The organism is Terriglobus roseus DSM 18391 (assembly GCF_000265425.1).
In the GTDB taxonomy this organism is placed as follows: domain Bacteria; phylum Acidobacteriota; class Terriglobia; order Terriglobales; family Acidobacteriaceae; genus Terriglobus; species Terriglobus roseus.
On sequence record NC_018014.1, the window covers coordinates 5,012,044 to 5,127,386 of the forward strand.

The following is a 115,343-nucleotide window of genomic DNA, read 5'->3' on the forward strand; positions in this document are numbered from 1 at the left end:
AACGCACGAGGAGCTGCGGCCGCGGTCGCTTCCTTGATATCCAGCAGGTGGAACTGGCGGTGCTTTTTCTTGCCGACGCCGATCAGCGCGGCAAAGCGCAGCTTGCCCAGCGAACTGCAGCCCTTCATCCAGTACGCGGCGTCCAGCAGTGCGACCTGCTCTTCCGTTCTGCCGCGAATGCCCTCTACCAGCCTGTGCAGCTTCTCTTCTTGGAACAGATTCTCCAGCGCCGTGCGCTCCGGCTCTTCGAGCGCCCAGTACCGGCGGCCCAGCGGAATCGTCGGCGTGACATCTTCAATGCGTTCTTCCGCAAGGTGCTTCCACTGCCGTGTGCCTGCAAGCCGCATGACGCGGCGGATGGGCTCGATTTCGTTGGGTGTGATGTTGGCAGAGTGACCGGTGAGCCGTGCGATGTAGCCCTCGATCATCTCTTCGATCATCAACGCTGTGGTCACGCCCGGCAGATCCGAACTGCGCGCGGCCATGGCGAGCGACAGCCCCAGGCGCAGCAGATCGTGCGCCGGATTGCCAATGACCGTCTGGTCGACGTCTCGGATTTCAATGTCGATGTTGCCGTGCAGATCCGCGACGGGTCCCAGGTTGCCGGTATGACAATCGCCACAGATCCACACATCCGGACCGCTGGGCAGCGAGGCTTTGACCGCGTCACTTGCCAGCCATTCGTAGAAGCGTTTTGTGTTGCCGCGCACGTAGGCGTGGGCGGACTCTGCCATCTTGCTATGTCGCTGCTGGTCGAGGGTCGAACGTCGATCGGGGATGTTTGCTTTAGCGGTTTTCAATCTTCGTCGACTGTTTCATGCAACAGGTGTAAGTTCTGCCTGAGAACAGCCTTAGGCGTAAGACGCTTTCGCCATGCCGTAACTCGGCGCATTGCGTGTGGACAGCTTTGAAACCCGGCGATATAGTTCGGGTGCTGGAGTATTCCTGCGCCGGCCTGCATTGTCGCAAAGGTGTCGAGGCGACCGTCAGGCAACGCCCATCTCCGTGGCGCGACGCACGTCTTCCAGACCGGAGGAGATCCATCGTGCCTGTGTTTCGCGTGCTCGCCCTGTCCACGTTGTTGACGGTAGCCGCAGCAGCGGTTGCACAAGCGCCGTCGCCCGCTGCCGCAGCAGCCGCAGAGCAGGACCACCAGAACATGATGGACCAGCTTGGCATCAAGACACTGCGGCCCGGCCCCAGCGGTGATGAGAAGGCGCCGAACCACGCCAACTATGACGAGTCAAAGGCTAATCCTTATCCGAACCTGCCTGACCCGCTGACGCTACCCGACGGCAGGAAGGTAACGACCGCCGATCAGTGGTGGCAGCAGCGCCGTCCGCAGATCGCCGAGGATATGGAGCGCGAGGTCTACGGCCGCATTCCGAAGAACGTACCGAAGGTGACGTGGCGCGTTGTCCTTACGGACAAAGAGTTTGTCGGTCGCACACCGGTGATCGCGAAGCGGCTGATCGGCCACGTCGACAACGCGGCCTTCCCATCGATCAACGTCGACATTGAAGCGACCGAGGTGATCCCGGTGAACGCCAAGGGACCGGTGCCGGTGCTGATCCTCTTCGGGCAGAGCGCACTTCCCTCACCCGCGCAGCCGACCGGCCCGGAGCTTGAGCAGGTGAACGCTGCCATCCGCAAACTGCTTGCGCAGGACCCCTCCGTGAAGGAGATTCTCGATAAGTACCCGGCCTACAGCCCCATCGCATCGCAGGCGCTGAATCCCTTCACGGGACGCGCGCCCGGGCTGCCTCCTTTTGCGGGCGATCCGCCAACGGTCAACCAATTAGTCGCCGATGGCTGGGGCTATGTCGCGCTGACGCCCGGCAGCATCCAGGCAGACAACGGCGCGGGCATGACCAGCGGCATCATCGGCCTGGTAAATCACGGCGAGCACCGCAAGCCGGACGACTGGGGCGCTCTACGCGCATGGGCGTGGGGAGCGGCGCGTGTGCTGGACTACCTGGAAACCGATACTGCGGTGAACGCGAAACAGGTCGGCATCGAGGGCGTCTCACGCTACGGCAAGGCCGCGCTGGTCACGCTGGCGTATGAGCCACGCTTCGCCATGGGGCTGATCGGTTCGTCCGGCGAGGGTGGTGCGAAGCTGCATCGTCGCAACTTTGGCGAAGCCGTTGAGAGCCTGACGGGTGGCGAGTACTACTGGATGGCCGGCAACTTCATGAAGTACGGCGCGGAGGATGCGAAGTTTGGCCGCAAGACGGCGAAGGACATCCCCGTGGATGCGCATGACCTGATTGCACTGTGCGCGCCGCGACTGACCTTCATCAGCTACGGCCTGCCCGCTGCGGGCGATGCCATGTGGCTGGACCAGCAGGGCAGCTACATGGCGACGGTGGCCGCGCAACCCGTCTTCCGGTTACTGGGAGACAAGGATCTTGGCGTGCCGGACGACTACAACCACGCAACCATGCCGCCGGTGAATACCGGCCTGCTGAACGGCCAACTGGCATGGCGGCAGCACGACGGCGGCCACACCGACGCGCCCAACGTGAAGTACTTCCTGGAATGGGCAGACAAATGGCGCGCCGCAGGTCCACTACCGGTGGCAAAGTAATGGAAATGACAAAGATCAAGAGCAAGGGTGCCCCATTCTTTGCGAAGCAAAGGGTGGGTTCAGCGGCGAAAGCCGCTCCTTCGCGCGAAGCGCGACCTTACGGACAACAATGACGATGAAACATCTGGTTCCGAAAACATTCCTGATCGCGGCGTGCCTCTCTGTAGGTCTGACAGCGAAGGCAGAAGACGGCTCCGCCGCGTGGCTGCGCTACGCACCCATCGCAAACGCAAAGCAGTACGAAACCCTTCCGGCGGTGATTGTCTCCCGCGGTGAATCCGCCTCCGAACGCGCCGCCGCGGAAGAACTCCGCCGCGGCCTGACGTCGATGCTGGGCCGACCGTTCACGGTGGCGAAGAATGGAAGGGGTGCGGCGATTCTCCTCACCGCCGATGCCCACCTACCTTCGGAGAGCTACCGCATCGCACGCAACATCCACGGATTACATATCGATGGCTCGTCCCCCGCAGCCGAGCTTTACGGTGTCTTCCATTTCCTCGAACTCATCGCCAGCCAGCGGCCCATTCGCGACGAGAAGACCCAATCACCTTCCGCGACCATCCGCTGGACCGACGAATGGGACAACCTCAACGGCACCATCGAACGCGGCTATGCGGGCCGCTCCATCTTCTTCGACAACGGCCACGTGCGCGCTGACCTGACACGCGCGGGCGAGTATGCGCGCCTGCTGGCGTCCGTCGGCATAAACGGCTGCAACGTGAACAACGTCAACGCCGACCTGGACACGTTGTCGCCGGAACACCTGCGCGAGTTCGCTCGCATTGCCGATGTCTTCCGCCCATGGGGCGTGAAGCTCGCGCTGAGCATTGACCTGACCAGCCCGCAAACCATCGGCGGGCTGGACACCTTCGATCCGGTGGATCCAAAGGTCATTGCATGGTGGCAGTCGAAGGCCGCCGAGATCTACAAGCTCATCCCGGACTTCGCGGGCTTCACCGTGAAGGCTGACTCCGAAGGCCGCAAGGGCCCATCGCAGTACGGTCGCACACCGGCAGACGCGGCGAACGTGCTGGCGCGTGCGTTGAAGCCGCATGGCGGCGTGGTGCTCTATCGCGGCTTCGTCTACAACAACCACCTCGACTGGAACGACCGCAAAGCCGACCGTGCGCGTGCGGGTGTCGATAACTTTGTGAAGAACGATGGAACGTTCGATCCCAACGTCATCATCCAGATCAAGGAAGGCCCCATCGACTTCCAGGCGCGCGAGCCGGTAAGTCCGCTCTTCGCCGCGCTCCACAAGACGAACGTAGCCATTGAGGTGCAAACCGCACAGGAGTACACCGGTCAGCAGCGCCACATGGTCTTCCTGCCCAGCATGTGGAAGTGGGTGCTGGATACCGATCTGCGCGCGCCGGGCGCGGACGGCAAGCCACGCGCGACGCCGGTGAAGTCCATCGTCACAGGCCATGCGTTTCCCAATGCCGACGGCAGCGCACGCATGGGCGGCTTCATCTCCGTCACCAACGTCGGTCTGGATGCGAACTGGCTGCACCACCCCATGGCCATGGCGAACCTGTACGGCTTCGGTCGCTTGGCATGGAATCCCGACACGCCCGTCGACGAGATTGCGAACACGTGGAGCACGATGACTTGGGGCAGCGATGCGGCCGTGCGTGCGACGGTGCCGAAGATGCTGCTGGGAAGCTGGCAGGTCTACGAGGGACACACCGGGCCCAACGGCATCGGCACGCTGACCAACATTCTTGGTTACCACTTTGGACCCGGCATTGAATCGGCTGAGCGCAACGGCTGGGGTCAGTGGTTCCGCGGCGAGAAGGACGGCATCGGCATGGACCGTACGTCTGCCGGCACGGGGTACATCCAGCAGTATCCGCCCGAGCTTGCGGCGAAGTACGAATCGCTCGCGACCATCCCGGATGACCTTCTGCTCTTCTTCCATCATGTGCCGTACGACTACCGTCTGCACAGCGGCAAGACGCTCGTGCAATCCATCTACGACACGCACTACGCGAGTGCGCTCGCAGCAGCCGAATACGTCCCGCAGTGGAAGTCACTACAGGGCAGGATCGATCCTGAGCGTTACACACAGACGCTGCATCTCTTCGAGTTCCAGGCCGGACACGCGATCGTGTGGCGCGATGCGATCAACCAATGGTTCGCGAAGCAGTCGGGCATACCGGATGCGATGCACCGCGTGGGAAATGACCCAGGCCGCATGGAGGCGGAGGCGGTGAAGGCAGACGGCTTTACACCGGTCGATGTCACGCCGTGGGAGACGGCATCGGGCGGCAAGGCCATGGTCTGTCATGATGCCAAAGGCTGCACGCTAACCACGACGGTGCAGCAGCCGAGCGGTAAGTACAACGTCGCCGTGCAGTACTACGACATGTGGAGCGGCATCTCGCGCTATGAGTTACTCGTCGACGGTAAGCGCGTCGCGCAGTGGAGCGCGGACGACACGCTGCCGCCCGCGCAGTTCGACGCCGCGCCTGACGGGCAGACCGCAACGCGCTTCACGGCGCAGGGCATCGCTCTGCATCCGGGCGCAACGATGACGTTGCACGCGATGCCGGACATGCGAAGCGAACTGGAACACGTGATGCCGGCCGCCGAGGCGAACAGCCAGCTACGCCCGCGCGACTATCGCGAGTTTGCTCCGGTCGACTACATTGTCATTGGCCCGGATGGCGATCTGACGCCGCAGTAACTGGAGAATCGAAATACATGAAGATCACGGACGCGCGCCTTATCGTCTGCTCTCCCGATCGCAACTTTGTCACACTGCGCATCGACACCGACGAGGGCATCTACGGCCTGGGCGATGCCACACTGAACGGCCGCGAGCTGGCCGTTGCAAGTTACCTGCAGGAGCACGTGGTGCCATGCCTCATCGGGCGCGATGCGTCCATGATTGAGGACACGTGGCAGTTCCTGTACCGCGGTGCGTACTGGCGACGTGGTCCGGTGACGATGTCCGCGATCGCGGCAGTCGATATGGCGCTGTGGGATATCAAGGGCAAGGCACTGAACACGCCCGTCTACAACCTGCTGGGCGGTGCAAGCCGGCAGGGATGCATGGTCTACACGCACGCCAACGGTGCCGATATCGCTGAAGCCGTAGACTCCGTGCAGAAGCATCTCGCCGAGGGTTATCTGGCCATCCGCGCGCAGGCAGGCGTGCCCGGCATCGCGTCAAGCTACGGCGTACCCAAAGCGGGCAAGCCATACGAACCCGCAGAGCGCGGCCTGCCGAGTGAGAGTGTCTGGTCCAGCGAGCGCTATCTGCGCTTTGCACCGAAGCTGATGGAGGCGGTGCGTGCGAGCGTTGGTCCGGATGTCCACCTGTTGCACGATGTGCATCATCGGCTGACGCCCATTCAAGCCGCACGCCTGGGCAAAGAACTGGAACCGCATGACCTCTTCTGGATGGAAGACCCTGTGCCCGCGGAACTACAGGAAGGCTTCCGAACCATCCGTCAACACACCACCACACCGCTCGCGGTCGGTGAAGTCTTCAACTCCATCTACGACGCGCATGAACTCATCCGCAACCAGTGGATCGACTATCTCCGCATGACGGTGGTGCACGGCGGTGGCATCACGCCACTGAAGAAAGCCGCGGACTTCGCAGCGTTCTATCACGTGAAAACGGGCTTTCACGGTGCGACCGATCTGTCGCCGGTGACGATGGCTGCTGCGCTCCACCTAGGCCTGGCAATTCATAACTTCGGCATCCAGGAACATATGCCGCACACCGCTCTCACCGACGAAGTCTTCCCGCACAGCTACCGTTTTGAGGCGGGCTACATGCACCCGGGCGATGCACCGGGACTTGGCGTGGAGATCGATGAGACACTGGCGGCGAAGTACCCGTACCAACGCGCGTACTTACCGACCGCCCGTTTACTCGATGGCACAGTTACGGATTGGTAGGAGAATCAACACCATGGAATTAGCAGGCCGCACAGCGGTTGTAATCGGTGGCACCTCCGGCATCGGCAAGGCACTCGCCCTCGGCTTGGCGCGCGCCGGCGCCGATGTGATCGCGACCTCCCGCTCAGAAGACGCCGTGAAAGAGACGGCAGCGGAGATTCGCGCCCTAGGTCGCGAGACCCTGGAGCTCCCCTCTGACGTCCTGCAGCGCGATTCCCTTCAGTTGCTTCTCAACACCACACTGAGACGATTCAACCGCGTCGATATTCTGGTAAACGCAGCAGGTATTACCAGGCGAGAACCCACACTGGAACTCTCGGAAGAGACGTGGAACGCGATCCTGGAAGTGAACCTGCACGGCACGCTGCGGGCCTGCCAGGTCTTTGGCACACAGATGATCGCGCAGAACTACGGCCGTATCATCAACATCGCATCGCTCTCCAGCTTCGTCGCCTTTCAGGAGGTCACAGCATACTGCGCCAGCAAAGCCGCGGTCGCATCGCTGACACGGTCCCTTGCCGTCGAATGGTCGAAGCATGGCGTGCTCGTCAACGCGATCGCACCCGGCATCTTTCCGACCGCGTTGAACAGCCGCATCCTCGACAGCCCGCGCGGGCAGGAGTTGCAGATGCGCACGCCACTCGCACGCTTCGGAGCGACCGATGAACTGGTGAGCACGGCAATTTATCTCGCCAGTGAAAACACTTCGTTCACCAGCGGACAGGTCATCGCGGTGGATGGCGGGTTTCTTGCGAGCGGTGTGAATCAGTAGGCGCACAGGCTCACGCGAGATGTAACCGTAACGGCGAAGATTTCTCTGCAATAACCCAAACATTCCGCTCACTTCCCACGTCTCCCACTCTGCACCACAACGCCGGGGCGCAGGCTCCGGTATCGATGCACGACGGAGAGCTGATCATGAACAAGTTCCTGAGACACGCCACGCGCCTGAGCGCCGTGGCACTTTGCAGTGCAGCGTTGTGTACCCTGCCCGCCATGGCACAGGGTCGCGGCATGATGACACCGGAACAGCGGCAGGCGCAGTTTGACGAGATGGCCAAGGCGATTGACCTGACGCCCGACCAGATCGCAAAGGTGAAGGCCATTCAAGAAGAGACCATGAAGAAGATGATGGAGCTGCGCGAGTCCGGCGGCGACCCTTCGGAGATGCGTCCGAAGATGATGGCGATCAATGGCGACCAGACAACCAAGATCAAGGCGCTGCTGACCGACGCGCAAAAGCCGAAGTATGACGCCTACCTGGCATCGCGGCCGCAGCGCGGCCCTGGCGGACCTCCTCCGCCCCCGCAGTAAGCCGGCAGAAGAATCGAGTGCCCGGGTTGATCGTCATCCCGGGCACACTTGCTTTCCCATGTTCGCAGTCATGTTGCAATCCGGCACGGACGCACACGCGGCTCTATGCTTGGAGGCGGAGACACTTTGGCTGATAGCCATTGCTGCCCAGTGCAGGTGCACACATGCCCGACATCATTGATATTCCTTCGCCATCACGCAGGCCGCGCACGCTGCTGATCGGCGTTGCCGTGGTTGCCGCAATCTTCCTTGGCGGCGGCCGCCTGCTTAGCTTCTACGTAGACGCGCTGTGGTTCCACTCGCTCGGCTTCACAGAGATCTTCCGCAAGACGCTGGTGCTGGAGTGGGGACTCTTCTTCCTCTTCTTCGCAGCGACGTTCGGCCTTCTCTACGGAACGTTCCTGCTGCTGCGCGAGCGTGGCCGCGGCACCGGCATGGTGCGTGCCGTGCTGGTCAACGGACAGCCGCTGACCATCGATGTAGGCCGCTGGCTTAAGCCGGCGGTACTGGCATTCTCGCTCTTCGTCGCGTGGGTTTCCGGCTCCGGCATGTCCGCAGAGTGGCCGACCTTCGTTCGCTGGATCTACGCACCGCATATCGGCAGCGCATTGGATCCCGTGCTCGGACGTCCACTGAACTTCTATCTGCTCACACTGCCCGCGTGGCAACTGCTGGCCGGTTGGCTCACCGTGATGGCAGCGCTCGTCCTGGCACTCGCCGTCGGTCTGCACATGCTGCGCGATCGCGGCACCAGCATTCCGGACTTTCACCAGGACTTCCGCTTTGCCGACACGCAGCCGGCGCAATGGCGTGGCGTCTACGGCGCCATCGCCTTCCTACTCGTGGCGTTTTCGCTGCGCGTGTGGCTGAGCCGCTTCAACCTGTTGATGGGCGAGCACACCATCTTCTCCGGCGTCACGTACACCGACGCGCACGTAGACCTGCCTGGCCTTATGCTCGTCGCAATCGTTCTCTTGCTGGGCGCGGCCGTTGCCACATACAGCGCCATGAAGCGCAGCGGCGTGCGCTGGGTACTGGCAGCCGTTCTGCCCGGCGCGCTGCTGTATGTCGCCGTGCAGATAACCGGCGCAGCCGTCGACACCTTCATCGTCAAGCCCAATGAACTGGTGAAAGAGCAGCCGTACATCCGCAACAATATCGAAGCCACGCGCACCGCCTACGCGCTCGACAGCATCGTGGTGCGGCCCTTCGCCGCGGGCACGACGGTGGCAGATGCGGATGCCGCAAACAACCAGCCCACGCTCCAGAACATTCGCCTGTGGGATGCGCAGGCGCTGCAGGACACGCTGCGCCAGATTCAGGAGATCCGCACCTACTACGACTTCCCCGGCATCGACATCGATCGCTACAACCTGGACGGACACCTGCGCCAGGTGATGCTTGCCACGCGAGAACTCAGCACCGAAAAGCTGCCCGAGAGCAGCCGCAACTGGATCAACGAACGCCTCATCTACACGCATGGCTACGGCGTCACCATGAACCCCGTGAACGGCTTTACGCCAGAGGGGCTGCCCACACTGCTGCTCGGCAACATGCCAGTGCAGAGCACCGTGCCGTCACTGAACGTTTCACGCCCGCAGATCTACTTTGGCGAGATGACCAACAGCGACGTCTACGTGAAGACACGTCAGCAGGAGTTCGACTACCCACAGGGACAATCAAACAGCCTTACCAGCTACACCGGCACGGGCGGCATCGTGCTGGGTAACTGGCTGCGCCGCACCATCATTGCTCTGGAGCGCGGCGATGTTGCCAAGCTTCCCTTCAGTGACGACGTCGCGCCCGACTCGCGCCTGCTGATGCGTCGCAACATCCAGGAGCGTGTCCTCAGCATCGCGCCCTTTCTCACACTCGATCCCGATCCGTACATCACCGTTGGTGACGATGGCCGTCTGCGCTGGATTCTGGACGGCTTCACCGCGGCCGACACCTATCCCAACGCGCGCCACTACGCGATGGGCGACACGACGGTGAACTACCTGCGTAACAGCGTGAAGATCGCGGTCGACGCCTACGATGGCACCGTCACCTTCTGCGTGATGGATGAGACCGATCCAATTCTTGCGGCGTATCGCAACGTCTTCCCCGGCACCTTCCAGCCCGCGGCCGCGATGCCCGCAACCATGCGCGCTCACCTGCGCTACACGGACACGCTGCTGAAGCTGCAGGCGCATGCCTACGGCCTGTATCACATGACCGATCCGGCGACTTTCTTCAACCGCGAAGACCTGTGGACACCCGCGACCGAAGCGACCATGGACAGCCAGGGTCAGCGCTCCATGCAGGAGATGCAGCCGAACTATGTGCTGATGAACCTGCCCGGCGAGAAGGGCATGGAGTTCGTCAACATCCTGCCGTTCACGCCAAGCAACCGCAACAACCTGATCGGCTGGATCGCGGGCCGTAGCGACGGCGCAAACTACGGCACAGCCGTCGCCTATAACTTCCCGAAGACGCGGCTCGTCGATGGCCCTTCGCAGATCGAAGCACGCATCGACCAGAACGCGCAGATCAGCGGGCAGCTCACGCTGTGGAACCAGCAGGGATCGCACGTGCATCGCGGCAACCTGCTCGTAATCCCAACCGGCACAGCGCTGCTCTACGCGGAGTCGATCTATCTGCAGGCCGACCGAAGCCCCATGCCGGAACTGCGGCTCGTCGTGCTGGCACTGCAGGATCGCCTGGCCTACGGCACGACATTTGAAGCCGCGCTCTCAAGCCTCTTCAACGGAACCGAGTCCTCCATCACGCAGGTGGCGGCGCAACCGTCGGCATCACCCGCGAACAGTGGGACGACTGCTTCGGCAGCCTCGCTGACCGCAGTCGTACCCGGACCAACAAACCGCAACGCAGAGATCCAGCAAGCCGCGCAAGATCTCGCGGAGTATCAACGTCTGACCGCGCAGGGCAAACTGGGCGAAGCTGGCGCGAAACTGGATGCTCTGAAGGGCATCTTGAACCGGCTGGCGGCTGAACGTTGACGTCGAGACCTGTCGGTCTCCGGTCATACGCCAGAAACCAATACGCGATACCATAAACCGTTCGTCGCCTTTGCCAAGATGCAGAGGCCTTAAGAGGGCAGACACAGTAGATGGGTGAGAAGCGTTGGGTGTTGTTGATTGCGAGCGAGGTCGGTCGTACCGACTCCGTGTCAGACCGTGCGATGGAGCGCCTTGTTGAGGCGATCGGCGCGGAAGGCTACGAGGTGGTGCGTACCACCTCGCCGGAAGACGGTCGTTCGCTTGTAACGTCGGACCCCAGCTACTCCGCCATCCTGCTGGATTGGGATCTTGAGAGCAACTCGCAGTTTGAGGAACGCGCTGCGCTGGACGTCATCCGCGCCGTGCGTCATCGCAACAAGAAGGTCCCCATCTTCCTTATCGCCGACCGCACCCTAGTCAGCGAACTGCCACTGGAAGTGGTCAAGCAGGTCCACGAGTACATCCACCTCTTCGGCGACACGCCGGCCTTCATCGCGTCGCGTTTGGACACCGCCATTGAGCGGTACCACGAGCAACTGCTGCCGCCGTACTTCCGCGAACTGCTGAAGTACAACGATCAGTCCGCGTACTCGTGGGACGCGCCCGGCCACATGGGCGGCGTCGCCTTCCTGAAGCATCCTGTCGGGCAGGAGTTCCACCGCTTCTTCGGTGAGAACCTCATGCGGTCGGACCTTGGTATCTCGTCCGCCCCGCTGGGTTCGTGGCTTGACCACATCGGGCCTCCGGGCGACTCCGAACGCAACGCCGCACGCATCTTCGGCGCGGACTGGACCTTCTACGTCCTCGGCGGCTCCAGCACCTCGAACCAGATCGTCGGCCACGGCGTCATCGCGCAGGACGACATCGTCCTCGCCGACGCCAACTGCCACAAGTCCGTCTGTCACTCGCTGACCGTCACCGGCGCACGTCCCGTCTACTTCAAGCCCACGCGCAACGGCTACGGCATGATCGGCCTGGTGCCGCTCAAGCGCTTCTCGCCGCAGAACGTGCAGGACCTGATCGCACGCAGCCCCTTCTCTGCCGAGGCACGCTCGCAGCAGCCGACCTACGCGGTCATCACCAACTCCACCTACGACGGTCTCTGCTACAACGTGAACCAGGTCGTTGAGGAGTTGAAGGGCTCCGTGCCGCGCGTGCACTTTGACGAGGCGTGGTACGCGTACGCAAAGTTTCACCCCATCTATCGCGGCCGTTACGCCATGGGTGTGCCGCGCGACATGGAAGACCGACCGACCATCTTCTCCGTGCAGTCCACGCACAAGATGTTGGCCGCCTTCTCCATGGGTTCCATGGTCCATGTGAAGCTCAGCGATCGCGCGCCAATGGACTTCGACCAGTTCAACGAAGCCTTCATGATGCACGGCACCACGTCGCCCTTCTATCCGCTGATCGCCTCGCTGGACGTGGCCGCGGCCATGATGGACGAGCCCGCCGGCCCCACACTCATGATCGAAACGCTGGCCGACGCCATCAGCTTCCGCCAGGCGATGAGTTCCATCGCACACCGCCTGCGGACGGAGTCCGAGAATGGCGAGCGCTGGTTCTTCGGCATCTACCAGCCCGAACGCGTCATCGATCCCGCGACCGGCGAGTCGATCCTGTTCGAAGACGCGGAAGACGAGCTTCTCGCCACCGAACCAAGCTGCTGGACGCTGAAGGCCGGCGACGAGTGGCACGGCTACGCGGACGAAGGCTCGCCCGACGACTACTGCATGCTGGACCCGGCCAAGGTCACCATCCTGACGCCCGGCGTCGACGCCAAGGGCACCATTGAGCAGTGGGGCATACCTGCAGCCGTGCTGACGGAGTTCCTTGACTCACGCCGCGTGGAGATCGCCCGCACAGGCGACTATACGGTGCTGGTCCTCTTCTCGGTCGGAACGTCGAAGGGTAAGTGGGGCAGCCTGCTGGAAAACCTCTTCGAGTTCAAGCGTCTGTACGACTCCGAAGCGGCGCTGGAAGAGGCACTGCCGGAGCTGGTCCAGAAGCATCCCGGCCGCTACCGCCACATGTCGCTGAAGGAACTCTCCGACGAGATGCACGAGGCCATGATCGAACTGAATCTCGCAGGCCTGGTCAACGCCGCCTGCGACGAAGACTTCGACCCCGTGCTGACGCCGGCGCAGACCTATCAGAAGCTGGTTCGCAACGAGACCGAACGCATCCCCTTCACAGAGATGCCGGGTCGTATCGCGGCCGTGATGCTGGTGCCGTACCCGCCGGGTATTCCCATGTCCATGCCGGGCGAGCGCCTGGGCGGACCGGATTCGCCCGTCATCCGCCTCATCCTGGCGATGGAGCAGTTCGGCAAGCGCTTCCCCGGCTTCGAGCGGGAAGTTCACGGCATCGAGGTGGATGCCGAGGGCAATTACTGGATGCGAGCCGTCATCGAAGAGGGCAAGCAAGCCACACACACCGAGACTGTCATCACAGAGCCGGTCCTCAGCGGATCGCGCCTGCCCAGCCGGCCTGTGCGGCACTCCACCGAGTAATAACCCGCAGAGTGTCAGGGCCTTCCCGCGAGTCTTCGAGGGAAGGCCCTTTCCCTTTGACCTCAACGCATTCGGCGCAAACGATCATTCCAGACAGGCACACAAAACTGCTAACCTTGTAGCACCGCGGAACACCAAGCGGAGGGATGGGCGAGTGGTTTATGCCTACTGTCTTGAAAACAGTCGACCCGTAACAGGGTCCGGGGGTTCGAATCCCTCTCCCTCCGCCACCTCTCCCCCGACCTACCTGTCCTAAGCCATCCGTAAAATCTTCCTGGAAAGTGCCAGCAGGTACACTCGGCCCATGCTGCATCTTTCTCCCCATCCGGAGCTGCACGGCCTTCTGGAGGCAGCCGCATATGCCTTGGGATACGCCGCGTATAAGCAGCAACGACGTCTGCGCGGCGACGTGGTGGAGGAGCAGCAACGCTGGAGCGTGATTGCAGCGGCGGCCGTGGGTGCACTAGTGGGCAGCCGAGCGCTGGGTCTGCTGGAGCAGGCGCCGCGGATGCACATCACCCTGTCCCAGGCGCTGCTGCCGGGTGGCGGCAAGACCATCGTGGGTGGGCTGCTGGGCGGTTGGATCGGTGTTGAGGTGGCCAAGGCAGCGCAGGGCATTCGCGCACGTACTGGCGATCTGTTTGCGGTGCCGTTGTGCATTGGCATTGCCGTGGGACGCATCGGTTGCCTGCTTGCCGGGCTCGCAGACGATACTTACGGCACGCCCACAACACTGCCGTGGGCCGTCGACTTTGGCGACGGCATCGGGCGGCATCCCACGCAGGCCTATGAGATCGTCTTCCTGCTCTTCCTCGTCGGCGTACTGCGGTGGATGGAGAAGCGGCCGCACGCCAACGGCACCCTCTTTCGCATCTTCCTCGCGGCATACCTGGCATGGCGCTTCCTCATCGACTTCCTCAAGCCGCAGCCACTGGTGGGTGGCTTGAACTGGATCCAGTGGGCATGTGTCGCTGGACTGGCCACGATCCTGACGTCGCAACTACGGACCCAGGGTTTACAGCCAGCAGAAGCCGGACAGGTGAATCATCAGGGCTAGAACACTCAAGTTAGACTGCATGCCATGTCCTTCTTCTGGAACGAAAGCAAACCGCTCCTGAAGCGGTTGATTACCGCCTCGGCCGTATGCGCTTTGCTGGGGGCAGGCACTTGCGGTGTCAGCGCGATTTCAGGTGCAGGCCATTCGCGTTTTTTTGCCGTCGTCGCTATGGCCGGCGGTGTAGTGTTCCTCCTTTCCGTACATGTTCTCGTGGTCTCGTCTCTAATCCTGAGTCTCCAATCGATCGTCCGGTTTTTCCGCCGCTAGCGTGTTCGAATGAAAGGCATCATGAAGAATCCACTGATCCTACTGGCTGCCAGTTGTGGCTGCGCCTTGCTGGCCTTGGGCATATGCGGGCAGGGCCACACCGATCAAGCGCTCTATCTGGGCCTCGGTCTGCTCGGTCTTGCCGCCGTTGGTGCGGTCGTCGCGATTCTCTGGATGCTTGGCAGTCTGCTGATGGGGAGCGGTAAGTGAGCGCTCCCACCCGGCCCTATCTCTTCTACGACACTGCGGTGTCGCTCTGTGGCACCTGCTATCGCCGAGTCGACGCCAAGATCGTCTTCGAAGACGCGAAGGTCTTTATGCTGAAGCGGTGCCCGCAGCATGGCTTCCAGCGCGTGTTGATGGCGGATGATGTGGACTACTATCGCCGCTGCCGCGAAGTCTTTCTGAAGCCGCCCGAGATGCCGCAGCACTACAACACACCGGTGCAGTACGGCTGTCCGTATGACTGTGGACTATGCCCGGAGCATGAGCAGCACTCCTGCCTGTCGCTGCTTGAGATCACGGACGTGTGCAACCTGACCTGCCCCATCTGCTACGCGGGCAGCGGCACCCACCGCACCACGCATCGGCCGCTGGAGCAGGTAGAGCGCATGCTCGACATGATCGTCCGCAATGAGATGGAGCCGGACATTGTGCAGATCAGTGGTGGTGAGCCCACCATTCATCCGCAGTTCTTCGAGATCCTGGACGCCGCGAAGCGTCGGCCCATCAAGCACCTGATGGTGAACACCAACGGCGTACGCATTGCAACAGAACCGGGCTTCGCCGAGCGGCTTGCGACGTACATGCCCAAGTTTGAGCTGTACCTGCAATTCGACTCGCTGCAACGCGATCCGCTGATGCAGCTACGCGGTGCCGACCTGCGCAACGTGCGAACAAAAGCTCTGGAAAAGCTGAACGATCTCGGTGTCTCCACAACGCTCGTCGTTACGGTCGAGCGCGGCGTCAACGATGGAGAGCTGGGCGAGATCGTCGACTTCGCGCTGACGCAGCCGTGCGTGCGCGGCGTTACCTTTCAGCCGGTGCAGCAGGCCGGCAGGCTTGAGAAATACTCCGCCGCGGAACATCGGCTGACACTCACAGAAGTACGTCGCCGCATCCTCGATCAAACCTCCGTCTTCAAGCCAGAAGACATCATTCCCGTGCCATGCCATCCCGATTCCCTCTCGATGGGCTACGCCCTGAAGCTGGCAGGCGGAGTAACACCGCTGACCAGCATGATCCCGCCGGAGGTGCTCATCAACGGCGCCTCGAACACCATCATTTATGAGCAGGACAAGGGCATCCGCGAGCACATTGCGAAGAACCCGGGCCTGTTGATGAAGGCCGCGGCGAACCCCGTCAAAGAGGGCCTCTTCAAGCTTTTCAGCACAAACCATTCGCCGCAGTCGCAGGCCAGCACGCTGCGCGATCTGCTGTGCTGCCTGCCGCAGGTTCTGCAACCGAAGGACCTTACGTACAACAATCTCTTCCGCATCCTCATCGTGCAATTCATCGATGCCGACAGCTTCGACCTGCGCAGCATTCGCAAGACATGCATCCACATCGCACACCCCGACGCGGAGCGTTTGATCCCCTTCGACACCTTCAACATGTTCTACCGGGATGAACTGGAACAGACGCGGCTGGAGCCGTTGCGCAAGCTCGCGCTTGCGACCATCTAGCTAAGGCTGCAGCTTCTTCGCTGCCCTTATGCGTACTCTTCACTGGCACGGCGACATCCGCAGTATCCTTGGCAACACTTACCGTTGGCTCTGTCCGCTTCGATGACTTATGAAAGCCGCCTGCTACCAGGAATGACATCCCAGTCACGCACGGCAGAGCGTGCTTCGTAGTGCGACGCGGATTGTTTGCGGATGCATGCGGCAGACGTCCGAAGCGAGTCACCGGTTCGGAGGCATCTCTTTCCGCAACCTTCGCTGATAGATGCCGTTGAAGGTAACTCCCATGCCACCACAGCCTGAGTTGGCATCGTCGCTCGCACCATCATTGACCAGCAGCCATGGACCTACTTGCCTCATGGTCACCGTGCAACGAGCGGTGGGATCGTCGGCGTTCTGCGTGAAGCTGGCGATTGCTCCCGTTGCAGACGTGATCACACGAAGCGTTCCGTCCGCAGCGCCGGTTCGAACGTTGTCCGGCTGAACCGCATAGGTGGCGATCCCGGAAGCTGCGTACTGACCTGCGCGTCTGCGGATCGTGAGTACGGCATCCCCCTGAACACGTTTCCACGTATCTGCCCAGTCGCCCTCCAATGCCGGCATTGGAGCAGGCGTCAACGCATCGCTCGCAACCCAGCCCGTGGTTTGACGCTTGCCACTCCAGTAAGCAGCACAGCGATAACGCCCCTGCGTTCCGGTCACCAGCACTTGGTTCCCGCGGACGAGATAGGCCTTGCCCTCGCATTTGGTACCGGCTGCCGGGCATCTATCGTCGTCGCGCAGAATAGGCAGGTGGTCCACACGAACCGTGGCAACGGATAGATCCGTCACAGATTGCGGAAACAGATAGGCGTTGCATGACTCAGCGACTGCATGCCCCACCGCCAACAGGCAGAGGGAGGCAGCCAGCAGAAAAGACCACACTCGATTCGATCCTTTACGCGGCTGCAATCAAAACCTCGCTTCCACGACTACGCCAGTTGCACATCATCACTCAAAGAAGCGAATGTCACCTTCGTTGTTGATGTCATCGAATGCTCTGATGCAGCACGAAAGCACCTGGTCAGCTGCCCACGGCGTTATCAGAAGGAAAGGCCAGGGTTTGGAAACAATCCCTTCAGCCTTGCAGCACCACCCACAAGCAGGCGCAGATAGCCTTCGAGGTCGCGCCGCGTGCTTCTCTAGTGCATGCGTTTCGACCAAACGTCGAGACACCGGACAAACTTATCGGGCCGACGTGTAAGCCAACGGCGAGAGTCAAAGAGCATCGACCCGTCTTCAGAAACAGCCGTTCTAACCAGCGACATATTCGGCCTAAACGAAGCTCCGTAATATTGCGAGTTATACGGACTTACAGCCCTTTACTCCAAGCTTAAGCAGAGCTTAAGAGTTTTGCCACATTATGCCCATTTCTCAGGAATTGAAATACACCATTCATTTCTGATTCACGATCCCGCAACGGTGTGAACGCTAAGTTAGCTCTGTTCCCAAATATCAATATTTTCTAACTGGAGTTCACTTGCGCCTCGCCGGCACTTATAGTTCCACGTCCTGCTTTCGACTCGCCGCAAGCCTCACGCTTGCCGCGTCGGCCCTCACCGCAGGCGCCCAATCCACAGCTTCCGGCGCAACGTTGCGAGGAACGGTCACAGACGCGAAGGGTGCGGCATTACAGGGTGCTCACCTTGCGTTGCACAACAGCCGGAACACCGTGCAGCGACGCGCGGTAAGTGACGCCAGTGGAAGCTACAGCTTCTCAGGTATTGCTCCGGGAACGTACGAGTTGGATACCGACGCACCCGGCTTCGCCACCAACGTGAAAGACGCCGTGAGTATCAGCGACAGTCAGTCTATCGATCTCGCCATTACATTGAAAGTCAGCGATATTAACGAGCAGGTGACAGTTGAAGCCGATGCGTCTAATTCCATCGCAGCGCAGCTCGCGCCGTTCGATGCACGCCTCGATGCACGTTCCGCCCGCACTGAAATCAACAACCACTATATCGAGAATTTCCTCTCTCCCATCGCCGACTACAGCGAGATCATTCAGCAGGCTCCCGGAGCATTTTCCATCAATTCCAACGGTGTCGGCCTTGGCGATAGTAAGACGTACTTCCGCGGTTTCCCCGATGGCAACTACGACATCACCTTCGACGGCATCCCGTTCAACGACACCAATTCACCCACGCATCACTCCTGGGCCTTCTTTCCATCGCAATGGATTGGTGGCGTCGATTTTGACCGCAGCCCAGGGTCCGCCTCAACCGTTGGACCAACACCCTTCGGCGGCTCCATCAACCTGCTGTCAAAGCCGGCACAGGCCGTGCAGAACCTCCGCTTTGGCCTCTCATACGGTTCATTCAACACGAAGCTGTATGACGGAAACTACACCACTGGCAACTTCGGCCCCGGCAAGAAAGCAAACCTGTCACTCAACGTTCATCGCATGAGCTCCGACGGGTTTCAAACCTACAACTACCAGCAGCGCGTAGGTGGTGAACTCAAGTTCCAATATAAGTTCTCGGACACCACGGTACTGACAGGCTTTGCCGGTGTGTTGTCGCTCGACACGAATACACCCAACTTCAAGGGTCCGCTGCGCAGCCAGATTGCGACCAACGGCTACAACTACCTGATGAACAACGACGCAACCAGCGCCGCCTATTACAAATACAACTTCTACCATGTACCCACAGACTTCGAGTACGTCGGCTTCAAAAAGGAATTTGGTAAGGGCTGGTATCTCGATACCAAGCCGTACACCTACTCCTACAACAACAAACAGAACTACGCGAACAATCAGACCGGCACCATCAACGCTTCCTGCGATACTCAGGTAGCTGCGACCAAGACGCTGGCGGCCAACTACGCATGCGGCACCGACAAGCTGAACAGCTATCGCAAGTACGGCACTATCACACAGGTCAGCCAGGTCTCGCGCTTCGGTATCTTTCGCGTTGGCACGTGGTACGAGTGGGCCACGACGGATCGATATCAGACACCACAGAATCCACGCAACCTGGCCCTCTCCGCGCTGCCTAACTTCCACGAACAGTTCTGGACCAACACCTATCAGCCCTTCGTTGAATACGAGTGGCATCCAACCACCAAGTTGACGATCACGGGCGGTGCGAAGAACGCGCACTACACCATGGACCTCAAGCAGTACGCGGACAACGGCAGGACGGTTGGTCCACTCGGCGGCGCGGCCTTCCGCCGCAACTTCGCAAGCTATAACTCCTTCCTGCCATCCGGCGATGCGAACTACCGCATCCGCGAGAACTGGTCTGTCTACGGCCAGGTCGCAACAGGCAGCGTCATCCCTCCCAGCAGCGTCTTCGACACTACCGGCACGGTAAGCGTCACGCCCAAGCCCTCCAACGCACTCACCTTTCAGACCGGTACTGTCATCAAGCTGCGTCGCGTAACACTGGACATGGACTACTACCACACGCACTTCCAGAACGCTTACACCGCTATCGCCGATCCCAACGTGCAAACTGCATCACAGTACGTCGCATCCGGCGACTCGGTCAGCAAGGGCTTTGAGGGTCAGACGAACATCGCACTCTTTCGTGGCTTTAGCTTTTACGTGAATGGTACGGTGGGCTCGGCCCGCTATGTCAGCCCGACCGTCAACGGCGTAGTTAATGCCAGCCGTGGTCTCTGGGTCGCCAATACGCCGGCCGACACGGAATCACTCGGCGTCACCTATCAGCGTCGCAACCTCGACCTCGGCATGTTCAACAAGCGTGTCGGCAGCATGTGGAACGACAACTCGACCTTCAACCAGGTAGTACCCATCGATCCCTTCAACACCACCAGCCTCCACATGAACTACACCGTACGCGGTGGACGCCTGCTGGATGGCAGCAAGATCCGCCTCAGCTTCAACAACTTATTCGATAGCCGCGGTATCACCAGCGTCACGCCAGCCACAAAGGGCGCGACATTTGTGCCCAATGCCGGCGACTCTCTCGGTCTGTTGCCCGGCCGCAGCGTAACCGTCTCGTTCACCATGGGTCTCTCTCCCAGGGGACGCTAGTCATACCCAGTCACAAGGGGTGTCGTCGCTGTGACGGCACCCCATTTCTTTTTAAGTCCTGTCGGGCGAAAATACTCAGCTTGCGGACTAGCCCCCAGGAACACTAGCTTCGGTAGATGCCGGTAAGTGCGGCAATGCATACAAGCGCAGCTAGCACGGCCACCAGATTCATATCCAAGCATCGAATAGCACCAGCCACCTTCAGGCGCAGCGGCGGAATCCCATTCGGGTCGGAGAGCGTTGCTCGAAAAAGCGGTCGACAGGCAAACGCAACCAGAAAGCCCAATGGAGATAGTGCGATCAGCAACGCGGCCAAATAGAAGGCTACATGTTGCTGGGGTCCACCCATCCAGATAAGCGCCAGCCCCACAAGCGAAAGCAGCACCTCCGTGCTGGTCTGCCACACCACATGAAACCGCGCATGGCCCACCCACACAGGATTCGTCGCATGGGTACGGTTGCAATCGATCGCAACCGTCGCGACTCCCTGCAGCGCGCCCACTGCACTCAGTCCAACACGGGCTATCAGTACATGATCCATACTGCAGTCTCATGCTTCATCTTGCGCAGGCACGCATCGTCTAGCCATCGACCAGCGTCAGCACCTGCGCAGGCCAGCTCTCCGAAGCCTCCCAAAGCGGCAGCGTCAATGTTAGTCGCGCACCACCCTCGGACCGATTCCCCGCAGTCACCTGTCCTCCGTGCACACGCACAACGGCCTCGACAAACGACAAGCCAAGGCCATGCCCCTTGGAGTCACGCCCCTTGATACGTTTCGTAAACAACTGCTGCTGTAACTCCGGCTGAAAACCCGGGCCATCATCCTCGATGCGTAGCGTCACCGTCGCGCCGTCCGTTGCCACCGTCACCCAGATCGAGCAGCACGGCGGCAGATGTTTCAACTCGTTATCCAGCAGGTTCGCAACCACCCTGTGCAGTAGTGCCGGATCCGCCAGGATCGTCACGGCGCCGCTACTTAGCAGCGTCACGGCCAGCCCTCTCTCGTTCATTGAGGGCTCGTACAAGTCGATCATGCTGCGCACCAGTTGATGCAAATCCACCGCTTCACGCGACAGCCGCAGCGCATCCGCGTTCGCCTCTGCAACATCAAGCGACTTATTCAAAAACTCCGTAAGCCGGTCCAACTCATCAATGGCCGAAACGATAGACTCGGCCTGATCGGCTCGCGGATCTTCCGACAATGCAGTCTCCAGCCTGCCGCGCACAGCCGTCAAAGGACTCCGCAGATCGTGCGCCAGCGAGTCAGTGATGGCATGCAACTGGTGCACCGTGTTCTCGATTCGGTCCAGCATATGATTCAGCGTCCGGGCCAGGTGCCCCACCTCATCATTGCCCCTCGTATTACGCACCCTGCTGCGTAAGTCCGACTGGCCGATGCGCGAAGCTGCCTCTGTCATCTCCCGCACCTGGCCCAACATACGGCGCGTCGTGTAGAAGACGATCACAAAACCCAGGATGACGATCGAGAGCCACAGCGTAAGAAAACGAATGCGAAGATTCCGCAGCACCCGCAACTCATCCCGCTCGGACAATCCAAGATAGATGTGGCTGCCGTCCTCCATCCGGACCGACGCTACGCGAAACGGCACGCTCGCACCCGACACATGCAGATCGGAAGGTGCGTTAACAATCGACTTCAGCGAGCGAAGCGCTGCAATCGTTGCAGTACCGTCTCCCGGCCCAACCCAGAGTCGTGCCGGGCCTGTCTCCCCTGCCTGCAGAAAGAACACTGAGTCGTTCTCGACCTTGCTGGAACTCTGCCGGTTCGGAACCTCCCAGCTCGCTAGTTCCGCAATCTCGCTTACGACACGCCCGTTCAACCGGTCTTTCGGCGTCTGCCGCGCCACCTCGCTCAGCACCTCGACTTCACCGGACAACCACGCGTCCGTCCTGCGCTGAATGTCATCCGAAACGAAGCGGTGCAGCATCGTAAAGACGAGCATCGTGCCAATGGCAAAGGCGAGCGTAGCCCACAGAGAAATGCGCCATGCCGCACTGCGCATCGCCGGATTAGCTGCTTTTGAGGACATATCCAATCCCTCGCAATGTCTTGATGAGCGGCTCGCGGCCTTCCACGTCAATCTTTCCGCGCAGCCTGTAGATGTGAACGTCCACAACGTTCGTGTCCGGCTGGATATGCATGCCCCAAACCTCCGCCAGCAGCATCGACCGGGTTACAACCCTGCCAGCATGCCGGCACAGATATTCAAGCAAACCGAACTCCTGCGGACTCAGGTTCAGCACCTCACCGGCACGCGTCGCCCTTCGCTTCAGCATGTCCAGTTCCAAGTCCGCTACGCGCAGCCGCGTAACATCCTCTTCGTTGGGAGCGTTCCGTCGCAGCAGGTTGCGCATCCGCGCCAATAACTCCGCCACGGCAAACGGTTTGGTCAGGTAATCATCACCGCCAAGCTCCAATCCTTTGACGCGATCATCAACCGAGCGGCGCGCAGACAGAATTAAAACCGGCGCAGTAACTCCAGACCGGCGCAGCTCCCGGATAAGTTCAATGCCGTCATAATCGGGCAGATTCAGGTCGGCAATAACGCCGTCATAGACGTGCTTCGCTGCAAGCGAAAGCGCCGTCGCGCCATCGTCCGCAGCATGGACCTGGTATCCAGCCTCTTCCAGCGATCGTTTGACGAAACTCTGAATCTCAGGTTCATCTTCGATGAACAGAAGTCTCATGGGTCATGGTAAGTCATTTCACTTGCAAGCGGCCGCTCAGCCTTGCCCGCGAAAATGACGATCCCGTCATCTTCAACAGCGTTGCAATGCAATCCACTTAAAGCAGCAGCAGGACCACCGGAATCAAAATGCCGGCGAGCAGTGTCACCGCCACCACAGACTTCCGGCGAGCATACTTCCAAGCCATCACGATGCCCGTAAGTGTCGACAGCGCCAGTGCGATCGCAGTCGCCGCAAAGAAGACCTTTGTCGGCAACGCGTTGTGTTTCGGCGGTGCGGGCGCCGGTCCGGGCTTTACTGTCTCAGCGGTCGGTGCGTCCGCCTTGGGTGCGGCCACCGGGGCAGGCCGCTTCGGCGTAACGTACAGCGTGCCTTTCTTATGCAACTGCGCCAGATGCACCAGGATCTGCGGCGGAACATAAGTGCTGCCGCGCGTCGTCTCGTGATAGCTGAACATCTGCAGCCCACCGGTGATCGCAAAAAACAGAATTGTCGGCGCAAACAGGATGCCGGAATACAGATGGATCAGACGGACGGCCTTGAGCGTGGAAGCAGATGTCATTCAGAGATCTCACTGGGAATGGATGAGTTCGCATCATCGATGCAATCACCGGATGCTCTGAACGTAGCACGCAGCTCCTGCCAGCGTGAAAGCTTTCCACTCACGCCTTTTTGTCCATGAACGAATCGTCATCCTGTTGGCCTGCAATGGTGTGCGATAAGTGAGCAAAACCCGCGTCTCACAAACGGCACGCGGCTTTGCGCGATGGAGTCTTCTTCCACCGCCCTCCTCCCATCGCGACAGGACATGAACAGAGAGTTATGAAGGATTTGAAGAACGCGCAACTCGGCAGGGTGTTTCAAGAGTTGCTGCCGCTACCCGCGACCATGGAGCCGCGACTCAAGCAGGCACTGCAATACATCCTGGGAAACCCCGGCAGCCTCATCCGACCGGGCGTGTTGATCCGCGTCGCGCTGGAGTATGGCCTCGCAGAGAGGCCTGCGACCGATCTCGCCATCGGCCTGGAATACTTTCATACGGCCTCACTCATCTTTGACGATCTGCCATCGATGGACGACGCCGTTGAACGCCGCGGTCGCGAATGCGTCCACCTCAAGTTCGGCGAGGCCGGCGCAACGCTCGCAGCATTGGCGCTTGTGAATCGCGCTTATGCGCTCACATTTCGATCCATCGCAGCCGCACCCGCCGCCGTACAGGCAGAAGCACAGCGCTACGTCGAGCGGTCGCTCGGCGTCGATGGCCTGCTGAACGGACAGAGCATGGATGTGCACTTCGCCGCACTGCCACACGACCTGCAGACAACCGAGCGTGCCGCCGTCGGTAAGACAGTCTCGCTGGTACGGCTGACACTCGTGCTGCCCGCAATCCTCGGTCGAGCCGCAGAACGCGACATGCTCCTCCTCGACAAGATCGCCGTATGCTGGGGACTCAGTTATCAGATCGTTGACGATCTGAAGGATCGGCTCGAAAGCACAAGCGCAACGGGAAAGACATCCTCACGCGACCTGCTGCTCGACCGTCCGAACGTCGCACTCGCCATCGGTATCGACGGTGCCATGCGGCGTCTTAAGCGCCTGCTTCTGATTGGCGACAAGGCACTCAATCGCCTGCTCGCCACCAGGCCCGGTCTTGCATTTCTTCGCGAGTTACACGCGGCACTCAGTACGGATGTCAGTCGGTTGCTCGAACTCTCCGATCTCCGGTCAGAAGGCGAGGCCGCATGATCTTCCTCAAGCTGATCCTTACCAACCTGCTGCGTCACCGCATCCGTTCCCTCATCAGCATCGCCGGCATCGCCTTCAGCGTTGCAGCCATGCTCACCATCGTGACGGTGCTGCAGGGCGCAGTTGCCATGTTCTCCGGCATCCTCTCCAGCGACAGCCAGATCATCGTCTTTGAACGCAACGTCTCAGACCTCTTCTTCAGCAGCGTTCCATCCGAAGCGGCAAAGACCATCGCCTCCTGGTCCATCGTGCAGCACGCTGACCCCGTGCTCTTCGGCATCGTCTCCAGCAGCGATCACCCGATCATCACCTGCTTCGGCATCACAAAAAATGACGCCCGGCTGCGAAAAGCCACATGGATGCAGGGCGATCGCAAAGACTTCGGGCATCAGGAAAATGACGTAGTCCTGGGCCAGCGTGCCGCCGAATTCATGAACGCGTCCGTCGGCAACACCGTCCAGATCGGACACGGCGCCTTTCACGTCATCGGCGTCATCAAAACCGCCAACGGCTTTGAAGATGGCGGCGTCTTCATGCCGCTCACCTCAGCACAAACCTTCTTTCATAAGGAGGGCTCCTCCTCCGTCATCACCATTAAGTTACAGCGCAAGGAAGATGTACCTGAACTGAAATCGATGGTGCATCGCAGCTTTCCCAACCTTGTGGCACTCGAAGACGAAGAGTTCACGCGAAGTTACTCCCAGTTCAAAATCTTGAAAGCAACAGCATGGGCTGTCGGCGGATGCGGCCTTCTGCTCGGCGGCCTTGGTGTCGCAAACACCATGATCATGTCCGTCTTCACGCGCATCCGCGAGATCGCAATCCTCCGCGTCAACGGCTTCTCAAACGGCCAGATCGCAGCGATGATCTTTGGTGAGTCATCGCTGGTATCGGTACTCGGCGCTGTCGTTGGCCTGGTCATCGGCATTACTTTCCTCATCATCCTCGGCCACATCCCTGCGTTGCACGGCTATGTCGACACGTCCATTCAGCCTCTTGTCGTCGCAACCGTAATCGTGTTGGCCATGCTTACCGGTGTCGCAGGCGCTCTCTACCCCGCCATCTACGCCATGCGGGTCCGTGCGGTGGAGGCGCTTCGCTTCGAATGATCATTCCCAACACAAGTACCTCTGTACCTCGCGTGGTCCTTCGTGCCGATGACATCTGGAAGGGCTACGACGACGGTGCCATCACCGTCCTCAGGGGCGTCGACTTCCTGGGTGTCGAAGGCGAATCTGTCGCCCTTTGCGGCCCATCCGGCTGCGGCAAGAGCACACTGCTGCATCTGCTCGGTGGCCTTGATGAAGCAGACCGCGGACGGATCGAAGTGAACGGACGTCCGATCAACAAAGGCAAGCGTCCGCTCGCTCTACTGCGCCATGAGGTTGGCTTCGTCTTTCAGCTTCACAACCTCATTCCCGATCTGACGCTGGAAGAAAACTGCCTCATCCCAACCGTCGCCGCGGGTACCAGCCGCGCAATGGCAATGGAGCGTCTCCACGACCTCGCCAATCGCACCGGCCTCAGTCATCGACTTGGTTCAAAGATTCAAAAGCTCTCCGGCGGCGAACGTCAGCGGACCGCACTCTGCCGCGCCCTCATGAATCGCCCACGCATCCTGCTCGCGGATGAACCGACGGGCTCACTCGACGAACGCACCAGTGCCACAGTCTTCGATCTGCTTCTCGAGATCGTGGCAAACGAAGGCGTCACACTCGTCATGGCAACGCACGATCGCGGCCTTGCCGACCGCTGCGAACGCCTGATCGAAATGCGAGACGGCAGGATCCATGAGCGCCTCTAGCGCTACGCTCGCAGCGCCAGCTTCGCCGCAGGCGAAGCGCTCTGCGGATGGTGTCATCGGCAGGCGTGTGATAGCCCACGCCGTATGGCATGCCTTGCTTTGGCTCGTAGTCGCAAATGTAGTTGGCGTAATCCTTGCAGCCATGCTGCTGCTTCCCGGCATCAACACGGCACTCGCACCGCTGACCTACGGCCGATGGATGCCGGTGCACATGAATCTGCAACTCTACGGCTGGTGCAGCCTTCCCCTCGTAGCCTTCCTCCTGCACGTATACGGTGGCCGCCGGCAACCTGCCGCCACGTGGGTGTCATCGGTCCTTTGGCTCTGGTCAGCCGCACTTACCGTCGGCTGCGTCTCCTGGCTCAGCGGCCAAACCAGCGGCAAGCTCTTTCTCGACTGGACCGGATACTCCCGCATCCTCTTCCCGCTGGCGCTCCTCGGTCTATGGGCACTGTTGGCTCGATCCTTCTGGCATCAATGTCAGACAGAAGCTCACAACAAATGGATCAAACTCACCAAAACAATCGGCCTGATTCTGCTGCTGCTCGTACCCGTTCTGATCTACATCGCATCCAGCCCTATGATCTATCCGCCCATCAATCCAGACACCGGCGGCCCAACCGGAGCCAGCCAGCTTGAGTCGACACTCGTCATCATCGCCATCCTTCTGCTGCTGCCCTTCGGCATCGCACAGCGGCGACCGACACCGTCGCGCACCATCCGCTACGCGTGGATCATCTTCGCGGTCGAGTGTCTTCTGTGCCTTGCGCTTGGCCGCGCGGATGTAAGTCACCACAAACCCGCCCAGTGGGTCAGCCTCGCCAGCCTGCTCGTATGGATGCCACTCACGCCGGCCTACTACGCAGCCTTCCAATGGCACCGCAACACGCGTCTATGGCGTGCCGCATTCCTCTGCTGGTGGATCGTACTCATCCCCACCGGCTGGGCACTCTTCCTGCCCGGCGTACTCGACCACTTCAAATTCACCGACGGCCTGGTCGCGCACTCACTGTTAGCCATGGCCGGATTCGTCTCCAGCCTGTTGATCTTTGTTCTAGTGCAGCTCATGGAAGATGATGGCTGGATCTTCACCGGCAAGAATTCGTTTTACTTATGGCAGCTTAGCGTCGCCGCATACGTCGCAATCATGTTTTACGCAGGCTGGATCGAGGGCTTCCATCCAGCATTCTCCATGGTGCCCGGAAGCCTGCGAGACGGTCTATACCTTGCTCGACTAGGCCTCGGCGTCCTCATCCTCATCGCCTCAGCTATCTGGTTCAAAGACTCGTTCTCCCTCTTTCGCGAAATCGAATCTTCCAACGCACCCACAGAGAGGACCTGACCTCCAGTGAAACGTTCCCTGCTCATCGCGTATCAGCTCGCAACCGGTGTCTCCGACGCATCCACAGGCCTGCTCCTCATCGCCTCCCCCGAGTTGGCTCTTCGGCTGATGAAGTTACATGCGGCTACAGAAATATTGCCGTTCCTCTCTTACATCGGCACCTTCGTCCTGTCGGTCGGTATCGCGGGCCTCTACGGGGCAGTCCTCGCAGCGCGACCAGGATCCGAAGAGAAGCTCGAAGTCGTCTGGACCTTAACCTCCATCACACGCGGGCTCGTCGCAACCTTCGTCGCCTACAAGATCGCAACCGGCGAATTCGAGCAGGGCTGGATCAGCGTCGTCCTCGTCGACGGTGCCGTTGCACTTCTGCAACTCGTCGGACTTACAAGAAAGTGGCTCAGCCATGTCAGCACTTAGAGGACTTACCTCAGGTTGGCGTGCCGTCTGCCTCATCGCCATAACCTATGTCTACTTCCTGATCTTTGCGCAGTTCGCCTTCCTCAACCGTCTCGGTCAGCTCGGCATCGAAGACGCCCACCTGCAAGCTGTTATGGCCACCATGGCACTCGCCGGTATCGTCTTCAGCCTGATCGCCGCGTTTCGGCGGTTCGCACCGGCACAGCGTCTGGGAATCGCCTTCCTACTCTGCGGCATGGCTGCATCGGCAAGCATCCTCCGACTGAATCTCGCCGGTGCCATCGCGGTTGCTTTCTGCATCGGCGCTGGCTTAGGACTGTTAACCGTAACGCTCGTCTCGAATCTCGATCTGTGGGTCGGGACCAATGACGGCATCGCAGCGGCCGGTCTTGGCACGGGACTGGGATATTTCTTCTGTAACATACCTGCGCTCTTCACTGCGTCGCCGCACCACCAGTCCTTCACCGCCGCCATACTTTGCTTGCTTGGGTACGCCGTCGCGCAACGCGCAAATGCGCGTCCCTCCCTTCCAACACGCAACACACGAGCCAGCGCAATTCCGTTTGCTTTCGCCCTGGTTGGTCTTACTGCTTTGGTGTGGCTCGACTCCGCAGCTTTCTTCATCATCCAGAACACGCCCACCCTCAAAGCCGGCACGTGGGAAGGCAACCTCCATCTCTGGACCAACGCTTGTCTTCATCTTGGCGCCGCACTGCTTAGCGCCTACCTGCTCCGCCGCCGCGGCACCGCGTTCGTCTTATGCTCTGCTGTCCTCGCGCTTGCCATTGCCTGCATCCTCCTGCACGACCCAGCGCGAGTCGTCCTCGCTTCCCTCTTCTATCCCATCGGGGTGTCGCTCTACTCCGTTGCTCTCGTCGCCTACCCTTCCTTTCTCGCAGAGTCGGGTTCGGCAACAGAACGCTCACGCAAGGCCGGCCTCATCTACGCCATCGCCGGTTGGTTCGGCTCCGCAATGGGCATCGGCATGGGCCAGCATCTCAAACAAGTCCCAATCCCGTTCGTAGCAGTTGCAGTCCTCTGCATCTTCGGAACGACACTCTTTCGCCTGGCACGCACTCATCGCAAAGAAATGACAGTCGTATCGCTCGCGCTGATCGGCGCGCTCTGCCTCTACCTGCCGCAAAATCTCACCACCCAGAGTGCCTCTCCATCATCCGCAGTAGAACGCGGCCGCCGCGTCTACATCGCCGAGGGATGCATCCACTGCCACTCCCAATACATCCGCCCCAATACCGCAGATATCCTCACGTGGGGTCCAGCCATGACACTCGCGGAGCTTCGCGCACAAAATCCACCGCTCATCGGAAACCGCAGGCAGGGTCCCGACCTCTCACAGGTCGGCGGTCGCCGCTCCCCGCTCTGGTTGAAGGCGCACTTCTTCGATCCGGACCAAGTAAGTCGCGCTTCCTTCATGCCCTCCTATCGCTACCTGTTTCAAGACGCAACGCGCGGCGACGACCTCGTTCAGTACCTCGCAAACCTAAGGAGCCCAAACTACCCCGACCATCTCGCAGCAGAGCAGGCCTGGCATCTTTCAGCCTCATCGATTGCAAATGCTGACGCAGATAAAGGCGCGCTTCTCTACGGCGACCACTGCGCAACCTGCCACGAAGTCGACGGCGCCACACGCGCAAAATGGTCTTCCAGCTTCAAGCGGCTTCCACCCAGTCTTCACGACGGACCATGGCAGCACGTACACCTTAATGCAACGCCAGAAGCACGCATACAACAACTCGCGCAGATCGTCCGCTTCGGCATTCCACAAACAGACATGCCCGGCCACGAGTATCTATCCGACCAGGACATATCTTCCATCGTCCTTTGGCTGAACCAATCCATCGCGCCGAATAACGGCTCCATCCGCCCAGGAGAGAACCTATGAAAATCCTCGCTGCCATCGCACTCGACCTCATCATTGCGCCCGCCCTCCACGCGCAACATCAGACTTTCACCATCAACCCCGACACCAGCGAAGTGAAGATGCAGCTCAAGACCAATCACGAGATCGTGAACGGAACGTTCCATCTGCAATCGGGCACCATCAACTTTGACCGCACTGCGACTACTATCTCCGGCAACGTCGACGTAGCGGCCATCACCGGCAAAACCGGCAATGACAGTCGCGACAAGAAGATGAAGAAAGACATTCTGAAGACAGACAAATACACCGAAGTGACATTCGCGCCCGCCAGTTACACCGGCACCATCAATCCCACCGGCGATTCAACCATTGAAGTCAGCGGAGCCTTCACACTTCTGGGCGCAGCGCACACCATCACTATTCCAATGCAGATCCACATCGACCACGAGAATGGCACGGCAAAGTCCCGCTTCGTAATCCCGTACGTCCAGTGGGGGCTCAAGAATCCCAGCTTCCTCATGTGGAAAGCAGAAGACAACGTCGCAATCGATCTCAATCTCATCGGCACCATCTCACATTGAGATGGTTGCCGACATGCAACTCGCAGACTTCGAAACTTACTGCTTACAAACAGCAGTCTCAGACGTGCGATTCCACTTCTCTGTTCGACCCAGCAGCGAGATCCCGACGTAGCCCCGAAGGCTAAGGACATCGCCATGACTCTCCATCCGGCCGTTATAGGTTCGGCCGGACTTCGGATCGTATAACTTGCCATCCTCAGCCTTGGTCGGGTTCACCATCTGGAACCCCTCACCCAGCCGAAGCCCACAGAGCGATCGGGTTCGAAGCCCCGCATCGGGATTGTTGTTATCGACACGTCCCGGCGCCGTCGGACTGATCGCAGCCAAAGTCGCGCAGACATCCTTGCCGCATGTAGCAACATGGATCACCGACCCGCCCGGCTCCTTCCAGTAACCAAGTATGCCGTTCTGCTGCGCGCGCACCACATTCGTCGATAACTGCAGGAATCCACACATCAGCAGCAGTGACGCCGCGCCAAACACTCTCACGAAACAAATCTCCTCAAAGCAATCACGGCGTTCAGGCCTCCGAACGCAAAGGAATTCGAGAGCGCAAGCGAAGCATCGACACGCATGTTCTCCCGCAAAATCCCCTGCAGATCCAGCGCATCATCCACCGCAATCTCGCCATTGCCCGGCAGTACACCGTCTCGCAGTGCAAGTGCAGTCGCCAGCGCTTCAATCGCTCCGGATGCACCCATGGCATGACCGTGCAGTCGTTTCGTCGAACTCACCGGAATCTTCCGCGCGCCTTGTCCAAATACCCGATGCAGCGCATCCGCCTCGGCACGATCGTTCACATCCGTACCCGTTCCGTGCGCGTTGACATACCCAACTTCCGCGGGCGTCGCGCGCGCATCACGCAGCGCACGCGACATGGCGGCAGCCGGTCCCGCCGGATCTGCCTGCGTCATGTGGTGACCATCCGACGACATGCCAAAACCCACAATCTCCGCCAGTATCGTCGCTCCGCGCGCCACCGCAGCATCCATCGTCTCCAGCGTCATCATCGCCGCGCCCTCCCCCAGCGTCATGCCATCGCGGTCCGCCGCAAAAGGCCTGCACGACGTCGGCGAAACAACGTGCAGACTATCCCAGCTCTTCAAAAATCCGTAAGTTAGCGGCGCCTCATGTCCACCGGCAATGGCCGCCTCGACCATCCCCGACCGAACCATGTGGAACGCCTGCCCCAGCGCATGCGCGCCCGAAGCACACGCCGTGGACACCGCATAGGCCGGCCCTGTAATTCCATGCTCGATGCACACCAGGCTCGTGCCCGCACTGGCCATCGATCGCGGCACTGTAAGCGGATGCACCCGGCCACCCTGCGTGTATAACTTCGCTGTCTCGGGCTCCTCGGCGCTGCGTCCGCCGGTCGAGCAGCCGAAGACTGCCGCAACATCATCGCCCGCATAGGCCTGCATCAACCCCGACGCAGTCAACGCCTGCCGGGCCGACGCAATTGCAAAACTTGCCGACCGCTCCGCGAGTTTCGCCTGCGATGCCATCAACCAGTCCGCGGCCACAAACTCCCGCACACTCGCCATCTTTGTAAAGTGAAGTTCGCCTGCGGCAACATCCTCAATCTCGCGGATGCCAGACAGGCCTGCGAATAGATTCGCCTGGAACGTGTCCACATCCTGCCCAATCGCCGTGATACATCCAGCACCTGTCAGCACCACTCGTCTCATGCGGTGTGCACACCACGGGCAGTCATCTGCTTCTTCGTAAGCGCCTGCTCCACCGCGACAGCTACATCACGCACCGTCGTAATCTGGTGCAGCTTCGCCTCAGGGATCTCGACGCCATACTTCTCCTCAAGATCAAAGGCCAGCGTAACCCGGTCAAGCGAATCGATCGCAAGCGATTCCAGCGTGGAGTCCAACGTGATGGACTTTGCCGGGATCATCTTCTCCGCGGCTATTCGTCGGATACATTCTTCTTCCAGTTCCGTCAAAAATATCCTCCACAAATGCGCTTACTCCCTCGATGTAACGTTTCACCGCAACAAGGCCGTATCTGGAATGCGTGTCATGGATGCGATAAACGAAAGTAACCCAGGGGCCATCTTCACCACCTGCGCAGCTCCCGGCCAGGCAACCATCACTTGCGAAAGACGAGTAGCAATCGCAAGTCTACGTCCCAATTGGGATCGAAGGCGCGCCTGATAAACCGCCGCTCCATCACCCTTCAAAAAATGATGTGCCGCCATCGCACCACTATGCAGTGCAATCGCCATGCCATCACCGCAGAACGACGGGATAACCGCAGCCTGATCGCCAACATGCCATAGCCCCTCAGACGAAGAAGCCTGCATGTGACCATACGGAATACGCGAAGCAGTCAGCGGAGACTCCAGCAGCGGAGTCGCCCCGTTCAACCGCTTCGTGAGATACGAAGAGTTCCTTTCGAGATAGGGCAAGACTCCAGCCCACTTACTCCCGGCAGCCTTCAAACACCCCCCTGTAACCAATAAGCACAGATTCACACGGCCACCTTCAACCGGCTGCAGACCCGCATAACCTCCTGGAAACAAAATCAGTTCAATTGCATCGCCCAACTCCGCATGCTGCTGCGGCGTAAGCCTGTAATACATCTTGAAAGCAACCAGTCCCCGATGCGTTCCAGCCGGCCTTGGAAACCCGCGCAAGTCATATTTCCCTGTAGCAAGAAACACATCTTTCGACCGAAAGGTGCGGTCATCCCGATCAGACACCCACCACGCCGCATTCTCCGCTTTCAGCGTCTCCACATTTGTGTTGCGCTGCACATCCACACCGGCCACCGCGGCGCCCCGCAGCAACTCCTCATCCAGCAGCGATCGCGTCAGCGAATAAGCGGCGAACGGCAGCTTCTCTTCGACAACACCCGATCGCAGAACTAGCCGAACCGATCGCAGAGCCACCGCACCAAGAGCGGCAAGATCAACATTCAGCCGCGAAAGATAGTGGATCGCCTCACCACTTAGAAACTCTCCACACACCTTGTGGTGCGCGGCCTTGCTTCGTTCCAGCAGCACAGCACGCCGCCCCGCCCGCGCAAGCTCCGTGGCAACAGTGCAGCCCGCAAGTCCGCCACCCACCACCAGTGCATCCGCATCGGGATAACTCATACCTTCACACGCGAAACGCACAGTCGCGCCGGCCGGTAAGTCACTGTGTGTGCCGCTCCCTCTCCCACACCCGCAGCAGCAAGATAGCTGCTCCAATCGTCCGCACGAAACCCGCGACGAATCGAAACCGGCCCATCATGCTGCACAAAACGATGCCACCGCATCACTCGCGCCAGCAGTGCAAATCCGTAATAGGGAAACGGCTCGCGATGCAGATCATTCACAAACCAGCCACGCTGCGTCACACGTTCCATCCACGCAAGGAACCGGACGATCTCATCGTCAGGCAGGTGATGGGTGAACAAGGAACTGATCACAAGATCGATCGGAACCTCTGGCTCATAAGAGAATGCATCTCCCGTAACCCATGCAATCTTCGACTTACTCGACGTCCTCTCCGCCGCAGCACGCGCTGCATAAGGATTCAGGTCGATCCCCGTAAGCCTTACATCAATGCGACGCCGCGCAGCCCAACGCTCAACCATCCGCAACATATCGCCGCCACCGCAACCCACATCCACAATGTGGATCGCCCGCTTCTCCTGGCCGATCAAAGACTGCAACCAGTCCAGCGTCGGTCGATACGCAAACGTAAGTCGGTTCACCTGCTCCAGGTCAATCAGGCAGGCGCGAAAGTCCTCATACGAGCAGGGCTCGTCCATCCACTCCGAGAGATACGCACGCGACTCAAAGTTCATACGGCCTTCGACGCAGTCACAAACTGCATCGTCTCCGCCGTCAGTCCCGGCCCGAAAGCCATCGCACAACCACGCTCACCCGCACCGGCCGTCTGCAACATCGACTCCAGCACAAACATCACCGTTGCCGAAGACATATTCCCAAACTGTCGCAACACCTCACGCGAAGCCTTCAGCGCATCCGCAGGCAATGCAAGCGCCTCTTCCACCGCATCCAGTACCGATCGCCCACCCGGATGCACCGCCCACAGACGCACCGTGCCACCACGCACGAAATCTTCGCGATGCGCCTGCAGCGCCTGCCCGACTGCAGTTGGGACTTGGCCGGACAAAACCATGTCGAATCCCTGGTCGCCGATATCCCACGTAATTAAGTCAGCAGTATTCTCAAGGCGGATTGCACGAAAGCTCTCAAGCTCGATCCCACTCTCCCGCCCACTAACCAGCGACGCCGCACATCCATCGCCGAAGACAAGAAACGACAGTACCTCGCCCAGATCCTGCGACTCCTGCAGATGCAGCGTGCAGATCTCCAGGTTGATCACCAGCACACTGTCATCCGGCTCCGACCGCACAATATGCCGCGCCTGCTTCAGCGCGTTCATCGCCGCATAGCAACCCATGAACCCGATCATGGTCCGCTCAACCGAAGCATCCAGGCCAAGATAGTCGACAGCGTCGAAGTCCAACCCAGGCGCATAAAAGCCCGTGCATGACGTCACGATGACATGTCGAATTCTTTGCCGCTCCTCAGCACTCAATGCCAGCCGGTCAAGCGCACGGCGCATCAGGACTGGAGCAAACTGCTTATAAAGCTCCATGCGCCTTGCCGTTGCGGGAAAACTACCGGCACGATACAAACCATACGCATCCACATCGCTGGGCCCATGCGTTCCATCCACAAACAACGGCGAGTAGCGCGCAGCAATGCCGGACCGCTCCGCCATGCGCAGGAACAGCGTACGGCTGCGCTCCTGCTGCAGCATCCCATGCGCGTAACCGACAAACGCATCGTGGACGTCGCTATCAAACGTCGCGGTCGCGATGCGCTCGAGGTAAACCTTACCCGCCATGGAACCTCTCAGTGCGAGTTGGATGTGTCGGCACACCGCTCTGTTGTCACACTCGTTGTAGTGTCATCATCACCATGCAGCTTGCGGGCCGCCCACGCGATAACTTGCGCAAGCGACCCGCACGAACATGAAGAAACAATGAAGACCGTCGCTCCCCCTGACGTGCATTAAAAGGTCGACTGAAACTCCCGCACAATCGACACATACTGCTCCGCGACCTTACTTACATCCTTCGCGCGGCCTTCCAAAATCGCCTTCTCATCCGCCAGGTCAGCGCCCACGCCCAGCGCAAATGCACCGGCCTCCAGGAACTCGCGCGCATTCGACAGCGACACGCCGCCCGTCGGAATCAGTTCCACCTGCGGCAATGGCGCCTTCAACGACTTCAGATACTTCGCGCCGCCCATCGCGCTCGCCGGAAACACCTTGATGATGTCCGTTCCAGCCTGCCACGCGGTAATCACCTCCGTCGGCGTCAGCGCACCCGACAGCACCGCAACCGAGTAACGCCGGCAAAGCGAAACCGTCGCCAGGTTCAACGCAGGGCTCACCACGAACTGCGCACCCTCCAGGATGCACATGCGCGCCGTCTCCGGATCCAGCACGGTACCCGCGCCAATCAACAGCTCCGGCCGCTCTGTAACCAGCCGCCGCATCACGCCAATCGCGCCCGGCACCGTCATCGTCACTTCAAGCGCCGCAATGCCGCCCTCGGCAATCGCATCCGCCAGCGCCATCGCGGCATCGCTCGTGCTCGCACGCAATACGGGCAGCACGCCCACCTGTCCAATTCGCTCTAAAACTGCAGTCCTGTCCATATCGATCCCTATCCCCTCAGCGTTGAACGCCGGCTCCGTTGCGGCTCATGGCGTGCTCCACCTCGGCCAATGTGAACATCGAGTTGTCGCCCGGCGTCGTCATCGCAAGCGCACCATGCGCCACGCCGCAGTCCAACGACCACTGCATCCCGCGACCGCTCAACAACCCATAAAAAACTCCCGCAGCAAAGGAATCGCCACCACCCACGCGATCGAAGATCTCAAGATCCTCAAAGTGCATCCCGCGATAGACCTCGCCCTCACTCCATCCAAAAGCACCCCAGTGATTGCGATTCGCACTCGTCGCCTTGCGCGCCGTCGTCGCAATCACCTTGATGTTCGGAAAGTCTTCGGTGATTCCCTTTGCCATCGCGGCATAACTCTCTTCGTCATGCCACGGCGGCCCCTGCGACGAAGCACCGATCTCGCGCGCCAGGTCACCATCATGCCCCAGTAACACATCCACCAGCGGTGCCAGCTCGCGATTCACCGCTGCTGCACCCAAGCGGCCGCCACGCCGCTTCCACAACGACGGCCGATAGTTGCAGTCGTACGAGATCACAACGCCATGCCGCCGAGCCGACGTCATCGCCTCGCGCACCACCTCCGTCGCCGACAGCGACAGCGCGCACATGATGCCGCCCGTATGAAACCAGCGAACACCCTCTTTGCCAAAGATGCGGTCCCAGTCCACCTCACCCGGCTTCATCTGCGAGATCGGCGTATGGCCCCGGTCCATCATGCCCATCGCCGGCCGATTGCCATAGCCGCGCTCCAGAAAATACACGCCGTTGCGGCTCGCCTCGCCCACGCCGTCATACGGCAACCACCGCAGATGGCTTAGGTCAACGCCGCCCTGCAGCATCATGTCTTCCAGCAGACGACCCACCGGGTTATCCGCCAATGCGGTCACCAGCGACGTCCGCATCCCAAAACACCGCCGCAAGCCGCGAGCCACGTTGTACTCGCCGCCGCCCTCCCACACGCGAAAGTGCCGCGTGCGCGTGATGCGATCCTCACCTGGGTCGAAACGCAACATCACCTCGCCCAGGCTCAACTGGTCCCAGGCACATTCTTCTGCAGACCGAATCTGCAGCCCACCCTGTTCTTTCATCGTCACTTCCGGCTGCAGCAGGCAGCTATGTCTCACTCAGGGAAAAGCATACGCGGCCAACCGCCCCACTCACATCGGAGCATTGCCCTATCCCAATCCACAAGCTTGCAATCCCCGGCACCGAAGGCATATGAATGATGCCACTCGATTCCGAGGCAAATCCCTGTGCGCAGATATCTTCAAGCGATCCTTCTCACGCTGGCCGCCCTTCCCATGCCATCCGGCCACGCCCAGCCGCTCGCACCCGGCGCACCGCTGCCCGCCTTCCGCCTCACCGGCACCGACGGTGCCACGCATACACCCGCCGACTGGCAGTCCAGCAAAGTCCTCGTCGTCGCCTTCCTCTGCAATCACTGCACAGAATCTCAGCGCTACGAATCTCGCCTCAACGCCATCACCCAGACCTTCGCCAGCAAAGGCGTCACCGTCGTCGCCATCCAGTCCAGCAATCCGAAAGCAACGACTGAGAAAGACCTCGCCTGGTCCGACGTCGGCGAAACCCTCGAAGACATGAAGGAGCGGGCCAACTTCCGCCACTTCGCCTTCCCCTACCTCTACGACGGAGATACCGGCACCACCGCGCAGGCCTTCGGCGCCACCGTCGCGCCCTCGGTCTTCATCTTCGACAAGGACCGCAAACTCCGCTACTCCGGCCAGATCGACAGCGACCCCACCAACGGCCCCGCGACCATCCACACCGCAACAGCCGCCATCGAAGCCCTCCTTACAGACAAACCAGTCGCCATTGCCACCACCAAAGCCACCGGCTGCAAGCTGCAACTTGGCCCACCGACCGAAGCAAAAGCCCCCGCAGACAGCGCGCCCATCAACGTCGCACTCGCCAGCGCTGAAATGCTCGGCAAGCTCCGCCACAACCCCACCGGCAAGCTGCTGCTCGTCAACTTCTACGCCACATGGTGCGGCCCCTGCGTCACCGAGTTCCCGGACCTCATGGCCACCAACCGCATGTACCGCGACCGGCCCTTCGCCTTCACCACCGTCTCCTCCAACGTCCCCGCCGAGCAGCCCGAGGTCCTCGCCTTCCTCAAAAAGATGAACGCCACCACCAACAATCTGCTCTACGGCTCCGACGACACCTACGCCATGCAGGACGCCTTCGACCCTGACGCCGGCTCCGCCGTCCCCGTCACCGTCCTGCTCTCGCCCCACGGCGACGTCCTCTTCCACGAACAGGGCGAGATCGACCTCATGCAGATCCGCCGCGCCATCCTCGCCAACCTGCCGGACGACCCGGCCCACGCGGGCGCGCAGGCATACTGGGCGACCAAATAGCCCGGACGAACGAATTCCCAACAGGAGCAGCCTCATGCGAAGCCTTCCGATCCTCCTACTCGCAGCACTCGCCATCCCAATCCCGGGCCACGCACAAACGCCGCCACCCGCCGGCACCATCGCCATGTCCGCCAACACCGAGCATCCACTGATGCCCATCGGCACCGCCGCGCCCGACTTCTCTCTCAAGGGCACCGACGACAAGATCCACACCCTCTCCGAATTCAGCAAGGGCAAAGTCCTCGTCGTCATGTTCGAGTCCGTCCACTGTCCGGTCTCGGAAAACTACGAAGGCCGCATGCGCGCCCTCTACGACGCCTACCACTCCAAAGGCGTCGAGTTCGTGGCCATCAACCCCAACAATCCAAATGCCGTGCGACTCGATGAACTCGGCTACACCGACCTCACCGACTCACCAGCCGACATGAAGATCCGCGTCCGCGACCGCCACATCCCGTGGCCCTACGTCTCCGACGGTGAAACGCAGGCCACCGCGCAGAAGTTCGGCGCCGTCGCCACGCCCCACATCTTCATCTTCGACACCGACCGCAAGCTTCGCTACGAAGGCCGCATCGACGACAACCAGAACGAAGCCCTCGTCAAAGTCCACGACGCGCACGACGCCATCGAGGCCTTGCTCGCAAACGGCACCATCGCGGTCCCGCACCGCCCGGCCTTCGGCTGCTCTACCAAGTGGCTCTCAAAGTCCGGCGACGTCGAACGCGAGATGACCCGCATCCACGCCGAACCCGTCGCCCTTACACCAGCCTCCGCAGCCGACCTCGCAGCCCTGCGCGCCAACACCGGCGACAAGGTCACCGTCGTCCACTTCTGGAGCACCGAAAACCCGGCTGGCGAAAAAGACTTCGCCGACCTGCAGACCACCTTCCGTATGTACCGCGGCCGCTCCTACAACTACGTCACCATCAACACCGACGCACCCGCCAGCACCGCCAGGGCCACAGACTTCCTGCACGCGCAGTACGCCTCCAGCCACAACCTTCAACTCGCTCCCGCCGACCTCAAAACCACGCAGACCGCCTTCGGAACCACCTGGCAGCCCAACGAAGAGTTCACCGCAGTCATCGGCCCCGGCGGCAAACTCGTCTACGCCCACAAGGGTCCCATCGACATCCTCGAAGTGCGCCACGCAGTCCTCGGCAGCTTCACCGACAACCCGCACTACCCCGGCCAGGCCGAATACTGGGCTGCCCGCTCAAAGTAGGCAGTCGCATCAGCCACCTCGCAGATCGCGAAACAAACGAAAAAGGAGTGGCCAAAATCGCCACTCCTTCCGTGACACATTTGCCTTCACAAGGGACGAACGCATGAACAAGACCCAAAACACCCTGGCCGCAATCCTCGCCCTGTCAGCCTTCGGTGCTGCAGCCAACGCCCAACGTCCCTACGAAGTCGTGAAGTGGAACGCCACCGTCACCAAATCCACGGCAACCTCGGCCTCCGTAGCGCTCACCGCCACCATCCAGGAAGGCTGGCACGTCTACGCCCTCTCACAACCACCCGGCGGCCCCACCCCGCTCCGCATCACCATCCCGGCAACAGCACCCTTCACCCTGCAGACCCCGGTAGCAGAGTCGAAAGTAATCCGCCACGAAGACCCCACCTTCAAGATGGAGACCGTCTACTACCTCAACACCATCAACCTCACCGTCGACCTAAAAAAACAAGGCAGCACCCCAACGGAAACAGTCCCCGTCGACGTCCGCTACCAGGCTTGCAACGACCGCCTCTGCCTCCCGCCCTACACCGCCCACCTGACCGCCGCCATCAAGCAGAACTGACCCCTCGGCCAACTGACGGAAGACCATCGCGGGAGCAGCTATTCGAATTGGGTCGGGTCTGTGTTCAGACTGGCGGGCGGCAGGTCACCGTCCTTGGTGCCGAGGGTGGTATTGGGGACGTCCTGCATGGTCAGATTGAGAGTGCCGCCTGCGGTCAGGGTCTTGTGTGTAACCCACAGTCGGCTGAGTGGTGTGCCGTTCCACGTAGCAGACTGGACGTATTTCGCATCGCGGCTGGTGTTGGGCGCGGCGAGAATGATGTCCCTACCGCTATGCAGGTGGATGGTGACCTTGCTGAAGATCGGGCTGCCGATGTCATACACCGGGATACCGGGCGTGACGGGATAGAGCCCCATCATCGACCAGACCACGAAGCTCGACAGGCCACCACCATCTTCGTCACCAGGGATCCCTTGCAGTGTCGCGGGGAAGAAGGAGTCGAGGACGTAGCGCAAGCGCTTCTGCGTCTTCCACGGCTGGCCGAGACGGTTGTAGACGTACGGGATAGGCAGCGAAGGCTCGTTGGCCATGCTGAATTGGCCCATCATCGACGTGCTGTCCGGGAACTTGCCCTGGAAGGTGTAAATGTTAGTCGGCAGCGGTTCGCGGAAGAGTTGATCCAGGTTCGCTGCGGCCTTCTGCTTCCCACCCATCAGGTCGATGAGGCCGTTGTAGTCGTGCGTAACGTCCCATGTGTAGGTGTACGCGTTGTTCTCGTCGTAGTAGTCACGACCGCCCATGCCGCCATCGAACTTCGGATCGATGGCAATCCATTCGCCTTTGTCATCCTTAGGCCACGCAAGGGCTTTGTCGGTGCGGAACAGGTTGCGGTAGTTGGTTGCGCGCTTCAGAAACAGATCATGATCCTGCGGCTTTTTCAGGATCGAAGCGAGCTGCGCAATGGAGGCGTCATCGGTGCTCACCTCATAGGTAAGGGCAACAGCCTGGCGACGTTCGCCGGCATTCACACCGCTGACGGTTTCTTTCTCACCGGGATGCAGAGCCGGCATATAGCCGTGAGTGTTGTAGAAGTCGTCGAGTGAAGTCTTCGGACCAAGGGACCACGGCAGGATGGTGGTATCGAGCGCACGCTTGCGCAGACCCTCATAAGCCGTGGGCAGGTCGAAGTTGCGGACACCTTTGTTGTAGGCATCCGCGATCCATGGTGCAGCGTGATAGCCGTTCATCGTCGCGTTCGGGCCCGCCGCAGAGGCGAAGGTAGGCATGAGCCCGCCCTGCTGATACATCCGGACGTAAGACTGAATCTTGTCGCCCTGCATCTCGGGATTCAGCAGCGTTTGCAGCGGCTCCATCGCGCGGAAGGTATCCCAGAGCCAGTTGTCGACATAGAACGGGCGCTTGTCTTCATGCACCTTGTGGTCGTAGCTACTGTAATACCTGCCGTCTTCTGTGATCAGGATCATGCGCTCCATGCATCGATAGAGCGCCGTGTAAAAGACCTTGCGCTGTGCGTCCGTGCCGCCTTCGATCTGGATCTGGCCGAGCGCATCGTTCCATGTCTTGCGGGCTTCTTCGCGAGTACGCGTCAGATCCCAGTGATTGATCTCGCGGCGAAGGTTCTTCTTTGCCTGCTCGACGGAGAGAAATGAAACGCCGTAACGGACCTCGAGGTCGGTGACATGGCCGCTCAGATGAAGACTCTTACCATCCTGCTGCGGCGTCATCGCACTGTTCGTCTCTGCGTAAAAGTAGGCGGTCAGCCCATCGACCGTTTCCTCGCCGGAAAACGCATCCTTACCCTCTACCTTCAACGATCCCTTATGCAGGTTGCGCAAAGTGAACACTGCGTTGCCATCGAGATATTGAAAGCGAAAGATCCCCGCCTGGTGTGCGGGTGCGAACTCGACGCCGACGTTCTTGTCGCCCAGACGTGAGGCATACCCGTAGGGCGCGGCGTGCTCGTTGTCATAGGTAAGCGGTGTGCCGTCCCCGGGCATGATGGCGAAGAGATCTGGCGCGCGATGCGAAAGAATCGTCAGCGGGAAGTACTGGACCTGATCGTCGAGCGCGTTCTTGCGCACGGGATAGACACGCACCATGCTGTTCGGCAGGTAGGCCGTGGGCCGCGTCGGTTCCAGCAGGATTCCAACATTGCCAATGGTGGGATCGACTTCGTCGACGGGCTGTCGCTGGGCAAAGGCAGTAGCTGCGGTAGAAAGGATAACGACGGCGATAGGGATGGCTCTGCGCAAAGTGTGAGGCTCCTGCTGATGGTCGAGGCAAGAATATCGCAGCGTGAAGAAGCTGGCCTTGGACTTCCTCAAAGGGAAGGTGCTCCCAACGACACGCGGAAAATCGTTTCGTCGCGATCCTCTCTCGGACAGTGAAGTTCTCACATGCTCTGCACAGCGCTATTGCGAAGAAACATCGAGGACGATGGAGCCGAGTCCGCCCCCTCTGGCATACATGCGATGTGCTTCCTGAATCTCGTCCAGAGGAAATACGGCCTTGATTGGCACCCGAATCCTACCATCGGCTAGTCAGCGAAAGAGCAGCGCCAGATCCGAATCGGGCCATAAGCACCCGACCTTCGATTCCGTGACACGTCCGCATGCCTACCGCTCAATTCGTGGCCACTGGCACCTTCGCATACGCCGCATCCCAGTGCGTCAACAGGTTGTGCAGCGCAACGCTTCCGCATAGCCATGCCGACTCCAAAGCGAGCTTCGTACCGATGTAAGGCGCTGTCACTGATTCCACCGCCTCATGCCCAGGCCTCTGCATCGAGTAGTTGCTTCCCGTCCGCAGCACCATCACGCGCCTCGCATCGACCCGCTTCATCGCTGCAAGCCTCGCGATCGCCTCCATGAAACCAGAGTCTTCCATGTTTGTCATCACAAACCGGCCGTTGCCCTGGGTGTAGAGATTCACCCAGTCTTCCGCATACCCCGTCATGATCTTTCCGTGCCAGTAATAGTCGGAGGCGAACGAGTCACCGATTAGTACGAACGGTGGCCTGATCGCCTCTGGATAGCCCACGAAGTCCTTCCGAAACTTGGCGACTGCCGGATCGTCCCCCAGGTTCAAATCCTTCGTCAGGCTGTACGCCCAATCCACAAGCCCAGCATTCAGTGGATAGGCGTTTGACTTGAAAGGATCTGCATTCGGCAGCGTCTTTGGATTCGGCTCATGCGCTTTGACGGGAAAGATCCCATATGGCCACTCTTTCGGAGCCTCACGCGAATCTATTTCCCGCGCCACATCGCCGACCACATACTTTGCCCACGCTGCGGAACCAATCGACGCATACTTCGGATCTACACCCGCAATACCATTGATCAAAAAGTAGCTGTGCGTCAGGTCGAATCGCGGATCAAGTCCAAGGGCCATCATCGAAGCCGTCGCATTCACCAATGTCGTGCCGCTCAACATACCAATCACAGTATGTTCCGCATTCGTCCGTAGTGGGTGCGCGCCCCCAGGAAACTCCACGATCTCGGTTAGTTTCTCGCGTTCGACCCAGAGCTGGAACTCCCCCGGAAGATCGCCGGTGTCCTTCCCTATCTCGAATGTGACGACGATTACAGCCCGTACAGGCCAGGGTTTGGTCTGCTGAGCCTCCGCCACTCCGACCATTAAAGCCAAAAGAGCAAAAAACAACCGCAGACGCATTTCGTAAGCCTCAAAGAAGGAAGTTATCGCCAGACTATCAGCGACGCACAGAGATGGGCGCTTCCAGCGATCGAAGGGGCACTACTGGCTACACCCGAAAAAGCATTGCATCGCAACTCGAAAAAGAAAACGCGCCGGCCGTTGCGGCTCGTCCATCAGCTGCGCCCTCCTACCGGGGCATGCCTCAGTGGTTCACTGACTGTTTGGCACTTCGTAAACCAGATGTTTCGGTGAGGGCCCGAACGAAGGCCAGGTCACGAGCGGAACCTGATTAATCCCGAGGCGGCTGTAGTCGCAGACGCCCTCCCGGAAGATGGTTTTAAGCCTGTCTTGCTGCTTGGGCGTGAGTGGGACTTGATAGTCACTCAGCGCGATAGGTTTTAGCTGGCACTTGAGTACGTTGGCTGCCAATGGTCCGTCGGCCTCGTGTCGCGTGTTGGAGTACACCGGATAGAGCTTCTCGCAGCTGCTGGCCTTATCCTGGAAGACCAGTTCGTCTGGAATGAATTTGCTGTCGTGATAGCAACCATTCTGACCGGACGAGGGTTTGTTTTTTAAAAGAGCCTCCCGCGGCGATCCGGGGCGCTTGTCGGCTTTCCATGCAGTGATCCAGTGATCGAGCAGGTCCTGCGAGGCTGCTGGTGTGGTCGTGTTGCGCCAGAGAACCATGTTGTCGGCGTTGCCGTTCGCCTGAGCGAGGCGCTCTCGCAGAGCAAAGTGGTACCAGCCATAGTGATAGCCGCCGCTCTCTTTGGAAGAGCCGTCATCAATGATCGGGATGGCGCTCAGCCCACCGCCACCGCTCAATATAAGGCCGGATTGATAGGCGCGAAGAATGGCATCGACATCGCCGGAGGTCCGTTCCTGGGTGTAGTTGGAATCGGCATCCACGCCGCCGATGCGTTCGTTCAGATCCAGGAACTGATCCGGGGTGATGATACCGCGGTTAAAGGCGACTAGACCGTATTGGACCCCGACATTGTCAAAGGTGCGCAGGGCGAAACCAGTATGCGGATTCACTCCGTAGACGTTGCGCGCAACATCAAAGATGGTCGGCCGTGCACCGGTGGGATTCTTATCAGGGCTGTAGCGTAGTTCTTGCGGAACAATATCCTTCCACACGGCCGACATGTAGCTTGTGATGTCTTCTCGCTGTGGCACGGGATCTGTTCTTTGCGCCTGGTTTGCCATGTCGACCATGGCACCGATGGATTGATAGCCGCCGATTTTTACCTGCTGATCTTCACCCAACGCAAGCGAAGGATTACTGCGAAAAGCATGTATGAGAAGGTGTGCGTCCAGCCCCGCCAGCGCAATGGAGAGAGCGTCGGGAAAGGTGCTGCGGATCATTACGCCATCGAAAAGGCCAGGAAATGCATCGGCAATCTGAAGCGAGGTGTACGCACCGCCTGATCCACCGATAGAGATTGTCCACGCCGGGGTGCCGAACGTTTCGATGAAATGTTCTTTGCCCATTGCAGTTGCTTCTGCGGCAAGGATGGCATTGCAACTGTTGCCTGAGTGGTTGAGCGTGTTGCTGAAGAGTGCGTAGCCTTGTGCGAGCCGCTGACGGTCAAGGATCGATGTGCCGAGCGCGGAGCCTTGCACATACCAGCCCCCCGGACAGCCCGATCCCTCCAAGGCAACAAGTTTTTGATTCCAGCCCTTGGGAGGATGGAAAGGCGTCGGCGGTGGCTCGGTTGATGGGTCGTACAGAATTGCATTCTGATAGATCCCTCGATCCATAGTCCCTGTCTCAACGCGGACGATGAAGTTGACGCTGTCCCCAGTGAGCGTTGTCGTTGTGGACATGTCCGGCGGCAGTTGTCGAACGTCCGTGAGTGGCTTGAACTCCACGCTAGAGGTCGGAAGGTAGACGTACTGAATGACGGTCTTTGCCGAACAGTTTTCATCCAAAGGCTTACCGAGCATTGAGCCGTCGGGCAGGCGGAAGTGCTCTGTCTCACAGAGGAACGGCTGCTGTCGGGGGCCGGAAAAGACGGGGCCTTCGATGGGATAGTCGATGAGATCGAGGATCGCTCGTCCGCTGCGAAGATCGTTGTGCCCGAGATGTAGACCGTCTACGAGGCCTACGAACGTACCTTGACTGGTTGACCGGAAGCGGTCACTGATGTCGATCGAATTAAGCGTTACCTTTGGGTGTGCGAGAGCGGTCTTCAACTCGACGAGCACATCGCCTCCGGTGACAAGGCTGGGGTCGCTCGAGAGTGCGCGCAGGTCGGTCTGAGCGCGAAGTGTTGTTCCAACGAACAGCATTACGATTGATGCCGTGCGCATACTCCTAGGGCTCATGCGAAATCCTCCTGCAATCTTCAGAGCGAAGCAATTCCCAAAGTGCGTCGCGTTGACTCTCCCGATGAGCCAGACGATGAGCGATTCTTTGCGAATATCCACCATAAGCTAAGCTAACCGTTCCACTGTTGCGCACGCACCCAAGGAGTGCCGGCGTTATCGGAAACTGACGACTCCGGCCCAGGACATGTGAGTCGCAGACTCATTCCATGCTACTCAGCAATTCCAAGGTACGAGAGGATGTAGATCAATGCTGTGTGCCCGATTGGGATAGCAAGGATAGGCCCCACCGATCAGGGCCATCTTCAAGCGCTTGAGCGTTTCTTCGCGCATGGCTGCACGATAACAAGTTGAGCCGATGTGTCCGTCTCGCTTCCGCAACGACTAGACGATAACGCGACTTCCGATACCAATCTTCCGCCTGTTTCCGAAAACCCGTTTTGCGGGACCGTAGGATTAAGGTGGACGCAACGACAACCTTTGAGAGCAGCAAGATGAGCGGAAGTTACCCCCCTGTCAATGACGTTCTTCAGCTACATGGCATGAGCAGCAGCAAGCTGACAGTCCGAACCTTGACCTACGAAGACGACGACTCGACTGCGCCTTCTGCGAGGAGAACGTTCGTTCTCTTGGAAGGGAACGAGAACGCCTTGAGATTCCTCGCTGAAACGATCTTGGCTCACATCGCTACACCGATCTGCGATTTGAGCCTTCATCCTTCCGGCGCGGGTAGTGCGCATTTCGATCCGACTTCTACTGCGGGGATTATTCTGCACACGTTGCCTTGCGAAAACGGACACTACTAACCAAGAGGCGAGAGTTCCCGCGAAGTTGGGTTTTCGGAAACAGAAGCGTCGGGAGTTTCCGAAAACGCCGTTTGCGGGAAAGCGGCGCGTTTCACCGCTGGCGAACTGGCCAGCAACTTGTTCAGTTGGGTCGCTGCCCCTCGAACCAATGTTCATTCATGGTGCTGAGGAACTCGGGTGTGATTGGGAAACCCGAGGCGGAGCCAATGACGGCGTCGATTCCGCAGCGAGGGCAGTCGGCCGTTAAAGCTTCTCTATCGTAGATCCAGTCCACGATCTCTGAAGGCGGATAGATGGACATACAGTAAAAGCAGCCACACAGCGCGCTCGCTTCTACCTCAACACGGTTCTCTATGCAGTGTTTGTGGGCACGTATGTAGTCGGCTTGCAGATTGATCCAGGCTGATCCCTCGTACTCACGCCTCACTTCGCGAGAACTCTGCCACGAACTCCAGACGTATCCCACCTTGATCCCGAACCAGACAAGGAGCAATTCAGCGGTAACGATTAGAAATCGTGCTTGTTGCCAGTGACTGTGAAACCGATGCCCGGCACTGAACGGAACTATGATCGCAACGTTTACAAGGAGGGCTATCCCAGCCTTCGTCGCGGAAGACTTGCAAGCTTTTAGCCGCTCAGCAGCGTATCTTTCAAACTCCGCTTGCTCTTCTCTTGTCCATCGCTCTTGAGGTTCAGCACCAAACATCCCTCCACTTTAAGAGCTCACCGTCGGCCCGTCTCCAGTGGAATACTGAAAAGTCGGGTTTTCGGAAACAGGCGAGGCTCTGAGCACCCTTATGCGTTGCGCTAACCTCTTGCCATAAGACTTGACGCTGTTGAGATCGTGCTTCGCACAGAAGAAGTCTTCATATTGCAATCAGCGACAGCCAAGCCGGTTCCGTCCTGACCGTACGAGACTTCTACATTGTGATCTGCGACAGGTTGGGCCTGCCAGCCTTACCCTCTCCTGTGACTTCGGCTGTGCTTCCGAAGGTTCTATAACGTCGCCTTTTCAAGGCGCGTGCGTGTTCCGATTATGTCTTTCGCCGCTCGGCCAGCCACATCAACGCAGCTGCCGTTATCATCGCAAGCGGGGTCAGAAACAGAAGGTAGCTGAGCCAGTTGTATTCGTAGAAGAAACGCGCGTTGACGTCGCCCCAAAACGGAAAGAATGCAGGTTTTACGCTAGTTGGGTCCCAGGAATTCCGCCACAAGACATTCGCGGCAGTGTAAGCAACTAAGCACAGGCCCGTACACCAGCCCGATCGCACCGCCGTTCCGAGACGACTGACACTCCGAAAAATTAGCCTGCCCAAGAGTGTGGCTGCCGCACACAGCCCAGTCGTAATCGCGGCCATCTTCAGCACTAGACTGTGTGCCTCCGTCAGGCTGTAACCTCCGCCTTCGACCTGTGCTCGCATCGAGTAAACAGACCAGAGGGCGAAGGCGAACAGGGCATAGAACACTGCGGTGGCCGCGCTATACCGCAAACCCTTCTCAACCATGACACCCTCTCATAGACGATTTGAAACCATAATCAAGAATTTAGCTCTCGTTCCCGCAAAGTCGGGTTTTCGGAAACAGTTTGCCAGGGCAGGAAGTCCCGAGATCTTGTTTTGCGGAGTCGGTCTACAGGCCTTCGGGCTGCTATTTGCGGAACACAATCTCTGAACCCGCATCAATCTCGATTGAGGTGCCACCGCCGTATCCCATCACATTGGCTCCGCTAAGGCCGGCGGATCGGTCTCGATCATGTTCGGCAAGTCCTCTGAACCCTTCAAGTTCGATGTTCCGTGTGAGCCAGTCCCGTCCAGCGTCGCGCCAAGTGCCATGTGCAACCCCTTCCCCCACAGGCTTACCGTTGTATTCATTCCTGAAGTGCCAGACCTCGACGAACGTTCCGTCGCCCTGCATGCTAAGGGCGGCAGTCCCCCAAGTGCCGTTGCTCGTGTATTGACCAGGAACAGCAGCTGTTCGCGTCACCCAGATCATTCGTAGCGGAGTGAAGAGGAGCCATCCGAGAAGGACGACGGATGCGATCAGAATCACCTTCGATAGGCCCGTTCGACTAGACCAAGAGGGACGCTGCCGATGGTTGGCTACTTCCCAGCCGACGTACATGGCTAATCCCATTAGGATCACACCACCAACTACAAAAGCCAGAAAATAGAGTGCATGGCTGACTTCCAAGGTTTCTCCAACTTGGGAGCCATTTTAATGCTCAGGTTCTTCCTGCAAAGTCGGGTTTTCGGAAACTGTGGGGTCTCCGGAATGGCAGTGCGGGTCCGGGACGGCTGTGCGTCAAGGGACTTTCCGAAAACGCTGTTTGCGGGAACAAGGCATTCAGTTCACTCAGTTTTGAGCCGTTTTCCGTAAACTGTCGACTGGATGGAGCGATTCTTTGCAGCGGCCGCCAGATCTATAGCCTTACGCTCGCGAAAGATCTGATAAGTGAGCTTCTTGGGATGACCCGACTTGCCAAACCACGGTAGGAGCTCGCATGAGCGGACCTCAACTGTGGAACCTGTGCGACTCTCTGCCTATCTCGAAGGCGCCTGTGCCGTTCGGATCGTGGCTTTTGCGGGTCTCGTGGCGAGGTGACGGCTGAGTATGCGAAAGGGAGCCGAAAACTACAAGGGTGAGCGCCACCGCCTCGACTGAGAACCCGGCCCATTCCCATCGGAACCCGGATACAAATCAGCTAAAGTTGCTTTCAATGTTGCGCCCTAGTGAGTGGAACTCCGATACACAGGAGTCAGCCCAACCATCTGTCGTCATCATTACCAACGACGCAAATACATGCGCAGGCCGAGCTGAATTGCTGGAGCTGGACGGATTCGAAGCTCATTCCGTGTATCGCACGGCTATACCCTAAAAGTTAAAACAACTTGCAACGTGGATCGGACGCCCACGTACGGCTCGTAGGGTAAGATCGTGGTCGGCCCTCCTCCGCCTTAACTCCCCATGCTTTACTGCTTCGGCCCCTATTCCCTGGACATGGATCTGCCCCTGCTCATGCGTGAGGGGGTCGTCGTCTCTGTCCCTCCACGTGCTCTCGACCTATTGGTTCTGCTCATCGACCGGCGCGACACTGCGGTCGCAAAGCGCGAACTGATGGACGCGCTTTGGCCTAACGCCTTCGTCGAGGAAGGGAGCCTCACCCAGCTCATTTCGGTCCTCCGGAAGGCTCTCGCAGACGACTTCCCCGACACCAGTCCAATCCAGACCATCTCAAAAGTAGGGTATCGCTTCCGCGCCACTGTCATTGCAACCGAGCATCCGCCAACTTCGCTTAGGGCACCGGAATCTCTAAGACCCGCGCCCCACATCGCCAGTCTGCCGCCCGAAGCGCCGGCTAAACCCTCCCAACCTCCACGCCACCGCCCACTTCTCCAGATTTCGCGAACGCTCCGCCTATTCGCGATCGCCGGCTGCGTCTGCCTTGCGCTGATGCTTTTGCTTTTGCTTGCGACCCCATGGTCTCGGCGTCACGACATCCTCAACCGCGCACAGGCGGCCAGGCCCCGGGCGACACTTGCTGTCCTGCCGTTTCAGAATCTCGCTGCTTCCCCCGACAGCGCTTGGGTCGGATCGGCCGTGCAGGAGATGCTCAGCACCGATCTGCGGCTCACTCAAAGGCTCCGCGTTCTCTCCACCGAGGACGTCGACCGTGCCTTAAAAGAGACAAACATCATCGCCACTGCCGACCTGGCCGTCCCCACTCTTCGTCATCTCGGCGACGATCTCGACTGCGGCTACACCCTCACCGGAGCCTACCTCCTGCGCGCCGGCCGCTTGCGCCTGGATGTCCGCATCATCAATTTAAAGACCGGCGCTACCGAGCAGGAGCAGACCTTCGAGCGGTCGGAGGCTGATCTCTTGCCGATGCTTACTCAGGTCCGCCAGCTCGTAGCCGAGAGTTTGGGGGGACAGCAGTCGCCACAGGATCGGCAACTGGCCAGCCTCGCAACCGGCGTCAACCCCGCGGCCTTCCAGCTTTACTCCGAAGGACTTGAGCGAACCAGACGTTACGACGGAAAAGGGGCCATCGAAATCCTGGAACGCGCGAAGCAAATGGATCCAGACTACCCGCTCATCCACCTGGCTCTTTCCACTGCATGGACGGAGCGCGGAGAGGAATCGAAGGCCGCGGCCGAGGCCGATCGCGCCTTACAGCTCGCCGGAAGCCTGCCCCGTGAAGAGCAGCTCACCATCCAGGCAAGGGCGCAGAGTGCGAAGCACCAATTCGCCGCCGCAGCCCAGACATACGCTGCACTCGTAAGCTTCTTCCCGGATAACCCGCAATATGGTCGGCTCCTCGTGCAAGCCCTCTCCAGCGCCGGACAGTCCTCAGAAGCGCTCACCCAGGCGAAGGCTCTCCTTGCTACTTTCGGGAACCGACCGCCGGATCCCATGACAGACTCCGTCATCGCCGATCTCTACAGCACCAAAGGAGATTGGTCCAAGGCCCTTGAGTGGTCCGAGAAAGGAATCGCTGAGAGCCGCAGGCGCGGCGCCCCCATCCTCTATGAGCGGCTTCTTACCTCGGCCTCACAGGCAAATTTCTACCTCCAGCGCTACGCCCCCGCGGAATCCCAGACCCGCGAAGCGCTGGACCTCGCCGCCCGCTACGATGACGTCTCCGGTAGACTCCGCGCCCTGAACCGCATGGGACAGATCGCCACCGCTCAGCATGACTGGGCGCTCGCCAAGAGCTCTCTCAACGACGCCATCGCCATCGAGCAGAAGCTCGATCAGCCACAGCGTCAGGTTCATACCCTGCTCACGCTCAGCCGCCTGGAAGAGCAACAGGGCGATCTCCCCAGGGCATCCCTCGCCGCTCGCCAGGCGCTTCAGCTCGCCGGCACCTTGGGATTCGCCGAGACCGCAACCGAGGCCAGACTGCAGCTTGCAATCCTCACTGGAAAAAGTGGCGATAGAGCCCTCGCTCTCCGGCAGCTCGCGGATGTCGAGGCTGACGCAGACCGAATCCAGGACGCCTACCTGAAAGCTCAGGCTAGGTCCGCCCGCGAAGCGCTCCATGGCTCCGGGAAGCCCCGGAGTGCGCTGTAAGTTCTTCTTTCAGAAAACTTTGAGCTTTTCTTGAGAAAAGAAAAGGACTTCAGCATAGGCAAATGAAACCTTCGAGCTATCCCCTCGAGGTTTCACCTCCGCGCTTTCAGGAGTCCTATGCCAACCCTGCGTTTTCCTCGCCTGCTGCCCGTTGTCGTCGTCGCTGCTTCTGCCGGCGTCGCAAACGCGCAACCGTTTCTCCTCCCCGCCATCACCTCCGTTTCAGAAAACGCCAGCGGCACACAGATCGTCATCGCGGGTTTCGGCTTCGGTAATAAGCCTCACGGCGTAACCATTGGCGGTACGAAACTCACCGTGACCGCGGAGACCTCTTCCTCCATCACGGCACAGCTCCCGGTGAATATCGCGCCCGGTTCCTACCTGCTCACGGTGGTTGGCCAAAACTCGTTCCTTCCCCTCTTCTTCGCGGTAACGCTGGGTACCCAGGGCGTGCAGGGCGCTACCGGCCCCGCTGGTCTTCCGGGTCTGCCCGGACCAGCCGGTCCCGCTGGCGTTCCGGGACGTGCCGGCCTTACCGGCGCGACCGGTCCCGTTGGACCTGCGGGAGCGACTGGCCTTACCGGCGCTGCCGGTCCCGTCGGACCCGCGGGAGCAGCCGGCCCAATCGGTCTTACCGGCGCTACCGGTCCCGTTGGGCCTGCAGGAGCAACCGGGCCTGTTGGCCCCGCCGGAGCAGCCGGCACAACCGGGCCTGTTGGCCCCGCCGGAGCAGCCGGCCCAATCGGCCTTACCGGGCTCGCCGGCCCCCAGGGAGCAACCGGTGCGACGGGCCCAATCGGGCTGACCGGACCGCAGGGGACAGCGGGCGTGATCGGACCTGCCGGACCGAGTGGCCCCACTGGGCCGCAGGGGACGGCTGGCCCTCTGGTCCTCAACGGCAACACCACGTTCCCTGCAACGGTCACGCCCAGTCAAAACGATGCCTATGTGGGCACGCTCACAGGTGCCACGACCGCCGTCGTAAGCTCCACTGCCACGTTGCGGGCAGCGCAGCTTCTGCTGCCGACGGCATGTACGAACGTTACCCTTGCGGTTCGGGCAATCGGCGTGCCTCCGCTCGTGGCGGGCGTGATCGCGCTCGTCTACGGCAAGGACGCCGGCGGGGCAACAGGTACAAGCTTCCCCGCGACCGGCATTGCTGGGAGATGCATCATTACCGGACCGCCTTCGGGAGGCAAGGGACTTCCACAAGGCGAGGCCACCTGCACGCTTGGCCCTGTGCAAACGCTTCCGGCAGTTCCCTACGTGTTGGAACTCCTGGCGGATAAGACGACCATGCCTGAATTCGCCAATGTAAATCTGTTGACTACGCTGACGTGTCAGTAAGTTATCGCCCATACGGCGTTCGCGCATGAAGGATTGCAGCGACACGCCGCTTCTCGGCGCGGCCTCGATCCGCGGCAACCAGCGCCGCAAATGGCATTGATCCGCCAGGTACCGGACTAACTCAGTTTTCTAACTTCTTAGATTTACAAACTCAAACGAATCACACTTATTCAAGGACGATATGCAAAAGAAAGTGCTAGTTCTCGCCGCTGCCATCGCAGGCTGCGTTGCAGCGGTTCCTGCCCAGGTAACAACGTCCGCAAAGGTCATAACCTCCTGTGTTTCGAAAGTCACAGGCCTGGCGCGCATCGTCGCATCTCCCGGCCTTTGCATCGACCGCTTCGAAAACGTCACGCAATGGAATGCGCAGGGTCCTGTGGGTCCGCAGGGACTATCGGGTTTACCAGGAGCCCCGGGTGCCCCGGGCACTGCCGGACCAGCGGGCGCTGCGGGGGCCCGCGGCCCAGCAGGCGCAACGGGCGCACAAGGGCCCGCCGGGGTAACAGGTTCGCCGGGAGTCGCAGGTCCAGTCGGGCCAGCCGGTCCCAACGGTGCCGCTGGCGCTGTTGGTCCAGTGGGTCCCCAAGGGGCCGCAGGTCCAATTGGGCCAGCGGGCGCCACAGGTGCCGCTGGTGCTGTCGGTGCAGCGGGGCCCCAGGGCATCGCAGGTCCAAGCGGGCTAACAGGTCTTACCGGGGCGGCGGGTGCTGTCGGTCCAGCTGGACCCCAAGGTGTCGCGGGTCCGATTGGACCTATGGGTGCCCCCGGGGCGACCGGGCTGCCTGGCGTCACAGGGCCAAGCGGGCCGACCGGGCCAACCGGACTCACCGGCCCCCAGGGGCCTGCTTCTCCGTACTTGCTGTCGGGCAACATAACCATTCCGGACTTGACGGCTGGGCAATACCCTCAACAATTTTTTGCGCCTCTTTCGGGAGTTACGACAACGCCTGCAACAACAACCTATGCCGCAAGAACTCTTCAACTGCAGATACCGGCTACCTGCACGCAGGCCACCTTTGCCATCAAGGCATACATCTCGACAGGGATTACGGCCAGAGCCTCTCTTGTCTACGGTCTTGATAAATACGGAGCCCCAAGCTTCTATTTTTACAATATCGCAAGGAGCGCGCTGCAATGTGATCTCACAGGTCTTGAGGAAGGCCCAGCGTCGTGCTCGGTTGGTCCCGTCGCGGTAGATCCAAAGAACGCGTACGTGCTTTCGATTAGCGCCCCAAACGGGAGCCAGTATCTGTCGGGTGATACCTTCCTGACGACCCTGACCTGCCAATAAGGATTACTTGCTAAAAGAAGACGAGGGCAGTCTTGCCCGTAGTCACTTGAGATGCTGGCGTGGTGCAACATAGATGAACGCACCACGCCAGCAACTGCTACACCGTGTTGTGCAAGTTATCCCTACAGCAAATCAATAGGCGTCCAGCATAGGAAACTCAGCACCAACCAGGCCGCCTGCGTGCGAATGGTTGGCGATTCCACAACAGTTGGAGCTTGCATATGGCAGGTAGGTAGTCGCTCCACGCCGCCTTACGAAAGGGCTCAGCCCTTTCAAGCTGTGTGCTGCCTGATATCAAGCGACTCGCAGCATCGGAGTGGTGTTCCTATACAGCGAACCTCCGTCTTTGAAATCGGCCAGCATCTTCGTTTTCGTTGGGTTCTTTAGAAGAGCTTGCAGAACCGCAACGTTGGAAGAGTTAGTCTTACGCAGCTATGAAGGAGTTCCGATAGCCGCCGGGGGGATAAGTGGGAAGCGCGTAGCAGTTTCCACTTCTCCAACCGCATGTTGTTTCTCAGCCATGCCTCCGGTGATAATGGGCTGTAGCCCCGCGAGTAGTATGGTTTGACGGTGTTGTAGTGGACGACCATCGTTCGGCCAACACGCGGAGCTATTTGATCGAGTAGAAGATTCATGAACAGCCTCGAGCAGCTACGCTCCATCTTCGACAAGAGCGGTTTGGGCACGGTGCTGACCGCATGTCGGGAATCGAAAAGCGCGTCGCGGGTTACCCGCAATCTGTAGTTTTAGGAATTCTTTCGCGTAGCTTCTGAGGCGATGTTTGTCTTAGAGATGCCACTCCGAGCGTCCTATGATGATCTCGGCCGCCTGCTAACTGTCCTTCTCGAAGCACTTCCGCCATTGTTCGCGTGTGTACCGACGATCTGTTGTTCCGACTTACTACGAATAGCGGCACAAACGCTACGACAAGCAAATACTTACGCTACATGACAGCACAGCACACAGAATTGGGCTGAAAGGTTCGCAACTCCATCTGCACCGTCCCGACCAACTGTCGCACTCTCCTCTTCGCATACAGAAGATCTACGCCCGACCAAAGAGCATCACCAATGTGTGCCAAAGTTTAAATAATGTGATCAAACCGTGACACAGAATGTGAAAGCTACAGACAGGTCAGGGTTCTTGGCAAGCTCAGCGCTTAGTCCCATACAAGCAGGATGCTCAATCTTCTGTATACGATACTGATTAGGAACAATCGCGACAAAGAGAGTGTGCTCAGAAAACCAAAAGGATTGTAAAAAGCTGCAGTCCTGCTGTTAGAAGAAACAACCAGCCAGAGCGCTCGACATCCAATATGGACCACTACAAGCCAGTCAAGTGGGTTTGGTGGCTTAGTCTAAGCCACGCTAGCCCGCATTCAGCACGGCTCAGCTGATAGTGTCCTCTTGCTGCGCTGTGTCAACACTTCAGGTCACTCTGCAAAGGAGATATCTATGCCACCATCTCGCCACAAAGTCTGCGGAACGAAGAAACACTCGAGAACTTTCACAAAAAAGGTCAGAGCGTTAGCCCTTTCTGTGCTACTTGGCTCCACCTGTAGCTTGATAGCGCAGGAACCAGCGGGTCTGACGAACTACTACGTCAACAACGTGAACGGGAACGACAGTAACGACGGCCTGACAACTCAGACCGCATGGCGATCTCTAAACAAAGTAAACCAGTTCAACTTCTCTTCGCCGTCCGCAGTGTTACTGTATGGCTCCCAAATCTTTCAAACCATGCTGATTGGGAAGTTAAACCTTCAGTACGTGGGCAGCTACGGCCCGACTGGCTCTTGCTCTTGGAATAATGGCTCTCCGTCCTGCGTAAACCGACCGATCATCGATCCAACCAAATCGATCCCGTCGGCCTCCTGGCAATCTGTCGACGGTGCCACGTATAAGGCACCGTTCCCATCTATAGCCTATAAAGTCTTTGTTGATGGGGCGTACGCACCAACCACTCCTCTACAACCCCCCACCAACGGCTCTCCATCCGGCGTGATGCAACAAGCTGGAACGATGATCTCAGACGGCACGTTCATCTATGTGCATCTCTCGGATAACAGCAGCCCAGCAAATCACGACATCAGGATTGCCTCTTCCGATATGCCGTACGGCATCATTACCGGAGAGGCGGGAAATGTGACGATCGACGGCCTTGTGGTTGCGCACGCTCCCGTCGCTGGCATCGCCATCCTGAATCCGGACAACAGTCCTGGCCACGCGACAGGCGGCAACGTGACAGTCGAAAACTCTGCCATCTATAACTCCGGCTCTACCGTATACAACAATGGGACGCTTGAGCCGCTTACGGACCCACAGACGTTTGCAAAGACCGATGCAAATATTGCGGTGATTCCGGCCGCAGCCGGCCAAGCAATGATTCATAACATCCTCATCATGCAGGCAATGATTGGGCGATTAGACGTACCCTCGAATACGAACAATTACGATGGCGCAGGCATATCGCTCAAGGACACGTACCAAGCTTATCTACAGAATGTTCAGATCGCCACAGTGAATGGTTGGGGGCTCTCCGTCGATGACTATTACTCAACATCAGAGGACTGTCAGGGACTGACTGTTCAAACGCTGGAAGTCACCAATTCAGAGGGAAACATTCGCATTGCTGGATGTAGCACCGTCTCGGTCACCGACGCGACGGTGCACGACTCGAAGGGGAATGGGTTTCAGCTTCAGCCAGGACACAACCACGCAGCCAACTACATCACGCTGACCACTCCGACTATTCACGACCTGACTTCTGCATATAGCGGATTGCTTTACAACGGCATTGACACTAATTGGGCAAAGCATCTGACTGTAAACAACGCAACCATCTACAAGGTCGCAGAGTCATCCATAACCCTCGAGGATGATGGGGTGGGCGAAGACGTAGCGTCGACCGGCTTCTCTTTGAACAACAGCAACTTGGATGCCTCACAGAACAGGAAGGCAAATGGGGGCGCATGCTCAGCCACTGAAACTTGCTTTCCTCTATACGTCCGCGACAATGCTCTTGCCCTTAATGACTGGTCGGTTCATAGCCTCAATCTCACACCGGTAGCTGCAACGATGAAGGTGGCGAGGTGGGGTGCCGCAAGCGCCTCGGATCCGAACCACGACCTCACACAGGATCAGTTCAACCAGGCGATCGCTGGTCACTAGCAGAGGACCCTCCTTTCCAGCCAGAAGGGCGCGTGTTACGTCTGTGTCTGGTGTGCCGACTTTGGCACCAGACACACTCGTCAAGGAATGGTCGGGTGTCGTTTATTACATTGAATGGGTTCTTGCACGCTTTTGGTGAAACAGGTAGTTGAGCGTGCGAACGCGTGTACAGGCGTTCGAATTAGGCCGAGTCGGGGACGCGCAGCCTGAGTAGATCGAAGCTGGCGCGTCCGTACATCTGCCGCTTGATCAGCTTCAGCCGGTGTATCTGTCCTTCCACCATGCCGTTGCTCTATGGAAGCCGGAGCGCAGCGTCGACGGCAATACGATCCCGTTCGAGCCGGCGCGCGAACGATGTAGTGGAGAGTGCGCAGCGGCCTCAAGCCATTGTGACCATGCTGCGGCATCACGGTTGCGGATCATCTCGAAGAAGCCTCTGGCTGTTTGGCCGAGCGCTTCCATTTCTGGAGAATCTCTATACAGCGCCTTCAGAAAAGCGATGTCTTCTGGTATCTGCTTTCGTATTAGCCAGGCGACATGCTCCAGGCAGAGAGGCGGTCTTTTCTTCATGGGTGGTGTCAATTCGGATGTCCGCAAGGATACGAAGCGACGCTGTAGCCAGCGCCATACGCCGGATATATTTCCTCGGAAGCCCTGCTGCCTGATCTCGCGCCAGAGTTGTGACGCGTTGGTGCAGCCTTCCGCAAAACGCTCTCGAGATAAGGTCCGAACGCATCCACGTGGCTTGGGAAGACCCGGTGCTTGCGCTCCGGAAAGACTCCGGTTGTGATCCATCGCTGTACGGTTTGCAAGCTGATACCAACGCTTGTTGCTGCTTCCGCTTGGCTCTTGCCACGAGCAATCAGCTCGGTCATCTGCTGGTAGAGCTCAAGGCGGGCCTCCCTCTTCTGCTGCGTCCTCTGCGATGCGAGCGTCTGCGCCTCTGGAGCAGAAGAACGGACGAGCTGGGCTCCCGGAGAAGCTTCAAGGCGATCGCGGACTTCTCTCATCTTTCACGATGACGCTCAAGCGACCGGAGCAGTGTATCTACGAGGTTGTTCAGCAAGTGCCAGCGATCCGCAACTTGTACAGCGTTCGGAGCACCCTTACGGATCGCGTCAGCGAAGGCACCTGCACGATCCCGGCTCACAACTTGCACGCTCGAATGCTGACGGAGCCATGCTGCTACGGTTTCTGAGTCGCGGGCTGGAAGCAGATCGATGACGCGCCCGCGCTCCAGGTCGCACAGCATCATTCCATCGCGATGGCCCTTCTTCAGGCCCACTCATCGATCCCAAGAACCCTTGATAACGAAGGCCCAGATGAAGGCGATCGCCTACGAAGCTCCATAAAGAAGTGTCGTTCTGCTCGCGAACAAGCCCAGCTTGCGCGCACGTCTTGTACCTGCCCGGCCACCGAGCGCAAGGGTAACCCAGCTGAGAGCATCGCTGGCCCGGCCGCTTCGCCGTGCGTAACGGCTTACGGTCCCCGGGAGTGGTTCGGTGAAGATGCGGCGCGCGCAGCACTCGTCTACACAGAAGAACTTGCGAGCTCGAAGAGCAATCTGCACCGGGATACCTTCCCAAGGCAAGTCTGCAAGCGTTTGCCAGTAGCGACTATGCACCCGGGATGACCGGGGGCCGCAGCCTGGACAGACAGCAACCACCTGACAGGCGCGGAGTTCTACGTGGATCAGGCCGGCCTTCGGGCGGAGGCAGACCAGCTCAACCTCTACACTGCTCGGGATCAGTCTTCCTCGGTTCATGGCTCTACATCTAAGACCCACACCGCCTCGTCACCAAAAAGCGTGCCAGAACCCATTTAATTATCGAAGCTACAGCTACTGAAAAGGGGAAATCATCTGAGTGCAGCTACAGCCGCTTGTCTCTAATTTGCGACTACTTCGGCTGAGGCTTAAGAGAAGCACTTCGCTTTCGCTCTGATTCGACGTACCAGAGGAAGCCTCCGCTGACCAGACCCACAAAGGCGATCGGAAGCATGAGCAGATCGACCGCAAGTGCTGTACGGACGTCGCGCTCGCGGCCATCTTCGAATTGGAGCCAAGCGGTGTCCCCAACGCTGAAGCTGCTTGACGCGTTGAGCAGTATCCGCTGCACGTCATGCTTGATGCTGTCCTGTAGAGAAGTCGCATTCGTGCCGAGAGATTCAAGTGTCCGCAATTCATTTTCCTTCTGAGAGATCGTCAGGAGCGCATCGCGATGCTCTCGCTGCAAACGCTGCTGCACCGACGCGGAGGGTATTGGGGCGGCAGCAGCATTGGCCCGTAGTACTTGTTCATGCACAAAATTTAGCTCGTTCAAATCGTGAGATCTCTTCCACACCGCGAGGAGTGCAAGTACGACGGAGACCACCAGAGTGGTCATTCGGATAGAACCTAGTCCGGGCAAGAGTTCCTCAAAAAATGTTTCTATGGGACCACATCAAAGGATATTTTCAGCAGGCAAACTTGCCCCGAGTCGATTCTGTCAATACCCTATTTGGGGCATCCTACTCGCCAGGAGTGTTCATGTCCATCATCCGATCTGTCTCCATAGCTTCTCTCGTGCTCTCTTGCGCTGTCTGCGTTGCACAGGCCGGCCCGACTGCCTTCACCATGCCTCAGACGACGGCTGTACCCGGCGGAATTTTGCAGTCGGGCGATTACATTATCCAGATCGTTGACCATTTGAGCGATCGCTCAGTCGTCGAGGTCACGTCGCAAGGCAAAGCATCCAAGTTGACGTTCCTGGCAGTAGAGGCATCCAGTGCGTCCGTCGCTGCAGCCAGCGGACCGGTCCTTTGGAGCAAAGGTGCCCATGGACAGCGGTCACTTCGCGGGTTCAATTTTTCAACCGGGCAGCGCTTTGAGTTCGTGTATCCGAAGGACGATGCTGTTGCCCTCGCAAACGCAAACAAGGAGAGTGTCGTGGCGGTGGATACAGCGTCAGAGAAACGCCCCGAACTCTCAAAGCTGTCGCCGTCGGATCTCCAATTGGTCACGTTGTGGTCGTTGACCCCGGTAAGAATTGGGGCGGACAGTGCAGCCTTAAAGGGCATTGAGGCAAAGCGCTTTATCGCGAACACGAACACGAATGGGAATGGGAACCAGTCTGGGCAACTGACGGCGGCTTCCGTTACACCCACATCACCCACGTCTGGCGCAGCGCCCGCGACGCGGAGCACCACCCTCCAACCGGTCCTGACGGCAAGCCTTGAAAGGCCACAACCAGTGATCAGGGCAAACCGTGGCGCATACGTAAAGCGGCTTCCAAAGACTGCTGGCTATACGCCTCTGGCTGGCTTCCTGGCTGTCATTTCCCTCGTCGGCGCGCTCTGCATGCGACTGCGGAGAACAGTGTGAGCTTTCGACAGGCCGCAGAACGTAGGGCAAGCTGGATCGAGAAGACTTGCTGGGTCTGCGCAGCACTTTTTTGCAGCCTGTACGCCGTCTCGATTTCTGCGCATCAATTAGCGATGAAACAAACTGGCGCCGAAGGATCGGTCAAAGGGCAGAAAACGTCAGCATCGACCTCCGGCGTGACTGGCACTCTTCGAATTCCCTCCCTGCAACTGACAGCTCCAATGTTTGCGGGTTGCTCTCTCATCAATCTGGAAAAGGGAGCCTGTCATCTCGAAGGCTCAGCCAATTTCGGCGGGCTGGGCAATGCCGCAGTCGCAGCCCATCGCGATAAGGATTTCCGCCCTCTGGAACGTGTCAGGAATGGTATGGACATACTCGTGTCGGATGGAGGCCAGGAGTACCTTTACGTCGTCGACTCACACGAAATCGTTTCACCAGAGGACATTCAGGTCTTAGAAATCCATGACCGACCGGAACTCACCCTGATCACCTGCTATCCGTTCCACTACATAGGTTCCGCGCCAAAAAGATTTATCGTGCATGCGCATCTCGAAATCCGTATTGCAACAGCTACCGGCTAGGCCGAGTATTGGTTGCGCCTCTTGCCCAGCGCGGCACCCATCTCAATACATTACCGGGCGAGGGCCATAAGGGACACCACGTAAGAACGAATCGTGTCGCCGCCTACTTGCCATTCCCGGAATTGGCCTTGTAACCGCAACCGCTCTGATCGCAGCGATTGGAACGGATCTGCCTTCCGAAAGAGCCGCGAGTTCTCAGCTTGGGTTGGCATGGTGCCAAGAGATTCCTCCACAGGAGGAGAGCAGAAGCTGCAGGGCATCAGCAGACGAGGCAACCTTACCTGCGAAGGCTTTCCATCCAGGAGCGCAGCGCTATGGTGCTGCGAGCAACGAAGCAATCCATCGGACTCAGAACATGGATCGAGAAGATCGCTCTGAAGAAGCCCTCGAATGTCGCTGCGGTAGCCCTTGCGAACAAAATGGCTCGGATCGCCTGGGTAGTTGTGGCAAGAGCAGAGGCTTACCGGCCTTCTCTGCTGGTTGATTCAGAAGCGAACTTACGTGGCCTGCAGATGATGCCTGCCTGAGGTAGGCTCGGAAATCGCCTTCGCGATTCCCACATCCACAACCCACCGACGACATTCTTACAAATTCCTGCCAGGTCCGCTGGTGAAAATGAAATGGCACACCGGTCCAGCCCGACACTCTCTAAGCACGATCTCGGCTGACGCCCTCGGTTGTTGGATGTTGGTCAGCCATGCCGCCACAGCCGCACTGTCGCGCGTCGGCAGCTAGTCGACTACGGTGCCGCGTTCAAGATCGCATAGGATGGTTCCGTAGCGATGCCCCTTCTTCCACGCCCACTCGTCGAGTCCGAGAACACGTGGTGCAGCTAAGGGTGGCTTGGACCGCCGTCGGAGATGACGCAGAAGCGTCGTGCTACTGATGAGCAGCCCAAGCTTCCGCCCGAGGCGTGAAAGGACAGGAGCACACTGCTATGCTTCAAATAGACTGAATAGAACACGTAGAATCACATAAACCGTCCAAAAACAACGATTTACAGATGCGACGGCTCTGACAGAGGTTTCATGGCGGAGAGTGGGGGATTCGAACCCCCGATAGAGCTTTTGGCCCTATAACGGTTTAGCAAACCGCCGCCTTCAGCCACTCGGCCAACTCTCCGCGGCGCCCCTGCTCACGCGCACATGAGCGCGGAACGTCGAAGCAGGCTTGATTATAGCCCGAGCGCCCGCCACTCTCGAAGCCCTCCGGCGAGCATCTTTAAGCACCAGCCCCGGCCGCAGCCGCTTCGGCCCGCAAGGCGCCTACAAATGCTCCGGCGGTAGCCCCTCACACCACCGGCGCCAGGCCACCCGCAGCTTCAGCACCAGCGCATCCGCCACATCCTCATGCTGCCGCAGCGCACTCGCCGCAAACATCGACGGCAGCTCCCCGCGCAACCGCGCCAGCGCCGGCAGATCCTGGGTCCATGCAACGGCCTTTCGCACATACGCCTCGCCGTCCTCCGCAATGAACTCCGTGATCCCCACATGCGAGTTGATCGACGCGCCAAGCCGGCTCCCCAACACCGCCCCACGCAGCGTTAGCGTCGGCACCCCCAGGCACAGAGCGTGGCTGATCGTCGTCGCTCCGTTATAGGGAAACGTATCCAGGCAAAGATCGGCCATGTGGTGCAGCCGCAACTGTTCCTCCACCGTCCGTGCATGCGCAAAGATCAGCTGCTCCGCACCGACGCCCGCTTCCGCAAACCACGCCTTCACACGCTCCGGCTCCGCACCACCCGGCAGCGTCGCCAGCAACATCCGTGACGCAGGCGCACACTGCAGCATCCGCGCCCACAGCGCCACATGCGGCCGGTTCAGCTTGTTGATGCGAGCCACGCAGCAGAACGTGAACACACCGCTCGCAAGCGCTGGCAAAGCATTCGGCTCAATGGCCGGCGCAAAGGGCTCAAAGGTCGTCGTCGCCGGCAGAAGCAGAATCTTCTCGCGAAACTGCGCGTGTACGCTCGCCGGCGTCAGGTGCTCGTCGCCAACAAAGTAGTCCATCGCCTCCAGACCCGTCGTCCCCACGTAGCCCATCCAGCTCACCTGCACCGGCGCAGGCCTACGCGCAAACGTCAGCAGGCGGTTGTCCCCGCTATGACCGGAAAGGTCGATCAGGATATCGATTCCGTCGGCAATAATGCGTCGCGCAAGTGCCTCGTCCGGCACCAGAGCGCTATCCTGCCAGTGCGTGAACAGCGCGCGATATTGCGCGGTCTGCGCATCATTCTTCACACCATTGCTGTACGCATACAGCTCCAGTTCGTCATACCGCACTAGTTGCTGCAGCGCAGGCATCAGGTAACGGGCCACCGGATGATCACGCAGATCGCCCGACACGAAACCGACGCGCAACCTCCGCTCCGGATCCCGCGAATTCGCATGCTGCGGCCAGCACGGCTTCAGCGGCACCTCAAACTGCGCCGCATACGCAAGATGCTCCGCCAGCAACTTCTCCGCTGAGCAGTCATCCCGTAGCGCCAGCACAAACAGCAGATTGCTGTGCGCCTTCGCAAGCCCCACATCCAGCGACAGAGCATGCCGCAGCAGCGTCTCCGCCTCCGTCACCAGACCATGGCCCGCCATCAGCTCCGCCAGGTTTGCACAGGGATGCGGGAAGCACTCATCCCGCCGGATCGCTTCGCGAAAGTAAGCCTCAGCCTCTGAGAAGCGGTGCAGCTTGTTCAGTAACTGCCCATAGTTGTTAAGCAACCGGGCATCGCCCGCTATGCTCAGCATCGCGCACTGGTAGTGCATCTCCGCAGCCTGCAACTGGCCGTTGGCGTTCAGAATGTTGCCCAGGTTCAAATGCGTCAGACCATGCGCAGGATCTATCGCTAACGCATGCCGCAGCCACCGCTCCGCCTCGGCAAGATTCCCCGACTCGATCATCGTCACGCCCAGGTTGTAGAAGGGCTCAATCGATCCATCATGCAGCGCAATCGCACGCCGATAGTGCCCGGCCGCCTCCTCAAAGCGCGCTGCGGCCTTCAGAGTGTTCGCAAAGTTGTTATGAAACCGCCAGTCGTCCTCAATCGCGAGCACCGCCGTCTCCATACCCTTGCTCCTTCCGCCCCATTAACAGGGGACCGCGCAAGCGAAACAAGCAAGAACACCGCCAGGAATCGGGTCGCTCTCTTGGAGCACTCTCATCACGACACCGCCACGCACGAAAGCAAAGAAAAGCAAAAACCAGGCAGGCTACGAAGCCGCATCATCCTGCGATACTGTTCCTGTGAAAACTGTTCTGGTTACAGGCGCAGCCGGCTTCATCGGATCGCACCTGGTCGATGCATTGGTGGCGCGCGGCGAACGCGTGCGTGGCTTGGACAACTTCGCGACCGGTCGCGCGAGCAACCTCGCGCACGTCCGCGATCAGATCGACTTTACGGAAGCATCCCTGCTCGACCGCGAACCCCTCGCCCGCGCCTGCGAAGGCGTCGACGTCATCTTCCACCAGGCCGCGCTGCCCTCCGTACCCCGCAGCGTCCAGGACCCGCGCACCTCGCACATCGCCAACATCGAAGGCACCTTCGAACTTCTCGAAGCAGCCCGCGCCGCCGGCGTCAAGCGAGTGGTCTACGCCGCCTCAAGCTCCGCCTACGGCAACCAGCCCGGCTTCCCGCGCGTGGAAACCATGGTGCCCATGCCCATCGCACCCTATCCCGTACAGAAGCTCGCCGGCGAGTTTTACATGAAGAGCTACTGGCAGGTCTACGGCATCGAAACCGTCTGCCTGCGCTACTTCAACATCTTCGGACCGCGCCAGGTGCCTGACTCGCCCTACTCTGGCGTCATGGCGAAATTCATCCTGCAGCTCCAGCAGGGCGAGCGCCCCATGATCTTCGGCGATGGCGAACAGGGCCGCGACTTCACCTACATTGCCAACGCAATCCACGCCAATCTGCTCGCCAGCGAAGCGCCAGCCGCAGATGTCGCAGGCCGTGTCTTCAATATCGCAACCGGCGAACGCCACACCCTCAACGAGACGTACGACGTCATCGCCTCCCTGCTCAACACCACCATCCGTCCGCAGTACGGACCGGACCGCGCAGGCGACGTTAAGAACTCAGAGGCCAGCATCGCCGCAGCCCAGGAAGCCTTCGGCTACAACCCGACCGTCAACTTTGAAGAGGGCCTGCAACGCACCGTCGACTGGTACCGCGAAGAGTTCGAAAAGTCCCAAAGCTAGTGGGCATCCCACGTCTCAATCTCTGAGACGTGGGACACGAAACACTTAGACCAGCGAAGCCACCAGGTCGATCTCAGCCGCAGCCAGCAACCGCGAGATCGGGCAGCCAACCTTCGCGCCCGCCGCAATCTCCTGGAACGCCGCATCCTCAATCCCCGGCACCTTGGCCTCGGTCTTCAAGTGGATCTTCGTCACCGTCGGCTTGCCGTCCACAAACTCCAGAACAACCGTCGCCGTGGTCGAAACCTGGTCGCCCTTGTGACCAGCTTTCTCAAGCTCTGCCGAGAGCGCCATCGAAAAACAGCCCGCATGCGCCGCGGCAATCAGCTCTTCCGGGTTGGTGCCCGTGCCATTCTCAAAGCGCGAAACAAAGCTGTAGCTCTGCTCCTTCAGCACACCGCTACCCGTGCTGATCGTGCCCTTGCCATCCTTCAAGCCGCCGTTCCAGACTGCACTGCTGCTGCGTTCCGTTGCCATCGTGTTCTCCTGTCGGTTCATTTGACGCAAAAATCAGAGCAGCCAAAGCCGCTGCTCCGCAAAGATCGTACCCCTATGGGATGTTCCTCGCGTGACAGGGTTGCGGCGCCGCCAGCCATCAAGCCTCATCGCCCGTCGTCGCCTTGCCTCCGCGCCCAATCAGCAGCGGCATCTCCTGCTTCCCCACCGCCACCGTCGACTTCATCAGCCGCAGCCGTTGCAGCACCTTGCGCGTCAACCCCGTAATCGGCTGGTTCGCCAACTCACTCGTCAACACCCACTCCATGCTGTCCGCGCGCAGGGCCAGCTTCGCCGCCACCCGGCGCTGCGGAACGCCCATCACCTCAACGTAATAATTCGTGCCGACGATCGCATGCCGCACACGCAGCACCGGCTCCTCCGTCAGCACCAGAGCACCATCGGCCTCGCCCGCATGCTCCAACTGCGGCAGCTCCAGCATGCCCGCCATCAACGAAGCCTCTGCCGGCCGCCGCTGCAGTAACACCTCCACCGCAAGACCGTCCTCAGCCTTGCGCGTCGTCAGCGCATAGCGCACTCGTTGCGAACGCATCGGAGTGCGTGGCGTCGTTGTATGCTCTCCACGCGTGCGGCACTCGTCGTACACCGGGCATTGATCGCACATCGGCCCGCGTGGCAGACACACCGTCGCACCCAGCTCCATCATCGCCTGGTTGTGATCGCCCGCATTCGTCTTCGGCACCAGCGCCTGCGCCGTTACGTTGATGAACTCCGCCGCAGCCGCTCCCGGAGTCTCCGGTCGCCCCGTCACCCGCAACAACACGCGTTCCACGTTGCCATCCACCACGGCCACCGGCTCGCCGAACGCAATACTCGCAATCGCAGCCGACGTATAAGCACCAATACCCGGCAGCCTGCGCAGCTCCACCGCCGTCGACGGCAACACACCGCCATGCTCCTCCACCAGCAGCTTGGCCGTGCGATGCAGCATCCGCGCGCGACGGTAGTAGCCCAGCCCGCTCCACAGCGCCAGCACCTCTTCCTCCGGCGCCAGCGCCAGCGAAACCACCGTCGGAAACCGCGTCATAAAACGCGCATAGTGATCGATCACCGCATTCACGCGCGTCTGCTGCAGCATGATCTCTGAGATCCACGTGCGGTAAGGATCACGCACGCCACGCCAGGGCAACACACGCGCATGGACGCGGTACCAGGCCCGCAGATTCTGCGTGAAGGCCTCGCATTGCTGGCGGGTTAGTCCCGGCTTCGGCGCTCTGGTGGTCGGGCTTCGCAAGCAATTCATTGTAGGCTGTGCCGGGCGAAGCAGAGTCAACGCCATAACGCCCACGCACGGCGCACACTGCAAGTGGCGCAAAGAGACATCGCCACACACACACCACCAGTGAATTGACCGTCGCGGATGCAGAGGTCGCAGGCAACGTAAGCGCGCCGCAAACCGCTCCTATCTCTCAAGTCTGGGAGGTTCCCTATGGAAGCAGTTCATGACGGCCAGTGCGGTCTGTGTGGTCACTTCGGTGAGCACCATGCCAGGAACAATCAGTTGATCAGCATCCTCAGCAGCAAGCGTGCTGACGTCATCCTGATCGACGAGTGCGGTCATCCCAAGCACGCGGACCTGCACCTCAAAGTCACACCCATCAGCGGTTGCGACGGCTTCGTACCGGCTGCCTCAGCCTGACGAAACCCCGCTGAGTTCGCTCAGCAAATCGCGAATTTAGTCATCGATCGAAGTCCTCTGTGCCAACCGGCGCAGAGGAATTTGCCGTTTGCGTCGCTTCATCACAAGCGTTCAAACCGGAACAACAAAAAGAGGCCACGCTCACACGTGGCCTCTTTCGCTTTAAAAGACTCCGGTCGATCCGTAGTCCGTCTACTGCACCGTCAGGTTCACCGTCTCCGTGTGCGTCAACGATCCCGAGGTCGCCGAGACCGTATAGCCATACGTTCCAGCCGGCGTTCCCGTCGAGCTGCCCGCATTGCTCTTGGAGTCGCCGCAGCCGCCCAGGCCCATCGCCAGGACAAACAGCAGCATCAGCAGACCACCCACGCGTACATTCCGTCCCGCGCGTCGCACAGCGAACAACCCACCCGCCATCACGACCAGCAGCATCGCAAGCGACGCACGTCCCATCCCCGAACCCGGCAGAGCGCCAAGGCCCGAAGCGCTGGTACGCGCCGTCGTCGTGATGCTCACCGTAGCCGTCGCCGTGCCCGCAGCAGCCAGTGTCACCGGCGACGTCACCGTGCACGTCGTTCCACCTGCAGCCGCAATGCTCGCAGGAGCAGCACACGACAGCGTGATCGCACCCGTGAAGCCATTCAACGACGTCAGCTTCAACGTGCCCGTTGCCGTCGATCCCGCCGCAACCGAAAGCGCAGTCGTGGTGGAGTTCGCACTATCCGTCAGACTGAAGTCCGCCGGCGAAGCACCCGCGCCCGTAAGCGCAACCGGCGCAACCGCAGCAGACGAAGTCACCGTCAGCGTACCGGTACGAGCACCCGTCACCGTCGGCTTGAACACCACATTGATGGCGCACGTCGCACCAACCGCAAGCGATGTCGGGCAGTTGTTGCTGGCGCTGAAGTCCCCCGTCGCAACTGCACCGGTAAACGCTATCGCAGCCTCACCCGTGTTGGTCAACGTGAAAGCCTGGCCGGTGGAAGACGCACCCACCAGCGTCGATGGGAACGCAGCCGTACCAGTCAGCGTCGCCGACAAAACAGGAGTCGGCAGCGCCAGGTAAGCCAGCAGCGGATCATGATCCGACGAAGCCGCAGGCGTCGTCGCATCGTTGTACAGAATCACCGGGAAGTCCGCGTTGATATGTCCCACGGACAGCGTCGTCGAACCCGCGATATCCGCAGTCACCACGGCATGGTCCAGCACCTGCGCGCTGCCCCACTCCGTGTAGCTCTGCTGCTGCGCCGCAGGCAGCTTCGTGATCAGGTCCACCGCTGCGGGCGTAACAATCGCCTTGCCCGGCATCACTGCAGTACCAGCCGGCGATACGTTGCCGGTAATGGTGCCCATCGTGTCCGTGTATCCATCCGAGAACTGGAACGCGTTCATGTCGCCGACTGCGATGACATGCTCGCCAGCGGTCTGATAACCCTGGATCAGGTTGGCAAGCATCTCTGCCTGCAGCTCCTTCTTGCTCTGCACCGCTGCCGTGTTCACGGAGTTGAGCGAACGCAGGTGGTTCACGATCACTGTGATCGGGTACGGAGTCAGCCCCGTGCCGCGATTGATCGTCGCGTGCAGCACCTGTGACGGACGATCGTTCAGAGCAGACGTACCCGCCGCCACCAGCGTGGTGGTACCGACCTGCTCCCACTTCGTAACGTTGGTCCTGCTGGGCTTGACCAGGAAGCCAACCGAGATGCCACCGATGTCGTTGGTGAACGTCGTGGTCGAGTCCGTGCCGTAGGCGACGTAGCCAGGCTTGGTGCCCGTGGTGGTGTCCGCGTCGATCTGTGCAGCCATGTCCTTCAGGACCTGGATGTTTTCCACCTCTTCCACCGAGATGATGTCCGGGTTGTTAAGGACGGTGCGAACCGCAAGCGAGAACTTCTGCAGGCGGCGCGCATAAGCAGCCGACGTCACATCGACAGCAGAGGAGTTACCCGTCTTGCCCGATACCGGGTTGAAGTACAGGTCGTTCGCTGCGTTGGTGTCAAAGAAGCGCTCGACATTGAACGCTGCCACGGTGAACTGGTTCGCACCCGGCAGCGGCAGAGCCGTAACCGTCAGCGAACTCGGCGTCACCGTCGGACGATTCGACGCGGTCAGAATGATGCGCGCGGGATCGCCATACGGATAGTCCGTGGAGTACGTGTAATCGACCACACCCACGGGGTTTGCAATCACTGCACCAGCCACAACATCAATGGCCGTACCGCCACCCAGCGAACTCTCGATGATCAGGCGCTCTGGGTTGTCGTCATACAGCGTCAGGTTGGCCGGACGGGCAACACCGGCAGCCGTCGTCGGATTGGTAGCCGCAGGGCAGTTCGCAAACGTGGGGCAGGTCGTCGACGGGAAGTCGCGGAAGTCCATGCCCGGCTCGCGGAAAGGACGCGGCGTGCCCGTCGCCACAACGTAGAACTGGCCGGTCGAGGTAGTCGTCTCCGTAGCCTCAACCAGCGAAGCATCGGTGCCGCCAACCGCCGTGACCGAAGGCAGCGTAACCAGCATGCTCTCGTACTTGCGAAGCTGATTGATATCGCCCGTAGCCGTTGGGAAACCCGCCGGCAGAACGATTGCCGTAGGAATCGTCTGGCCCGTGCTGTTCACCGTCAGCGACGCCGTCGTCACCTCCAGCGAAGGCGTATGGCTTGCCGTCGGCAGAGGATACTGCACCAGCGTACCCGTCACCGTCACATTGTTGCCCACCACAGCGCCCACCGGATTCTTACCGGAGCCGCTGAACACGTAGATGCCCTCATCGCCCGTCGAACCGGGCGTCGCCGAGGCCGTCTGCAGGTAGTAGCCGGCATTCGTCACCACCGTAATCACACCGCTGAACGTAACCTGCGTGCCAACGTACGTGGAACGGTTCGCCTGGATCGTCGCAATCGGCGTCGTCGAACCCGCAACCACCACGCGAAGCGTGATGTTCTGCGTCGCGGTCGCGCTGGTGTTGTCCGTGATCGTGACCGGCAACGTGTAGGTAGCTGCCGACAGGCTGCCCGTGCTGGAAAGCGTGTACGTATAGGTGTTCGCCGTGGTGCCCGCAGCCAATGCCTGCGTTGCGCTGCCACCGACCGAAGTCAAATCAACCGTTGCCGTTACTGCGGTCGTCGCGCTACCCGGCGTCACCGTCACGCCCAGTACCGTGCTATCGCCCGGAGCGATACTGGCAGGCGTTGCAGACGAACTGGCGATTGCAAGCGTCGCAACCGGCGTGGTGCTGTTACTGCTGTTGCGGGGATTCGGCGTGCCGACTGTGAAGTCCGCACTGCCGTCGCCACTGTCATCATTCGCCGCATCGCGAATCGCAGACTTCGTCGCCGACAGATCCGCCGTCCGGCTCAGCGTCGACGTTGCAGATTCCGTGCACGTAACCGTGCTGCCGTAACCGACAAAATCAACGATCGCGCCCGTGTTCGTCGTGGGGCACGTCGTTCCAGCCAGGCCGGTCACCGTGCCGCCCGTACCGCTCAGACTCGTGGTGTTGCTAACGAGTGCAACCTTGCCAGAGCCCGCAGCAAGCGCCGGAACGCAGGTGGCAGCCGTATCCGTGTTCGGCGCCGTGAAATCCGGCGTCGGCAACAGAACACCGTTGGAGGTACCGGTATTTCCAATGCAAAGCTGTGCGAGATAGTACTTCCCTGGCTGAATGCTGCCGCTGAGCTGAACCTTCGACCACGTGGAACCAGTGGCCGCGGCATACTGCACCGTGTAGCTGCTCAGATCAATCGCTGCCGTGGTCGGGTTATACAGCTCAACAAAGTCATAGCGCCACGTGGCGCTGGCATTGCCGCCGCCGCCGTACACCTGCGAAATCACAACGTGTGTCTGGGCAAACGCCGCAGGCGCACACGCCAGCAACGACAGGAACAGGAGCGTCAGCAGACGCTTCGGTACAGTCAGGATCTTCAAAGGGGGAAAGCCTCGCGCAAGAAATAGGAAATGAGTTTGCCGCTGGCGATACAAATGCAGCGGGTCCGGCAGAGGGAGCAGGAGCTTACAGGGGCAAGTGCAACAGAGAGAATCCCTGTGGGAACCACAACAGGGGACAGCAACGACTGTGGAAAGGCTCAGTGGAGTGTTCTTTGTATCTGGCGCCGGTTACACAGGCAAGCTGGCTGACGCGTCATATTCCGCCGGTCATCGACAATTTACGGTTTCGCGCTAGCGTCCTCGCCGCAGCCCCGTGCGACTCTCAAGTCAGGTTTGTCGCCCTGAGCGAAGCAGAGCGCAGAAAAGAAAAGCCCGGCACAAGGCCGGGCTCTTCATCACGCAACACGCCGAAGGCGTCGAGAACGGTACGAAGAACTAATCCACGCGAAGAATCAAACACTTCAGGTAAGCCGTCTCCGGCAGCGTCAACACCTCAGGATGATCCAGCGCCGCACCGCGCGTCTCCAGCATCCGCACATGCCGGCCGGAATCCGCAGCAGCCTCCGCCACCGTCGCCGTAAACTCCTCGCGCGAAACATGGTGGCTGCACGAACACGTGATCAACGTCCCACCCGGTCGCAACATCCGCAACGCGCGCAGGTTCATCTCCTTGTAGCCGCGCATCGCACCCTCGGCCGCACGCTTCGTCTTCGCAAACGCCGGCGGATCCAGCACAATCGTGTCGAACTGCCGCTTCTCCGCGTCATACGCCCGCAGCAACTCGAACGCATCCGCCTCGACCCACTCCACCTCGGCCTTCATCTGCGCGCGATTCCGTTCCAGGTTCTGCTCCGCCGTCTCCAGCGCGCTCCGGCTCGCATCCACACCCGTCACATGCGTGCAGACCCGCGCCATATGCAGCGCAAACCCACCCTGGTAGGTGCAGATGTCCAAAGCCTCGCCATGCGCATAGGCCGCAGCCGCCGCATAGTTCATCCGCTGATCCAGGAACGCGCCCGTCTTCTGCCCGGCATTCGCATCGAAACCAAGCTTCAAGCCATTCAGCGTGAACTCCGTCTTCGCGGGCCCCGCATGTCCCTCACGCACAAACAAGGGCTCCGCAGGCGGCGCCGGCAGCTTCTCCAGCTCACGAATCCGCGGATCCGGCCGCTCCACAATGACGTCCACACCCTCCACCGCAAGCTCCCGCGCCAGCACCTCGCGCATGTCGTCCTGCGCCGTACCCTGCGTCAACAACTGCAGCACCACCAGGTTGCGATAACGATCCGCCACAATCCCCGGCAGATCATCCGCCTCCGAAAAGATCAACCGCACCGAATCCGTGCTGCCATCCGTCAGCATCGGCGTACGCAAAGCCAGCGCCGCACGAACCCGCGTCACCACATCTTCCAGGTACTCGCCACGATGGATCTTCGGCTCCGCCGAAACCTTCCGCGCCGCAATCACCGAAGCCTCGCTATAGATAGCCGACCCAAACGGGATCCGCCGCGCATCCATCAGCGTGATCAACCCGCCCGCCGGCATCGCAACGGCACCCAGAGCAGGGATCAACTCCTCAACATCCGTCCGATACACCCAAAGATGTCCAGCCCGCAGCTTGTCCGCAGCCTTGTGATTTACCACTGCCGCCGGCCCAACCTCATCGGCCTCCAGCAGCTTCGGCTCCCGATCCACCCACGCCGTCCGCCCAACCGCCTTACGAGGGTCAGAACCCCGCTGCGCACCACCAGGCTTGCGAACAAATCCATCGCTGCGGCGAGCAGAACCATCGCCACCGCGACCACCACCAGCACCACTACGAGCACCATCAGGGCGACCAGCACTGCTCGGCCGAACAGAACCAACCGACTTGCGACGCAAGTCCGGAATACGAGGTCCATTGATATTGCGGGGAGGAATCTCAGCCATCCCCTATGGTCGCACGCGAACAAACCCGGGTGCCCCATTCTTTGCGCAGCAAAGGGTGGGTTATCGCGCAAAGCGCGACCGCTCTCCGCAAACCATCGTTAACCTCAAACACCCCGGCGCGGCACGCCACCCATACCCCTGTAAACTAACCAAAGACCGCATGGACCCCAAATACATCCGTAATTTCGCGATCATCGCGCACATCGACCACGGCAAAAGCACCCTCTCCGACCGCCTGCTCGAGCTCACCGGCTCGCTCACCCAGCGCGAGATGCAGGCGCAGGTCCTCGACGCCATGGACCTCGAACGCGAGCGTGGCATCACCATCAAGGCCCACTCCGTCCGCATGATGTATCAGGCCTCCGACGGCATCACCTACCAGCTCAACCTCATCGACACGCCCGGCCACGTCGACTTCTCCTACGAAGTCTCGCGCTCCCTCGCCTCCTGCGAAGGCGCGCTCCTCGTCGTCGATGCCACCCAGGGCGTCGAAGCGCAGACACTGGCCAACGCCTATCTCGCCATCTCCAACGGCCTCGAGATCCTGCCCATCATCAACAAAATCGACCTCCCCAGCGCCGACATCCAGCGCACCAAGGAGATGATCGAGACCACCGTCGGCCTCCCCGCCGACGACGCCATCTGCGTCAGCGCAAAGACCGGCCTCAACGTCGCCGACATCCTCGAGGCCGTCGTCACCCTCCTGCCCCCACCGCAGGGCGACGCCACCAAGCCCCTCCAGGCACTCATCTTCGACAGCTGGTTCGACCCCTACAAGGGCGTCATCGTGCTCGCCCGCGTCATCAACGGCGTACTCCGCACCGGCCAGCGCATCAAGCTCATGAGCAACGGCAAGGTCTTCGACGTCGAATCCATGGGCGTCCTCACGCCCAAGGCCGTCGAGATCCGCGAACTCTCCGCAGGCGAAGTCGGCTTCTTCGTCGCGACGATCAAGGACGTCGCGGACACCAAGGTCGGCGACACCATCACCGACCCCGCCGAGCCCGCCACCGAAATGCTCCCCGGCTTTGAAGACATCAAGTCCATGGTCTTCGCCGGCCTCTACACCATCGAATCGCACGAGCACGGTGCCCTGCGCGAAGCCCTCGGCAAACTCAAGCTCAATGACGCCAGCTTCTCCTTCGAACCCGAATCCTCCGTCGCCCTCGGCTTCGGCTTCCGCTGCGGCTTCCTCGGCCTCCTCCACATGGAAATCATCCAGGAGCGCCTCGAGCGCGAGTTCGGCCTCGACCTCATCACCACCGCGCCCGGCGTGCGCTACCGCATCACCCTCACCGGCGGCGACGTCGTTGAGGTCGAAAACCCCTCCCGCTGGCCCGATCCCACCACCATCGAGACCATCGAAGAGCCCGTCATCATCGCCAAAATCCTCACCAACGAGGAGTACGTCGGCAACATCCTCAAGCTCGTCGAGGAAAAACGCGGCAAGCAGCAGAACATGGAGTACGTCAGCGCCAACCGCGTCATGATCACCTACGAACTCCCGCTCAACGAAATCGTCCTCGACTTCTACGACCGGCTCAAGTCCGTATCCCGCGGCTACGCCTCACTCGACTACCACCTCAGCGGCATGTGGACCAGCCCCATGGTCAAGATGGACATCCTCGTCTCCGGCGAACCCGTCGACGCCCTCTCCGTCATCGTCCACCGCGACTTCGCCTACGAACGCGGCAAGGCCCTCGTCCACAAAATGCGCGAACTCATCCCGCGCCAGATGTTCGAAGTAGCCATCCAGGCCGCCATCGGAGCCAAAATCGTAGCCCGCGAAACCGTCAGCGCCATCCGCAAAGACGTCATCGCAAAATGCTACGGCGGCGACATCAGCCGTAAAAAGAAGCTCCTCAACAAGCAAAAAGAAGGCAAAAAGCGTATGAAGCGCATAGGCCAGGTAGACATCCCCCAGGAAGCCTTCCTAGCCGTCCTAAAAATCGGCGAGTAGCCCGACGGGTTCACCTTCTCGTCAAGGATCGATTGGCTTAAGTCTCTTTGCGCTAGATTCGCGAAAAACTTTTGCGCGGTCTGGCGACATGTACAGATCCACCGCTGCTTGTGCTCGCGGATCGTCAAAGAAGACCAGAGATGCTTCAGCGATTGCAGCAGCTAGTCCCCTTGGAGACCTTCCGCACGCATCCACAATCCAAGGAATCGAGTCTTTGTCCTGCATTTGGGCTAGGCCCTTTGCTGCCATGATTGCGATCATGGAGTGATGCGAGGAGAGGGCGCGCCGCAAGAGCGGAATTGCGCGCGGATCACCGGATAAGCCGAGTTGCATAACCCTTCCGGGCAGCCCATACATGGCCAACTGGCCCGCCGTATTCACATCGACGTGATGAGCCTGAGCCCAAGCCGCCATTTCTGGTAAAAATGGTGCCTGCCGGACGTTCCCCCCAGCATCAAAAACAGGATCAGGCAAGTCGGTGTCTACCGCCTGCGTCGCCTGATCCAGCAGAAAATTCCAGTAAGTATCGTCATTGTCTTTGAGTTGTACTAGCCCAGACGCGATGCTCAGTTTTGTGTCAGTCTCCTTCGCTTGCTTAAACTGCTCCTCAAGATCTGGAATAGCCTGTAGTGCACGAGCGTGAGAAATAACCACAACGTCCCTGGCGCTTACACGCCCAGTTTTCGCTTTGGTTAGTGCGAGATGGAGCTCGTCAGACTGATTTTGCACTTCCTGTCCCGTGCCTGCGCCAAATGAAAGCGCGCACAGGAGAAGAACGTACAGCCCCGGTTTTACGGCCCGAGCCATCTTGGGACTTGGATTCGAACTCATGATCATGCTCGCCTCCTCTTGAGTTTGGTAAACCGGACGCTCCGCTAGTTGATACTGCTGGGTAAGAGTTGCATCCCCGAAGGCAGGTTGGCGAATGCTCCTGGGGTTCCCTGATGCACTACTTACACTCTTCTCCCATTCTCGTATACCGAGTATGTGGGGAAATTTTGATAAGAACGAGACGGATCATGGATAGCAACCTCCAGCGACGAAATCACTGTCATTGTGCAGGTTGCAAAGAGCTTAGGGAATCACAATCCACTTGCCCCGTTGGTCAGGCTGCCGGGGCATTCGCGCGAAAGCGCGAGTCGAAACCCTCTGCGTCATACAAACCCAGAGCATCACGAATCGGGTGCCCCATGTCTCGCTTCTGAGCCAAGGACCTTCGCGTAAGCGCGATCCGGAGAAAGCAGTGGCCTTCAGGCCACGGAAACCCCCAACCCTCCAGAAGCCGGGCTTCAGCCCCGGCACCCACTTGTCATCCCGCTGGGTGCCCCATTCTTTCGCAAGTTTCATCGCGAAAGGGTGGGTTATCGCGCGAAAGCGCGACCAGTAGATTTAGGCAACTCAAGGGACCGGGGCGAGGGAAGAAGCAACGCGCATCGGGTGCCCCATCTCTCGCTTCTGAGGCATGGGCCTTCGCGCAGAGCGCGAACCGACTCGGAAGGGCACAGCTTGAGCTGTGCCAACAACCACACCCATAACGAACGCGCGGCCGATCCGATCAACAGGACGAAAACGCCCAACCCCGCGCGCCCACCAAGGCCCGCCCGTCTGCTCAAAGCCAGCCCCAAGCCCGCCGAAGGATCGCGCCTCCGACACAAAGCCATTCGCGCAAAGCGCGAACCTCCCTCAGAAGGGCACGGCTTCAGCCGTGCCAATAAACCCCACCCAGAACCGAACGCGCGGCCAATGCCCTTTTCAGGCCGATAACGTGCACGGCTCCAGCCGGATACCGAACTAAGACTTAACTGAGTGTAGCTTTTCCGACCTTTATGAGTAACAAGCACGAGTCGTGCAGCATCGATTTTCTTTGCGTATCTCCTGATATCCGACATAGAATTGCCGGCACACGGATAGATAAGTGTGCGGGAGTTGCATGGCGACACGCCTTGTTGTCCTTTCAGGTCCTATTGGAGTTGGTAAAAGCACACTAACGAAATCACTCGCCACCCGATTCGGCGCACGAATTGTAAAGACGCGCGAGTTGCTCGATCTAGAAGCTCAACATAGCTTCAAGACCATTCACAGCCGAGAAGAATATCAGGCTTTCGGCGAGGCTTTAGACCTTCGCGATGGCGGCCAATGGGTGGCCAACGCCGTGCACGAACTCTTTCGGCGGGAACCTGCTGACTTCATTTGCGTCGATTCTGTTCGTATTCAGGCACAGATTGACTTCTTGAGAAAGCAGTACGGTCTTGCGGTCTTCCATCTTCACATGACAGCCGACATCGAGGACCTTGAGATGCGTTTTCTTGAGCGCAGTGTCACCTTCGAGGAGGCTGCCTCATATGCTGAGTCCCAACTATGCGAAACCGAGCGAGCAGTTCATCATCTAGCTGCGCGGGCCGATGCAGTAGTGAACACATCCCGTTGTAACCCTGGCGACGTAGTTGTTCGCGTCGCGACGTATCTCAAACTACTATCGCGAGATCACGCGCCAAGTGTAGATTTGCTTGTCGGTGGTCAGTTCGGCAGCGAAGGGAAAGGGCATATTGCTTCATTCCTAGCGAGGGAGTACCAACTCCTCATACGCGGCGGAGGGCCGAATGCGGGCCACAAGGTCTACGAGACCCCGAGTGTGTACACCCACCATCAACTTCCATGCGGGACCCGTTCAACGACAGCTCAATTAATGATTGCCCCGGGTGCGATCATTAATCCGGAAGCTCTTCTTAAAGAAATAGCGGATTGCGGCGTGACCCCCGAACGTCTTTCCATCGACCCGCGGGTGATGATTATTTCTAGAGAAGACATTCGCGCAGAAGAGCTATTAGTGAAAAGAATCGGCTCTACCGGTCAAGGCGTGGGCGCAGCTGCGGCGAGAAGGATTATGGGCCGCAGTGAACCAGCGCTGCTTGCACGAGATGTTGCCGCTTTGAAGCCATTTATACAAGATACAAACCGCCTGCTAGAGAACGCATATCTGCACGGTGATCGCATACTTATTGAAGGAACACAGGGCGCAGGTCTGAGCCTTTACCATGGCTCATATCCGAACGTGACGAGCCGCGATACGAGCGCTTCCGCTTGCGTCTCTGAAGCTGGCATCTCTCCAAAACGTGTACGTAAAATTGTGATGACCTGTAGAACTTATCCCATCCGCGTTCAGAACGGCACTGAAGGGACGTCCGGACCGTTGGGTAAGGAATTGAGTTGGAGTGAAGTTGCTAAAAGGTCGGGGTATTCCGAGGAAGAATTGACCGCCGCCGAAAAAACCTCGACCACCGGCCGCCAAAGGAGAGTGTCTGAATTCGACTGGGTTCAGCTAAGAAGAGCGGCTCTTCTGAACGGGCCCACCGACATCGCCCTCACCTTCGCTGACTATCTGGACCGCAAAAATACGGATGCCAGAAGATTTGAACAACTGACCGATGCCACTATCAAGTTCGCTGAGGAAGTAGAAAACGTCACCGGGGCCCCGGTTTCCCTGATTTCCACTAGGTTTAATTTTCGAAGCATCATCGACCGGAGAAATTGGTGACTAAAGAAGAATTTGTCAAAGCTTATCCGCGTCTGTACCACATGGCCACTTCTCAGGCCCAGCCAACCCTGGACACGCTGGGCTTACTAAGCACGGATGCGATTTTGGATCTTTTCGAAATGGATGCAACTGAGAAAGAGCGCTTGCGGTCCGAGAGGCGACCTCAGATGACTAAACTAACGCATCCGAAACATGGAGTATTTTATCTGCGCGACCAGAGGCCAATGCGGGATGCGGCGCTTGAGCAGTGCCTTGACGGCATGACCGTACGAGAATGGTATCTGTCTTTGAATAGTCGGGTATTCATGTGGGCCAGCCGGGACAGAGTCGACAGATTGCTTGCTGCCAGAGCGTACCGAAGCCAGGATCAGCTTGTGCTCACGATCGATACGGCCTCATTCGCAGAGAAACACTTCTCTGAAATAGTCGTCTCGACACTAAATTCGGGCGCTACGTTGTATCGGCCGCTGCGACGCGGCATCCAGACCTTCATGCCGATTACTGCCTTCCAGGCCGGCAGGCTAAGCAAGCCGATTGTGGAAGTGACCCTTGTCGGTTCGGTCCCCGACTTCATGGAATTCGTAACCAGCTCTGAAATCCGCAAAGGCCAAGCCTGAGGCTCCCAAGAGACCGCAAGTCAAATGACCTTGCCCTTGAAGGTCTCGATGTCGAGATGGCATAGAGCCTTTCGAAACGTGGTCATCATATTCCCGCTCATGCTCGCCACCGTAGGGAGAACGTGAGCAAGCAGCAGTTCAAACACGTAGTCTACGTTCACTTCGTTGAATTCTGCATGCGTGAGAGCTTCAAGGAAGCGGATCTTTTCCTCCTCCATATCTGTCGTCGTTAAAGTCTTATTGTGAAGCTTCATCAGCAATTCCCGTCGTTTGGCAGCAGGCTGCCCACTTCCGGTCATGGTTCCGATTCTGACGACTTCGTGTGCTGAGTTTAGTCGGGCGATGATTTTGTTTCTTGTATGACCGCGCACCTGGAACGCTTGGATCGCGGCGACTGTGTCACTAATAGATTCGCTTGTCTGTTGGATGAAGAAGTATAGAGGCTGGTATGGGGACGATTCTGAGCAGATAGCTCTGATGTAGTCAGGCGGGGAAAGTACCGGCTCGCGCCTCAGGAACGCCTCGAGGATTTCGGGTTCTCTAATTGAGGTCGGAACCTTGATCGTGGAGTGCAGAACGGGGCCTTCAGACGCGTGCAAGTCGCCCAGTAGTCGTAGAGCTGGTGCACCGTCCTGCTCTACAAATCTGCCTGCTTGCAAAAATTGCAACCGAGGCAACAGTTCTTCCGAAATAAAAAATTTGCCTTGGGCACCGCTCACTTCCCCCGAAACCAAGTCGAGGATCCCAACCTTTCCTATACCCACTGAGGACATCTTCCTTAACTGTCTAAGCCAGAGGTCACGTTCTTTCTGCTTCTCGTCATTGAGCATTTTTCGAAGCTCAGGGTATCTGATTGCTTCGCTTCTCCCGCGGTACCTATAGTAAATCGCGCCTTGTTGTATGCTTCCACCGCTTCTTGTGCAAACTACCGGTTTTTCGCCTGCCTGGGCGAAGTACAGCAAGCCTACTTTGCGGCCTCGCGCTTCCCAAACGAGCATCTCCCAATCGATCTCGGGTGAGAATCGCTCATTGAGTGCAAGAGTCAACTTGCCCGCATCCAATGAATCGAAATGGCTCGACTTCAAGCCGATCACTTGTCGAGGCTGGTCTTTGACTCCGAACACTAAGTAGCCGCCTTGCGTATTAGCGAAAGCCGCAGCAGTCTTTGCGTAGTCATCGGCACTACCCATGTTGAAGCTCTCTTTAAATTCCAAGTGAGTGTTTTCTCGGGAGATCAAGCGGTCGCTCGCTTCCGATTCGAAACTGAATATGCGCTGCAGTGTATCGAGAGTAAAAGCTGACTCTGATTTGTGTAACGGCATGCTTTTCTAGCGCTCCCTATGGAAATGATGCATCAGGTGTGATGCACCTCTGCTGTGTCGCCGTGCGCATGGCGTTTCCGAGCCTGTTACTCCCTTCTCCCCATCTCCTGCAGACAAGAATGACAGGCCTAACAACACCGAAGATGCAACAATTCCCCATGACCAAACACGTCACCCGCATCGCTCTCGCCCTCCTGCTCGCCGCCCCCTTCGCCTCCCACGCCCAGGCGAACAAGGCCATCGACTTCAACCCCCAGATGCCCTTCTCGGACGCCGTCGTCGCCGGCAAGACACTCTACGTCGCCGGCCAGCAGGGACCGGCCACCAGCGGCCCCGGCAAGGGCAAGCTTGAAGGCCTCTCCATCGAGGACCAGACCGCCAACACCATCGCCGCCATCCAGCGGCTCGTCGAGAAGTCCGGCTTCAAGATGTCCGACCTTGTCAACGTCACCGTCTACATCACGGACCTCAACGACGTCCCACGCATGAACGAGGTCTACAAAAAGCTCATGCCCAACCCCAAGCCCGCACGCGCCACCGTCAAGGTCGCAGGCCTCATCGGCGACGCGAAGATTGAGATCTCCGCCATCGCCGTGAAGCAGTAGCCCCCGGCGAGCCGAGCGAAAACCTGTCAAGCCCCCAAACCACCCATCTCCAACAAAACACGAGAGATAAACTTGGCGGGTTAATTCCTCGAAATCGCTACAATTGAGATAGCGTATCTCACGCCCCGTCCCGGGGCATTCGCTGCGCCCGGGCCTGGCGGCTAAGTCCTTTAGAATCTAATTTTTGCGTGTAACCCGTTTCGAATCAAATTTTTGCCGATTCGGGAATCGTCAACTGCTTTAGAAAGTAATATTTACGCCAAACAGGGGGAGGGTACCCCCCACCCTTCCCACCCAAAAAGCGAAACCGCTGCCAGGCCACGGCAGCGGTTTTGCTTGGAACTTGCATGCAGCGAGCTCAGACAACGCGGTCGTCAACACTCTCCACCTGCTGGTCCGCATAGAACTGGCAGCCAAACAGCCGGAAGTCACGCACATGGTGCAGCCGGAACTGCCCGGTCCGGGCCCGCTGCGGCAGCCGCAACCGGAACAGATCGACGCCCTCGCAGTCCACCACCAGCATCGCTGGTCGTGGCTTCGGTCCTTCATCCGCCGCAGCCGTAGCAAACTCCACGTTGCTCAGCTCCAGCCCGCGTACATGCCGGGCATACAGCCCGCTCGCCGGAACATCACCGAACATGTTCGGCTCCGGATAGCCCTGCGGCAGCTCCTGTGGCAGGCCGTCCGGACCCATTGCCGCCGGCCCAGCCTGTCCGAAGCCGCTCGATGCGAAGCCTTTGTCCGCCGCGTCCATCTTCACCACCGCGGACGAGCCCACGCTGCTCAGCGCCGCCGCATGAAAGTAGCTGTCACTCAGCTTGATGTCTTCCAGCGCATGCCCCGGAATGCCAGCAAGGATGCTCGGCATCGGGTCCGCGTCATGACTCGTAATGTTGCTCATCAGCACGCGCTTCAACGTTCCGACAGGAATCTCCTTCGGCCCACGCATCCGCGACTGCAGCCGCAGAAACAGCGGCGCGCCGCGCACGCCGCGCATCGTGATGTTGCTGAAGGTAACGTCTTCCAGCCGAGCGCCATCAGCCGTCTCCAGCGCGAAGCCACGACAGTGCTCAAAGATGCAGTTGCTAACGGTGATGTTCAGGAAGCCACCATTCGACTCGGTCCCGCACTTGATGCGGCCGTGCCCAAAGAACCGCACCGGATTCACATGCCGCTTCCAAGTCCCATCCAGCACCGACCCAAGCTGGTAGCCACCCGTCACAAAGCAGCCCGAGATCGTAACGTTCTCCGTCGGTCGCGCATACCCCAGCGCGAAGCTGCTCTTCGGACAGATCCCGTCGTCCCACGGCGAGTTCACCGTGCAGTTGCTGATCCGCACGTTCCGGCAGCAGTCCACATCGATGCCATCGCGATTCGTATCGATCTTCAGATTGTCGATCGTAAGGTTGTCGACGCCCGTCGCCAGCACCGCAAACCACCCCGCCTGCAGCATCGAGAAGTCGCTCAGAATCACATTCCGACAGTTCTTCAGCGCAATCGCCTTGTTCGCAACGCCAGGCTTCCCGCTTAACGGCAGATCCGCATCGTTGTCATGCCCACGACTCAGGTTCTTCCCCCAGATCAATCCCGGTCCAAAGATCCCAACATCATGCAGATCCTCGCCCCAGATCAGCGAGTTTTGCCAGTGATTGTGCCCATAATCCTGATAAGCCTCGATCGCCGGATTCTGCGGCTCCGCAGCGTCATAACCGCCGCTCGCAACGCCCTCCCGAGCAACCGGAGCAGCCAGGATCGTCGCGCCCTGCTGCAGGAACAGAGCCACATTGCTCCGCAACCGCACCGAGAAGCACGCATACACGCCAGCCGGAAACACCACCGTCCCGCCACCAGCACCAGCCGCAGCCTCAATCGCCCGATTCACCGCAGGCGAGTCGATCGTCACACCATCGCCCGTCGCACCAAACGACCGCACATTGAAGTACACCTCATGCGCCGCAGTCGCCACAGCACCCCTGCGAGCCGACTGCGCCACCACCGGCTGCCCCAGCGCAACAGCGCCGCCGGCAACGCTCAGCCCGGCCATGCGTAGAAACTCACGACGAAACTCCTGCACGCGTCTGATCTCCTGGTCTCTTGTAGTCAATTTTGCTGTCCGCAGCTGCAACAACTTCGCAGCGGCAACAAACTTGACCCCAAGTGTAGACGCACAGAAGCGCCGCAAACTGCAGAAGCGTATCCTAGTTAATTAGGTGATGCATCGCGTTCGCGCGTGCGCCGCGCTTCACAGAACTGCTCATGCTGCTGTGGTAGCCTGAAGTCCGAAACCCGGCAGAAACCGCGCAACGGCGGCATCTCAACCGGCCTTACATGCACCACGAACCGCAGAGCAAAGCGCGCCGCGTCCTGCCAACCAGAGGAAAGCCGCCATCGCCATGAGCAGTGCACCAACGGGCAATGTGTACGACCTGATCGTCATCGGTTCCGGACCCGCGGGACAACGCGCCGCTATCTACGGCGCCAAGCTGGGCAAACGTGTAGCCCTCATCGAGATGCGCGAAGTCGTCGGCGGCGCCTGCATCAACACCGGAACCATTCCTTCTAAGACCATGCGTGAAGCCGTTCTTCACCTCAGCGGCTACAACTACCGCTCGATCTACGGCATGAACTACCGCGTCAAAGAGCGCATCACCATGGCGGATCTCGCCTTCCGTGTGCAGCACGTCATCAAGACCGAGATCGACGTCACCGAAGCCCAGCTCTCCCGCAACAACATCGACATGTTCACGGGTACCGCATCGTTCGTCGACGCGACCCACCTCAAAGTCACCAACTCGCGTGGCGACAACGTCTACGAGTCGAAGAACATCATCATCGCCACCGGCACCAAGCCGGCAGCCAGCGACAAGGTGCCCATCAACGGCACCACCATCATCAACAGCGACCTCGTCCTCGATCTCAAGCAACTGCCGAAGACGATGATCATCGTTGGCGGCGGCGTCATCGGCGTCGAGTACACCTGCATGTTCGCCGCACTCGGCGTCCGCTGCACACTCATTGAGCGCCGTCCGCGCCTGCTCGAGTTCGCCGATCAGGAGATCGTCGAAGCCCTCAGCTATCACCTGCGCGACAGCCGCGTCACCATGCGCCTCAACGAAGAGGTAGAGTCCGTCGTCGAGAACGAAGACGGCACCGTCACCGCACTCCTCGAGAGCAAGAAGAAGGTCCAGGGCGACGCGCTGCTCTACGCCGTAGGCCGCCAGGGCAACGTCGACGAACTGCAGCTCGGCAACATCGGCGTCGACTCTGACGCGCGTGGCCGCATCCCCGTCGACAAGGACTACCGGACCAAGTGTGCCTCGGTTTTTGCCGTCGGTGACGTCATCGGCTTCCCGTCGCTCGCATCCGTCTCCATGGAGCAGGGCCGCATCTCCGCCGCACGCGCCTTTGGCGATGAGAGCATTCTCTCCAACCCCAGCTTCTATCCTTACGGCATCTGGACCATCCCGGAGATCAGCTTCCTCGGCAAAACCGAAGAGCAGCTCACCGAAGAGGACGTACCCTACGAGGTCGGCGTCGCCTACTACCGCGAGATCGCCCGCGGCCAGATTCGCGGCGATACGACAGGCCGCTTGAAGCTCATCTTCCATCGTGAGAACAAGTCGATCCTCGGCGTCCACATCATCGGCGAAGGCGCCAGCGAGCTACTCCACATCGGCCAGGCCGTCATGGCGCTCGGCGGAAACATCGACTACTTCGTCGAGACCGTCTTCAACTACCCAACACTCGCCGAGTGCTACAAAGTAGCCGCCTTCAACGGCCTCAACCGCCTCCGCCGCGGCGACTGATCAACCATCCGTTCCTCCTTGCTCGCGAACATCCCGGGCAGGAGGAACCACTCTCAGAACAGCCGCTCCACCGGCGGGTAGGTCAGCAGCAAACCCAACACCAGCAGGCCCAGCGCCACAGCGCTGGCTGTTCCCATGCCGATATGCCGCACTTTCCAGCGCTTCGCCAGCACGGCCCACACGACCAGCCACACAACAATCGCCGCTGTGCTCACGCCTGACAGCGCACCGGCAGGCTTGTACAGGTTGAAGTAGGCGGACTTCATCCCGCCCAGGACGTAGAACACTCCCATCGCGGCCGATCCTGCACCTGCAGCCACCATCGCCGCAGCCACGCCGCCCAGGCCAGGCTCCTCAACAGATCGCATCAACGAACCTCCAGGCGCGCTACAGCATGGGGAGTGTCCATCACGCGCGTCCCCTCGGTTGGCGCCGCCTTGTTCAGGAAGGCGCCCACAACAGCGGGCACGGCTGTGGCAAGCAAAGCCGCCAGCCCAAAGCCAAGCAGCGTCCGCCGCACCTCCGGATGCCGTCGGATCTCGCTCGGATAGCGCGCAAATACCCACGCCAACATCGTGAATGCAATCGGAGCCAGAAACGCCACATGCTCCTTCCACTCCATGCCAAGGGAGTGCAACCCCGCCGTCTGCGCCGATGCCAGCAGCAGCGACCGAGGATACGCATGCAGGTCAGCCCCGGCGGGCAAAGCCGCACGATACCAGGGGTAGACGATGTAGGTTCCGGAAAACACGGCCAGCCAGCCAAGCAGTGCTGTCAGCGCGAGATACATCGACTCAAGCCGCCGTCCGCGTTCTGACATCGGGGCCGCGACCGAACCATGCCAAGCACGAAACAGTTCAATCACCATGGCATAAGCGGCCAGCAGGAAGAAGCCGCCAAACAACATGCCGTGGACCACAGTCCAGGTACCGCGATATGTCATCAAACCTCTGCGAGCCTTGATCGTGGGATAGAGCAGATTGTGTCATAACAGGCGGAACCCTGGGTAAACCTACCGTGATTCCTCCCCAGGCGCTACCCTGAAAGAGCTACGAGCGTAGGAGAAGCATGGCGCACGATCACGATCACAGCGGGCACGGAGCACACGTCCACGGGCCCACCAGCGGTAAGCGCATGTGGATCTCGCTGGTCGTCACGTTGGCCTTCTGCGCTGGCGAAGCGATTGCGGGACTCTTCTCGCACTCGCTGGCACTGCTCTCCGACGCAGGCCACAACATGAGCGACGCCGTCGCACTCGGCCTGGCCGCCTACGCCGTCGCGGCCATCAAAAAGCCCGCAGCCGGTCGCCATACCTACGGCTACATTCGTATCTCCACGCTGACCGCGCTCTTCAACTCCAGCACGCTCGTCGTCATCGCTATCTGGATCGCAATCGAAGCGATCGGGCGCTTCCGCCATCCCGAGCCCATCACCGGCAACCTCATGATTGGCGTCGCCTGCATCTCCGTGCTCATGAACACGGTCATCGCACTCGCACTCGCCGGGGACGCGAAGCACAGCCTCAACAGCCGCGCAGCCTTCATCCACATGGCAGGCGATGCGCTCTCCGCCGTCGCGGTCGTCCTCGCCGGCGTCATCGTGCACTACACCGGCTGGCTCTACGCCGACCCCATCGTCTCGCTCATGATCGCCGTCTTCATCTTCTGGTCCGCCATCGGCATCGTGCGCGACGCCAGCGACGTACTCATGGAGAAAGCCCCCAAGGGACTCGACGTAGAAGAGATGGCCGCCCGCATCGGCGGCATCGAACCCGTCTGCGGCGTGCACGACGTCCACGTATGGACCGTCGGAGAAGGCCGCAACCTCCTAAGCTGCCACGTCGCCCTGCCCGCCGAATTCACCCTGCTGGAAACGACAGCCATCGTCGCAAAGATCGACAAGATGCTCCACGACGACTTCGGCATCGAGCACGCCACCATCCAGCCAGAAGAAAACGGCCTCTGCAAAATGGCCCACGCACAAACCGTCTTCTGCACCATGGAAGCCCACGCCCACGCAGGCCACTCGCACTAGAGCACGCAGCGAGACCACGGGCAGATGGCAAAACCGGGTGCCCCATTCTTTCGCGGCTTCATCGCGAAAGGGTGGGTTATCGCGCGAAGCGCGACCGCACTTCCCCCGAAACATCCTCAACATCACCCGCGTACCATCAGCAAGATCCGCGACAAAGGTGACAGGATGCCCAACTGCTGCTTCCACCGAACACTGACTGTCGCCGCCGCGGTTCTTTTCACCGCGTTGACGGCCAAGGCACAATCGCCGGGAGACGTCTCCATCGAAGTAGCGGTCATAAGACCGCACCCACCCGCCGTGATGCACAACAACTTCCGGTTTGCGAAGAATCGCTTTGAACTCGAAGACCAACCCTTACTCAAAATGATCTCGTTCGCCTACGCGTTGAACCTGCACCAGATCGCGGGCGCCCCCACCTGGGTCGAGCACGATCACTGGGACATGAGCGGCACCACCAGCCTGCTGGAAGACGCAACAATCCCTCAGGAACAACAGATCATTCGTCAGCTTCTCGTAGAACGCTTCGGCCTGAAATTTCATAAAGAGAAGCGGGAACTACCGGTCTACGCCCTACAGGTAATCAAGCAACGGCCCATGATGCAGGTTGCGGCAGATCCTAAGGCACAACCTATGGAATGGACGGACGGCCATGACTGGGTTCGCACGGAAAATTACCGCAGCAGCACCATGGCAGACTTCCTTCTGATCAAGCAGCTCTTTATGGATCGACCGCTCGTAGATCAGACAGGCCTCACAGCGCGTTACGATTTTGCGCTGACCTATTCCTACGGCGAAGCACCCAGCACCGGTGTAGACGCGCCACCGGTGATGTCGACGGCAATGAAGGAACAACTGGGTTTGAAGTTCGAACCCGTCAAGGCATCCGTGGACGTTATGATCATCGACCACATAGGAACTCCCACCCCAAATTAAGACGACGAAGCACCCGGCTCATCACAAAACCGGGTGCCCCATTCTTTCGCGGCTTCATCGCGAAAGGGTGGGTTATCGCGCAGGAGCGCGACCGCGCTCCTGCACAAAATACCGAGACGCCCAATTACTTCGAGAACCGAAGCAGCAACATCTCATGCCGCTTCAACGCGACCTTGTAGTCATCCTTGATCGCTCCAAGATCCTTCGCCGCCCAGACATCACGAGCCTTCATTCCACTCGTAACTCCGGCCTCTTTCAGGTGAAGCGGAATCCCGCGCAGAAACGTCGTGTCCTCACCAAAATTGATCACGGCCAAAGCACGTCCACCATCCGCCAGCGGACGCGACCAGATCTGCACCGGCCCCTCCTGGTACACACGTTCCGCCTGCTTCCCCAGTGAGTCCTGATCGATCGCCACCACCTCGCGATTCGTGAGCACGCCCGTAACCTCCGGCGTCAGCTTCGTCAGGTTGTTTCCCGCCAGCAGTGGCGCGGCCAGCATCGCCCACATACCCATGTGCGTGCGGTTTTCGTCCATCGTCAGCTTGCCGTTGCCGACCTCCAGCATGTCTGGATCGTTCCAGTGCCCCGGCCCCGCATACTTGCCCAGCCCAACGTTCGTCTCCGCAATCAGCGCGATGCTTGGGAAGTTATCCCTCACATCGCCCGTCGTGCGCCACAGGTTGCCGCCCACCTCCGGCCCCCACTGCCACACGGAATCGAAGCCATACTGGCAAAGGCTGTAGACGATCGGACGGCCTGTCTTCAGCAGAGCCTGGTGCATTTTCACGTAGGCATCGCGCATCATCACGTTCTGCTTCAGCTTGTCGCCCGGCGCCTCCGCATCCAGCTTGGTACGAAATCCGCACAGGTCGTACTTCAGGTAGTCGATGCCCCAGGACGCATACAGGTCGGCGTCCTGCTGCTCATGGCCCAGGCTGCCTTCGAACTTTGCGCAGGTTAGATCACCCGGGCTGCTGTAGATGCCAAGTTTAAGTCCCTTGCTGTGGACGTAGTCGGCGAGGCCCTTCATATCCGGGAACTTCTCGTTGGGATGCAGTACGCCGCTCGCATCACGCTTTCCCTGCCACGTGTCATCAATGTTGATGTACACGTACCCCGCATCACGCATGCCGGTGGAAACCACCAGGTCCGCTGCCTGCTTCACATCGTCCTGCGTCACCTTACCCGCGAACCAGTTCCAGCTATTCCAGCCCATCGGAGGCGTCGCGGCAAGCATTGGTTTTGCAGCGGAGGTCTGCGCGCTCGCAAGCGGCAACAGTGCCAGTAGGCCAATCAACGAGAGTGCAAGACGACGCATTGAGCGTACTCCAGAGGCCAGATTCTTCAACGCGGAGAAGCATACCCCAGCCGGCAACAGTAACGGCACGCGGAGTGACGCCACCCCGCGATATCCTCTTCAGGAAGAGAAGGTGGGACCTTTGGAATCTGTAGCACATTGCACGAAACGGTTCACCGCACCAGGACGAGTCAATCTGCTGGGTGAACACACCGATTACACCGGCGGACTCGTCCTCCCCATGGCTATCCCCTTCGCCACCACGGCGCTCGTGCATGCGGCGCATTCCGGCTACACCTTCACCTCAACCGCCTTCGACGGCGCGCACGAGACCTTCGCAGGCGACGACGCTCCAAAGACCGGCAACTGGAGCGACTATCCAGTCGGCGTCCTGCGCGAGGTGCTCGCCCTGGGCTTTGATGTGCCTCCGTTCTCTTTGCAACTGGACGGCAACGTGCCACTTGGCGCGGGTCTCAGCTCCTCCGCTTCCATTGAAGTCGCGACCACCGTCGCTCTGCTCTGCCACATCGGCAAATCGCTGACAGAGAAGCAGATCGCTCTGCTCTGCCAGCGCGCGGAAAATCGCTATGTCGGCTCGCCCTGCGGCATCATGGACCAGTTCGTCGTCACCGCCGCCATCGCAGGTCACGCGCTCCTCCTCAACACACGTGACCTATCCTTCGAACACCTGCCCATGAACTCCGGCGCTCTCGCCGGCTGCAGCATCGTCGTCGCCAACTCCATGGTCAAACACTCCATCGCCAACGGAGACTACGGCACCCGCCGCCGCGAACTCGAGATCGGCCAGACTGCCATCCGCGAAGCCTATCCCGACGTCCGCGACCTCGGCGACGCCACTATGCATCAACTCGAAGCCTGCCGCACGTCCATCCCCGCCGAGTCCTACCTGCGCTGCAAGCACGTCATCACCGAGAACGCACGCGTCCGCGAAGCCGCCGAAGCCATGAAGCGCGGCGACGCGACCGCCCTCGGCGACGCGATGAACCGCTCCCACGCAAGCCAGCGCGACGACTTCCAGGACAGCGTCCCTGAGATCGATTTTCTCGCCGCAGCGGCTGTCACTCTGCCCGGCTGCTATGGTGCCCGGCTCACCGGCGGCGGCTTCGGAGGCTGCACCGTCAACCTTGTGGAGACCGCAGCGACTGAGTCGTTTCAAAACGCGCTCGCCGCCGCCTATCGCGACCGCTTCGGCATCACTCCCGAGACCTATATCTGCACCCCATCGGACGGCGCGCTCGCGCAGTTGGAGAACTCCTAGTGAACGAAACACTGCTGCAGGCACCGCACCGCCGATGGAATCCGCTCAAAGCGGAATGGGTTCTAGTCTCCCCGCACCGCACCCAGCGCCCATGGCAAGGCCAGACCGAAGACATCGCAACCGCCGCAATCCCACAGTACGATCCCGCATGCTACCTCTGCCCCGGCAACGCACGCGCCGGCGGCGAGCACACGCCCACGTACGACGGGACCTTCGTTTTCACCAATGATTACGCGGCTCTGAAGCCCGACGCACCAAAGATCAACGAAGACATCGAAGGCCTTCTCCGCGCCGAAACTGAGCGCGGCATCTGCCGCGTCCTCTGCTTCAGCCCGCGCCACGACCTCACGCTCGCCACCATGGACGTCCCCGCAATCCGCAGCGTGGTCGACGTCTGGGCACAACAGGAAGCCGAACTCGCCGCGCGCCCCGAGATCAGCTACGTGCAGATCTTCGAGAACCGTGGCGCCATGATGGGTGCCAGCAACCCGCATCCACACGGCCAGATCTGGGCCACCGAACACATCCCCAACGAACCCGCAGCAGAAACCCGCGCTCAGGCTGCCTACTTCGCACAACACGGCGAACCTCTGCTGCAGGCCTATCTCCGCACCGAGCTGCAGCAACGCGAACGCATCGTCGCAGAGAACGCAGGCTGGGTCGCCGTGGTTCCCTTCTGGGCTGTGTGGCCGTTTGAAACACTGCTGCTGCCGCGCGAAGCCGTCGGCACCATGGCCGCACTCACTGAGTCGCAACGCGAGTCCCTCGCAGACATGCTGCAACAGGTCACCGCTGGTTACAACCGCGTCTTCGACACGCCCTTCCCCTACTCCATGGGCTTCCACGGCGCGCCCTGCGATGGCGAGCAACATCCCGAGTGGCAGTTGCACGCGCACTTCTACCCGCCGCTGCTGCGCTCTGCAACGGTACGCAAATTCATGGTGGGCTTTGAGCTGCTGGGCTCACCCCAGCGCGACATCACACCCGAATCCGCAGCCGCCACACTGCGCTCCGCCATCGGCTGAGCGGAAAGAAAACGCCCGAACCCGATGACAGGGTTCGGGCGTTTTCGTGTCTGCCGCAATCAGCATTCGAGCCGCGACTTACTTCACAGCAGCCTGCGCATCGATCCACTTCGACACACGCGCATCCAGCACATCCAGCGGCAGTGCACCGCCATCGAGCACTTCATCGTGGAAGGCCTTGATGTCATACTTCGCACCAAGCTTCGCCTTCGCCTTATCGCGCAACTTACGAATCTCAAGCTGCCCCATCTTGTACGCAAGCGCCTGCCCCGGCCATGCGATGTAACGGTCTGTCTCCGTCTGTGCCACGGCATCGTTCACATCGTTCTCATGCATGTACGCGATGACCTTATCGCGTGACCAGCCAAGATCGTGAATGCCTGTATCGACCACAAGTCGCACCGCGCGAAACAGCTCCGAGTTCAACCGCCCGTAGTCGGAGATAGGGTCCTGGTAGAAGCCCACTTCCTTCCCAAGTTCCTCCGCATACAGCGCCCAGCCTTCGGTGTACGCCGTGTATCCACCGCGCAGCCGGAACTTCGGCAAGCCCTTCAAAGTCTGCGCCACGCTGATCTGGTTGTGATGTCCCGGCACACCCTCGTGATACGCCACGGCCTCATCCAGCACCAGCGTGCGCGTCGTCGGATTCGCAACCGCAACAACAACGCGACCCGGACGCTTTCCATCCGGCGAGCCTGCGTTGTAGTGCGTCGCCTCTGCCGCTGCAAAGTCAGGAATCGCCTCCACCGTAACGGGAGACTTCGGCAGCAGGTTGAACAACTGCGGCAGCTTCGGCTCCATCTGGTGGATGTACTTTGCAAAGTCATCCACAATCTGTTGCTCGCTCGTCGGCTTCCACTTCGGATCGGCATTAATGGCCGCGCGCCAGCTCGCCAGATCCTTGTAACCGGCCTTCTTTGCCAGCACCGTCATATCCGCCGTAATGCGCGCAACCTCGCTTAGGCCAATCGCGTGCACCTGCGCCGGCGTCACCTCCAGCGTCGTCATCTGCTTCACCGCTTCGGCATAGCGCCGCTTACCATCCGGCAGGCTCTCAATCGAGAGTTCCGTGCGGCCCTTCGGCGCATACTCCGTCCTCAGGAACGACGCGAACTGCTTGTACGCCGGCAGCACATCGGTGTTCACCGCAGCCGTCATCGCCTCCGTCAGCTTCGCCTTGTCCGCATCGCTGAAGCTCGCCGGGAATTTCTTGAGCGGCAGTAGAAACGGATCGGCCGCAATGATGCCATCGCACTGCCCCGCAAGCTTCTCCGTGATCAGCTTCGGAGGCATCAGGCCATCCTTTTGCCCCTGGCGCATCACTCCCATCGTCTGCGTCAACACACGCGGAATGGCATGCAGACGTGCGATGTAGTCCTCATAGTGCGGCACCGTATCGAACGGCACCGACAGCGCCAGGTCAGCCAGGCTCGTATGAATGCCGCTCTGCTGGTTCACCGGCATCTCGTAGTTCTTCAGGCTATAGCTCACATCGGACTGCTCCAGACGGCGCACCAGCAACTGATGCGAGGTGAGATCCGTGTCCTCCATCCCTGTCGTAGGAATTGCCTTCAGCCGCGCCAGATACGCATCGTTATCCGCATGTTCCTTCGCGATCGCATCGAGCGAAACCTCCGCCAGCAGCGCGTTGTAACGAAAGTCGCCAAGCGAAGTAGCGCTGGTCGGATTCCGCTTCAGGTTTGCCTGAAAGTACTCCTCAAACAAAGTGTTCTGCTGCGCCACGCGGTCGGCAACGGGAGCAACTTGCGCAAAGGCAGGCACTGCCGTGCAGCAGAGAAGAAGGGCTGGAAGAAGTCGCATACGCCACAGGCTAGCAGCGATGCATTCAGACAGAAAGTCTTTTGCACAGACAAGGCCGTAGATGAGAAACGGAACCTCAATGAAGCACAATAGAGTCCATGAGCACTCTGCCCCCCTTCCGCCTGCACCCGAAGTTTGAGAGCCGCACCTGGGGTCGCCCAGACCTTTCGCCCTGGTACCCCGCCACCGCGCAGCAGGGCGATGCGGCAGCAGATCCCATCGGCGAAGCATGGCTCACCGGCCCCGCCAGCGTTGCAAACGACGGCCCCTACGCGGGCATGACGCTCGGCGACATCGCAACGCAACACACGGCGGAACTACTGGGCACATCCACAGCCGAGGCCGAGTTCCCCCTGCTGGTAAAGCTCCTCTTCCCGGACGCAAAGCTCTCCGTGCAGGTGCATCCGAACGATGAAGAAGCAGCCGCCATGAACATCGGCCGCGGCAAGACGGAGTGCTGGTACGTACTTGAAGCCACACCCGGCGCCACCGTGGCATGCGGCCTGAAGCCAGGCGTAGCCGTAGCCGATCTGCGCGCCGCCATCGCCGATGGCACCGCAGAAGACCTGCTCGAACATCTGCCCGTCACAAAGGGCGACATGGTCTTCGTCGACGCAGGCACCGTCCACGCCATCGGACCCGGCGTCACCATCCTCGAAGTCCAGCAGACCAGCGACACGACCTACCGCCTTTACGACTACGACCGCCCACGCGAGCTGCATCTGGAAAAAGGCCTCGCCGTCAGCAAGACCGACACCCGCGCCGGGAAGATCGCACCTAAACCAATTGAAGTCGGCGGCTGTCCCGGGACACGCCTCATCGAAGAGCAGTACTTCACCGTCGACAGCTTCAACCTGCAGGCAGGCGACACCATCGACCTGAACGACGTTCCCGCCGAACCCTACTGCCTGATGGCGCTCTACGGCGACGCCGAAGTCGTCAGCGCCGATGCGCGCGTCCAGATGCCCGCAGGAACATCCGTCATCGTGCCCGCCGGCACCGCAGCCGTCACCGTAAAGGCAGCAAGCGCAATGGAACTGGTGCGAGCGACTCCCTAGTAGTCGCCGCCCGTAACGCCGCTCGCTGCAAGATTCTCAAACCGCGTAAAGTCCGACAGGTAAGCCAGCTTGATCGACCCTGTCGGACCGTTACGCTGCTTGGCGATGATGATCTCTGCCTGCCCCTTGATGTCTTCGTTCTCGCGGTCGTAGTACTCCTCGCGATGGATGAAACACACCACGTCCGCATCCTGCTCGATCGAGCCCGACTCGCGAAGATCGCTCAGCAGCGGCTTCTTGTCGCCCTGCCTCTGTTCCGATCCACGCGACAGCTGCGACAGTGCGACCACGGGCACGGCCATCTCCTTCGCCAGCGCCTTAAGACCTCGCGAGATCTGCGAGACCTCCTGGTTACGATTCTCCGGCCGCTTGCCGCCCGGTCCCTGCGACGCGATCGTCATGAGCTGCAGGTAGTCGATCAGGATCAGGTCCAGCGAACCCTCCTGCTGCTTTAACCGGCGCACCTTCGCGCGCATCTCTGTCAGCGTAATGCCCGGCGTGTCGTCGATGAACATCTTCGAACTCATCAGCCGGTCCAGCGCGTTGATCAGCTTCTGCTTGTCTTCCTTCGGCAAAAAGCCCGTCTGGATCTTGCGCGAGTTCACCAGGGCCTCGCTCGCAAGCATGCGTCGCAGCAGCGACTCCTTCGACATTTCCAGCGAGAAGACCGCGACCACCTTGCCATCACGCACCGCGGAGTTCTGCGCAATGTTGATCGCCCACGCCGTCTTGCCCATCGAAGGACGAGCCGCAATGATCATCAGATCGGCCTTCTGCAGGCCGCTCGTCATGCGGTCGAACTCGGTATAGTGCGTCTCCAGACCGGTGATCTCGCGGCCCTGTTCATACAGTTGGTCGATAGAACCGAAGCTCTCTGAGACGATCTGCCCAACGTCGGAGAAGCCACGCTTGATGGCTCCCTCACTGATCTCCATCAGGCGGTTCTCGACGTCGCCCAGCACGTCCATCGAGATCTCGGTCTGGTCGGCGGCCCGGTTCATGCCCAGCTCGCACACCTGCATCAGCTTCCGCATGATGCTCTTGTCCTTCACCACCTGGACGTAACTCTCAATGGCCAGGTGCCGCGGCAGATCCTCCGCCAGTGACATGATGTACGGCCGGCCGCCCACCGCCTCCAGCTCACGACGACGGATCAGCACCTCCGCCACCGTGATGAAGTCGATCGCGTGCCCCAGCTCAGACAGCTCCAGCATCGCGCCGTAGATGCGGCGATGCGAGTCCAGCGAAAAGTCGTCCGCCTGCAGCTTCGCCGTGGCGTCAACCACCGCAACAGGATCAGACAGCATACTGCCAAGAATGACGCGCTCCGTATGTACCGAAGCGGGAAGTCCGTCGCGCTCGACGATCTGCAGAAACGTTGCCATGGCTTAAGACTACGCCTCGACCGGCCTGCCGAAATCTCCTGCAAACGGTGGAAATAAGCCGTCGCAAATCTGCGTGTGCGACCATCGCGCAAACTGCCGCCGCCTGAAACGCCACTGAGGTATCGTGTTGGTCACGGAGGTTCCTTCGCTCATGTCGCAGAAAGATGCCCTACCCATACCCGCCGCCGCCTCCCGAGACCCTCGCTCGCTGGAGATCCTGCGCGTGTGGATCGCCAACGGCGAGCAGCACGTTGCACTCGCCTTCGGCATGTGGGAGGAACCCGCAGCATGGGGCCTGCTGCTGGCCGACTTGGCCCGTCATATCGCAGAAGCGCACGCCCAGCAGGACGACCAGGTGGACGCCGAAGACTTCCTCGAACAACTGCGCGGCGGCATGGAAGCCGAACTCGACGGACCCACCGACGAGATCACCGGCAACGTTCAATAGTCTTCGAAGGAGACGGAGATGGCAGCACTCGGCAAGCTGATCGGCTTCATTCCCATCACGGACGCGGATCGGGCAACGGTCTTCTACCGTGATGTACTCGGCCTGGACTTCGTGACAGACGACGGCTTCGCCCTCGTCTTCCGCAGCAGCCCCAGCCCCGGCGACCCCGGCAACATGGTGCGCCTTGCCCGCCTGCCCTCCGTCACACCCGCACCCTTCACCATCCTCGGATGGGAGACGGCCTCCATCGAAGACGACGTCAAAGCGCTCACCGCAAAGGGCGTTGACTGCAGCCGCTTCGACTTCCTCGAGCACGACGATCTCGGCATCTGGACCGCACCCGGCGGCGACCGCATCGCCTGGTTCACCGACCCAGACGGCAACGTACTCTCCCTATCGCAACACGCCTAAAACGTCACAAAGCGGATGCCCAAAGCACCGGGTATTCAGAGCACGGATGCCCAAAGGACCGGGTGTCCAAGGGAAACGGGCGCCCCATGAAAATGGGTGCCCCATTCTTTCGCGGCTCCATCGCGAAAGGGTGGGTTATCGCGCGAAGCGCGACCGCTCTCAGCCAAAAGCGGGCAACAAACCGGGCGCCCCATTCATGACAGCTCCACCGTCATGAGTGGGACCATCGCGCTGCGGGTATCCAAAGCACCGGGTGTCCCAGGGAAACGGGCGACCAAAGAAAATGGGTGCCCCATTCTTTCGCGGTTCCATCGCGAAAGGGTGGGTTATCGCGCGAAGCGCGACCGCCCTAATTCAAAAGCGTGCAACAAACCGGGTGCCCCATTCATGACAGCTCCACCGTCATCAGTGGGACGATCGCGCAAAGCGCGAACCGGAGAAAGCAGGGGCCTTCAGGCCCCTGAAAAGTCCCCATAAAGGGGGCTTTAGCCCCGGTGCTCCCAGACCAGCCAAACGCACTCGTGCTACAACGGAGGCATCCTCTTCACCTCTGGAGCCTCCATGCGCCTAACCCTGCTCGCGCTTGCAGCGTTGAGTGTCGTTCCGTCGCTTCAAGCGCAGGCGCCCGCCGCCGCGCAGCCCCTGTCGCCGCCCCCCATCGCATTCCCGGCAAACCTGCCCGTCCTGCCCGCCGCGCAACAGGCAAAGATGGACGCCGATCTCCTCGAGATCGACATCCCGCACCTGCAGGCGCTCTACGCAAAACACAAGTACACCGTGGAGCAGGTCACCCGCTGGTACATGGGCCGCATCGCCCGCTACAACACCATCTACCGCGCAGTCCAAACCGTCGACACAGCCGGCGCACTCGCAACAGCAAAAGCCCTCGACGCCAGCAAGCCCGACGTAACGAAGCCGCTATGGGGCGTCCCCATCGTCATCAAGGCCAACACCGCCGTGAAAGGCCTGATCGACAGCGACGGCTGGCAGGGCTTCGCTCTCCCCGGCCACCAGTTCATCGCCGACAAAGACGCCACCGTCGTAGCGCGTCTGCGAGCAGCAGGCGCCGTCATCCTCGGTATCACCAACATGCCGGACTTTGCCGCCAGCGACACCAACCGCTCCACCGCCTTCGGCCGCACCGGCAACGCCTACGACGTGCGCTTCTCGCCCGGCGGATCCAGCGGCGGCACCGTCACCGCAGTCACTGGCAACTTCGCCCTCCTCGGCACCGGCACCGACACGGCAAACAGCATCCGCATGCCCGCCGGCACAAGCGCCGTCGTCGGCGTTCTACCCACGCGAGGCCTAACCAGCATCGCCGGCATCGCGCCACTCGACTGGCTGCTCGACAACACCGGCCCCATCGCCCGCAACGTGACGGACGCAGCCATCGCACTCGATGTCATGAGCGGCGAAAAATCCCCCGCCGATCCCCTCGACTTTCGCACCACAGGCGAAGGCCGCACCACCGGCGCAGACACCGCACAGCTCGGCCCCTTTCTCCCCTACCTGAAGAAGGACGCACTCAAAGGCAAGCGCTTCGGCGTGCCCGCCTTCATCCTCTCCGGCAACACCGGCTTCGGCGTCAGCCAGCCCGCACGCCCCACCAACGGCATGCAGCCCGAGACCCGAGCCATGCTCATGAAGGCCATCGATCAGTTCCGCGCAGCCGGCGCCGAAGTCATCCTCGACGACACTTTGCTCCCCGACACCTTCGCGCTCAACATCCGCAAGATCACCACCACCGCCTACCGTCTCGACGGCACCAACGGCTGGCTCGCAGCCTTCGGCCCCGCCGAGTACCGCTCCGCCGCTGCCTACGAAAAGGCCCTCGGCTCGCCACTGCCGTCCACACTCACCGGCGCACCCAACCCCAACGCCCCCACCACCACACCCCAGCGTCCACCAACACCCCAGGTCGCGCTCAAGGCCGATCCCAACGCCGAGACCAACTACTTCGCACCGCAACGCGCCGCACTCGCCGAATACACCGCAGCGCTCGACCGCCTGCACCTCGACGGCCTCATCTACCCCAGCGCCCAGATGCCGCCACCGGACGAGACCATGCCGCAGAACGGCACCCTCAGCAGCGGCCCCCACTCCAATACCGGCTGGGTCAACCGCATCGGCGTCCCCGCCGTCGTCGTACCCGCAGGCTTCTACGACAGCGGCCTGCCCTTCGGCCTTGAGATCAGCGCCCGCCCCTGGCGCGACGGCGACCTCCTCGGCTGGGCCTACGCCTACGAACAGACGACAAAACTCCGCAGGCCGCCAGTCCTCGTAGAAACCGGCCTACTACCAAACGCCCGCTAGACTGCCCCAAAACAAAAGAGGCAGGAGCCACGCCTGCGCGTGAGTCCTGCCTCTTCATTCCGACACCAGTTTGGCGTCTTACAGCGTTTAGAACAACACCTTCACAGCCAGCTGGATGCTGCGGTTATCCGCAGCGGTCGAGCTAACCTTGCCCAGCGTCGCAGGCGTGTTGATGTTGGAGTTGGGGTTCGAGAAGATTCCCCGGTTGATGATGTTGTACGCTTCCGCGCGGAACTGCGTGTTGAAGCGCTCGTGGATGCGGATGTTCTTGATCGCCGAGAAGTCGACCTGCGCCGTACCAGGACCACGACCCGTGTTACGCGTCACCCAACCCTGAACCGTCGGGAACTGACGGGTGGTCGAGGTGTAGCTGCTGCCGTTGCGGGTAACCGTAGCTGCCAGCGGCGAACCGGAGTAAGCCGTTGCGTCGAACCAGTCAAAGGGCGACGGATTCTTTTTGTAGGAGCTTGCAACGGTGCGGCCCGGTGCCATGAAGGTACGGCAGGAGATGTTGCCGGCAAAGTTGCAACCAGACGCGTTCACATTGAACGGGTAGCCCGTACGAAGCTGCACAGCAGGCTGCAGTGTCCAGCCGCCCAGCAGTGCCGTACCAAGCTTGCCGGTCGCAAACGCCTTGCCCTTGCCGAACGGCAGCTCGTAACCACCCGAGATAGCCGCACGGTTGCGAACGTCGAAGTTCGAGTAGGAGCGATCGAACGCCGTGTTCGTTGCGAACGACGAATCGTTGGAACCGGCCTCACCCGAGCTGTTGTCGATGTTCTTCGACCACTGGTAGCTGCCCAGGAAGAAGAAGCCGTTCTTGGCACGCTTCTCAACCTTGACGGATCCACCATTGAAGCTGGAAGCGCCAAACGTCGTGCTGGTCAGGATGCCCTGGCCGAACGCGGTGTAGGGGCGGTAGCTGGGCGAAATCGTTGCGCCGTTGACGACCTGCGCATCGCAGGTGCTTTGTGCCGCATACGAAGGCAGGATGAACGGGAACTGGATGCACTGGTTCTGGTCATAACGCTTCCAGAGCTTGTGCGTGTTGGAGCCGGTGTAAGCAAACTCCACCAGCAGGCCGTGGCCCAGGTCCTGCTGCAGGCTCAGGTTCCACTCCTGCGTCAGCGGACGACCGTTGTCCGGACGGATGGAGAAGGGCGAAGGAATCTGTGTGGTGGTCAGCGGATCCGGGAACAGATTGTTGGTGAACCGGTTGCTGAACGCCTGCTGGAAGTACAGCGGAGCCGCGTAACGCGTGAACTGCAGCTCGTTCGTGTTCAGGTTCTCAAGGTAGATGCCGTAGCCTGCGCGGATAACCGTGCTGGGCGTGGGATTGTAAGCAATACCAACGCGCGGCATGAAGCCCTTCTTCTGCGGCTGCAAAATACCGGGACGATAGGTGCGGGTGGTGTCGATGATGCCCGCATTCAGATAAGCCTGCGGAATGTTGGCCGGCAGCTTGCTGAACGTGACCTTACCGGTCGTCGGATCAAGCGAACCTTCCAGACCGTTCTGCTCGACGAAGGGCGAGTTGTACTCCCAACGCATACCGGCATTGATGGTCAGGCCATGACCCACCTGCCACACATCATTGATGAAGGCGCCGTACGTGTTGTCGCGATAGTGACCCAGCGTGGTACCCGAGTTGCCGTTGCAACCAGAGGTGCAATAGCCACGAGCATAGTTTTCAAACTTGGTGTAAAAAACGCCAGGCGTGTTGCCTTGGGGAGCAATGCGGTACTTTTCCGCATCCGCGCAGACGGTCAATGAGCAGTTGTCGAAGGTAGCGGAGCCGCGAGCGTTGTTATCCGCAATCTGCCAAAGGCGACGGTTCTGGTACTGGAAACCAGCCTTGAGCGTGTGCTTGCCAAGAACGTCCGAGATGGAGTCGCCGGCGCTGATCACATTCTCATGACCACCCTGGTCGCCACCACCGTCACCGACGTTCGTGAAGCCTTGGATGCCGAAGGAAGCGCGGCCGTTCTGGCGGGGGCTGTTGGCAGCCGTCAGGTTGCTGAGACCCTCAGCAGTTGCCCAGTTGCCATTCGGTCCCTGGCTCTGCAGAACGCCAAGCGTGATGTTGTAGAACTCGTTCCAGCCCACACGAACTTCATTCACGATCTTGCTGCCAATGACGTACGTGTTGCCCAGCACAGCATTACGTCCCAGCAGCGGGTTCGAGTTGCTGCTGCCGTTGACGAGCGGCGTGATCTGGGTGGAATCGTAGTTGATGTAACGGCCGAAGATCGTGCTCTTCGGTGTAACCGTCCAGTCGCCACGCACCGTGTACTGGTTGTAGTTATCCGTGAACGGCAGGGTCAGGGTGTAGTTGTTACCGCCCGCGAAGTTGCCCGTATCGCTTGCAACCGTGGGATACGTGGGATTCAACGCGATGGCCGCGCGACTGGTCAGCGCAACGTTCGGCGCTGCCGTCGGCGTGTTGCCACCGTTCAGCTGGTTCTTCGTGGGGAACAGACCCAGCAGCACGGTGTCGCGGACACGCTTCTGACCTTCAAAGCCACCAAAGATAAAGAGCCGGTCCTTGATGATCGGGAAGCCAATGGTACCGCCGTACTGCTTACGGTCGGCATAGGGCTTGTTCGGATTGCTCGCATACGTTGCGAAGTAGTCGCGTGCGTCAAAGATGGAGTTGCGGGCGAAGTAGTAACCCGATCCGTGGATCGAGTTCGTACCCGACTTCGTCACCATCGAGACAACAGCCTGACCCTGACCATACTCAGTCGAGAAGGTCGAACGAAGCAGGTTGAACTCCTGCAGGGTGTCGGTGTTGGGAACCAGCGAGAGCGTGTTGAAACGCATCGAGCGGATATACGTGCCGTCGAGAACGTAGTTCGTCGAACTGGCGCGACCGCCGTCCACCGTGATGTACAGCGAGCGCGATCCGCAGGCCGCGCAAGGATTGCCGGTCTGGTTCTGCTGCGCAGGCGAGACACCCGGGGCCAGCGTTGCAAGCTGAAGCACGTTACGGCCGTTCAGCGGCAGATCGTTGATCTGTTTCTGATCGATGACCTGGCCAACGGTGGCTTCCTGCGTCTGCAACTGGGGAGGCAGCGTGGAAACTTCCACCGTCTCGTCCGTGCCACCAACTGAGAGTGTGACCGAACCGTTGGCGCTCTTGCCGATCTCAACGTCGATCGCCGGAATCACAGAGGTCTTAAAGCCCGGCTTCTCCACACGAATGCTGTAGTTTGCCGGGGGAATGTTGGGAATGGACCAGTCACCCGAATCGTTGGTGGTCGCCGTACGCTCGGCCTTGGTGCCGTTATTGATCAGGTGGACCGTCGCTCCGGCAACCGTTGCTCCGGTTGGGTCGGTGACCTTGCCGGCAGCATCCGAGCTGGAGCTGGCCTGGCCGTAAGCGGACGGGGTTGCGACGTTGAGTGCCAGTACCGGCACCGCAGCCATCAGGATCGCCAGGGACGAACGGCGCGCGGTACTTACCGCTGCATGCCATGCACTCCCGGGTGAGAGTGTTTGTTTCTTAAACATTCGGTGTTGCCTCCAAAATGGTCCTCAAAACTAAGCCTTACCTGCACCGCCTGTGTTGCATGGCGAACCCGGTAGTTTCCGGTCCGTGTGCAGGCAGGCGAGGCGCCAACTTGCGATCCTGCTGCGAGCGGCCAAAACGTCATTGAGACGATTCATCCGTTCGCGGTCTTGCAATGCAGAATCTCAGCGACGGAGGATTATGCCATAACCCGACAATTGTTGAATACAGAGTCTCGGTGCCCCCGGTGATACCTGCCCCATTCTGAGACGCCTCAACTTTCCAGCAACCGGTTCCGTTCCCTAGCCCTACGGCCGAAGACACACATTCCATAGGGGTTCGAGTTATTTGGTAGAGCAAAACAGTACGCCGGAGCCCTCAGGGCCATGTCGGACGTTGGACAAAAAAGGCCTGGCGAACCACTCCAAAAGAGTGACTCGCCAGGCCTCAGAAGCCGCCGGAACCATCGCTGACCCTGTCGGGGTCGTCCCCGTCTAGAACGTTCCCTTGATCGCGAACTGCAGGCTACGGTTGTCGGCAGAGGTGCCGGTGATCCTGCCTACGGACGTCGGCGTTCCAAGACCGCCCGCAGGGTTGTTGAAGATGCCGTGGTTGATGATGTTGTACGCCTCGGCACGGAACTGCATGTTGAATCGCTCGTGGATCCGGAAGTTCTTGATGCCCGAGAAGTCGAACGACACCGTACCAGGTCCACGGCCAACGTTGCGCGTCACCCAACCCTGGAGGTTCGGGATAGGGCGAGCATTCGAGACATAGGCTCCAGGCGTACCGGTAAAGGTAGCGACCGTCGGTGACTGCGAGAACGCCGTCGGATCAAACCAGTTGCTGATGCCTTTGTTCGATCCTTTGTAAGAACTCGCAACCGTGCGGCCGGGTGCCAGGTAGACGCGGCAACCGATGAAGTTTGCAAACGAGCAGCCCGAGCCACCGATGTTAAACGGATAGCCGGAACGCAGTTGAACAGCGGGCTGCAGACTCCATCCACCCAGGATCGCCGTGCCGACCTTGCCCTGCAGAAACGCCTTGCCTTTGCCGAACGGCAACTCATATCCACCCGAGATGACCGCGCGATTGCGGGTATCAAAGTTGGAGTAGGAGTGATCGAACGACGTGGTGGTCGCGTACGACGAATCGTTCGCACCGGCCTCGCCCGAGATGTTGTCCAGGTTCTTCGACCACTGGTAACTGCCCAGGTAGTACAGACCCTTCTTCGTACGCTGTTCGATCTTGATAGAACCGCCATGAAAGTTCGCCGAGCCCAGCGTGGAACTGGTCAGGATGCCGGGGCCGAACTGCGGGAAGGGACGCTGCGTCAGGTTGGTCGGGATCTGGAACGGGTACTGGATGTACATGTTCTGGTCGTAGCGCTTCCACATGTGGTGCGTGTTGCTACCCGTGTACGCCATCTCCATGATGACGCCATGTCCCAGGTCCTGCTGCAGGCTCGCATTCCACTCTTGCGTCAGCGGCTGCTTGTTGAACGGGAAGATCGAGAAAGGCGCCGGCAAAATCGTCGACGTCGTCGGATCCGGATAAAGAGCCGGCTGATTGAAGGGAACGCCGTTATTGAAGTAAGAGCCACCGTTCACGAAGTAGTTGTTGAACGATTGCTGGTAGTACAGCGGAGCGGCATACCGCGTGAACTGCAGCTCGTTCGTATTCAGATTGTCGAAGTAGATGCCGTAACCCGCGCGGACCACGGTTCCAGGATGCACCTCATATGCGAGACCGACGCGTGGCATGAAACCCTTCTTGAAGGGCTGAATGATGCCGGGCTGGTAGTTGCGACTGAAGTCGATGTAAGGGCGGTAAGCCGCGGGAATGACCGCCGGTGTCTTCGTAAACGTAATCAGACCGGTGCTCGGATCGAGCGACCCCTCAAGCTGGTTCTGCTCGTGGAAGGGCTGGTTGTACTCCCACCGCAGACCGAGGTTAGCTGTCAGACCGTGACCGATGTTCCACGTGTCCGAGATAAACGCACCGTAGGTGTTATCGCGGTAGTGGCCAAGCGTGGTTCCCGCATTGCCGTTGCAACCCGAGGTGCACATGCCGCGCGCGTAGTTCTGAAACTTGTTGTAGAAGTATGTCGTGCCGTTGGCCACATAGGTCTTCGCACCAACAGGGCAATTACCTACGGAGGTCACATTGTTCGGATCGTTGGGACCCGTGGGGCGATAACCTGCTGCGTAAGTCGCGGGCGTGCAGTTATCGAACGTCGCAGAACCGCGGGAGTTATTATCTGCAATCTGCCACAGGCGCCGGTTCTGCCCCTGGAAACCAACCTTCAACGTGTGCTTCCCAAGTACGTCCGAAAGCGTATCGCCGATGCTCAACACGTTCTCATGACCGCCCTGGTCGCCCGATCCGTCACCGACTGAATTGAAGCCTTGGATCGTGTAGGCAGCGCGTCCGTTCTGGCGCAGAGAACCCAGAGCCGTAACGTTTTGCAGACCCTCCGCCGCGGCCCAGTTGTTATTCGGTCCAGGGTTCTGCAGCACGCCCAGCGTGATGTTGTAGAACTCGTTCCACCCGATACGGACTTCGTTCACAAGCTTGGAAGTGATGAGATAGGTATCGCCCAGCACGGCGTTACGGCCGATCAAAGGATTCGAAGTGGAGCTTCCGGTCACCGTCGGGGTGATCTGGCTGGCGTTGTAGTTTGCGTAACGGCCAAACATGCTGTGCTTCGAAGTGAAGGTCACATCGCCGCGGACCGTGAACGAGTCATAGTTATCCGTAAACGGCAGAATCAGGGAGTAATTGCTGGTGCCGTTGATCGTAAGAGCATCACTGCCGACGACTGGATAGGTCGGGTTCAGGGCCCTCGCAACGGAGTTCGTCACGGTCAGCCCTGCCGGATTTAATTTGCTGTAACCGATCGCCGTGGGATACGCCTGGCCGGAAGGTGTCGGAGGCAGCGCCTGGCTGCTCGCCGCGTCCCATGTTCCGTTGAGTTCACTCTGCGTTGGGAACAGGGCCGTGTTCACCGTCGACCTTGACGAACGCTGCCCTTCATACCCACCGAAGATGAAGAGCCTCTCCTTGATGATGGGACCGCCAAAGGTGCCACCAAACTGATAGCGATGGAAGTCCGGCTTGGGACCGGTAGAGGGTGGCGCAAAGTAGTTCCTGGCGTCGAAGACGCCGTTGCGAGCGAAGAGGTAGCCCGATCCGTGAATCTTGTTCGTTCCGGACTTGGTCACCATCGAAACCACAGCCTGCCCCTGGCCGTATTCGGTCGAAAAGGTCGAACGCAGCAGGTTGAACTCCTGCAGTGTGTCGGTGTTGGGCAGCAATGACATGTTGTTGAAGCGCACCGAGCGGATGTACGTACCGTCCAGCACGTAGTTCGTGGAGTTACCGCGACCGCCATCCACCGTGATGTAAAGGCTGCGCGAGTTGGACGCCGTGCCCGTCTGAGCAGGCTGTCCCGTCTGTCCCGTCTGGGCCGGCGATACGCCCGGCGCAAGCGTGGCAAGTTGAAGCACGTTGCGGCCGTTCAACGGCAGATCGTTGATCTGCTTCTGGTCGATGACCTGCCCGACGGTAGCTTCCTGCGTCTGCAGTTGTGGAGGCAACGTGCTGACCTCGACAGTCTCACTCGATCCGCCAACCTGCAGCGTCACCGACCCATTCGCCGTCTGGCCGATCTGCACATCCAGCGACGAGATCGTCGACGTCTTGAAGCCGCCCTTCTCCACACGGATGCTGTAGTTCGCCGGCGGAATATTCGGCACAGACCACTCGCCCGAGCCATTGGTCTCCGTCGTACGCTCGGCCTTGGTGCCGTTGTTGATGATGTGGACTGTAGCTCCGGGAACCACTGCACCGGTAACGTCTGTGACCCTTCCAGCAGCGTCGGAACTCGCGCTGGCCTGGCCGTGAGCGATCGGCGCAAGGAGAGTCAGACCCAAAATGGGAATCCCGGCCAGAACGAACGCCAGCGAGGAGCCACGCACGGTGCGCAGAACCGCAGCGCTCCACGGCAACGAGGATACGGGTGATGGCGAAGTGCTGACAGCATGGCCGCCGCACTGCTTCGCGCGTTGCTGCTCGGTAGTTACCAACATGGGTGTAGCCTCCAAGTTTTGCTGCTCGTGGGCCTTCAAATGCCCGCATTCGCAACCCGGAACAGACGAACGCTCTGAGACGTTTCATTCCATGCCGGTACAGACCCGCCGATTCACTCTCTTGCCGCGCCTTCAAGCCACCATGGGCAGACCTTCAACACGCAGTTTCTGAGTTCTTCTCGACGGCGGGCCTTATATCACACGGCAAAATTGAAAAGAAACACCTATTTTTCGATGGCATTCCGCGCTAAGTCTCGATCTTGCAATGCGATACGGAAACTCTCGCAACCAGTAACGATTCATCTCGCACTGCAAAATCAAGCGCTCAGGCCTAAATTTCTCACTGCACAACAAACGTCGAAGCAGTTACTCCTGCCAACCACTCGCAAGTGCCGGCGACAGTTGAGGTTCGCCGCAAAAAAAAGGGCCCCGCAGCTTCGCGGGACCCTGTGGAGGTGCTGCTTCGGAGGGCTTAGAACGTGATCTTGCCGCCCAACTGGATAATGCGTGCAAACCCAACGGTGTTGGTGATGTTGCCTAACTGGGTCGCGCCCGTGTAGCCGCCCGTCACGGTTGGCGCCGCGTTGATGCCGTTCTGGCTCACGATCAGCACAGTATTCGGCGCGTCGAACTGCGGTGTGTTGAAGGCATTCAGTGCCTCCGCACGGAACTGTGCCTTCACATGCTCGCCAATGGAAAACGACTTGTTCACAGACATGTCCGTAGTGTTGATACCCGGCCCGCGGCACGGCAGCAGACGCGGCGCGCTGCCGAACGTGTACGGCTGTGCGGGTGTAAAGGCGTTCGCATTGAGGTACTTGGTCGAGACGCCATAGGCCGTGTTACCCAGGCGGCCCTGAGGACTCCCGCTGCGGCACGCATCATGCGCATCGCCCACCAGGTTCGGACGCTGCGTGGACCCACCGAAACCGGTGACGCCCCGATCCGAATTCATGTTGGTCTGCGAGATCGGCAGTGGTACACCGTTCTGCACAATCCACTCGTCGTTCACCTGCCAGCCGCCGATGAACTCATCAACAAAGCGGTTCGCATGGCTGCCAATCAGCTTGCCGCGGCCGAAGGGCAGTTCATACGAGATGGCTGCCGTCATGCGATTGGGTACAGAACTAAGTGCGCGGGAGTATTCCGCCTTCGGGTTAAACACATCCTGCGGTCCGCCGGCAGAGTAGATCTGCGACGCGGCGCTCCACAGATTGTCCCAGTTCGCAGCCCAGGTGTAAGTCGAAAGCAGCGTGATGCCGTGTGACACTCGCTTCTGGACCTTGACGGCCATCGAGTTGTAGTTGGAATATCCGTTGGAACCGTTGACCGTAACACCGGTGAACTGCGGGAAGGGCAGCAGCAACTGTGCGCGTTTGACCGTTGGAGTCAGGGACGTTGCGTAGTTCGTCCCACCCGAATTCACTGACGCCACATAGTACGGATTGGTCACGGTGCTTGAGAGATCGACGCCCGCGATCTTCGCATTCGCCAGCTGCGACGCCGACGCCTGATCGATGTTGTAGGAGTTCGCGATATTGCGGGAGTGCGCGCCGACATAGCTCAGCTTAAACATCAGACCGCCCGGGAGCTCCTGCTGAATGTCTGCCGAATACTGCTGAACGAATGGGAAACGGCGGCCAAAATCCTGCAGTGTAGCCAGCGAACTTCCAAGGCTGGTAAGCGGTCCAAGGCTGTTACCCGAGGGCGTAATTAGCCCCGTTGGAAACGGCGTGGAGAGATACGCGGATGAGCCAACTTTGACGCCGGCAGCAGCGCCCGTGGTGTAGTCGACCGGTGCATAGCTGGTGGTCTGCGCGTAACCGATCGTGGGGTTCACGATGCCGATCGGTGCATAAAACACACCGAAGCCCGCGTGGAAGACCGTCTTCGGCAGCACCTGGTAAGCAATGCCGATGCGCGGTGAGAACTTCACATGGCTAAGATTGCAGCAGTGGATGGGAGCGCCGTTCTGCCCGGCGTAACGCAGACCACCCTTCGCCGTGCCGATGCTGGAGCCAGGAATGGCATAGCTGATATTCGTATCGAAGCCGACGTTGAAGTTATTGTTGCGTTCCTTCTCACCCAGTTCGTACTCATAGCGCACGCCAACGTTCAGCGTGAACTTCGAGGTCAGGCGCACATCGTCCTGCACATAGAGCGCGTGATAGTTTTCCACGAAGCTGTTGGCAACAGCCGTGACCTGAGCCGTCGCTGTAGAAGGAAGGCCCAACAAGATATCGGCATAGGCGTAGGGACCAGAGACATTGCCACCGCTCTTGTTTGAGTAAGCGCCGGAGAAGTTGAAGGTTCCCCCGCCATTGGCAGTGGATGGGTTGTAGGCGCTCATCGCACGGAAGACATAGCCAAACTTCACATTGTGTTTGTTGAGTGTCTTCGTGAAGCCGACGACCAGATTGCGTGAGTAGTTGATGGTGGGGCCGCTGTTCGATGCACCCAGATTGATCGACCCCATGCCGATGTTGGAAATACCGATGGTTGGAAATGTCTTCGACTGGAACTGGTTGACCAGTGCCGATGGGAATCCCGCGCCACCGAAGCCGGTGTTGGCATTGAAGCCGGTAGACCCTTGCAAGGTTCCGCTGAAGTATCGGTTGAAACCATAACCCACCGTCAGCAGGAGAGTGGGGGTGAGAGTGAAGGTGTTGTTCACGGCCGTTGCGTCGTTGTATCGCAGCAACTTCTGATTCCGGCTGGAGAAGAGAGCACCGATGGTGTCGCCCGTTGGCTCCTGCGTTGCCAGGTGAACGTACGATCCAGACGCCGTCCACCAGGGAGCGAACGTATGCGACAGCTTACCGCTATACATGTCGGAGCGCGTCTTGAACGTGATGTTGTTGTTGAAGTTATTCTGCGGACCGGCGAGCGCAGCGGCATAACCCAGACCACTTTGCGGCGCCGGGAACTGGTTCAGGATGTACTTGCCGATCGGGTTAATGTAGGCCGCAGGAATCACATTCTTCGTGCCGGATGAGCAGTCGCCCGCGCTGGTCATCTGGCAGGTGCGGTTGGTCCCGGTAGGATTACCCCGCGTGGGATCGTAAAGCGTAATACCGTCTGCGGAGAAGTCACCGTTGCGCTCAGCCGCAGTGGGCAGGAAGAACGCAGTGGTCGCGCCGGTGAGCGGCTGCGCCTGACGGTAGCCTTCTTCCGTAACCCAGAAGAACGTGTTGTTCAACCACTTCACCTTCTTCATGAAGGGCAAAGGGCCACCGAAGGCGCCGGCATACAGATAGGTGGTGTTGTCCAGTGTTGCGCCCTTCAGGCCCGTCGTCGCATTCACAGGGTTGAACCATAGGTTGGCCGACCACGGTGTCTGCCGCGTCTCCCCGTAAAGTGAGCCGTGATACTGCGTCGATCCCGACTTGAGCGAGGTGTTGAAGATACCGCCGCCGGTGCGACCCGCTTCAGCATCGTAAGTATTCACCTGCACCTTAGCGTCCGACACCGCCTCAGGCGACGGAATGAAGGTGACACCGCCCGACGACGTCGAGATGGGAATGCCATCCACCACATAGTTGTTGGAACCAATCGGCGCACCCGCCAGCGAAACCTGCGACAGTCCCGTCTGATCTTCTGCGCGCACATAACGCGGATCGCCGGTGGTGACCACGCCGCTGTCGAACTTTTCAAAGACGAATGGGTTGCGGCCCAGGTTGGGCAAATCCTGGATCTGCTGCTCACTGAACAACTGCCCGCCGGAGGCGCTCGCCGTATCCAAGAGCGGCGTCTCTGACGTCACTTCGATCGTCTCGCCCGAGGCTCCTACCTGCAGCGATGCATCGATGGTCGTCGTGGCGCCAAGCTCCACCCGCAGGCCACTGTCTTCGTAACTTTTAAAGCCTTTGTTGACCACGGTGATGCGGTAATTGCCCGGATCAACAGCACTGAAAACATAATCGCCCGCATCCGTCGTATGGGTGGCGCGCTCCACCTTGGTATCAAGGTTGGTCAACGTTACTTGAGCGTCCTTGATGTGGGCGCCCGTTCCGTCCTTGATCTGGCCCCGGACAGACCCGTAGTTCGTTTGCGCGAGTGCGCATGGAACGCCTGCGATCAGCATGATGGCGGTGACTGCCACCTGCGCTGGTCGAAGACTCGAAAACAAAGATCTCATCAACTGCCTCCTGGAAAAGCGACTGAATCAGTGCACAAAGCCGCGGACGCGCTGTGCCGTTGGGGCCACGCGTGGGTATGAAATTCATTTCGGGGCGCACGGGGGGTGCCGCGGTTCGACACGCAATCTCCGTGAAGAGACAGTGCTGCGAGCGCGCGGTGAAACCGCATGCGAAGACCGATGGACTGTCAGAACGAAAGAGCGAAGACGACTGCTACGACGTACAACGTTGCGTTGCGAACCCGGTCAAGATGAGCCGGCCGGAAGATCAGAACAAACTGAAATGCAATGACACGTTTCGATGCAGGACACGTTTAGAGCAGGTTGGACCAGCACTGGTGACCATCTCCGCACCGGGAGTAGACCCGGGGCAGGAAAGATTCAGGTTTTGGTGTAATGCGAACGTAACATTGCGCCACGGAGGTGTCAAAAAGAAAACATCGTGGTTGGAGCTCATGACCACGCGACGGACGATAGTCGCACAGCCGCTCTTTCCCGCTTTCCATGCGGCAATTATTAGTTAGGTCTTTTACCTAATGATGTACACCGCAATCCGCATGTCCTCACGAGGAAGATCGTGATGAGCTTCTGATGATGCGACTTCGGTGCGTCTCTCAAGTTGCCGCTACACCGAGACGGCCCCTCCCAAACCCCGGATCGGTCCGCAGCGATAAGAAAGGGCGCAAAATGAAGGATTTGTGCGGAGCTAGGTCCCCGGAGGATGATGGTGGCATGACCACCGCGCCAGCGCGGTGGCAGCGAATGCTGTTTTGAAGGACGACCTCATGGCCCTGCTGCACGATGACCGGCTGTTCCCGGCCGACCCCACCACGCGCGATATCGCACGCCGGCTGTACGCCACGGTGCGCAACCTGCCCATCATCAGCCCGCACGGCCACACCAACGCCGGCTGGTTCACCTCGAACGAGGCATTCCCGGACCCCGCAAAGCTCTTCATCCAGCCCGATCACTACGTCCATCGCATGCTCTACAGCCAGGGCGTTCGCCTGGAGGACCTGGAGATCGGCAAGCCGGTGATCGAGAACCCGCGCGCCGTGTGGCACATCTTCGCGAAGCACTACTACCTCTTCCGCGGCACACCGTCGCGCCTTTGGCTGGACTACGCCTTCCAGGAGCATTTCGGCATGACCGAGCGCTTGAGCGAGAAGACGGCCGACTTGTACTTCGACACGATCAGCGAGAAGCTCGCCACGCCAGAGTTCCGTCCGCGCGCGCTCTTCGAGAGCTTCAAGATGGAGGTGCTGGCGACGACCGATGCCGCCACCGATCCGCTGACGGATATCCAGGCGCTGCGCGCAGGCGACTGGAAGGGCCGCATCATCCCGACCTTTCGCCCGGACTCCGTCGTCGATCCTGAGTTCGCGGGCTTCCTGGAGAACCTCGACAAGCTGGGCCAGATCAGCAACGAAGACACCTCCACGTGGAAGGGTTACCTGAACGCCCTGCGCAAGCAGCGTGAACGCTTCAAATCACTCGGCGCGACGGCCACCGACCACGGCCATCCCACCGCCCGCACCGCCGATCTGGACGAGGAGGAGTGCGCCGCACTCTTCGCCACTGTCCTGAACGGCGAAGCCGATGAGGACGACGCCGAGATCTTCCGTGCGCAGATGCTCACGGAGATGGCGAAGATGTCGGTCGAAGACGGCCTCGTCATGCAGATCCACCCGGGCAGCATGCGCAACCACAACCTCGAGATCTTCGAGAACTTCGGGCGCGACATGGGCGCCGACATTCCGACCGCGACCGACTACGTGCACGCACTGCAGCCCATGCTCGATATCGTCGGCAATGAGCGTGACCTGACCATCATCCTGTTCACGCTGGATGAGACAGCCTTCAGCCGGGAACTGGCTCCGCTTGCCGGGCATTATCCTGCGCTGCGCCTGGGACCGCCGTGGTGGTTCCACGACAGCTTCGAAGGCATGATGCGCTTCCGCGAGACCGCAACCGAGACCGCCGGCTTCTACAACACGGTGGGCTTCAACGATGACACACGCGCCTTCCTGTCCATCCCTGCACGCCACGACGTCGCCCGCCGCACCGACTGCGCCTTCCTGGCACGGCTGGTGGCAGAACATCGTCTGGAAGAAGACGAGGCTTTCACGCTGGCGCAGGATCTGACGGTGAACCTGGTGCGGTCTGCCTACAAGCTCTAAGACAGTTCAGGTGGTTCGAAAGGGCGCGGCTTCGGCCGTGCCCTTTTCCATGCTTGTCATCCCGCAGCGCAGCAGAGGGATCTGCAAGTTGCTCTACGCGCCAATCCCGTCCCAGCGGTCACAGAGGAAGGCCGTCGCGTGAAGTGCGAACCGGATGGCCTCGCCACTCTACTTCACCGGAGCCTTCGACTTAGGAGTAACCGCCTTCACAGCCTTCTTCGCAACAACCACCGGCTTCACCCGCCCGGGCGACGTGGATGCTTCTTTCTTCTGCGCATCCTCAGCTTCCATCAGATGACGCTCCATCGCCGCACGAGCCGCGCGTGCATTGCCGGATCGAATCGCACGATAGACACCGCGATGCAATGCGGTCGTGAGAGCCAGGTCGGCCTTGTGCTCAGCATTACTCCGGCGCGCCGCATACAGGGCACCGGTCAGGCTCTCCATAATCGCCGCCAGAATACTGTTGCCGGCAGCCTGCGCGATGATGCGATGAAACCGCACGTCATGAATCAGATAGTCCTGCGGCGTGCCGACGGTGGCATCCATCTCCTCGAGTTCTTCGGCCATTTGCGCCAGGTGGCGCTCGTTGATACGGTCGGCAGCCAGCGCGGCAAGGTGCCCCTCCAGCACGCGGCGTGCCTCGAACAACTGCCCCATCTCATAGCCATGCAGCGCATCCAGAAACGGCAGAGAAGCCGCACCAAACTGCGTAGGTGACTCCGACAAAAAAGCCCCCACACCATGCCGCACTTGCAATAACCCCATGGCCGCCAGGTAGCCGATGCCGGCGCGCAGGCTGCTGCGGCTGATGCCCAGCGTGCGTGCAAACTCACGCTCCGGCGGCAGCTTGTCACCGGGCTGTAACGAACCATCTTCCAGCAACGCGCGGATGCGCTCGACGACGCGCATGGTCATCTGGCGATCTTCGCCGGGCTTTGCGGTGCGAAGGCTGGACATATCAGCCAATTCTGCACAGTGCCGTGGAAAAAGGAAAGGCGAACCCGCTGCGGCGTTGACATGCGAACGAACGGAGGAATACACCTATGGA

At 59.9% G+C, this 115,343-nt stretch carries 84 protein-coding genes, 2 tRNA genes and 2 pseudogenes (1 of these 88 running past the window's edge); 46 read left to right on the forward strand and 42 right to left on the reverse strand.

All coding sequences use genetic code 11. The annotated features are described in order from the left end of the window. Window positions 1-800, reverse strand: partial view of a DUF2252 family protein gene (locus TERRO_RS20795; protein ID WP_014787691.1) — the 5' portion only. Its footprint begins 403 nt before the window's first position; 800 of the gene's 1,203 nt are visible here — the first part of the coding sequence; the start codon lies at window positions 798-800; its stop codon lies off the left edge, out of view. Window positions 801-1,045: 245 nt separating this feature from the next. Between TERRO_RS20795 and TERRO_RS20800 the strand changes: the two genes are divergently transcribed. From TERRO_RS20800 to TERRO_RS20855, 12 genes are all read left to right on the forward strand, one after another. Beyond that, window positions 1,046-2,590 carry a glucuronyl esterase domain-containing protein gene (locus tag TERRO_RS20800; RefSeq protein WP_014787692.1) on the forward strand — a complete coding sequence of 515 codons (1,545 nt, stop codon included), beginning with the start codon at window positions 1,046-1,048 and terminating at the stop codon, window positions 2,588-2,590. A gap of 115 nt (window positions 2,591-2,705) precedes the next feature. After that, entirely contained in the window at window positions 2,706-5,279 is a 2,574-nt protein-coding gene (locus tag TERRO_RS20805; protein WP_157178480.1) for an alpha-glucuronidase family glycosyl hydrolase, read from the forward strand. A 17-nt stretch (window positions 5,280-5,296) separates the two neighbouring features. Further along, window positions 5,297-6,505 carry a D-mannonate dehydratase ManD gene (manD, locus tag TERRO_RS20810; RefSeq protein WP_014787694.1) on the forward strand — a complete coding sequence of 403 codons (1,209 nt, stop codon included), beginning with the start codon at window positions 5,297-5,299 and terminating at the stop codon, window positions 6,503-6,505. 13 nt (window positions 6,506-6,518) lie between these two features. Continuing rightward, complete coding sequence (locus tag TERRO_RS20815) at window positions 6,519-7,277, forward strand: SDR family NAD(P)-dependent oxidoreductase (protein ID WP_014787695.1); 759 nt, start codon at window positions 6,519-6,521, stop codon at window positions 7,275-7,277. Between the two features lie 146 nt (window positions 7,278-7,423). After that, window positions 7,424-7,819, forward strand: a complete 396-nt coding sequence (locus tag TERRO_RS20820; RefSeq protein ID WP_014787696.1) for a hypothetical protein — start codon at window positions 7,424-7,426, stop codon at window positions 7,817-7,819. Window positions 7,820-7,983: 164 nt separating this feature from the next. After that, window positions 7,984-10,821: a UPF0182 family membrane protein gene (locus TERRO_RS20825; protein WP_014787697.1), complete on the forward strand. Its 2,838-nt coding sequence runs from the start codon at window positions 7,984-7,986 to the stop codon at window positions 10,819-10,821. 110 nt (window positions 10,822-10,931) lie between these two features. Next, window positions 10,932-13,334, forward strand: a complete 2,403-nt coding sequence (locus TERRO_RS20830; RefSeq protein WP_014787698.1) for an Orn/Lys/Arg family decarboxylase — start codon at window positions 10,932-10,934, stop codon at window positions 13,332-13,334. Window positions 13,335-13,474: 140 nt separating this feature from the next. Continuing rightward, window positions 13,475-13,564 (forward strand) — tRNA-Ser (locus TERRO_RS20835). Window positions 13,565-13,638: 74 nt separating this feature from the next. Further along, entirely contained in the window at window positions 13,639-14,391 is a 753-nt protein-coding gene (locus TERRO_RS20840) for a prolipoprotein diacylglyceryl transferase (RefSeq protein WP_014787699.1), read from the forward strand. 24 nt (window positions 14,392-14,415) lie between these two features. Further along, window positions 14,416-14,658, forward strand: coding sequence for a hypothetical protein (locus tag TERRO_RS20845; RefSeq protein WP_014787700.1), 243 nt, complete (start codon window positions 14,416-14,418; stop codon window positions 14,656-14,658). Between the two features lie 21 nt (window positions 14,659-14,679). After that, on the forward strand, window positions 14,680-14,868 hold the full coding sequence (locus tag TERRO_RS20850) for a hypothetical protein (protein ID WP_041592756.1): 189 nt from the start codon (window positions 14,680-14,682) through the stop codon (window positions 14,866-14,868). Then, a complete protein-coding gene (locus TERRO_RS20855; RefSeq protein WP_014787702.1) occupies window positions 14,865-16,343 on the forward strand; it encodes a radical SAM protein in 1,479 nt (492 codons plus the stop codon). The genes TERRO_RS20850 and TERRO_RS20855 overlap by 4 nt, the downstream gene beginning before the upstream one ends. A gap of 219 nt (window positions 16,344-16,562) precedes the next feature. On the opposite strand, the gene TERRO_RS20860 is transcribed toward TERRO_RS20855, so the two are convergent. Further along, the gene (locus TERRO_RS20860) at window positions 16,563-17,264 is read right to left on the reverse strand and encodes a hypothetical protein (RefSeq protein ID WP_014787703.1); all 702 of its coding nucleotides are present in this window, start codon (window positions 17,262-17,264) and stop codon (window positions 16,563-16,565) included. 595 nt (window positions 17,265-17,859) lie between these two features. Between TERRO_RS20860 and TERRO_RS20865 the strand changes: the two genes are divergently transcribed. Continuing rightward, complete coding sequence (locus TERRO_RS20865) at window positions 17,860-20,385, forward strand: TonB-dependent receptor (RefSeq protein WP_014787704.1); 2,526 nt, start codon at window positions 17,860-17,862, stop codon at window positions 20,383-20,385. A 103-nt stretch (window positions 20,386-20,488) separates the two neighbouring features. Here TERRO_RS20865 and TERRO_RS20870 read toward each other — a convergent pair whose 3' ends face one another. From TERRO_RS20870 to TERRO_RS20885, 4 genes are all read right to left on the reverse strand, one after another. After that, on the reverse strand, window positions 20,489-20,926 hold the full coding sequence (locus tag TERRO_RS20870) for a hypothetical protein (protein ID WP_014787705.1): 438 nt from the start codon (window positions 20,924-20,926) through the stop codon (window positions 20,489-20,491). Window positions 20,927-20,966: 40 nt separating this feature from the next. Beyond that, on the reverse strand, window positions 20,967-22,436 hold the full coding sequence (locus TERRO_RS20875; protein WP_014787706.1) for an ATP-binding protein: 1,470 nt from the start codon (window positions 22,434-22,436) through the stop codon (window positions 20,967-20,969). Continuing rightward, complete coding sequence (locus tag TERRO_RS20880; RefSeq protein ID WP_014787707.1) at window positions 22,417-23,094, reverse strand: response regulator transcription factor; 678 nt, start codon at window positions 23,092-23,094, stop codon at window positions 22,417-22,419. Before TERRO_RS20880 ends, TERRO_RS20875 begins: the two co-directional genes overlap by 20 nt. Before the next feature lie 97 nt (window positions 23,095-23,191). Beyond that, window positions 23,192-23,656 carry a hypothetical protein gene (locus tag TERRO_RS20885; RefSeq protein ID WP_014787708.1) on the reverse strand — a complete coding sequence of 155 codons (465 nt, stop codon included), beginning with the start codon at window positions 23,654-23,656 and terminating at the stop codon, window positions 23,192-23,194. Between the two features lie 260 nt (window positions 23,657-23,916). On the opposite strand from TERRO_RS20885, the gene TERRO_RS20890 reads away from it, so the two are divergent. The 7 genes from TERRO_RS20890 to TERRO_RS20920 are packed head-to-tail and all read left to right on the forward strand — an operon-like array spanning window position 23,917 to window position 30,866. Continuing rightward, entirely contained in the window at window positions 23,917-24,840 is a 924-nt protein-coding gene (locus TERRO_RS20890) for a polyprenyl synthetase family protein (RefSeq protein ID WP_014787709.1), read from the forward strand. Continuing rightward, complete coding sequence (locus TERRO_RS20895) at window positions 24,837-25,949, forward strand: ABC transporter permease (RefSeq protein WP_014787710.1); 1,113 nt, start codon at window positions 24,837-24,839, stop codon at window positions 25,947-25,949. Before TERRO_RS20890 ends, TERRO_RS20895 begins: the two co-directional genes overlap by 4 nt. Then, window positions 25,946-26,644, forward strand: a complete 699-nt coding sequence (locus TERRO_RS20900) for an ABC transporter ATP-binding protein (protein WP_014787711.1) — start codon at window positions 25,946-25,948, stop codon at window positions 26,642-26,644. Before TERRO_RS20895 ends, TERRO_RS20900 begins: the two co-directional genes overlap by 4 nt. Beyond that, window positions 26,631-27,986: a heme-copper oxidase family protein gene (locus TERRO_RS20905; RefSeq protein ID WP_014787712.1), complete on the forward strand. Its 1,356-nt coding sequence runs from the start codon at window positions 26,631-26,633 to the stop codon at window positions 27,984-27,986. The genes TERRO_RS20900 and TERRO_RS20905 overlap by 14 nt, the downstream gene beginning before the upstream one ends. Before the next feature lie 6 nt (window positions 27,987-27,992). Next, on the forward strand, window positions 27,993-28,403 hold the full coding sequence (locus TERRO_RS20910) for a hypothetical protein (RefSeq protein WP_014787713.1): 411 nt from the start codon (window positions 27,993-27,995) through the stop codon (window positions 28,401-28,403). Beyond that, complete coding sequence (locus tag TERRO_RS22495; RefSeq protein WP_014787714.1) at window positions 28,390-30,306, forward strand: cbb3-type cytochrome c oxidase subunit II; 1,917 nt, start codon at window positions 28,390-28,392, stop codon at window positions 30,304-30,306. The genes TERRO_RS20910 and TERRO_RS22495 overlap by 14 nt, the downstream gene beginning before the upstream one ends. Beyond that, complete coding sequence (locus TERRO_RS20920) at window positions 30,303-30,866, forward strand: YceI family protein (RefSeq protein ID WP_014787715.1); 564 nt, start codon at window positions 30,303-30,305, stop codon at window positions 30,864-30,866. The genes TERRO_RS22495 and TERRO_RS20920 overlap by 4 nt, the downstream gene beginning before the upstream one ends. Before the next feature lie 36 nt (window positions 30,867-30,902). Here the strand turns inward: TERRO_RS20920 and TERRO_RS20925 are convergent, their stop codons facing one another. The 8 genes from TERRO_RS20925 to TERRO_RS20960 form a co-directional block, all read right to left on the reverse strand. Further along, on the reverse strand, window positions 30,903-31,355 hold the full coding sequence (locus TERRO_RS20925; RefSeq protein ID WP_014787716.1) for a DUF2147 domain-containing protein: 453 nt from the start codon (window positions 31,353-31,355) through the stop codon (window positions 30,903-30,905). Beyond that, on the reverse strand, window positions 31,352-32,557 hold the full coding sequence (locus TERRO_RS20930; RefSeq protein WP_014787717.1) for a beta-ketoacyl-[acyl-carrier-protein] synthase family protein: 1,206 nt from the start codon (window positions 32,555-32,557) through the stop codon (window positions 31,352-31,354). Before TERRO_RS20930 ends, TERRO_RS20925 begins: the two co-directional genes overlap by 4 nt. Then, window positions 32,554-32,838 carry an acyl carrier protein gene (locus tag TERRO_RS20935; RefSeq protein ID WP_342612525.1) on the reverse strand — a complete coding sequence of 95 codons (285 nt, stop codon included), beginning with the start codon at window positions 32,836-32,838 and terminating at the stop codon, window positions 32,554-32,556. Before TERRO_RS20935 ends, TERRO_RS20930 begins: the two co-directional genes overlap by 4 nt. A 27-nt stretch (window positions 32,839-32,865) precedes the next feature. Further along, a complete protein-coding gene (locus TERRO_RS20940) occupies window positions 32,866-33,978 on the reverse strand; it encodes an NAD(P)/FAD-dependent oxidoreductase (RefSeq protein ID WP_014787719.1) in 1,113 nt (370 codons plus the stop codon). Beyond that, the gene (locus TERRO_RS20945) at window positions 33,975-34,676 is read right to left on the reverse strand and encodes a methyltransferase domain-containing protein (RefSeq protein WP_014787720.1); all 702 of its coding nucleotides are present in this window, start codon (window positions 34,674-34,676) and stop codon (window positions 33,975-33,977) included. Before TERRO_RS20945 ends, TERRO_RS20940 begins: the two co-directional genes overlap by 4 nt. Continuing rightward, window positions 34,673-35,749, reverse strand: a complete 1,077-nt coding sequence (locus tag TERRO_RS20950) for a type III polyketide synthase (protein ID WP_014787721.1) — start codon at window positions 35,747-35,749, stop codon at window positions 34,673-34,675. Before TERRO_RS20950 ends, TERRO_RS20945 begins: the two co-directional genes overlap by 4 nt. A 167-nt stretch (window positions 35,750-35,916) precedes the next feature. Continuing rightward, window positions 35,917-36,567 (reverse strand): bifunctional 4-hydroxy-2-oxoglutarate aldolase/2-dehydro-3-deoxy-phosphogluconate aldolase, encoded by a 651-nt coding sequence (locus tag TERRO_RS20955; protein WP_014787722.1) that lies wholly within the window; start codon window positions 36,565-36,567, stop codon window positions 35,917-35,919. A gap of 16 nt (window positions 36,568-36,583) precedes the next feature. Next, window positions 36,584-37,717 carry a PfkB family carbohydrate kinase gene (locus TERRO_RS20960; protein ID WP_342612526.1) on the reverse strand — a complete coding sequence of 378 codons (1,134 nt, stop codon included), beginning with the start codon at window positions 37,715-37,717 and terminating at the stop codon, window positions 36,584-36,586. Between the two features lie 129 nt (window positions 37,718-37,846). Between TERRO_RS20960 and TERRO_RS20965 the strand changes: the two genes are divergently transcribed. The 3 genes from TERRO_RS20965 to TERRO_RS20975 all read left to right on the forward strand — a co-directional run bounded on the left by TERRO_RS20965 (window position 37,847) and on the right by TERRO_RS20975 (window position 40,776). Further along, on the forward strand, window positions 37,847-38,974 hold the full coding sequence (locus TERRO_RS20965; protein WP_041592757.1) for a redoxin family protein: 1,128 nt from the start codon (window positions 37,847-37,849) through the stop codon (window positions 38,972-38,974). A 34-nt stretch (window positions 38,975-39,008) separates the two neighbouring features. Beyond that, window positions 39,009-40,199, forward strand: a complete 1,191-nt coding sequence (locus TERRO_RS20970) for a redoxin domain-containing protein (RefSeq protein WP_014787725.1) — start codon at window positions 39,009-39,011, stop codon at window positions 40,197-40,199. Window positions 40,200-40,302: 103 nt separating this feature from the next. Further along, a complete protein-coding gene (locus TERRO_RS20975) occupies window positions 40,303-40,776 on the forward strand; it encodes a protein-disulfide reductase DsbD N-terminal domain-containing protein (protein ID WP_014787726.1) in 474 nt (157 codons plus the stop codon). A 38-nt stretch (window positions 40,777-40,814) separates the two neighbouring features. Here the strand turns inward: TERRO_RS20975 and TERRO_RS20980 are convergent, their stop codons facing one another. The 6 genes from TERRO_RS20980 to TERRO_RS21010 all read right to left on the reverse strand — a co-directional run bounded on the left by TERRO_RS20980 (window position 40,815) and on the right by TERRO_RS21010 (window position 49,718). After that, window positions 40,815-42,989 carry a GH92 family glycosyl hydrolase gene (locus TERRO_RS20980; RefSeq protein ID WP_014787727.1) on the reverse strand — a complete coding sequence of 725 codons (2,175 nt, stop codon included), beginning with the start codon at window positions 42,987-42,989 and terminating at the stop codon, window positions 40,815-40,817. A gap of 159 nt (window positions 42,990-43,148) precedes the next feature. Next, window positions 43,149-43,262: a hypothetical protein gene (locus TERRO_RS24025; RefSeq protein ID WP_425358504.1), complete on the reverse strand. Its 114-nt coding sequence runs from the start codon at window positions 43,260-43,262 to the stop codon at window positions 43,149-43,151. 97 nt (window positions 43,263-43,359) lie between these two features. Further along, complete coding sequence (locus TERRO_RS20985; RefSeq protein ID WP_425358495.1) at window positions 43,360-44,373, reverse strand: purine nucleoside permease; 1,014 nt, start codon at window positions 44,371-44,373, stop codon at window positions 43,360-43,362. 228 nt (window positions 44,374-44,601) lie between these two features. Continuing rightward, on the reverse strand, window positions 44,602-46,827 hold the full coding sequence (locus TERRO_RS20990; RefSeq protein ID WP_014787729.1) for a DUF6351 family protein: 2,226 nt from the start codon (window positions 46,825-46,827) through the stop codon (window positions 44,602-44,604). Window positions 46,828-48,562: 1,735 nt separating this feature from the next. Then, on the reverse strand, window positions 48,563-49,033 hold the full coding sequence (locus tag TERRO_RS21005) for a hypothetical protein (RefSeq protein ID WP_014787731.1): 471 nt from the start codon (window positions 49,031-49,033) through the stop codon (window positions 48,563-48,565). Between the two features lie 142 nt (window positions 49,034-49,175). Then, window positions 49,176-49,718 carry a hypothetical protein gene (locus TERRO_RS21010; RefSeq protein WP_014787732.1) on the reverse strand — a complete coding sequence of 181 codons (543 nt, stop codon included), beginning with the start codon at window positions 49,716-49,718 and terminating at the stop codon, window positions 49,176-49,178. A 774-nt stretch (window positions 49,719-50,492) separates the two neighbouring features. Between TERRO_RS21010 and TERRO_RS21015 the strand changes: the two genes are divergently transcribed. The 3 genes from TERRO_RS21015 to TERRO_RS21030 all read left to right on the forward strand — a co-directional run bounded on the left by TERRO_RS21015 (window position 50,493) and on the right by TERRO_RS21030 (window position 58,409). After that, window positions 50,493-52,601, forward strand: a complete 2,109-nt coding sequence (locus tag TERRO_RS21015; protein WP_014787733.1) for a winged helix-turn-helix domain-containing protein — start codon at window positions 50,493-50,495, stop codon at window positions 52,599-52,601. A gap of 117 nt (window positions 52,602-52,718) precedes the next feature. Further along, a complete protein-coding gene (locus TERRO_RS23865) occupies window positions 52,719-53,948 on the forward strand; it encodes a collagen-like triple helix repeat-containing protein (protein WP_014787734.1) in 1,230 nt (409 codons plus the stop codon). Window positions 53,949-56,693: 2,745 nt separating this feature from the next. Continuing rightward, complete coding sequence (locus TERRO_RS21030) at window positions 56,694-58,409, forward strand: hypothetical protein (RefSeq protein WP_014787737.1); 1,716 nt, start codon at window positions 56,694-56,696, stop codon at window positions 58,407-58,409. Window positions 58,410-58,664: 255 nt separating this feature from the next. Here TERRO_RS21030 and TERRO_RS24030 read toward each other — a convergent pair whose 3' ends face one another. The 4 genes from TERRO_RS24030 to TERRO_RS21045 form a co-directional block, all read right to left on the reverse strand. Beyond that, the gene (locus TERRO_RS24030) at window positions 58,665-58,979 is read right to left on the reverse strand and encodes a hypothetical protein (protein WP_169315266.1); all 315 of its coding nucleotides are present in this window, start codon (window positions 58,977-58,979) and stop codon (window positions 58,665-58,667) included. Window positions 58,980-59,415: 436 nt separating this feature from the next. Further along, entirely contained in the window at window positions 59,416-59,694 is a 279-nt protein-coding gene (locus TERRO_RS22505) for a transposase (RefSeq protein WP_157178482.1), read from the reverse strand. A gap of 51 nt (window positions 59,695-59,745) precedes the next feature. After that, complete coding sequence (locus TERRO_RS22900; protein WP_081490698.1) at window positions 59,746-60,174, reverse strand: transposase family protein; 429 nt, start codon at window positions 60,172-60,174, stop codon at window positions 59,746-59,748. Window positions 60,175-60,307: 133 nt separating this feature from the next. Beyond that, window positions 60,308-60,655: a hypothetical protein gene (locus TERRO_RS21045; RefSeq protein WP_157178483.1), complete on the reverse strand. Its 348-nt coding sequence runs from the start codon at window positions 60,653-60,655 to the stop codon at window positions 60,308-60,310. Between the two features lie 281 nt (window positions 60,656-60,936). Between TERRO_RS21045 and TERRO_RS21050 the strand changes: the two genes are divergently transcribed. The 4 genes and pseudogenes from TERRO_RS21050 to TERRO_RS24040 all read left to right on the forward strand — a co-directional run. Further along, the gene (locus tag TERRO_RS21050) at window positions 60,937-61,770 is read left to right on the forward strand and encodes a hypothetical protein (RefSeq protein ID WP_014787739.1); all 834 of its coding nucleotides are present in this window, start codon (window positions 60,937-60,939) and stop codon (window positions 61,768-61,770) included. Beyond that, window positions 61,767-62,351, forward strand: coding sequence for a class D sortase (locus tag TERRO_RS22905; RefSeq protein WP_081490699.1), 585 nt, complete (start codon window positions 61,767-61,769; stop codon window positions 62,349-62,351). Before TERRO_RS21050 ends, TERRO_RS22905 begins: the two co-directional genes overlap by 4 nt. 100 nt (window positions 62,352-62,451) lie before the next feature. Next, window positions 62,452-62,508, forward strand: a pseudogene (locus tag TERRO_RS24035) (hypothetical protein); the annotation flags it as partial. A 23-nt stretch (window positions 62,509-62,531) separates the two neighbouring features. Further along, window positions 62,532-62,729 (forward strand): annotated as a pseudogene (locus TERRO_RS24040) (transposase); the annotation flags it as partial. A 651-nt stretch (window positions 62,730-63,380) separates the two neighbouring features. Here the strand turns inward: TERRO_RS24040 and TERRO_RS21065 are convergent. Then, window positions 63,381-63,473, reverse strand: a tRNA-Ser gene (locus TERRO_RS21065). A gap of 143 nt (window positions 63,474-63,616) precedes the next feature. Beyond that, window positions 63,617-65,413, reverse strand: coding sequence for an O-linked N-acetylglucosamine transferase, SPINDLY family protein (locus tag TERRO_RS21070; protein WP_014787740.1), 1,797 nt, complete (start codon window positions 65,411-65,413; stop codon window positions 63,617-63,619). Window positions 65,414-65,591: 178 nt separating this feature from the next. On the opposite strand from TERRO_RS21070, the gene TERRO_RS21075 reads away from it, so the two are divergent. After that, window positions 65,592-66,548, forward strand: coding sequence for an SDR family oxidoreductase (locus tag TERRO_RS21075; protein ID WP_014787741.1), 957 nt, complete (start codon window positions 65,592-65,594; stop codon window positions 66,546-66,548). Between the two features lie 45 nt (window positions 66,549-66,593). On the opposite strand, the gene TERRO_RS21080 is transcribed toward TERRO_RS21075, so the two are convergent. Together TERRO_RS21080 and TERRO_RS21085 are read right to left on the reverse strand one after the other, a co-directional pair. Continuing rightward, window positions 66,594-67,025, reverse strand: coding sequence for an OsmC family protein (locus tag TERRO_RS21080; RefSeq protein ID WP_014787742.1), 432 nt, complete (start codon window positions 67,023-67,025; stop codon window positions 66,594-66,596). 118 nt (window positions 67,026-67,143) lie between these two features. Further along, entirely contained in the window at window positions 67,144-68,307 is a 1,164-nt protein-coding gene (locus tag TERRO_RS21085; protein WP_014787743.1) for an A/G-specific adenine glycosylase, read from the reverse strand. A 186-nt stretch (window positions 68,308-68,493) separates the two neighbouring features. Between TERRO_RS21085 and TERRO_RS21090 the strand changes: the two genes are divergently transcribed. Next, a complete protein-coding gene (locus TERRO_RS21090) occupies window positions 68,494-68,703 on the forward strand; it encodes a hypothetical protein (protein WP_014787744.1) in 210 nt (69 codons plus the stop codon). A 192-nt stretch (window positions 68,704-68,895) separates the two neighbouring features. Here the strand turns inward: TERRO_RS21090 and TERRO_RS21095 are convergent, their stop codons facing one another. Both TERRO_RS21095 and TERRO_RS21100 read right to left on the reverse strand, forming a co-directional pair. Further along, on the reverse strand, window positions 68,896-72,627 hold the full coding sequence (locus tag TERRO_RS21095) for a choice-of-anchor D domain-containing protein (RefSeq protein WP_014787745.1): 3,732 nt from the start codon (window positions 72,625-72,627) through the stop codon (window positions 68,896-68,898). Between the two features lie 396 nt (window positions 72,628-73,023). Then, a complete protein-coding gene (locus TERRO_RS21100; RefSeq protein ID WP_157178484.1) occupies window positions 73,024-74,517 on the reverse strand; it encodes a class I SAM-dependent rRNA methyltransferase in 1,494 nt (497 codons plus the stop codon). 160 nt (window positions 74,518-74,677) lie between these two features. On the opposite strand from TERRO_RS21100, the gene lepA reads away from it, so the two are divergent. Beyond that, complete coding sequence (lepA, locus tag TERRO_RS21110) at window positions 74,678-76,477, forward strand: translation elongation factor 4 (protein ID WP_041592763.1); 1,800 nt, start codon at window positions 74,678-74,680, stop codon at window positions 76,475-76,477. A gap of 21 nt (window positions 76,478-76,498) precedes the next feature. Here the strand turns inward: lepA and TERRO_RS21115 are convergent, their stop codons facing one another. Further along, window positions 76,499-77,314: a HEAT repeat domain-containing protein gene (locus tag TERRO_RS21115; RefSeq protein ID WP_014787748.1), complete on the reverse strand. Its 816-nt coding sequence runs from the start codon at window positions 77,312-77,314 to the stop codon at window positions 76,499-76,501. A 1,093-nt stretch (window positions 77,315-78,407) separates the two neighbouring features. On the opposite strand from TERRO_RS21115, the gene TERRO_RS21120 reads away from it, so the two are divergent. Continuing rightward, the gene (locus TERRO_RS21120) at window positions 78,408-80,012 is read left to right on the forward strand and encodes an adenylosuccinate synthetase (protein ID WP_041592764.1); all 1,605 of its coding nucleotides are present in this window, start codon (window positions 78,408-78,410) and stop codon (window positions 80,010-80,012) included. After that, on the forward strand, window positions 80,009-80,629 hold the full coding sequence (locus TERRO_RS21125) for a DUF7002 family protein (protein ID WP_014787751.1): 621 nt from the start codon (window positions 80,009-80,011) through the stop codon (window positions 80,627-80,629). The genes TERRO_RS21120 and TERRO_RS21125 overlap by 4 nt, the downstream gene beginning before the upstream one ends. Before the next feature lie 20 nt (window positions 80,630-80,649). Here the strand turns inward: TERRO_RS21125 and TERRO_RS22515 are convergent, their stop codons facing one another. After that, a complete protein-coding gene (locus TERRO_RS22515) occupies window positions 80,650-81,951 on the reverse strand; it encodes an ATP-binding protein (protein WP_014787752.1) in 1,302 nt (433 codons plus the stop codon). A gap of 143 nt (window positions 81,952-82,094) precedes the next feature. Between TERRO_RS22515 and TERRO_RS21135 the strand changes: the two genes are divergently transcribed. Next, window positions 82,095-82,556 carry a RidA family protein gene (locus TERRO_RS21135; protein WP_081490733.1) on the forward strand — a complete coding sequence of 154 codons (462 nt, stop codon included), beginning with the start codon at window positions 82,095-82,097 and terminating at the stop codon, window positions 82,554-82,556. 358 nt (window positions 82,557-82,914) lie between these two features. Here TERRO_RS21135 and TERRO_RS21140 read toward each other — a convergent pair whose 3' ends face one another. Further along, a complete protein-coding gene (locus tag TERRO_RS21140) occupies window positions 82,915-84,630 on the reverse strand; it encodes a rhamnogalacturonidase (protein WP_014787754.1) in 1,716 nt (571 codons plus the stop codon). 319 nt (window positions 84,631-84,949) lie between these two features. Between TERRO_RS21140 and sthA the strand changes: the two genes are divergently transcribed. Continuing rightward, the gene (gene sthA / locus TERRO_RS21145) at window positions 84,950-86,362 is read left to right on the forward strand and encodes a Si-specific NAD(P)(+) transhydrogenase (protein ID WP_014787755.1); all 1,413 of its coding nucleotides are present in this window, start codon (window positions 84,950-84,952) and stop codon (window positions 86,360-86,362) included. A 53-nt stretch (window positions 86,363-86,415) separates the two neighbouring features. On the opposite strand, the gene TERRO_RS21150 is transcribed toward sthA, so the two are convergent. Both TERRO_RS21150 and TERRO_RS21155 read right to left on the reverse strand, forming a co-directional pair. Next, a complete protein-coding gene (locus TERRO_RS21150; protein WP_014787756.1) occupies window positions 86,416-86,730 on the reverse strand; it encodes a hypothetical protein in 315 nt (104 codons plus the stop codon). Beyond that, entirely contained in the window at window positions 86,730-87,305 is a 576-nt protein-coding gene (locus tag TERRO_RS21155) for a hypothetical protein (RefSeq protein ID WP_014787757.1), read from the reverse strand. Before TERRO_RS21155 ends, TERRO_RS21150 begins: the two co-directional genes overlap by 1 nt. Window positions 87,306-87,430: 125 nt before the next feature. Between TERRO_RS21155 and TERRO_RS21160 the strand changes: the two genes are divergently transcribed. After that, on the forward strand, window positions 87,431-88,396 hold the full coding sequence (locus TERRO_RS21160; RefSeq protein WP_014787758.1) for a cation diffusion facilitator family transporter: 966 nt from the start codon (window positions 87,431-87,433) through the stop codon (window positions 88,394-88,396). Between the two features lie 165 nt (window positions 88,397-88,561). Continuing rightward, window positions 88,562-89,329, forward strand: coding sequence for a TIGR03435 family protein (locus tag TERRO_RS21165; RefSeq protein ID WP_014787759.1), 768 nt, complete (start codon window positions 88,562-88,564; stop codon window positions 89,327-89,329). A 124-nt stretch (window positions 89,330-89,453) separates the two neighbouring features. Here TERRO_RS21165 and TERRO_RS21170 read toward each other — a convergent pair whose 3' ends face one another. Further along, a complete protein-coding gene (locus TERRO_RS21170) occupies window positions 89,454-90,650 on the reverse strand; it encodes a glycoside hydrolase family 27 protein (protein ID WP_014787760.1) in 1,197 nt (398 codons plus the stop codon). 112 nt (window positions 90,651-90,762) lie between these two features. On the opposite strand from TERRO_RS21170, the gene galK reads away from it, so the two are divergent. Further along, window positions 90,763-91,908 (forward strand): galactokinase, encoded by a 1,146-nt coding sequence (gene galK, locus TERRO_RS21175; RefSeq protein WP_014787761.1) that lies wholly within the window; start codon window positions 90,763-90,765, stop codon window positions 91,906-91,908. Continuing rightward, a complete protein-coding gene (locus tag TERRO_RS21180; RefSeq protein ID WP_014787762.1) occupies window positions 91,908-92,933 on the forward strand; it encodes a UDP-glucose--hexose-1-phosphate uridylyltransferase in 1,026 nt (341 codons plus the stop codon). Before galK ends, TERRO_RS21180 begins: the two co-directional genes overlap by 1 nt. 78 nt (window positions 92,934-93,011) lie before the next feature. Here the strand turns inward: TERRO_RS21180 and TERRO_RS21185 are convergent, their stop codons facing one another. Beyond that, window positions 93,012-94,754, reverse strand: a complete 1,743-nt coding sequence (locus tag TERRO_RS21185; protein WP_041593640.1) for a DUF885 domain-containing protein — start codon at window positions 94,752-94,754, stop codon at window positions 93,012-93,014. A gap of 98 nt (window positions 94,755-94,852) precedes the next feature. Here TERRO_RS21185 and TERRO_RS21190 point away from each other — a divergent pair, with 98 nt between their 5' ends. After that, entirely contained in the window at window positions 94,853-95,812 is a 960-nt protein-coding gene (locus TERRO_RS21190) for a type I phosphomannose isomerase catalytic subunit (protein WP_014787764.1), read from the forward strand. Here the strand turns inward: TERRO_RS21190 and dnaB are convergent. Beyond that, a complete protein-coding gene (gene dnaB, locus TERRO_RS21195; RefSeq protein ID WP_014787765.1) occupies window positions 95,809-97,197 on the reverse strand; it encodes a replicative DNA helicase in 1,389 nt (462 codons plus the stop codon). The genes TERRO_RS21190 and dnaB overlap by 4 nt on opposite strands. 151 nt (window positions 97,198-97,348) lie before the next feature. Here dnaB and TERRO_RS21200 point away from each other — a divergent pair, with 151 nt between their 5' ends. From TERRO_RS21200 to TERRO_RS21210, 3 genes are all read left to right on the forward strand, one after another. Further along, window positions 97,349-97,645: a DUF5076 domain-containing protein gene (locus TERRO_RS21200; protein WP_014787766.1), complete on the forward strand. Its 297-nt coding sequence runs from the start codon at window positions 97,349-97,351 to the stop codon at window positions 97,643-97,645. 18 nt (window positions 97,646-97,663) lie between these two features. After that, complete coding sequence (locus TERRO_RS21205) at window positions 97,664-98,056, forward strand: VOC family protein (RefSeq protein ID WP_014787767.1); 393 nt, start codon at window positions 97,664-97,666, stop codon at window positions 98,054-98,056. A gap of 561 nt (window positions 98,057-98,617) precedes the next feature. Next, complete coding sequence (locus tag TERRO_RS21210) at window positions 98,618-100,372, forward strand: amidase (RefSeq protein ID WP_014787768.1); 1,755 nt, start codon at window positions 98,618-98,620, stop codon at window positions 100,370-100,372. A gap of 87 nt (window positions 100,373-100,459) precedes the next feature. On the opposite strand, the gene TERRO_RS21215 is transcribed toward TERRO_RS21210, so the two are convergent. The 3 genes from TERRO_RS21215 to TERRO_RS21225 all read right to left on the reverse strand — a co-directional run bounded on the left by TERRO_RS21215 (window position 100,460) and on the right by TERRO_RS21225 (window position 112,112). After that, complete coding sequence (locus TERRO_RS21215) at window positions 100,460-103,885, reverse strand: TonB-dependent receptor (protein ID WP_014787769.1); 3,426 nt, start codon at window positions 103,883-103,885, stop codon at window positions 100,460-100,462. 492 nt (window positions 103,886-104,377) lie between these two features. Next, entirely contained in the window at window positions 104,378-107,974 is a 3,597-nt protein-coding gene (locus TERRO_RS21220) for a TonB-dependent receptor (RefSeq protein WP_014787770.1), read from the reverse strand. A gap of 472 nt (window positions 107,975-108,446) precedes the next feature. Beyond that, window positions 108,447-112,112 carry a TonB-dependent receptor gene (locus TERRO_RS21225; RefSeq protein WP_014787771.1) on the reverse strand — a complete coding sequence of 1,222 codons (3,666 nt, stop codon included), beginning with the start codon at window positions 112,110-112,112 and terminating at the stop codon, window positions 108,447-108,449. 785 nt (window positions 112,113-112,897) lie between these two features. Between TERRO_RS21225 and uxaC the strand changes: the two genes are divergently transcribed. Beyond that, window positions 112,898-114,292 (forward strand): glucuronate isomerase, encoded by a 1,395-nt coding sequence (gene uxaC / locus TERRO_RS21230; RefSeq protein ID WP_014787772.1) that lies wholly within the window; start codon window positions 112,898-112,900, stop codon window positions 114,290-114,292. 168 nt (window positions 114,293-114,460) lie between these two features. Here the strand turns inward: uxaC and TERRO_RS21235 are convergent, their stop codons facing one another. Then, on the reverse strand, window positions 114,461-115,252 hold the full coding sequence (locus TERRO_RS21235) for a FadR/GntR family transcriptional regulator (RefSeq protein ID WP_014787773.1): 792 nt from the start codon (window positions 115,250-115,252) through the stop codon (window positions 114,461-114,463). Window positions 115,253-115,343: the final 91 nt, after the last annotated feature.

Excerpts from the sequence above, each read along its gene's own strand:
- TERRO_RS20825 (WP_014787697.1), top strand. The coding sequence starts at position 7,984 with ATGCCCGACATCATTGATATTCCTTCGCCATCACGCAGGCCGCGCACG.
- TERRO_RS20830 (WP_014787698.1), top strand. The coding sequence starts at position 10,932 with ATGGGTGAGAAGCGTTGGGTGTTGTTGATTGCGAGCGAGGTCGGTCGT.
- TERRO_RS20875 (WP_014787706.1), bottom strand. The coding sequence starts at position 22,436 with ATGTCCTCAAAAGCAGCTAATCCGGCGATGCGCAGTGCGGCATGGCGC.
- TERRO_RS21160 (WP_014787758.1), top strand. The coding sequence starts at position 87,431 with ATGGCGCACGATCACGATCACAGCGGGCACGGAGCACACGTCCACGGG.
- TERRO_RS21080 (WP_014787742.1), bottom strand. The coding sequence starts at position 67,025 with ATGGCAACGGAACGCAGCAGCAGTGCAGTCTGGAACGGCGGCTTGAAG.
- TERRO_RS20895 (WP_014787710.1), top strand. The coding sequence starts at position 24,837 with ATGATCTTCCTCAAGCTGATCCTTACCAACCTGCTGCGTCACCGCATC.
- TERRO_RS21030 (WP_014787737.1), top strand. The coding sequence starts at position 56,694 with ATGCCACCATCTCGCCACAAAGTCTGCGGAACGAAGAAACACTCGAGA.
- TERRO_RS21150 (WP_014787756.1), bottom strand. The coding sequence starts at position 86,730 with ATGCGATCTGTTGAGGAGCCTGGCCTGGGCGGCGTGGCTGCGGCGATG.
- dnaB (WP_014787765.1), bottom strand. The coding sequence starts at position 97,197 with ATGGCAACGTTTCTGCAGATCGTCGAGCGCGACGGACTTCCCGCTTCG.
- TERRO_RS20870 (WP_014787705.1), bottom strand. The coding sequence starts at position 20,926 with ATGGATCATGTACTGATAGCCCGTGTTGGACTGAGTGCAGTGGGCGCG.
- TERRO_RS21005 (WP_014787731.1), bottom strand. The coding sequence starts at position 49,033 with ATGGTTGAGAAGGGTTTGCGGTATAGCGCGGCCACCGCAGTGTTCTAT.
- TERRO_RS22900 (WP_081490698.1), bottom strand. The coding sequence starts at position 60,174 with ATGAACCGAGGAAGACTGATCCCGAGCAGTGTAGAGGTTGAGCTGGTC.
- TERRO_RS21070 (WP_014787740.1), bottom strand. The coding sequence starts at position 65,413 with ATGGAGACGGCGGTGCTCGCGATTGAGGACGACTGGCGGTTTCATAAC.
- TERRO_RS20820 (WP_014787696.1), top strand. The coding sequence starts at position 7,424 with ATGAACAAGTTCCTGAGACACGCCACGCGCCTGAGCGCCGTGGCACTT.
- TERRO_RS21050 (WP_014787739.1), top strand. The coding sequence starts at position 60,937 with ATGTCCATCATCCGATCTGTCTCCATAGCTTCTCTCGTGCTCTCTTGC.
- TERRO_RS20975 (WP_014787726.1), top strand. The coding sequence starts at position 40,303 with ATGAACAAGACCCAAAACACCCTGGCCGCAATCCTCGCCCTGTCAGCC.
- TERRO_RS20850 (WP_041592756.1), top strand. The coding sequence starts at position 14,680 with ATGAAGAATCCACTGATCCTACTGGCTGCCAGTTGTGGCTGCGCCTTG.
- TERRO_RS21100 (WP_157178484.1), bottom strand. The coding sequence starts at position 74,517 with ATGGCTGAGATTCCTCCCCGCAATATCAATGGACCTCGTATTCCGGAC.
- TERRO_RS20950 (WP_014787721.1), bottom strand. The coding sequence starts at position 35,749 with ATGGCGGGTAAGGTTTACCTCGAGCGCATCGCGACCGCGACGTTTGAT.
- TERRO_RS21220 (WP_014787770.1), bottom strand. The coding sequence starts at position 107,974 with ATGTTGGTAACTACCGAGCAGCAACGCGCGAAGCAGTGCGGCGGCCAT.
- lepA (WP_041592763.1), top strand. The coding sequence starts at position 74,678 with ATGGACCCCAAATACATCCGTAATTTCGCGATCATCGCGCACATCGAC.
- TERRO_RS21165 (WP_014787759.1), top strand. The coding sequence starts at position 88,562 with ATGCCCAACTGCTGCTTCCACCGAACACTGACTGTCGCCGCCGCGGTT.
- TERRO_RS20985 (WP_425358495.1), bottom strand. The coding sequence starts at position 44,373 with ATGGTCGGAGTGGCGGAGGCTCAGCAGACCAAACCCTGGCCTGTACGG.
- TERRO_RS21085 (WP_014787743.1), bottom strand. The coding sequence starts at position 68,307 with ATGAATTGCTTGCGAAGCCCGACCACCAGAGCGCCGAAGCCGGGACTA.
- TERRO_RS20815 (WP_014787695.1), top strand. The coding sequence starts at position 6,519 with ATGGAATTAGCAGGCCGCACAGCGGTTGTAATCGGTGGCACCTCCGGC.
- TERRO_RS21235 (WP_014787773.1), bottom strand. The coding sequence starts at position 115,252 with ATGTCCAGCCTTCGCACCGCAAAGCCCGGCGAAGATCGCCAGATGACC.
- TERRO_RS21190 (WP_014787764.1), top strand. The coding sequence starts at position 94,853 with ATGAGCACTCTGCCCCCCTTCCGCCTGCACCCGAAGTTTGAGAGCCGC.
- sthA (WP_014787755.1), top strand. The coding sequence starts at position 84,950 with ATGAGCAGTGCACCAACGGGCAATGTGTACGACCTGATCGTCATCGGT.
- TERRO_RS20920 (WP_014787715.1), top strand. The coding sequence starts at position 30,303 with ATGAAAATCCTCGCTGCCATCGCACTCGACCTCATCATTGCGCCCGCC.
- TERRO_RS21170 (WP_014787760.1), bottom strand. The coding sequence starts at position 90,650 with ATGCGTCGTCTTGCACTCTCGTTGATTGGCCTACTGGCACTGTTGCCG.
- TERRO_RS20840 (WP_014787699.1), top strand. The coding sequence starts at position 13,639 with ATGCTGCATCTTTCTCCCCATCCGGAGCTGCACGGCCTTCTGGAGGCA.
- TERRO_RS20970 (WP_014787725.1), top strand. The coding sequence starts at position 39,009 with ATGCGAAGCCTTCCGATCCTCCTACTCGCAGCACTCGCCATCCCAATC.
- TERRO_RS20905 (WP_014787712.1), top strand. The coding sequence starts at position 26,631 with ATGAGCGCCTCTAGCGCTACGCTCGCAGCGCCAGCTTCGCCGCAGGCG.
- TERRO_RS21015 (WP_014787733.1), top strand. The coding sequence starts at position 50,493 with ATGCTTTACTGCTTCGGCCCCTATTCCCTGGACATGGATCTGCCCCTG.
- TERRO_RS20890 (WP_014787709.1), top strand. The coding sequence starts at position 23,917 with ATGAAGGATTTGAAGAACGCGCAACTCGGCAGGGTGTTTCAAGAGTTG.
- manD (WP_014787694.1), top strand. The coding sequence starts at position 5,297 with ATGAAGATCACGGACGCGCGCCTTATCGTCTGCTCTCCCGATCGCAAC.
- TERRO_RS20885 (WP_014787708.1), bottom strand. The coding sequence starts at position 23,656 with ATGACATCTGCTTCCACGCTCAAGGCCGTCCGTCTGATCCATCTGTAT.
- TERRO_RS20990 (WP_014787729.1), bottom strand. The coding sequence starts at position 46,827 with ATGGTGGATATTCGCAAAGAATCGCTCATCGTCTGGCTCATCGGGAGA.
- TERRO_RS21155 (WP_014787757.1), bottom strand. The coding sequence starts at position 87,305 with ATGACATATCGCGGTACCTGGACTGTGGTCCACGGCATGTTGTTTGGC.
- TERRO_RS20845 (WP_014787700.1), top strand. The coding sequence starts at position 14,416 with ATGTCCTTCTTCTGGAACGAAAGCAAACCGCTCCTGAAGCGGTTGATT.
- TERRO_RS20900 (WP_014787711.1), top strand. The coding sequence starts at position 25,946 with ATGATCATTCCCAACACAAGTACCTCTGTACCTCGCGTGGTCCTTCGT.
- TERRO_RS20880 (WP_014787707.1), bottom strand. The coding sequence starts at position 23,094 with ATGAGACTTCTGTTCATCGAAGATGAACCTGAGATTCAGAGTTTCGTC.
- TERRO_RS20805 (WP_157178480.1), top strand. The coding sequence starts at position 2,706 with ATGAAACATCTGGTTCCGAAAACATTCCTGATCGCGGCGTGCCTCTCT.
- TERRO_RS21225 (WP_014787771.1), bottom strand. The coding sequence starts at position 112,112 with ATGAGATCTTTGTTTTCGAGTCTTCGACCAGCGCAGGTGGCAGTCACC.
- TERRO_RS21185 (WP_041593640.1), bottom strand. The coding sequence starts at position 94,754 with ATGCGACTTCTTCCAGCCCTTCTTCTCTGCTGCACGGCAGTGCCTGCC.
- uxaC (WP_014787772.1), top strand. The coding sequence starts at position 112,898 with ATGGCCCTGCTGCACGATGACCGGCTGTTCCCGGCCGACCCCACCACG.
- TERRO_RS21205 (WP_014787767.1), top strand. The coding sequence starts at position 97,664 with ATGGCAGCACTCGGCAAGCTGATCGGCTTCATTCCCATCACGGACGCG.
- TERRO_RS20945 (WP_014787720.1), bottom strand. The coding sequence starts at position 34,676 with ATGAACTTTGAGTCGCGTGCGTATCTCTCGGAGTGGATGGACGAGCCC.
- TERRO_RS24030 (WP_169315266.1), bottom strand. The coding sequence starts at position 58,979 with ATGAAGAAAAGACCGCCTCTCTGCCTGGAGCATGTCGCCTGGCTAATA.
- TERRO_RS21090 (WP_014787744.1), top strand. The coding sequence starts at position 68,494 with ATGGAAGCAGTTCATGACGGCCAGTGCGGTCTGTGTGGTCACTTCGGT.
- TERRO_RS20930 (WP_014787717.1), bottom strand. The coding sequence starts at position 32,557 with ATGAGACGAGTGGTGCTGACAGGTGCTGGATGTATCACGGCGATTGGG.
- TERRO_RS21120 (WP_041592764.1), top strand. The coding sequence starts at position 78,408 with ATGGCGACACGCCTTGTTGTCCTTTCAGGTCCTATTGGAGTTGGTAAA.
- TERRO_RS22495 (WP_014787714.1), top strand. The coding sequence starts at position 28,390 with ATGTCAGCACTTAGAGGACTTACCTCAGGTTGGCGTGCCGTCTGCCTC.
- TERRO_RS21115 (WP_014787748.1), bottom strand. The coding sequence starts at position 77,314 with ATGATCATGAGTTCGAATCCAAGTCCCAAGATGGCTCGGGCCGTAAAA.
- TERRO_RS20955 (WP_014787722.1), bottom strand. The coding sequence starts at position 36,567 with ATGGACAGGACTGCAGTTTTAGAGCGAATTGGACAGGTGGGCGTGCTG.
- TERRO_RS23865 (WP_014787734.1), top strand. The coding sequence starts at position 52,719 with ATGCCAACCCTGCGTTTTCCTCGCCTGCTGCCCGTTGTCGTCGTCGCT.
- TERRO_RS21135 (WP_081490733.1), top strand. The coding sequence starts at position 82,095 with ATGCAACAATTCCCCATGACCAAACACGTCACCCGCATCGCTCTCGCC.
- TERRO_RS21210 (WP_014787768.1), top strand. The coding sequence starts at position 98,618 with ATGCGCCTAACCCTGCTCGCGCTTGCAGCGTTGAGTGTCGTTCCGTCG.
- TERRO_RS21215 (WP_014787769.1), bottom strand. The coding sequence starts at position 103,885 with ATGTTTAAGAAACAAACACTCTCACCCGGGAGTGCATGGCATGCAGCG.
- TERRO_RS20940 (WP_014787719.1), bottom strand. The coding sequence starts at position 33,978 with ATGAGTTATCCCGATGCGGATGCACTGGTGGTGGGTGGCGGACTTGCG.
- TERRO_RS21200 (WP_014787766.1), top strand. The coding sequence starts at position 97,349 with ATGTCGCAGAAAGATGCCCTACCCATACCCGCCGCCGCCTCCCGAGAC.
- TERRO_RS22515 (WP_014787752.1), bottom strand. The coding sequence starts at position 81,951 with ATGCCGTTACACAAATCAGAGTCAGCTTTTACTCTCGATACACTGCAG.